A 115,343-nucleotide genomic window follows, 5' to 3' on the forward strand; every position below is an offset into this window, starting at 1 on the left:
GCGATTGTCGATCGACGTCCAACACGATCTGAGACTCGGTCTACTCGCGTCGCTGCAACGCCTGGACGGCCGACGCCAGGACGACATCAGAACCGGGCAGGTCGTCTCGCGAACCATCACCGATCTCCAACTCGTTCAGGGGTTGCTGGCGATGGTGCCGTTGTCCGCTGGGGCCCTGCTGCAGTTCGTCCTCGCCCTCGCCGTGATGGCGTATCTGTCGCCACTGTTGACCGGCGTAGCGCTGTTGATCGTTCCAGCAGTATCGATCGTCGTCTATCGCATTCGGCCCACCCTGTATGCGGCAACATGGTCGGCGCAACAACGCGCGGCCGACCTCGCCCAGCACGTCGAAGAAACCGTGACCGGAGTGCGCGTCGTCAAAGGTTTCGGGCAGGAAGCCCGAGCGGTCGACCGGCTCGAGAACCTGAGCCGGTCGCTGTTCGCCGAACGAATGCGCTCGGCCGGAATCAACTCACGATTCACCCCGTCGATGGCGGCAATCCCGCAACTGGGCCTCGTCGGTGTCATCGCACTCGGCGGCTACCTCGCCATGACCGGCCACATCACTATCGGCACCTTTCTCGCCTTCGCGACGTACGTGGCGACGCTGTCGGCGGTGACCCGCACGCTGTCCTCCGTCGTCATCATGGCGCAACTCTCACGAGCCGCCGTCGAGCGTGTCTACGAGGTCATCGACACCGAGCCATCGGTCCCCGAACCCGAGCACCCCACCCACCTCCCCGACGGGCCACTGGGAGTGGACCTCTCTGCCGTGACCTTCGGCTTCGAGGAAGAACGCGACGTGCTTCGATCGTTCGACCTGACGGTCGCGCCAGGAGAAAGCGTCGCGATAGTCGGGCACGCAGGCTCAGGAAAGACCGCACTGTCGTTACTGCTCCCCCGCTTCTACAGCCCCCGAATCGGCTCGGTTGCGCTGACGTCGCACGGGAGGAGGTTCGACGTAGCCGACATCAGCGCCGAACAACTCCGTGGCGCGGTCGGTCTCGTCTTCGACGAACCGTTTCTGTTCTCGGACACCATTGCCGCCAACATCGCCCTCGGCCGACCCGACGCCACCGCCGAGGACATCACCCGCGCGGCAACTCTGGCCGAAGCAGCCTCGTTCATCGACGCCTTGCCGGACGGGTACGACTCGGTCGTCGGCGAACGCGGCCTCACCCTGTCCGGTGGACAGCGGCAACGGATCGCACTGGCCAGAGCGCTCTTGACCGATCCGCGGATCCTCGTCCTGGACGATGCAACTTCCGCAGTCGATGCGACCACCGAGGCAGCGATATTCGATGCACTTCGCGCTGGGCGTGAGAGAACAACCCTGATACTCGCGCACCGGCGCTCTACGCTGACCCTGGCAGACCGCGTGGCAGTACTCGACGACGGCCGCATCATCGACTCCGGGACGGTCGCCGAGCTGGACGAGCGCTGCCCACTGTTCCGCCTGCTGCTCGCAGACGGAGAAGGACATCCAGGCATACCCGCCCCAGCCGGTACCAGCGAGCGAAGTGCCGAGCCGACCCCGGCGATGCTGTGGCCCGAACTCGAAAAGTCGGACGATTCCGTATCCCACCGCACGCTCACCTCCGCCCCACCGACGGGCAGGGGCGGACCGACATCCGGCTCACTCGGCCATGTCGCATCGACGCCGCAACTGCAAGCCGCAGTCGATGCGTTACCACCGGCAACCGAGGATCCGCATGCCTCCGATGAGGAGATACGAGCCGCGGACCCACAGTTTCGACTCTCGCGTCTACTGAAACCCGTCCGACTCCTCCTTGCGACCGTCGTGGTGTTGCTGGCGCTCGACTCACTGTCGGCGATTGCATTTCCTTCGATCGTGCGTTTTGCTGTCGACGGCGGAGTCAGCCGTGGGAATCCCGGTGCATTGTGGGCCGCGACAGCACTCGGCGTCGTACTCGCAGCAGTGGGATGGTTCGTCATCGCCGCGACCACCACGATCACCGCACGGGCGGGAGAACGAGTGCTGTTCGGCTTGCGGGTCAAGAGCTACGCGCACATCCAGAGACTCGGCTTGGACTACTACGAACGCGAACTCTCCGGCCGCATCATGACTCGGATGACGACCGACGTGGACGCGCTGTCGTCGTTCATCCAGACCGGTGCATCCACCGCCGTCGTCTCACTGCTCACCGTGATCGGCATCGCTGCCGCACTCCTGTTCACCGACCTCACACTCGGACTCGTCGCACTCGCTGTGGTCCCACCGCTGATACTCGCGACGATCATCTTCCGTAAGGTCTCCGCCGTCGCGTACTCCCAATCCCGCGAGCGAATCTCGACCGTCAACGCCGACTTCCAGGAAAATGTTGCCGGGCTTCGGTCCGCACAGGCCTATCGTCGCGAAGAGTTCGCCGCTACGCGGTTCGCCGAACGTGCCGATCGATACCGTCGGAGCCGAATGCGCTCTCAGCGAGCGATCTCGGTATTTTTCCCTTTCATCACACTCCTCTCGGATGTGGCATTGGCATTCGTCGTCTTCGTCGGGGCCCATCAGGTCGCGACCGGTTCGACTTCGGCTGGCACATTCGTAGCGTTCGTGCTCTACCTCGGTCTGCTCTTCGGGCCGATCCAGCAGCTCTCCCAGGTTTTCGACGGTTACCAGCAGGCCAGGGTGGGTGTGAGCCGGATCGGCGATCTTTTGCGTACGCCCAGTTCCATCGAGGCCGGCTCGGACAACGACACCGTGCCGATCCAGGGCGGTCAGCTGCGCAGTGATATTCACCTCGACAATGTGAGCTTTCGTTACGCGGGCGCCGAGACCGACGCACTCACTGAGGTCAATCTCACAATACCTCTGGGAACCACCGTTGCACTCGTCGGTCAAACCGGCGCCGGCAAGTCGACGGTCATCAAATTGCTGGCCCGTTTCTACGATCCGACGTCAGGTTCGGTACGTGTCGGCGGCACCGATCTGCGTCGATATCGGCTCTCCGAATACCGTCGCCGACTCGGAGTCGTACCGCAGGAAGCGCATCTGTTCACCGGCGATGTAGCGAGCAACATCGCCTTCGGACGCCCCGATGCGAGCCGTGCCGACATCGAATCCGCCGCCCGCGCGGTCGGGGCTTTGGACATCATCGCCGGACTTCGCGGTGGCATGTACCAGCCGGTCGGCGAGCGCGGGCAAGGCTTGTCCGCCGGCCAAAGACAGCTGATCGCGCTGGCCAGAGCCGAATTGGTCGACCCCGACCTGTTGCTCCTCGACGAGGCGACAGCCACGCTCGACCCGGCAACCGAGCGCACAGTTCTCACGGCGAGCAACGCCGTGCTCCGCAAGCGGACCTCTGTCGTCGTTGCGCACCGGCTGGCGACTGCGGCGCGCGCAGACATGATCGTCGTCGTGGACTCTGGACGTATCGTCGAGGTCGGCACACACGATCGATTGCGTACTCGCGGAGGCTTCTACACACGGCTGTGGAATGCGGCAGAAACACGCGGAGGGAATAAACCGATAGACCGAGGAGTCATCAGCAATGAAGCCGATAGTTACTCGTGAGTACTTACCACAGCTCCTTCCCGGGCGCTCGCACATACCGGGAGCGGGTTAGCCTGGCTATGTACGCGCGTTGATCGGGAACGAAGAGAAGAGACGAGGCGAACTACTGCCGTGAGCAGCAGCTCTACTACCCAATTCGGACAAAACCAATGGCTGGTCGACGAGATGTACCAGCGATTCAAGGAAGACCCAGCGTCTGTGGATGCGAGCTGGCACGAATTCCTCACCGATTACGACCCGGACGCTCCGGCAGGTGACACTGCGTCTGTCCCGAATGGCAGTACAGCAAAGCCCGCCACCACCAGCGCCTCTACTTCGACAAGCAACGCATCCGCGACTGGCGCTTCTGGATCGAACGGAACCGCTCCAGCTCCCCGAAGTGCGCCGGTGCAGACCGAATCGCCCAAGGCCGCCGCAGTCAAGCCTGCGCCGACCTCCAAGCCCGCGACGTCGAAAGCCGCAGGTGGAACCTTGACCGCCGCAGCCGCAAAGCCCGCTAGTTCATCCACAAGCGACGCCGGCGAACCGACCAACAAAATTCTTCGCGGAGCTGCAGCAGCCGTAGCGCGGAACATGACGGCTTCTCTGCAGATACCGACAGCGACCAGCGTTCGCGCGATCCCGGCGAAGCTCATGGTCGACAACCGGTTGGTGATCAACAACCATCTCGCGCGTACACGCGGCGGCAAGATTTCGTTCACGCACATCCTCGGATTTGCGATTGTCCAGGCGATCAAGTCGTTCCCCACCATGAACACCCACTTCGCCGAGATCGACGGCAAGCCGAACGCGGTCTCACCCAGTGCTACCAATCTCGGTCTCGCCATCGACCTACCCGGCAAGGACGGCAACCGCACCCTCGTCGTCGCCGCGATCAAGGGCACACAGGATCACACCTTCGCCCAGTTCTACAACGCATACGAGGACGTAGTCCGTCGTGCTCGTGACGGCAAGCTGACGGGCGAGGACTTCCAAGGTGTCACGATCTCGCTGACCAACCCCGGTGGCATCGGAACCGTGCACTCGGTTCCACGCCTGATGAACGGCCAGGGAACGATAATCGGTGCCGGCGCGATGGAATATCCCGCGGAGTTCCAGGGCGCGAGCGACGAGCGTCTCGCCGAGCTGGGCGTCGGCAAGCTGATGACCCTCACCTCGACGTACGACCACCGGATCATTCAGGGTGCAGAATCTGGCGACTTCCTTCGCACGATCCACAACTTGCTGATCAGCGACGAGTTCTACGACGAACTGTTCCACTCACTCAAGATCCCGTACGAGCCGATTCGTTGGCGCAAGGATCTGCCCGAGGGAACGGTCGACAAGAACACTCGCGTTCTCGAACTGATTGCCGCGTACCGCAACCGCGGTCACCTGATGGCCGACACGGATCCGCTGCAGTTCACCAAGGACAAGTTCCGGATGCACCCGGATCTCGATGTCATCAGCCACGACCTCACGCTGTGGGACCTCGATCGCGAGTTCAAGGTCGGCGGATTCCACGGTAAGGACAAGATGCGTCTTCGCGACGTACTCAGCGTCCTACGTGACTCCTACTGCCGCCATGTGGGTGTGGAATACACCCACATCCTCGAGACGGATCAGGTCGCCTGGCTCGAGGACCGCGTCGAGACGACACTCGTCAAACCGACCGTGGCACAGCAGAAGTACACATTGAGCAAGCTCAATGCAGCCGAGGCATTCGAGACGTTCCTGCAGACGAAGTACGTCGGCCAGAAGCGCTTCTCGCTCGAAGGCGCCGAATCCGTCATCCCCATGATGGATGCGGTCATCGACCAGAGTGCGGAGTACGCACTCGACGAGGTCGTCATCGGCATGCCGCACCGCGGTCGCCTCAACGTCCTCGCCAATATCGTCGGCAAGCCGTACTCGAAGATCTTCACCGAGTTCGAGGGCAACATGAACCCCGCAGCCGCACATGGTTCGGGCGATGTGAAGTACCACCTCGGTGCCGAGGGCACGTACATCCAGATGTTCGGCGAGAACGACATCAAGGTCTCGCTCACCGCGAACCCATCTCATCTCGAAGCAGTCGACCCCGTCCTCGAAGGGCTCGTCCGCGCCAAGCAGGACCTGCTCGACAAGGGTGCAGGCGAAGGCGGATTCTCCGTTCTCCCGCTGATGCTCCACGGTGACGCAGCCTTCGCCGGCCAGGGCGTCGTCGCAGAAACGCTGAACCTTGCGCTTCTGCGCGGCTACCGCACCGGCGGAACCGTGCACATCGTGGTCAACAACCAGGTCGGCTTCACCACCGCACCCGAGCACTCCCGCTCGTCCGAGTACTGCACCGACGTCGCGAAGATGATCGGCGCACCGATCTTCCACGTCAACGGTGACGACCCCGAGGCCTGCGTACGCGTTGCGCATCTCGCCGTCGACTTCCGGCAGAAGTTCCACAAGGACGTCGTCATCGACATGATCTGCTACCGCAGGCGTGGACACAACGAAGGCGACGACCCTTCGATGACGCAGCCCGCGATGTACGACCTCATCGACACCAAGCGCAGCGTCCGCAAGAGCTACACCGAATCGCTGATCGGCCGTGGCGATATCTCCCTCAAGGAGGCCGAGGACGCGCTTCGCGACTACCAGGGCCAACTCGAACGCGTCTTCAACGAGGTTCGCGAACTCGAGAAGTACACCCCGGAGCCCAGCGAGTCGGTCGAACTCGACCAGCAGTTACCCGCCAAGCTCACGACGGCGGTCGACAAGTCGGTTCTGCACCGCATCGGTGACGCGCATCTCGAGGTTCCGGACGGTTTCAGCGTGCACCCGCGCGTCAAGCCGGTACTCGAAAAGCGTCGCGAAATGTCGTACGAAGGCAAGGTCGACTGGGCGTTCGGTGAGCTTCTGGCTCTCGGCAGCCTCGTGGACGAGGGACGCAACGTTCGTTTCTCCGGCCAGGACACCCGTCGCGGAACGTTCTCCCAGCGGCACTCGGTCATCATCGACCGCAAGACCGGCGCCGAGTACACCCCGCTGCACAACATCGGCAGCGAAAATCCCGGCAAGTTCATGGTCTACGACTCCGCACTGAGCGAATTCGCAGCCGTCGGCTTCGAGTACGGGTACTCCGTCGGCGACCCCGATGCACTCGTCATGTGGGAAGCGCAGTTCGGCGACTTCGTCAACGGCGCGCAGTCCATCATCGACGAGTTCATCTCCTCTGGTGAAGCAAAGTGGGGACAGCTCGCCGACGTCGTGCTGCTGTTGCCGCACGGTCACGAAGGACAGGGTCCGGACCACACGTCGGGCCGAATCGAACGATTCCTCACGCTCTGCGCCGAGGGTTCGATGACAGTGTCGGTTCCGTCCACCCCGGCGAACTACTTCCATCTCTTGCGTCGCCACGCACGGGACGGAATCCGTCGCCCGCTGATCGTCTTCACACCGAAGTCGATGCTGAGGAACAAGGCCGCGGTGTCCAACATCGAGGACTTCACCGACGGCAAGTTCCACTCCGTGTTCGACGAGCCGACCTACGACTCCGGCACCGGGGATCGCAGCAAGGTCAAGCGCGTTCTGATGGTGAGCGGAAAGCTCTACTACGAGCTTCTCGCACGCAAGCAGAAGGACAACCGCGAAGATGTGGCGATTGTCCGGATCGAACAGCTCTACCCGGTCCCGGTCCACCGGATCACCGAAGCGGTCAACAGTTACCCCAACGCAACCGAGTTCCGCTGGGTCCAAGAGGAGCCTGCGAACCAGGGTGCATGGCCGTTCTTCGGTCTGGCGTTCCCAGAATTGATGCCGGACGTTCTCAGCGGCATCAAGCGGGTTTCGCGCCGTGCGATGTCGGCACCTTCCTCGGGTTCGAGCAAGGTACACGCCGTCGAGCAGCTCGAAATCATCGACGAGGCCTTCTCGGGCGTCGGCGAGTAGTTCACTTCACGCCCGATGGCGCATTCGGTCACTTTCGAGTGACCGGGTGCGCCATTCGGCTTTGCGGGACTACACGCGCCAGCCCCATCGCTTCAATGGTCCACTCATACGATCAAATAGCTTCAGAGCTCCATTCAAGCGGACAAGGGTCGCCCAAACGGGTGTAGAACGCCCCAGAGCTAGCCGAGGTCCGCTCCGAACAGCGCGGTGCTCATGTCGGGTGTGAGTACGACCGCAGGCAGGGCAGCGACGTTGAGATCGATGACTTCTTCGCGGCTCACTTCGGGGTCACGGAGCCAGGAGATGGTCGCTTCTTCGACGAAGGCGATCCAGCCGCGTACGGCAAGGCGGATGGTTGGGGTGGGCTCGATATCGAGCTTGTAGAGCTGCGTGACGGTGCGGTCGGCCATGGTGGTCCGGGTTTGCTCGAACACCTCTCGCATATCGGCGTCTCCCCCTACTGTTCCTCGGAGGAGCGAAATGTAGGTGTCTCGATTCTCGGTGACGTAGTCGACGTAGTTGGCCACTGATTCGCGGAGCAGCTCCAATGGTTCGAGGCTGGTGTCCGGCGCCGTGCGTTCGAGCATCGTGTTGCTGGTCTCGCGGACGATGGCGAGGTGAAAGTCCCGTTTCGAGGCGAAGTAGTGGAACAGCAGACCGCGGGAGACGCCTGCTTGGTCGGCAATGTCTTCGACCGAAATCTGCTCCAGGGGACGTTCGGAGAGCATGTCGGTTCCGAGTGCGATCAATTGCGCTCGACGGTCTTCCGGACTCAAGCGGGTCCGTTTTCCTGCTGCCGGTTTCGCAGCCTGCGCTCCGTGCTTCACACTGGCCATCACATCAGCCTACTGATCAACAGTCAATAACTGTTGACTCACACTCAACAAGCTTCTACGCTCGCTTACATGAGTCTCTCGGTAACGGACACTTCGCAACGCGTGAGCACACCGCGTCAGGTCGACACTGTCATCATCGGTAGCGGATTCGCGGGCCTCGGTGCTGCGATCAAGCTGACACAGGAAGGCAAGAGGAACTTTCTCGTCCTCGAGCGTGGAAGCGACGTCGGGGGGACGTGGCGCGACAACACCTACCCAGGTGCTGCGTGCGATGTTCCCTCGCACCTGTACTCGTACTCGTTCGCTCTGAACCCGGAGTGGACTCGCTCGTTCTCCACGCAACCCGAGATCCAGAAGTACATCGAGTCGGTCGCTCGCAAGTACGGCGTCATGGACCGACACGTGTTCGGTTCGGACGTCACCTCGGTCCGCTGGAATGCAGACACTTCACGGTGGGACATCAGCGCCAGCACCGGTGAATACTCGGCAAAGATCGTCGTTCCCGCCGTCGGCGCGCTATGCGAGCCGAACCTTCCACCTATCAAGGGAATCGAAGGCTTCGAGGGCGAAATTTTCCATTCGGCGCAGTGGAATCACGAAGCGAAGCTCGACGGCAAGCGCGTCGCGGTCATCGGAACCGGCGCCTCCGCCATCCAGATCGTCCCTGCCATCGCGGAGACGGTCTCGCACCTCGACGTCTATCAGCGAACCGCGCCCTGGATTCTTCCTCGCGCCGACCGCGCCTACACAAAGTTCGAGCGCTTCGCGTTCAAGCACATTCCCGGATTCCAGCGCCTCTCGCGGACCGGAATCTACGCAGCTCGCGAGACTCAGGTCCTCGGACTCGCCAAGCAGCCGAAGCTGATGAAAATTTTGGAGTTGGTAGCGCGGCGACAGATCGTCCAAGGCATCAAAGACAAGTCGTTGCGTAAGAAGGTCACGCCGAACTTCCGTATCGGATGCAAGCGCATGCTCATCTCCAATACGTACTACCCCGCCTTGGACCGCACGAACGTCGACCTAGTCACCGATGGCATCCGCGAGGTTCGCGCCCACTCGATCGTCAGCACGGACGGAACCGAACGCCCGATCGATGCGCTGATCGTGGCCACCGGTTTCCATGTCACGGATTCGCCTGCGTACCAGGGTATCTACGGCAAGAACCGCGAGTCACTCGCACAGACCTTCGAAAAGGAAGGTCAGCAAGGTTACAAGGGTGCGGCCATCTCGAACTTCCCCAACATGTTCTTTCTCGTAGGCCCGAATACCGGTTTGGGACACACATCGATGGTCTTCATGATCGAATCGCAGCTCAACTACGTCATCGACGCCATAGACACCATCGACAAGCACGACATCGGCGTCATCGAAGTTCGCAAGGACGTCCAGGACGACTACAACGCCGATCTTCAGGACCGAATGGCCGACAGTGTGTGGATGAACGGGGGATGTGCCAGCTGGTACTTGGACAAGCATGGCAACAACACCACACTGTGGCCGGACTTCACGTTCCGATTCCGGAAGATCACCAGAAAGTTCGACCTCGCTGCGTACCGCAGTACTGCAGCGTCCGACCTTCCCAGCCCTCTCGGCAGCACCCTTGCCGGCACCGACACCAAGGTAGTGACACAGTGAGTTCGAAGTCAGCAAACGGATTTACCGGCAAGGTTGCAGTCGTCACCGGCGCCGGTTCGGGGATCGGCCGTGCCCTCGCCCTTAATCTTGCCCAGCGCGGCGCGAAGCTCGCACTCTCGGACGTCGACGTCAACGGGCTCGAAGAGACTGTGCGTCAGGCAGAGGCACTCGGCGCCGAGGTGAAGTCCGACTTCCTCGACGTCACGCAGCGAGAGACCGTGCTCGACTACGCAGATGCGGTTGCCGCTCGGTTCGGGAAGATCAACCAGATCTACAACAATGCAGGCATCGCCTACCACGGCGACGTCGAGAGCTCCTCGTTCAAAGACATCGAGCGCATCGTCGATGTCGATTTCTGGGGAGTTGTCAACGGCACCAAGGCATTTCTTCCCCATCTCCAAGCCTCCGGCGACGGACACATCGTGAACATCTCGAGCCTCTTCGGGCTGTTGGCAATGCCGTCACAAGCTGCATACAACGCCGCGAAATTCGCTGTCCGCGGGTTCAGCGAGGCACTTCGGATAGAACTGCTGATCTCGAAGGCGCCGGTGAAGATGACCGTGGTGCATCCGGGTGGTATCAAGACCGCTATCGCGCGCAACGCCACCGTCGCCGAGAACTACGACCAAGCGTCCGTTGCGAAGTTCTTCGACGCGAAGCTGGCAAAGACCACCCCCGACAAGGCAGCCAAGACCATCCTCGCGGGGGTGGAGAAGGGGAAGGGTCGAGTACTGATCGGCGCTGATGCCATCGCACTCGATCTGTTGCAGCGCTTCACCGGTTCGAAGTATCAGAGGGTCATCGCTACGGTGTCCGCTCGCGTCATGCCGCGAAAGCTATAGGCATGAGGTCTTTCTATCTGCCACTCCCCATCGTCGCCGCATCGTTGAAGCCGTTCTATCGGTTGGCGTTGAATGCGCGCTTGCCGTTCGCGGTTCAACGCAAAATTCTCGAAGCGGCATCTCCACTGCAGACCTTGCCGCACGGGACCGTCAGCGAAAAGCTCACGCTCGCCGGACGCCAGGCGGAACGCATCACAGTCGGCGCTACGGAACGTACGACGGCAGTGCTCTACCTGCACGGCGGCGCATACACCATCGGTTCGATCGCCACTCACCGCTCGCTGGCGGCACACCTTGCTCGTGAGTCTGCAAGCGCGGTATACGTTCTCGACTATTCACTGGCACCAGAAAATCCGTTGCCCGCTGGATTGAACGACGCCGTTGCCGCCTTCCGCGAGTTGGTGACTTCGCACGGATTCAGCGCTGATCGGGTTGCGATTGCGGGCGACTCGGCCGGCGGTGGCCTGGCAGTTGCTACGGCTCGTCGACTCGTGGACGACGGAATTCTGCCTGCCGCACTCGGATTGATTTCTCCATGGGTCGACCCTGGAGCTCGCGACGCTCAGTTCGATCGAGATTTGGTTGTCAATACTGCTTGGTCGTTCGCCTCCGCCGATGCGTACCTGCACGAAGGTGATCCACTCGATCAGAGATTTGCTCCCCTACACGGGGATTTGTCGGGGCTACCACCGGTCGTCATGCATGTCGGAACATCCGAGGTGCTGTATCCACAGATCGTCGCCTTTCACGACAAGCTCCTGTTGTCCGGCGTCGAAGTCGACTATGTCGAATACGAAAAGCTGTGGCACGTCGCGCACCTGCAGGCGTCGATACTGCGCGAAGCAGCTGATGCCGTGCACCATATGGGCGCATTTCTCGGCGCGACAGTGCGTACTTCAGAGGTTGTGTTCGCCGAGCCAGCGAGCAGCGACCTCGTCTGATCTCGCACCCACGCGGACCTCGCCGATCATGTCGGCGAGGTCTGCGGTCGTCAATTCACCGGCGACCACGCCGAAAGCTTTGATTTCGTTCTCGTTCAACACACCGTCTCGAAAGAGTGGCACGACGTTCTGGGGCCGGAACGCTCCTTCGTCGTCGTCGAGCGCGGTCAGATCCTTGGCCTTCGGCCCTGACGACGCGGTACGAATCACGCCGACGGCTACGGACTCCGACCCTGTCACCGCGCCTGCCTCGACTGCCTTTACGACTGCCTCTTCGTCGGCCTCGATCCGGACCGAGGCAAAACTGCACCCGTATCGATCCCGCACTCTGTTCAATGCTTCGGCGTTCGCAGCGGTGACCGATACCGTTGCCTGCGAACACCTCGACGCGATGTCGGTGATCGTCTCGGCTCCCGGAAAAGGGTTGACATCAGCGATGACCAGTGCCACACCGTCTTCGGCGGCGGCATAGTCCGAGACGGACAACCCCTGCGGAAGCGACTTGTTGAGGTCGGCGAACACATCGTCCGCTTCGGTAGCCTCGGACGTCGAATCGAACGTGTCGAGGAGTTCGCCCATCAGCTCCGGCACTACGTCGACGTCGCCCCGGTCGAGTGCAGCCAGGGGGTCACCGCTGTCACCCGCGTCCAACTGGGTGCGCACCTCTGCTCCGGTCGAGCGCAGCGCCCCTGCATAAATCTGCGCCAACAGCTCACTCTGCACGGTGTCCGAGGAACCCACCACGATGGTCGAGGATGGCTGCTCGGCTGCACCGCACGACATCGCGACGCACGAGAGGAGGGCTAGAACTACGACCCGTAGGCCTGACACACGCACTTTTCCACAAGCTCCGTTCACAGACGCTGTCGGTGGCAAGGTTTATCGTTCCACCACAACGGGAACTGAGGCCAACGAGATGCTCTTCGGGGCAACCCTATGTCTAGACTTGCTCGGATCACCATCCCGAGCTGCCGAGACAACCGGTCACTCGACGCGCCGGTACCGATGGAAGGACCGAAATGAACATCACCCGAACCACACGCGTCCTCGCTGCATTGTCGATTTCGGCACTCGCGCTGACAGCATGCGGCAACAACGACGATCCCCTGTCCAGTGGCGGCGGGGAGAGCAACGGGGACACCAACTCCATCGTGGTGGGCTCGGCCAACTTCCCGGAGTCCGAGACCGTGGCGAATATTTACGCAGAAGCGCTGCGCGCCAATGGTTTCGAGGTGGGTACCAAATTCAACATTGGGAGCCGTGAAGCCTATATTCCGGCAGTGAAGGACGGGTCGATCGATCTGGTCCCCGATTACACCGGCAACCTTCTGCAGTACTTGGACGAGTCGGCAACGGCGACTTCGTCCGAGGATGTTCTGGCAGCCCTGCCGGACGCACTCGGTTCGGACTTGGCCGTGACGGCTCAGGCACCCGGTGAGGACAAGGATGCCGTAGTCGTCAGCCGTTCCACGGCTACAGAACGCAAGCTGACCACGATCGGCGACCTGGCGCCCTTCTCCGCGGATGTCACCTTCGCAGGCACGCCCGAGTTCCAGGAACGTGTCGGTGGGCTACCGGGGCTGAAGTCGAAGTACGGCCTCGACATCGCGGCAGGAAATTACGTCCCGATCTCCGACGGGGGCGGCCCGGCGACCGTCGAAGCTCTGGTCTCCGGCAAGGTCACTGCTGCCGACATCTTCACCACTTCGCCCGCAATCGCACAGAACGACCTCGTAGTACTCGAGGACCCGGAGAACAACTTCGCTGCACAGAACATCATCCCGGTGCTCAACACCGCGAAGCAGTCGGACAAGCTCACCAAGGTCCTCGACGCAGTGTCTGCGCAGATCACTACCGAAGAATTGATTGCCCTGAACACCTCTGTTTCCGGTGACGCCAAAGTCGAACCGGCAGCAGCGGCGAAGGCCTGGGTAGCACAAAAGGGACTGGACAAGCCGATCAGCTGATTGCGCGTCTATCTACGCAATGCACTTCACCGACGGTTTGCCGGTGCACCGACGAGAGGCGCCCCAGTAGTGATCACTTTCGACAGTGTGAACAAGACATACCCGGACGGCACCACCGCTGTCGACTCGCTTGATCTGGTGATCGAACCCCAGTCGTTCACCGTCTTCGTCGGTCCGTCGGGCTGCGGTAAGACCACCTCGATGCGGATGATCAATCGCATGATCACTCCGACTTCGGGAGTGATCACGGTCGACGGAAAGAACATCGCCGACGCCGACGCCGTGAAACTGCGGCGCGGCATCGGTTACGTCATTCAGAGCGCCGGCCTGCTGCCACACCGCACGGTCGTGGACAACGTCGCGACCGTGCCGGTGTTGCGTGGCGCCACGAGGCGCGCCGCACGCAAGGCCGCGTTGGGTGTTCTCGAACGAGTGGGCCTCGACCCAGCTTTCGCCTCCCGCTACCCGGCGCAGTTGTCCGGTGGCCAGCAGCAAAGAGTCGGCGTCGCCCGCGCACTGGCCGCGGATCCGCCGATCCTGTTGATGGACGAGCCTTTCAGCGCCGTCGATCCGGTGGTCCGCGAGGACCTGCAAACCGAAATGCTCCGCCTACAAGCGGACTTGAAGAAGACCATCGTGTTCGTCACTCACGACATCGACGAAGCCGTCCGACTCGGCGACCACATTGCCGTCTTCGGACCACAGGGGAGACTGCAGCAGTACGACAAACCGGAGACCATCCTGTCTGCACCGGCAACGTCCTTCGTGGCTTCGTTCGTCGGTCGCGACCGCGGCTATCGGGGACTCTCGTTCAGGTCGGCTCAGTCGGTCACCATGCACTCGATCGACACAGCGACCGAGAGCGAAGTGAAGTCCCTGCGCCTGGACCAGGGGCAGTGGGTTCTCGTTGTGGACTCGGCACGCCGTCCGCTCGGTTGGATCGACACCACCGGGGTCGAGAAGGTTCGCGACGGCAGGGCGCTGGAGGACAGCACCGCAGCGGGCGGGTCACTGTTCACCCAAGGCGGGGATCTGCGCCAAGCTCTCGATTCGGCCATCTCGTCACCGTCGGGAATCGGGGTTGCCGTCGACGACACAGGAGCAGCCGTCGGCGGTGTAGACGCTGCAGAGATCCTCGAAAACCTTGCTGTTCAACGTAAGTCCGAGGACGAGGAACGAACCCGGCACCACTTCGGTTCCGAACAAAACAGCACGTCGGGGCAACACAGCGAGGACGACAAGAAGTGAAGTGGCTGGTCGACAACTTCGATGTCGTTCTCGGCCTCGCGAAGACACACCTCTACCTGTCGCTTGTTCCGTTGCTGATCGGATTGGTCGTTGCGATACCCGTCGGCACGCTCATCCGGAACACACGATGGGTGCGGCGAACGACACTGACGCTGGCCAGCATTGCCTTCACCATCCACTCACTGGCGCTGTTCGTCACAATTCCAGCGATCGTGGGTCTTCCCATTCTCGATCCGCTCAACGTCGTCATCGCGTTGGCGGTGTACTCGACTGCCCTTCTGATTCGGGCCGTTCCCGAAGCATTGGACTCGGTGCCGTTCGCGGTCGTCGATTCTGCCGAGGCCATGGGGTATTCGTCCATTCGGCGCGCGGTGTCCGTCGAACTGCCACTGTCGCTCCCGGTGCTGATCGCGAATATCAGGGTTGTGGCGGTCACGAATATCTCGCTCGTGTCGGTCGGCTCGGTCATCGGCATCGGTGGCCTCGGTCAACTGTTCACCCAGGGCTATCAGCGTGACTACCCGGACCAGATTGTGGCAGGCATCATCTCGATCGTCTTCCTGGCGCTCGTGTTCGATGCGGTGCTGTATCTACTCGGTCGTCGGCTCACACCGTGGACTCGCCTCAGCTCGGTCTCCAAGAAGAAGGCCACAGTTTCACATAAGGTCACAGTCTCGAAGGAGGGGTCGGCATGAACCTGTTCTCGCAGGCCTTTTCCTACATTTTCGACGCCGGAAACTGGGCCGGGCCCACCGGAATCGGCGCCCGAATTTTCGAGCACATCTGGTACAGCCTTCTCGCGGTAGTGATCTCGGCGGCCATCGCTATACCCATCGGCCTCCTGATCGGGCACCTACGGAGAGGTGAAGCCCTCGTCGTCGGACTAGTCAATGCGCTCCGATCGCTTCCGACACTCGGCATTCTGGTGTTCCTGGTTCTGGTCATCGGGCTCGGACTGGTGCCTCCGATCATCGCGCTGGTTCTCCTCGGTATTCCACCTCTCCTTGCCGGGACGTACTCCGGAATTGCGAACGTCGACGTCGATGTGGTGGACGCTGCCAGAGCCATGGGCATGACCGAACTGCAAGTGCTCTTCCGCGTCGAAATCCCCAACGCGCTGCCGCTGATGATCGGTGGCCTCAGAAACACCACGCTCCAGATCATCGCCACCGCGACCGTCGCGGCGTACGTCAACCTCGGCGGGCTCGGTCGCTACATTTTCGACGGCCTCGCACTCTACGACTACGGGCGCGTGCTTGTCGGCGCAATCCTGGTCGCATTGCTGACCCTGATCGTGGACGGTCTGCTGGCCCTTGCCGTCTGGGCTTCGGTTCCGGGTACAGGTCGGCTCAAACGTATGCCGTCGCGTCTGGCCGAGGTCTAGCTGGATGAAATAAGGGCACGAACGAGAAAGCACCCCGCACCATGCCTGGTTGAGGCAAGGTCCGGGGTGCTTCTTCTATTCGGTCCTACGCGACGCCCTCGGCTCGCGCTGCTGCCGCGACTGCGTCCGCAACGGCTGGGGCTACGCGAGGGTCGAGCGGGCTCGGCACGATTTTGTCCGCAGCCAGCTCGTCGCCGAGAACCGAGAGGATTGCCTCGGCAGCGGCGAGTTTCATGCCTTCGGTGATGCGGCGTGCTCCGGCGTCGAGTGCGCCTTTGAACACGCCGGGGAAGGCGAGCACATTGTTGATCTGATTCGGGAAGTCACTGCGGCCTGTCGCAACGATCGCGGCGTAGAGGCTCGCTCGTTCAGGGTGAATCTCGGGGTCCGGGTTCGACAGCGCGAACACGATCGACTTCGGTGCCATCGACGCGATGCAGGACTCGTCGATCTGTCCGGCGGAGACTCCGAGGAACACGTCGGCTCCGGCGAGCGCATCTGCAGCGCTTCCCGACAGCCGGCGAGGATTGGTGCGCGAGGCCAGGTCTGCTTTCACCGAGTTCAAGTCACTGCGATCGGCTGACACGATTCCCTTGGAATCGAGCACGACGACATCCGGAGTGCCTGCCGCCAACAGAATGTTGGCGCACGCGACGCCTGCTGCCCCGGCACCGGAGATGACGACCTTCAACCCTGCAGTGCTGCGCCCCTGGACCTTCGCTGCGCCGTTCAGGGCAGCGAGAACGACTATTGCGGTGCCGTGTTGGTCGTCGTGCATTACTGGGCAGTCGAGAGCTTCGATGACGCGCTTTTCGATTTCGAAGCAGCGCGGTGCCGAGATGTCTTCGAGATTGACTGCACCGAAGCTATGGCGCAGACGAACGATGGTGTCGACGATCTCGTCGACGTCCTGGGTGTCGATGACGATCGGGATGGAGTTCAGGCCGGCAAATTTTTTGAAGAGAGCTGCTTTGCCCTCCATGACCGGAAGCGATGCGCGGGGGCCGATGTCACCGAGTCCGAGAACAGCCGAACCGTCGGAGATGACAGCGACGAGGCGGTCGGTCCATGTGTACTGCTTGGCAAGCGCGGCATCTTCCGCGATAGCGCGACTCACCTGAGCTACCCCGGGGGTGTACGCGATGGAAAGGTCACGCTGGGTCTCGAGTGGAGATGCCAGTTCGACGGACAGCTTTCCACCGACGTGTCCGAGGAATATCTCCTCGTCGGTGATAGCGGACAGGTTTGCTGTGTTGCTGATCGGTTCGGTCACGGTGGTCACGTTAGCTCCTATGGACTCCGGTTTCGATACCGTCCAGAAATTCGAGGGAGGTGTCACCGAGCGCGCCATCGTGCGGCTGCATCTGCGGGAGAACCGATCTGCACAGTCGCTATGGCGCGGTGGCGCCGAAACTGCAGAATTCAGTGTGCCACCGCAATCCGCGGGTTGGCAACATGTCGGTCAACCCCACCACTGAGTCCAGAGCAGCACACCTGCGATGACGAAGACGGCGGTCGACGCGAGAGCCGAAGAGCCTCGACGACGATGATCGGCGAAGTGCTGCACGACGATGGCGGCGACTGCGGCCGCGATGTGGGCAACTACCGAGACTGTGCCCGGCCCCGGAAATTCACGTTGATTTCCGAGATATTGGGCGCCCACGACAAGGATGGCCATGACCACGAGCCCTGCTGCGACGGCCCCACTCAACGCTCTAAGCACACCCGTCAACCTCCTGTGATGAAGCCGCGGACGGAGTCCGCAATGAGCTGGACGGCAATTGCAGCCAGCAGTAGGCCCGCGATGCGAGCAAGCAGGGTGATGCCGCCGACACCCAGGATTCGTATCAATACCGTCGAGAATCTGAGTACTGCGAAGAACAGTATGTGAATGGTGACGATGGCGAGCGCGACGGCTGCGAGTGAACCGACCCGCCCGTCGGCTTGACTGACATAGACGATGACGGCTGCGATCGCACCCGGCCCTGCCATCAGCGGGGTGCCCAACGGGACCAGCGCGACGTTGACTTCCTCGGCCTCGGTGCCACTACCTGCACTTTTGCCGGTAAGCAGTGACAGTGCGATGAGCAGAAGCAGCAGACCGCCTGCGCCCTGAAGCGCCGGTATTCCGATGTGAAGGTAGCCAAGAATGGCCTGGCCGCCGATGGCGAAGACGGTGATGACCGTCAGCGAGACCGCGGGAGCTTGCCAGGCGGCACGATTTCGCTCTTCTTTGCTTTTGCGTCCAACCAAAGAAAGAAAGACGGGAATGGCACCGGGTGGGTCCATGATGACGAACAGAGTGATCAGAACCGTCAGGTATAAGGTGGTGTCGAAGCTCATGCAGGCAGTCCTGATGCCTGCGATACCAACCGCTCGTAGTTGTCCACGGATGTCATGTGCTGACCGAGCTTCAGGTCCTTGTTTCGACCGTGGTAGTCGGACGAGCCGGTGACGATCAGGTCGAGCTCTCCGGCGAGTTCACGGAGTATCCGAGCATCCTCGGCGTTGTGATCGGCATGGTCGACCTCGATACCCCCGAGTCCTCCGGGCTCGAGCGAAACGAGCTCACGGATTTGTGCGAGATCGAGCAGTCTTCCCCGGGTCCTGGCGCGTCCGTGCGCGAGCACGCTGACTCCTCCCGCTGCCGCGATCATCTTCACGGCCCGATCGAGTGAGGTATCGACCTTGGGGACGTAGTACTGACTCCGTGTGCTCAAGGGACCGTCGAATGCTGCCTGCACACTCGGAGCTGCGCCGGCGTCGACGAGTGCACGTGCCAGGTGGGGCCGTCCGGCCGACGGGCCGGTCCGGGCCAGAATGTCGTCCGGATCGATGCTGGGATAGTCGACGGCCAGTAGCTCGGCCATGCGCCTGATCCTCGTGCTGCGTTCTTCGCGCAATCGCGCACGTTCGAGTGCGAAGGCTCGGTTCTCGGGATCGAACAGGTAGGCCAGTAGGTGCACCGGAACCGGTTCACCGTCCTCGCCTCGCCCGGTGCAGGACATCTCCATTCCGCGCACCACGGTCAGACCGGCAGGCGCCGCCTCCAGGGCCTCGTCCCAACCCGCCGTAGTGTCGTGATCGGTCAGCGCAACGACGTCGAGACCTGCCGCGTGCGCCGCGCGAACCAACTCCGCCGGCGTATCGGTGCCGTCGGACGCGGAAGAATGAGTGTGAAGATCGATGCGCACGGGGAAAGTCTCTCAGGCGTACGATTGCGCGTCGTTCGCCGCCCAGAACAATCCACCCTCGAAGAACCCGCCCTCGACGAAGGAGTGCAGCCATGCCATCTCTACCACCACGGCCCTCGCTGCCGTCCCTCCATTCGCTGCGGCCCTCTACCCGGTCTGCGGCTCGCGCGCCGAAAGTCCCGGTGCCGACCGCGCGCGCCATCGTCGACTGCGCCGTCTACGTCGACGGCATCCGGTTGGCGGGTAAATTCACTCATTCCGCTGCCATCGCCGAGGTCCGCAGACGCGGTGACGGATTCGTCTGGGTCGGTCTGCATGCCCCCGACGAAGGCCAGATGAACAGTGTCGCCGAGTGCTACGGCCTGCACGAGTTGATGGCAGAGGACGCGGTTCACGCTCACCAGCGCCCCAAACTCGAACGATACGACGACGTTTCGTTCCTCGTTCTCCGAACGGTGAGCTACGTCGAGCACGAATTGGCGACGACGGCCAACGAGTTGGTCGAGAGCGGGGAGATCATGGTCTTCCTCGGTCGGGACTTCGTGGTGACCGTCCGGCACGGCGAACATTCAGGGCTCTCCGGCGTACGTCATCGACTGGAGCAGAATCCGGAGCACCTCGCGCTGGGGCCGACCGCAGTTCTGCACGCCGTCGCCGATCACGTCGTCGACGAGTACCTGGCGGTGACGTCTTCGATCGAACGTGACGTCGACGTCATGGAGGAGGAAGTGTTCTCCCCCGATGATCACGTTCCGATCGAGAACATCTATCTACTCAAGCGCGAGGTCGTCGAGCTGCGACGCTCGGTTACGCCACTGTCGATGCCGTTGAGCCAGTTGGTGCAGGGTGTGGACACTCCTGTTCCGAAGGCGATACGCCGGTATCTGCGCGATGTCGCGGACCATCACACGCTGGTTGCAGAGCGGGTGGCCGAGTTCGACGAGGTACTGAGTTCGCTGGTCGATGCTGCCCTGGCGCGGGTGACGATGCAGCAGAACATGGATATGCGCAAGATCTCGGCGTGGGTAGCCATCGCCGCGGTTCCGACAATGGTGGCCGGCATCTACGGCATGAACTTCGACAACATCCCTGAACTGCATTGGAAATACGGTTACTACGGCGTCATCGGAGTAGTTGCGGTCGTATGCATCAGCTTGTTCGCGACGTTCCGGCGCAACAACTGGCTCTGACCGCCGGCAAGCCGCGTCGAACTCGGTGTGACTAGAGGGTCACAGCCGACCGGGCAGGGTCGCGCACGTCGATACCTGCTTCTTTCCATGCGTCCCGAAGCGCTTCGGCGCCGCGCAGTCGTACCCATGCCGCCTCGGTACTGGTGATCGGAACCAGCTGCAGGAACTTCACCGGATCTGCAGGCTCCGGCAGCACCAGATCGTCGATCTCACTGTCTCCGAGCAACACCGCAGTGAAGGGCGCGCCCTTCCACAACGATTCGCCGATATCGAGCAGAAGGTCGGGGCGCAGAACCACCCCTTCCACCGACGGCGACGCCGCCAACTTGGCAATGTTCTGCAGGAACGAGGTGTCGATGCCGTCGAAGACCCTCGTGATGAGAATGAGTTCGGCTCGAGGACCGCGGGTCGAGTCGGCGATCATCTCACTGGGATCGGACATGGGGTATCGAGAACAGCCCAGAGTTGCAAACCTGGCGAACGCATCCTGCCGGGGCAGAAATGTCAACACTTCCAACGATTCGAGACCGAGGAAGGTGACCGAGTAGGGGCGGGGATTCTCGTCCCCGATCTGCGCGACGAGGTGTGCGCGGACCGAGGAAATGACACTGTCGCTCACAGTGCCATCCAACACCACCGCGGTCCGAACGACGCGTTCGGTGCATCGTGAAAGGTGGTTGTCGGTAGCGTCGGGCACGTGGTCTCCGTCCTAGCCGTCTCCGACGAAACTATCGAGACCCTGTGGAGCACACAGGTGCGCTCGCTCGATGTCGACCTCGTTCTCGGGGCCGGCGACCTGCCCTTCGAATATTTGGAATACCTGACGGATGCTTTGAACGCGCCGTGCGTATTCGTCCCTGGAAATCACGACGCGGACTTGACGGGCTACTCGGCCGGGCGGGTCGGATGGATGCGCGCGGGTCTGCCCAGCTCCTGGCCAGGGCCGGTAGGTGCGGTGAACGCCGACCGCACCATCGTGTCGGCGGCAGGGTTGCGCATCGCGGGTCTGGGTGGATCGATTCGCTACAACGACGGCCCGAACCAGTGGACTCAACGTCAACAGCGTTCTCGAGCCAGATCTCTCACACGCGCCGAGGCGTGGAAACGAACGATGCGCGGCGACCGCCGAGGTGTGGACGTGCTCCTGACGCACAGCCCGCCGTTCGGAGTCGGCGACGACACCGATCCCGCGCACGTCGGATTCGAGTGTCTGGACGACGTCGTCCGTTCGCTACGACCCCAGGTGCTTGTGCACGGTCACATCCATCCCCACGGGCAGACACCAGAAGACCTCGAGCTGCACGGGACCACTGTCCTCAACACGGTCGGGTACACCTTGCTCGAGATCCAACCAGGCGGCAGTGCTGCTGAGAACGCACCCACGATCGTGAGGCGGAGACATGGCACGTGACACCGGCTTTCCCACCGCCGATGCGGAGAACGACTTCACGCGGCAGCGCCGTCGCGCCGACATTGCACGATTGGTCGGGTGGCTGCGTCGACAGCCCGACGACGTCAACACCATCCTGCCGTTCGACGAGGTCGTCGCCGCTCTCGGCAAGGTGGGTGAGCGCCAGCTCGGCTTGCAGGTCATCCGGGTCGACTCCATCGTCGGAAGCGTCGACCGTACACGCGACTTCGATCGATTCTTCCGACCGACCTCGGCACGAATTCGAGAGCGGTGGCAACGCCTCGCCGCCGCCCAACGACGGGGCGAGTCCATGCCGCCGATCCAGGTGTATCGCATCGGCTCGATGCATTTCGTACTCGACGGCCACCATCGGGTGTCCATCGCTTTCGCCATGCACCGAACCACGATCGACGCTCTGGTCACCGAGATCATCACGCGCATCTCCCCCGAGGGCATCACCAGACGCGGTGATCTGCTCATCAAGGATCACCGACGCATCTTCCTCACCCGCGTGCCGTTGGTCGGCAAAGCCCGCGACGCGGTGCAGGTCACCGATCCGTTCGAGTACGCGGAACTGAGCGAATGCGTCGAAGCCTGGGGTTTCCGGCTGATCCAGGAGTTATGCGAATTCGTCGATCGCCCAACCGTTGCCCGACGCTGGTTCGGCGAAGAGTATCTCCCCGTCGTGAGGATGGTGCGCGCCGCCGACATCCTGGAAGGCAAAACTGACGCCGAGGCGTACCTGTGGATGATCCGCGAACGGTATCGCCTGGTGCGCGAACATATCTGGAACGACGAGATCGTCTCCGAACTCCGCGAGCGGGCGCGAGTCACACAACGTTCGTGAACACCGCGTCGTAGTCGCGAGAGGTATGCGCGCCTTCCCCCTACACAGAAACTCTGATAAGCATTTAGGTGCACACATCAAGTTTTTTATGTCTCTTTGCTCCATCGAAATGTAACGGGGTTCTTCCGCATGTCATCCGCGGTTCGCACGGAAGATCTACGACCAGGAGTTCTACTGCTGCCGGGTCTGTGCTTCGTGGTGATGACGGTTGCCGTCCTGCAGACGATGGTCATCCCGATCGTCGGAACGATAGGGATGCAACTTCACGTCAGCCCTACCGCTGCCGGGTGGGTCATCACAGCCAATCTCCTCGCCGCCGTCGTCGCGACCCCCGTCATCGGCAGATTGGCAGACCTGCACGGCAAACGCCCCGTGCTCATCGGCGTTCTGCTGCTCGTGCTCGCAGGTTCCCTCATCGCCGCGAGTACTCACTCCCTTGCACTTCTGATCTTCGGGCGTGTTCTTCAGGGTGTGTCGTACGCGCTGTTTCCAATCGCGCTGGCAATCCTTCGCGACGAAATGCCGCACAGAAAACTGGTCGGCTCGATGGCCATTCTTTCCGGCACTCTCGGCGTCGGCGGCGGGTTCGGGCTCGTTCTGACGGGTTTGCTGACTGCGGACGGCGCCGACTATCACCGTGTCTTCTGGCTGACCTCAGTGTTCGTCCTCGGGGCTCTCGTGATCGCGTGGTTCGCCGTTCCAGCGCGAGCACGCAGTGGCCGCGGCTCGGTGGACTGGTGGGGCGCAGTCCTTCTCTCCATAGCGCTGGTCCTGCTTTTCCTCGCGTTGACGCAGGGCAGGGAATGGGGATGGGGCTCGGTCACCACTCTTGCCTGCTCGATCATCGGAGCCATCACGCTCGCACTGTGGTGGATATTCGAGAACAAGACGCCGGCTCCCCTCGTGGCACCGCGTCTGCTCACGCACGGACCGCTGCTGGCGACGAATATCGCAACGCTCTTCGTCGGTATCGGTATGTTCGTCAACTTCCTTGCCAGCTCGTACTTCGTGCAGACACCTCGTGAACTAGCCGGTTACGGCTTCAGCGCAACCGTGCTCGGGGCCAGCGTCGTATACCTGCTGCCCGGAGCTGTCGTCGGCGTCATTGCCGCAACCTGCAGCGGGGCATTCATCCGACGCTTCGGTGCACGACCGGTACTGATCACGAGCGGTGGAATCGGAGTCTTCGGGTTCGTGTTGTTCGTCTTCTTCCACACCGTCACCTGGCAGGTCATTCTCGCGACATCGATCGTCAGCGTCTTTGTCAGCCTCGCATTCGCTGCTATACCGAACCTGCTGATGGCCGAGGTCTCCGCCTCGGACACCGGAGTGGCGAACAGCGTCAACTCGATCGTTCGAACCGTCGGAACATCCATTGCGAGTGCACTTCTCACCACCATGCTGGCCACCTACACCATTGCAGGAACCTCGATTCCACGCGAAACGGTGTACACCTTTGCATTCGTCGCCGGAGCGATCGCGTGCACCATCGTGGCCTTGGCTGCGACCGCAATACGAGTGCAACCCTCTATCTCCGTAACCGTGACCGAGGTTGCGCGCGACAGCGAAGTCGCGCAGGTGCGCGGAAACCCGTAGTCAGCAGTCGATTTCCGCATACCTGCGCGCCGAAGCCACTTACAGGGTCAGGTTTGCACCAGACGAATGGTCGAACACGGACACCTTGGCAGGATCGAACCACAACTCGATCTGGCCACCCTCGGCTGCCTTGGATTCGGCTGCCAACCGTGCAACGACTTGCGCACCTCCGAGATTGCCGATGCCCGCATCGGCAGCCAATTCCTGTAGTTCGGCGGACTCGACCTGAGCACCTGCGAGCGTGAAGTACACGTACTTGTCACTGCCCATCGACTCGAGTACGTCGACTTTCGCAGTGAACACCGCGCCGCTGATCTTCTGGTACCCGTCGATCAGTGCAGCATCCTCGAAATGTTCGGGGCGAATGCCGACAACGACTTCACGCCCCGGATTCTTCGACTTGATCGAGTTCATTCGGTCCAGTGGAAGCTCGATGTCGCCGAGGTCGGTGGACACGCCGTTCGCGGTGAGCTGTCCCGGCACGAAGTTCATCGAAGGAGATCCGATGAAGCCGCCCACGAACAGGTTCTTGGGCTTGTCGTAGAGCTCCTGCGGTGAGCCGATCTGCTGCACGCGTCCACCACGCAACACCACGACCCGATCGCCGAGCGTCATGGCCTCGGTCTGATCGTGCGTCACGTATACCGTGGTGGTGCCCAGACGCTTCTGCAGCCTGGAGATCTCCGCACGCGTCTGCACGCGCAGCTTGGCGTCGAGGTTCGACAACGGCTCATCCATCAGAAATGCCTTGGGAGTGCGAACGATGGCGCGCCCCATGGCAACTCGCTGGCGCTGGCCACCGGAGAGATTCGCCGGCCGACGATCGAGGTGCTGGGTCAGATCGAGGATCTTCGCAGCCTCTTCCACCTTCTCGTTGATCTCGTTCTTGCTGAGCTTGGCGAGAGTCAACGGGAACGCGATGTTCTGTCGAACCGTCATATGCGGGTACAACGCGTAGGACTGGAACACCATCGCGATATCGCGATCCTTCGGAGCCTTCTCGTTGACGCGCTCCCCCGCGATGCGCAGCTCACCGGACGAGATGTCCTCGAGGCCCGCGATCATGTTGAGCGTCGTGGACTTTCCACACCCCGACGGCCCGACGAGAATGATGAACTCGCCGTCCGCGATGGTCATGGACACGTCGCTGACAGCAGCGGCACCGTCCGGGAAGAGCTTGGTGATGTTTTCGAGAACAATTTCGGACATGACGGTTATCCCTTCACTGCGCCGGACGTCAAGCCCGCCACGATGCGTCGTTGGAAAAAGAGCACGAAAACGATGATCGGAATGGTGATGACCACTGCTGCTGCTGCGATCGATCCGGTGGGCTCCTCGAACTGCGAGCTTCCGGTGAACTGTGCAATCGCGGCGGGCGCGGTGATGGACCGCTCGGTCGCGGTCAACGAGATGGCCAACAGCAGGTCGTTCCAAGCGAAGATGAACACCAAGATGGCGGCCGTCACGATGCCGGGAGCAGCCAGCGGAGCGATGACCTTACGGAAAGCCTGTGCTGGAGTGGCACCATCCATCTTCGCCGCTTTCTCCAGCTCCCAAGGAATCTCCCGGAAGAACGCGGAGAGAGTGTAGATCGCCAGCGGCAACGCGAACGTGGTGTACGGAATGATCAGGCCAAGCCAGGTGTCGAACAGGCCGAGAGCACGCTCGATGTCGAACAAGGGAGTGACGAGCGAGATCTGCGGGAACATGGCGATGAGCAATGCGACACCAACGAGCAACTTCTTGCCGGGAAAGTCCAACCGGGCAACGGCGTATGCCGCCATCGTGCCGATCACGACGGCGATGACCGTGGTGATCAGGCCGATTCCGATCGAGTTGATCAGAGCCGAGGTGAACTGGCTGGTCGAGAAGATTCCCTTGTAGTTGTCGAACGTGAAGGACTTCGGAATGAACGCGCCATCGGTGATCGTGGCCGTCGACTTGAACGACAAGCTGATGATCCAGGCCAACGGAACGAGCGCGTACAGCAGGACGAGGACATTGATGACCGTCCAGCCGACCTTCTTGCGAGGCGTCACTGTCGTCATTATTTATGGCCTCCGTCGTCCGAGCCCGGTGCCGAAGCCCCGAACAGCTTGATGAACACGAACGCGATGATGGCGACGCAGAAAAAGATGAGAACGCTGATCGCCGAGCCGAGTCCGAGGTTGAATGCGCCGAACAGGTTGTCGTACCCGAGAATCGACACCGAACCCGTGCCGTTGCTGCCCTTGGTCAGCACGTAGATGTTGTCGAAGATGCGGAACGCGTCCAGTGTGCGGAAGAGAACTGCGACGAGGATTGCCGGCTTCATGAGCGGAATTGTGATGCGCAGCAATCGCGTCCAGGCTCCGGCGCCATCGACCTCGGCGGCCTTGAGCAGATCGTCCGGTACGAGTGCGAGACCTGCCAGAAGCAGGAGAGCCATGAACGGCGTGGTCTTCCAGACCTCGGCGAGCACGATGATCGCCAACGACGGGAACTGTTCGGTGAGCGGTGCACTGCCGTCGGGAAGGAGGTTGGCGAGGTACCCGGTGCCCGGCGTCCACGCGTAGTACCAGCTGTACGCCGCGGCGACTGTCACGATGCCGTAAGGAATCAGGACCACGGTACGCACGAGTCCGCGGCCGAAGATGGTGCGGTGCATGACGAGTGCCACAGCCAACCCGAGGACGAACTCGATGATCACCGACACGATCGTGATTCCCGCTGTGACACCGAACGCCTGCCACCAGTAACTGTCCGAGAGCACTGTGACGTAGTTCGAGAAGCCTACGAACTCCCGGTCGTCGGGGAAAGCCAAGTTGTACTTCTGCAGGCTGAGCCAAAATGCGTAGACGATCGGATACCCGGTGACGGCCACCATGATGATCGCGGCGGGCGCGACCAGCATGAGTCCGAGTCGACGCTCGGCCTTCTTGCCGTCGGATATGTGCTTCAGCGCATCCTGCCTGGCCGGCGCGACGGGTCCGGATTCGGGCTCGGTTGTCGGTGCGCTCATGGGATCAGCCCTTCCGAGTTGACGGCCTTGGAAACGAGATCGGCGAGCTTGTCCACGTCGGCGACGGGGTCGATGTCCTGCGGTGGATTGAGCGCGTCGGTGAGCAGGATCGAAATGGACTGATATGCCGGGGAAACGGGCCGGACCGCAGAGTTCTCGATCGAGTTGAGGACGCCTTCCCACGCTGGGTAGACCGCCTGGAACTCAGGATCCTGGTACAGATTCCGCAGGACCGGCGGCACGCCGCCGTTGACTGCGTTGTTGCGCTGGTTCTCCTCGTTCGTCAAGCACGCGACGGCTTCCCAGGCCAGGTCCTCGTGCTGGGTCGTGTTCGCGACGCCGATGTTGAATCCACCGATCGTGACCTTGGCGGGGGTGTTTTCCACGACAGCTGGATACGGAGCGCTTCGGAAGACCTCGGCGATTGCTGCATCTTGTTGATCGGCAGGAACATTCGACAGATCGAGAAATGGAACCGCGCCAGCGACCGCATTCTCTTTCAGACCGGGCAGGACGAATGGGTAGTTGACCTCGAAAGCGGAGCTACCTGCTTCGAGTCCGAGTCGGGCCGTCGCTTCGTCGGTCTGGGAAATGGACGGATCCGCACCGTCCGCGGTTGCCACACGTTTCATGATTTCGAGTGCTTTTTCGGTGGCCGCGCGATGCTCAGGAGTGTCGTTGAGGGTGACAGTCGTACCGTCGTCACCGACTACCTGACCGCCCGCGCTGACGAGGAGGCTGTTGAACCACACCATCAGGCCCTCGTACTGCTTGGCTTGAACCCCGATGTACGACGGCTTGCCCTCTGCGGCATTCGTTTCGGCGACGTCGATCAGCTGATCCCACGTTTGCGGGGGTACGCCGCCTGGAACCTGGTCCGGTCGGTACCAGAGCAGCTGCGTATTCGAGTTGAGCGGAACCGCGTACAGCTGGTCCTGCCATTCTGCTGTTGCCAGGGGACCTTCGAGGGTCGACCCGTCACGCAGTTTGGCGGACAACTCCTCGGGAACCGGCAGCGCCCAACCGGCTTCGGCGAACTCCGCCGTCCAGACGACGTCGAGCGTCATCAGGTCGAGTGAACTGTCGTTGCCCGCCAACCGTCGAGCCAGCTGAAGCCGCTGATCGTTGGCGCTCTTGGGCAGTGTTCTCTGCTCCACGGTGTAGCGGCCGCCCGACGCCGCCGAACAGGCCTGCGCGGCGGCCGCGTACTGCTCGGCGCCGTCTGCGGCTGTATAAAAACTCAGCACCGGGGTGCTGCTGTCCGACGATCCACATGCCGCCAACAGCGGAGTGACGACCAGAGCAGCTGCGGCCAACACCCCTATCCTGGTTGCGTTTCTCGGCCTCGGACCACGTTGACTCGGCACTTTCCGCCTCCGTATTTTCGATTACTCGCGCAGCAGTTGCTCTGGTCTACCCTGCGCGTAAAGAAACGTAACCGAACTCACAGTCCTCGAGGCGAAATTGGGACTATTCCGTAATGTCCGACAGATAACTATCGGGTCAGATCGACAGCTTTGCGAGCATGTCCCGGGCCTTTTCGGCACTCTTGGGCTCGCACAAGACGTCGTAGCGACCGGCGACGAGCTGCATGCTCGACGCGAAGTCACGTTGACCGCGCGTTGCTGCGTACGGAATGGCGGTGGAGATGAGACCGAAGATGATGCCGCCGACGATGCCGATGGCCAAAGCACCGAAAAGGTTGCCGTTGGTGAAGATTCCGAGTACGAGACCGAGGAATACGCCCAGCCATGCGCCCGAAACGATTCCTCCGCCAATCACTTTGGCCCACGTGAGTCTGCCGAGGACTCGCTCGACCTGCATGAGGTCGACGCCGACGATTGTGACGTCTTGAACGGAGAACTCCTGATCGGAGAGGTAGTCGACAGCCTTCTGGGCCTCGGCATAGGTTGGGTAGGAGCCGATCGGCCACCCTGACGGAGGCGTCGGAAGTCCTTGGCCACCGCGGCCGGACTGCGAGAGTGGATTCGTCATGAATCCATTGTGCCTGGGAACGGGCGCAACAGATACCCGTTGTGGTGTTTCACCATGCCCTGTGCGTTGCCGGGCGTAATTACGTTGCCGGCGGCGTGAACGAGGTCGTCCGTGTCATGCCCGCAGCTCTGCCCTTCGCCGACACGACAAGCGCCATCTTTCGGCTGGCCTCGTCGATCATCTCGTCCCCCAACATGACAGCACCACGGCCTCCGCCTGCGGCCGAGGTGTGGAACTCGTAGGCGTCGAGAATCATCTCAGCCTTGTCGAAGTCCGACGGACGGGGGCTGAATATCTCGTTGGCGGCGTCGATCTGCGTCGGGTGCAGTACCCATTTTCCGTCGAAACCGAGGCCCGCAGTGCGACCCGCGGCCCGCCGGAACGCGTCGAGGTCACGAATCTGGAGGTATGGCCCGTCGATCGCCTGTAGGCCGTGCGTGCGCGCAGCCAACAGGATGGTCATCAGAATGTGGTGGTAGGCGTCGCCGGTGTCGTAGCCCTCCGGTTGTTCGCCGACGACGAGTGTGCGCATGTTGACGCTGGCCATCAGGTCTGCAGGCCCGAAGACCAGGGTTCGAACACGAGGACTCGCGGTAGCGATCGCGTCGATGTTGCGCAGGCTGGTCGCACTCTCGATCTGCGGCTCGATGTCGATCGCGCCCACCGGCAGACCCGCGAGCTTCTCGACCTGCGTCAACAACAAATCGAGCGCCTGGACGTGCGAGGCGGTCTCGACCTTGGGGAGCAGGATCGCATCCAAGTTGGCACCTGCACCGGAGACGACCTCAATCACATCACCGTGCGTCCACGGAGTCGTCCAATCGTTGACGCGGACGACCTTGATCTGTTCGCCCCAGCCGTCGGAGTTGAGCGCCTCCACTATCCGTCCACGTGCTTCGACCTTCGCGATCGCGGCGACCGCATCCTCGAGGTCGAGAAAGATCGCGTCCGCGGGAAGCGTCTTGGCTTTCTCGATCATCTTCGCAGAACTGCCGGGAACGGCAAGAACCGATCGACGCGGACGGTCTCGCTCCACCGAAGTCACGTTCACGCCACCCCTGTCTGATTCTCTGAAATATCCGTTGACGCTCTAACCTTGACATCATGGCAGCTCTGAGCAAGGTATTTGCGGCCAGGCTGGCGGGCCTGGTGGTTCTCGGTCCCGATGGTGAGTCGATCGGCCGTGTGCGCGACCTGGTCATCACTATGCGCGTCGGACGCGCCCAACCGCGCGTGCTGGGCGTCGTGGTCGAACTTTCAACGCGCCGAAGAATTTTCGTGCCGATGCTTCGGGTCACGAGTATCGAGCCGAACTCCGTGCAACTCAACACCGGCAACGTGAGTCTGCGTCGATTCACCCAGCGCGCGAACGAGATCCTGGTCTTCGCGCAGATCCTCGATTCCAAGGTCCGCGTCGACGACCCAGAACTCGAAGAGATGCACGATGTCGACTCGATCGTGGTGGATCTCGGGATCGAACTGACTCGGACCCGTGATTGGCTCGTCGCTCGTGTCGCAGTGCGTCGCCAGCGTCAACGGCTTGCTCGACGCGGCGCGATCCACGTTGTCGATTGGCAGCACGTTCAGGGTTTGACGCAGAACGAGCTGTCGTTGCCCGGTCAGGGCGTCGCGCAACTTCTGATGCAGTTCGAGGACCTACGTGCCGCCGACGTGGCGCACGCGATGCGCGAACTCCCCGTCAAGAGACGTATGGAAGTTGCGATGGCGCTGGATGACGAACGCTTGGCCGACATCGTCCAGGAGTTACCCGATGACGATCAGGTGGAGTTGATGCATTACCTGGGCGTCGACCGTGGGGTGGACGTGCTCGAAGCGATGGACCCCGACGACGCCGCCGACCTCCTGGGTGAGCTACCCAAGACCGAAGCGGAATCACTACTGCGCCTGATGGACCCGGAGGACTCGGCACCGGTTCGCCGTTTGCTCGCGCACTCTCCCGATACGGCCGGTGGAATGATGACACCCCAGCCGGTCATCCTGACTGCGTCGACGACCGTCGCCGAAGCACTCGCACGGGCGCGCAATCCGGATCTGACTCCGGCATTGGCTTCGTTGGTTTTCGTCGTTCGACCGCCGACCGCGACGCCTACGGGGGCGTATCTCGGATGCGTTCACTTACAGCAATTGCTGCGTGAGCCACCCGCAAGCTTGATCGGTGGTGTGCTCGACAGTGCACTCCCCCGTCTCTCCACCGACGACAGTTTGACGACCGTCACGCGGTATTTCGCGACATACAACCTGGTCTGCGGCCCGGTAGTCGACGATGAGGACCATTTGGTAGGCGCGGTAACAGTGGACGACCTTCTCGATCACCTGTTACCGGAGGATTGGCGAGAGCAAGAGGTGGCCGGCCGATGAAGGAAACAGCCCGCCAACGGATGGACACCCCACGCGGGACCAAGCTGTTCAATTTCCACCTCGACGTCGACGTGGGCAGATCCGGTGAAAAGGCTGCACGATTCCTCGGCACCGGTCGCTACCTCATCATTCAGACGGCCATCGTCATCGTCTGGATCTTTCTCAACGTCGTTGCGGTCAATCTGCGCTGGGATCCATACCCGTTCATCCTGCTCAACCTCGCGTTCTCCACTCAGGCTGCGTATGCGGCGCCGCTGATCCTGCTTGCGCAGAACCGCCAGGACGACCGCGACCGGGTGTCGCTGGAGGAAGATCGAGCACGAGCACAGCAGACCAAAGCGGACACCGAGTTCCTCGCCCGCGAACTCGCGTCACTGCGCATCGCCGTCGGCGAGGTTGCCACCCGCGACTACCTGCGCCGCGAACTCGACGAGATCAGGGAACTTCTCGAACAGTTGAACGGCGTTACGCCGACGCCGGTGAAGAAGTCCAGAAAGAAAGCTTCACGTCCGGCGCCGAAAGGTGACACTGAGGCTTGGGGAACAGGCGCGGATCACATCGAATAACGTTTCGGCGGCGGCTTGACCTCGCACGACACGCTCTATAACGGCGCGATAACGAAATCATCTCGAATCGGGTACCCTCGACTCCGGAATTCAAACGGAAAGCCTCGAAACAACGGGGCGACGAGGAGGTACCAGGCGTGGGACGTCACAGAAGAGCATCGAACTCCACTATGCGACGGAATTCGGTGATCGCTCTGACCGGCCTTGTCCCCGCAGGTCTCATCACCGCGGCCAGCAGCGCAGGAGCAGCCGAGTACCTCCCGTTCATGGCATCGGAGTCGACGACAGAGCAGTCGGAGCCCGTAATCGAGACTCCACGACCCCTCGCATCGGAGACCGATGCCCAGCCCGTCGCCGTAGCCGAGGCGCCGGTCGCACTGGCCGTAGCCCTACCCGCCCCGCAACCGGCGGTTGCGCCGACGCCCGAGCTACCCACGTCTCTGATGGCCAGCCCGATCGCCATCCCCACGGTCAACGTGGCGGCATACAAGAACGCCGAGCAGATCCTGACCGCCGAGCTCCCGGGCTGCGGTATCAGCTGGACCGTCATAGCCGGCATCGGCCGCGTCGAGTCGACGCATGCGAACAACGGCAAAGCAGATGACGCGGGCGAATTGTTCGAACCGATCCTCGGCCCCCGATTGGACGGCTCGCTCGCCGGAAACAACGTCATCGCCGACACCGACGGGGGCGCCCTCGACGGCGACCCACATTTCGATCGCGCCGTCGGACCGATGCAGTTCCTACCGGAGACCTGGAATCACTACCACGCCGACGGTAACGGCGACGGCATCTCCGACCCCCAGAACCTCTACGACGCAGCTCTCGCCACCGGTAAGTACCTCTGCGACGGTGGACTGGACCTGCGTGATCTCGGCCAGACGACCAAGGCAATTCTGCGGTACAACAATTCGATGGCATACGTCGCCAATGTGCTCGCCTGGTCCACCGGTTACGCAACGGGAATCGTCCCGACCTCGGACGAGCTCCCCCGCATCCACTAGCGGCGGGGCCCCGATAGCATGGGGTCATGGCAGTCCTTACGGAATCCGACGTTCGAACAGCACTTTCGAAGGTCATCGATCCGGAAATTCACAAACCGATCACCGATCTCGGCATGGTCAAGAGCGTCACGATCGGCGACGGCGGTGCAGTCGAGGTGGGCATCTACCTCACCACCGCCGGATGCCCGATGAAGGGCGAGATCAGCGAGAGCGTCAAGAAAGCCGTCGCCGACGTCCCGGGAGTCGGCATCATCAACGTCGAACTCGATGTGATGAACGACGAGCAGCGCACCGAACTCCGCAGATCCCTTCGAGGCGATTCCGCCGAACCCCTCATTCCGTTCGCCCAGCCTGGGTCGCTGACTCGTGTGTACGCCGTCGCGTCGGGCAAGGGTGGGGTCGGAAAGTCTTCCGTCACGGTCAACCTCGCCGCATCGTTGGCAGCCCGCGGCCTCTCGGTGGGTGTGCTCGACGCCGACATCTATGGTCACTCGGTTCCTCGGATGTTCGGCAACGATGCCAAGCCGACCCAGGTCGAGAAGATGATCATGCCGCCGCAGGCTTACGGCGTAAAGTTCATTTCCATCGCCCAGTTCACCCAGGGCAACACCCCCGTCGTATGGCGCGGTCCCATGTTGCACCGAGCCTTGCAGCAGTTCCTCGCGGACGTGTTCTGGGGAGATCTCGACGTCCTTCTTCTAGACCTTCCACCCGGCACCGGCGACATCGCGATCTCGGTGGCGCAATTGGTTCCCAGCGCGGAGATCCTCGTCGTCACCACACCGCAGCAGGCAGCAGCGGAGGTAGCCGAGCGCGCAGGAGCCATCGCACTGCAGACCCGCCAACGTATTGCCGGAGTCGTGGAGAACATGTCCTGGCTCGAGCTGCCCGACGGCACTCGCATGGACATCTTCGGATCGGGCGGCGGACAGGACGTATCCGAACGCTTGACCAAAGCTGTCGGCGCCACTGTTCCTCTGCTGGGCCAGATTCCGCTCGACACCGCGGTACGAGAAGGCGGTGACAACGGGATTCCCATCGTGCTGGGTCACCCCGAGACTCCGGCCGCGAAGGCACTCGAGGTCGTAGCGGCGAAGCTTGCCGTGCGTGAGCGGGGACTGGTCGGCATGTCGCTGAGCATCGATACAACCCGCCGGTAACCGCGAAACACTTGCCACTCGGACACAATCCGGTAGAGAGTGACAAGCATGAAAACGCCGCAATCGAACGGCCGTGGCGCAGTGGCGCTGGCGTTCGTGCTGTTCTCCGTCCTCCTGGGATCAGTCCTCGCACCCGCCGTCGCCGCCGCTCAGCCGGCTCCGCCGCCGGGTCAGAACTACTCCATCGCAACCGATATCACGTTCGCTCCGTTCGAATTCCAGGACGAGAGCGGCAAACTCGTCGGGATCGACATGGATCTGCTCGCGGCGATCGCGAAGGACCAGGGATTCGGGTACGACGTCAGCCCAGTCGGTTTCGACGCCGCACTGCAGGGCGTCACCGGCGGCCAGTTCAACGGCATGATCGCCGGAATGTCGATCACGGACGCCCGCAAGGCTACCTTCGACTTCTCCGAGCCGTACTTCGATTCCGGCGTACAGATGGGTGTCCTCGACTCCAACGAGTCGGTGACGTCGTACGAGGACCTCCGCGGTAAGACCGTCGCGGTCAAGAACGGAACCGAAGGCGCCACCTTCGCCGAATCCATCAAGGAGCAGTACGGATTCAGCACTCGATACTTCGCCGATTCCTCGTCGATGTTCGACGAGGTCCGAACCGGCAACTCCGCCGCGGTATTCGAGGACTATCCGGTGCTGGCATACGGCATCAAGCAGGGCAACGGCTTCAAGACGGTCACCGAAAAAGAGCCTGGCGCCAGCTATGGTTTCGCCGTCGCTAAGGGTCAGAACGCGCAACTGTTGGAAGAATTCAACGCCGGTCTGGCGAACCTGCGCGCCAGCGGCGAATACGACCAGATCCTCGACACATATCTCAATTCCGCTGCCAGCACCGATGACAACTCGATTCTCGGCCTGATCAAGAGCACCTGGAAACTCTTGCTCGAAGGCCTCTGGCTGACGATCCTGCTGACTGCAATATCGATCGCGATCGCCCTGGTACTCGGCGCGATCTTCGGACTCTTCCGCGTATCGACGAACATCGTCCTTCGCGGTATCGGCACGACCTATGTCGATGTCTTCCGCGGCACACCGCTTCTCGTACAGGCATTCTTCATCTACTTCGGTATCCCTGCTGCACTGGACTTCCAGATGTCGGCATTCACCGCAGGCGTCATCACACTCTCACTCAACGCCGGCGCCTACATGGCCGAAATCGTGCGCGGCGGCATCCTCGCTGTCGACAAGGGCCAGATGGAAGCGTCGCGCAGCCTCGGTATCAGCTACCTGAAGTCGATGCGCAAAGTGGTGATGCCGCAGGCAGTTCGAACGATGATCCCGTCGTACATCAATCAGTTCGTGATCACGCTCAAGGACACCTCGATCCTGTCGGTCATCGGCCTCGCCGAACTGACCCAGACCGGCCGCATCATCATTGCGCGCAACTTCCAGTCCTTCAACATGTGGCTGATCATCGGCGTCATGTACTTCATCATCATCATGGCTCTCACCAAACTGTCGAACCGGATCGAGAAGAGGATCAACAAATGACCGCGGACCTGAGCAAAGCTGTGCCGGTCGAAGGCAAGCCCGGCGTCAAGATCGCCATCAAGGACCTACACAAAGCATTCGGTGACAACGAAGTGCTCAAAGGCATCGACGCCGATATCGCAAACGGTGAAGTGGTGTGCATCATCGGGCCGTCCGGATCCGGCAAGAGCACGCTGCTTCGGTGCCTCAACAAGCTCGAGGACATCACCGGAGGCCACGTCGTCGTCGATGGCGTCGACCTCACGGACAAAAAGGTGAACCTCGACGAGGTCCGGCAGAACATCGGTATGGTGTTCCAGCATTTCAATCTCTTCCCGCACATGACTGCCCTCGAGAACGTCATGCTGGCCCCCGTGCAGACCAAGAAAGAAACCAAGGTCGAGGCCAAGAAGTCCGCGCTCGAATTGCTCGAGCAGGTCGGCCTCTCCGATCGAGCGCATTACAAGCCTGCCAGCCTGTCCGGTGGGCAGAAGCAGCGCGTCGCGATTGCCCGAGCCCTGGCGATGAGCCCGTCGATCATGCTGTTCGACGAAGCGACCTCGGCCCTCGATCCCGAAATGGTCGGCGAGGTCCTGCAGGTGCTGCGCGATCTGGCGAAGGGCGGCATGACGATGGTCGTCGTGACCCATGAGATGGGGTTTGCCCGCGAAGTGTCCGACCGCATCATCTTCATGGCAGAAGGAGTCATCGTCGAAGAAGGTACGCCCGACCAACTCTTCGGAAACCCCCAAAACCCGCGGACGCAGGACTTTCTGAACAAGGTGCTCTGACCGGACGTTCGGGCGAGAGCTTAGGTGGCGTCGAACCTAGGTGGCGTCCGAATCGATCGGCGGAGTCTTACCGGCCGGAAGTTTCTTCTCCAGTGACGGCTTGCCGTCCGGCGTGGGCAGAGATCCATTCGTCGACGAGCCATTGGTCGATGAGCCGTTGGTCGATGAGGCGGCGCTCGGCTTCTTGGAATCGAAGTTGCCCGTGAAGATCGAGTCGTCGCCGTCGAGCAAGTGCTTGGTGATGACGGCGCGCGGGGTCATGCCGCGAAGCTGATTGAGGTCGGCGAGCGGCTTGCGGAGATCTTCGAAGTCCGTGCCCAGCTCGTCTTTGAGCTGCTGACTCGCGCCGTTCGCATAATCCTTGACCTGACGGATCGACTTGGTGACCCAACTGATGGCACCGGGGAGCCTGTCAGGACCAAGGATGACGAGCGCTGCTACCAGGAGCACGACGAGCTCTCCCCAGCCAATGTTGCCGAACACGTCGTCAGCCTACTTCCTCAGTCCGAAATTGGGGTGACGGTGACATCGACCAGCCGACCCGACCGGATCAGCTGCACGGGCGTCGACTCACCGATCCGACTCGATTGCACGGCGACGACCAGTTCGTCTGCGCTCGTCACATTGCGATCTCCGACCTTGGTGATCACGTCACCCTCGACGATGCCTGCTTCTTGCGCGGGCCCACCGGCACGCACGTTGGCGACTTCGGCACCAGACGTGGCGTCGTTGATGACCGAGCGCGCGTTGATGCCGATGTCCGGGTGTTGCATCTTCCCGTTGGCGATGAGTGACTGGGCGACCTTGGTGACGTCATCGATGGGGATGGCGAATCCAAGACCCACCGAACCACCGCTTTCGCTTCGGATGGCCGAATTGATCCCGATGACACGCCCTTCGGCGTCGATCAGGGGTCCCCCGGAGTTGCCAGGGTTGATCGCGGCATCGGTCTGCACGGCGTCGATGACGGCGTCGGTGTCGGTGCCTTCACCGGACAGGCGAACCGGACGATCGAGCGCGCTCACAATGCCCCGGGTGACTGTCTTGTTCAAGCCGAGAGGCGAGCCGACCGCTACGACGTCTTCGCCGACCTGAACGTCTGCAGAATTTCCCAACTGTGCCACCGTCAGATTTCCGACGTCGGTTTTCAGCACGGCCAGATCCGTTTTGGTGTCGCGGCCGACGATCTTCGCCGGCACCTTGGTGCCGTCGGAAAAGGTCACTTGCAGCGTCGCACGATCCGGGTTGGTGGCTGCCATCGAGATGACGTGGTTGTTGGTCACGATGTATCCGGCTCCGTCGATGACGACACCGGATCCGGTACCTGCGTTCTCGCCGAGGGTCACCTGAATCGAGACGACGGCAGGCAGGACTGCGTCGGCCACCTTGGCGACCTGTCCCTGCGGGAGGTCTTCGCCACTCGATTGAGTCAGGTTGACCTTCTGACTCGTCAATGCGCCTGTCACCTCGGCAGTCTCACGGCCCACCAGCCCGCCGACGAGACCGATTGCCAGGGCGATTGCCCCGAGCACCACGAGAGTCTTGGGTGCGACGCGTTCTCCGAAGAGCACCTCCCGTACACCGAGCTTGGGGCCGTCGGGCGCAACCGCAGGTTCAGGTGTCGGTTCGGCGGCGTTACCCAGCCGCACCGAGGAGTTCGGGTCACGCCACGGATCCTCGGGCTCGGGCTCGGATACCGCGTCGATAGATGTTCGGTCCGGGTCGCGTTGCAAGGACTCGTCCGCGTCCGCCGGACGACCGAACGCCTCTGCGAGAACCGGGTCGGGTGTGCGCACCGCAATTCGGGGAGAAAGCTCTGCCCGTCGACTTTCAGGTGTGAACGACCCCTCGTGGCCCCTGGGGCGTCCGAACGCCGCAGCCGACGCCGGATCCACCTCGGGCCGGTAGAGCGGCCTTGGAGGCAGTCTGGGTGCCTCGGGATCTGTATGGGTGCTCACGCGCACAGGCTACCGACGACGCCTGCGGATACCCACAACGGAGGTGACGATCGCGCGTTTGCTGCGGCTGATCGCGTCCTTGGCCTCGGTTGGCTCGCACATCGGAATCTGGCTGAGCAGACCGCGAAGCGAGTGGGGCATGGACAACTCGCCCGAGCCTTGCAACGCACTGCGCGCCTGCTGTTGAGCATCCACCTCGGCGGCGCACTCGTGACACTCGGCGATGTGGTGAGCGGCTCGTAAGTAGGCAGTCATTCGTAGTTCGCCGTCGACGAAAGCGGCAACTGCTTCACTGGCCAGATGCTCTGTCGAGCTGAACTGCCGTGGCTTGCGGGCCTGCGTCATCCAACCCTCCTGGTAGCTACTGGACACTTGCGTGATCCGAGTCGACCTTCCCGTGTACTCGAAGATACTCGCGAAGCGCCGCGCGTCCACGGTGGATTCGACTTCGGACGGTTCCGAGCTTCACCCCGAGTGTTGCACCGATTTCTTCGTACGACAGCCCTTCGATGTCGCACAGCACGATTGCGGCGCGAAACTCCGGCGCCAACGAGTCCAGCGCGGACTGCAGATCGGGGTCGAGGCGTGCGTCGTGGTAGATCTGTTCCGGGTTCGGGAGCTCGGAAGGGACCCGGTCATAGTCCTCGGGCAGTGCTTCCATTCGAATTCGATTGCGTCGACGGACCATGTCGAGAAACAGGTTCGTGGTGATGCGGTGCAGCCAGCCTTCGAACGTGCCGGGCTGGTAGTTCGACAGCGAACGGAACACACGAATGAAAGTGTCCTGTGTGAGATCTTCGGCATCCTGCGCGTTGCCGGACAGCCGGTAGGCCAAGCGGTAGACGCGGTCGCCATGCTCGCGAACGAGCTCGTCCCAGGACGGCATCGTGTTCGTTTCGCCGGTAGCGTCGAATGCGGCGGTGCCGCTCAGATCCGCTACCGCAGCAGAATCGGCGGACTCGGGCAATCGAGCTGTGTCTCGATCTCCGTTGATCTTGTAGATAGTTGGATCCTCCTGCTCAGGACCACGTTGGTGTAGCTCCCGTGCCGTGTACAACCTGCGGCTCCGCCGAGATGTTCCCGCGTGTGTCTTCTCGATCAAGCGATCTCCATTAGCTTGTCGTATCCGCGTGTGTCCACCGTGTGAAAAAGCTGAGGTGCCGCTGAGAAAGTGGCAGGCAGATCGACCGAGTCGCTCCGCAGGCTTCGCTGCAGATCGACCGAGTCGCTCCGCAGGCTTCGCTCCTGCCACGATAGCCTCGGCATGTGCTGACAAATGCCGAGAAGTTGCTCACCTACGCCGAGGAGTCCGTGCAGGAAGACGAGATCCTCGTCAATGCACGCGAACGCGCGGACGATCTCGGCGCCGCACCCGTGCCGCCGTCCGTCGGGGCGGTGCTGAGCATCTTCGCGCAGATGCTCGGCGCCAAGACCGTAGTCGAGGTCGGAACGGGCGCCGGAGTGTCCGGCCTGTGGCTGCTCGACGGCATGCGCGAGGACGGCGTGCTCACCACCATCGACACCGAACCCGAGCACCAGCGCGCCGCCAAGGAAGCGTTCCGTGCCGGGGGTATCGCGCCGTCTCGAACGCGCCTCATCAACGGTTGGGCGCTCGATGTCCTCCCCCGCCTCGCCGACGACACCTATGACTTGGTGTTCATCGACACCAGTCCAGTGGACCATCTGCATTTCGTACAGGAGAGCGTGCGACTACTTCGACCCGGCGGAGTTCTGGTGCTGCACAACGCCCTGCTGGGCGGACGGGTGCCCGACTCCACCCAGCGTGACGCCACTACCGTCGCCGTCCGTGCCGCCGCCCGCGCCATCGCCGAGGACGACCGCCTCACGACAGTCCTACTCCCCCTCGGCGACGGGCTGATCTGCGCCTCACGGAGCTAGATTTCAGGGCAGCTCGATCCGGGGCTGCTAGATCCAGATGCCTTTGCCGACGGTGACGATGCCGCCGGCGGAGACGTTGAAGCGTTCCTTGTCGCGCTCGACGTCGACGCCGACGATTTCGCCGTCACCAACGACGACGTTCTTGTCCAAGATTGCCCGGCGAACGACCGCACCCTTGCCGATTTTCACCCCGGGCATCAGGACACTGCCCTCTACGGTCGCGCCACTGTCGATCATGACGTTCGAGCTCAGAACCGAATTGCGAACCGTTGCCGCCGACAGGATGGAACCTGCGCCCACAATGGATTCCTGGGCGAGACCGCCCTGCACGAATTTTGCGGGTGGAAGGTTTTCCGCGGCACTGCGAATGGGCCAGCGACGGTTGTAGAGATTGAAGATCGGATGCACGGACACCAGATCCATGTGCGCGTCGTAGAACGCGTCGATGGTGCCGACGTCACGCCAGTAGCCTCGGTCGCGTTCGGTGGCACCGGGAACGACGTTGTCGTTGAAGTCGTACACCGACGCCACGCCCGCCTCGACGAGCGCCGGGATGATGTCACCGCCCATGTCGTGGTCGGAGTCGGAGTTCTCGGCGTCGGCTTTGATGGCGTCGATGAGCACCTTGGTGGTGAACACGTAGTTGCCCATCGAGGCATAGGTGACGTTCGGGTCGTCGGGCGTCCCCGGTGGGTGCGCCGGCTTCTCGAGAAACTGGGTGATGTTGCCGTTCTCGTCGGAGTCGATGCAGCCGAATGCATACGCTTCGCTGCGCGGAACCCTGATGCCCGCCACTGTGACGCCTGCACCCGAATCGATGTGCTGCTGGACCATCTGTTCCGGATCCATGCGATAGACGTGATCGGCGCCGAAAACGACGATGTACTCGGGGTCCTCGTCATAGACGAGGTTGAGTGACTGGAAGATCGCGTCGGCGCTGCCGGTGTACCAGCGTGGGCCGAGTCGTTGCTGCGCCGGTACCGGCGTGATGTATTCCCCCGCGAAACCCGACAGGCGCCAGGTTTGCGAGATATGACGGTCCAGCGAGTGGGACTTGTACTGAGTCAGCACGCACAGCCGGAGGTATCCGGCGTTGACGAGATTACTGAGCACGAAGTCGATCAGTCGATATGCGCCACCGAATGGGACGGCGGGCTTGGCTCGATCGGCGGTCATCGGGTACAGACGTTTACCCTCACCGCCTGCCAGCACAATGCCTAGTACGTGCGGTTGTGTCCTCACGTGCCCAACCTATCCGCACCAGATGAACCTCGCCAGCAGTACACGCGGTTCGCACAAGGAATGTAGGTTTACAGGTGTGCGCGTGGCGATGATGACAAAGGAATTTCCGCCAGAGGTCTACGGCGGCGCAGGTGTACATGTGACCGAGCTATCGGCACAGTTGAGATCCCTGTGCGAGGTCGACATTCACTGTATGGGGGCGCCGCGCGATACCGCGCAGGTTCACGATCCCGATCCTGCATTGGCAGGGGCCAACGCGGCCCTGACGACGCTGTCCGCCGAACTACGGATGGCCAACGCTGCGGCCGGCGCCGATGTCGTGCACTCGCACACCTGGTACACCGGGCTTGCCGGGCATCTCGCGGCCGAACTGTACGGCGTGCCACACATTCTCACCGCCCATTCACTCGAGCCTCGCAGGCCGTGGAAGGCCGAGCAACTGGGCGGCGGTTATCGTATCTCCTCCTGGTCCGAACGCAACGCTGTCGAATACGCGGATGCGGTCATCGCGGTCAGCGAGGGCATGGCCAAGGATGTTCTCGACGCCTATCCGCGCCTGGATCCCAGCCGAGTCCACGTGGTACGCAACGGCATCGACACCAAGAATTGGCATCCAGGTCCAGCGGCGGACTCCGCGGATTCCGCGCTGGCAGAAATCGGCGTCGACCCGAACAGGCCGATGGCGGCGTTCGTCGGACGCATCACCCGCCAGAAGGGTGTCGGCCACCTCATTGCGGCAGCGCATCATTTCGACCCGTCCATTCAACTGGTCCTGTGCGCGGGCGCGCCGGACACCCCGGAGATTGCCGCAGACACCGAGCGAGCAGTCGCCGAACTCGCCGAGACCCGATCGAATGTGTTCTGGGTTCGCGAGATGCTACCCACCGAAAAGGTCCGCGAAATACTTTCGGCGGCAGACGTATTCGTGTGCCCGTCGGTGTACGAGCCTCTCGGGATCGTCAATCTCGAAGCCATGGCCACCGAAACTGCCGTCGTCGCATCCGACGTCGGGGGCATTCCCGAGGTGGTCGACGACGGTGTCACCGGACGCCTCGTTCACTACAACTCCTATGAGCCACAGGTATTCGAACGCTCCTTGGCCGACACCGTCAACGCTGTCGCGCTCGACCCGAAGACTGCGACGGCGATGGGCAAAGCTGGTAGAGCGCGGGCCGTCGCCGAATTCTCGTGGGCTGCCATCGCGCAGCAGACGATCGACGTCTACAACGCAGCGCTGGCCAGGGCGCGGTAAGTTCCGACGGTCACCGAGGCCGTTACCTCGGCTGTGTCGGGCAAGGCTGCAATTGCAGTGCGGCGCGAGGCATCTGTGGAGTGCCGCGCCGACGGGCCCATCCCCACAAGGCTTGCGATGCTCACATGATCGAGCGCCATCGTGAACTCGATGCGGGTAGCGTCCAGCTGCTCGAAGCGGCCGGCGAGCGATTCTCCGAGGCGCCGGGCCTTGTCCTCGTCGACACGGAGGAGGCCGAGGGTTTCGATCAGTTCCTGCTGATGATGTTCGGTCGGCGTGACGACGACCAGAACTCCGTTCGGAGCGAGAATGCGTCGTAGCTCAGCGGCGTTCCGCGGCGAAAACACGCAACTGACCGCGTCGATCGATCCAGTACGCACCGGCAGTGGTTGCCATACGTCGGCCACGACGGATCCCAGTCGTGGATGCGCACGAGCTACTTTTCTGGCGGCCGGCTTGGAGACGTCGATTCCGACGCCCCTCATGCGCTCGAACGTCTCGAGTACTGCCGCCAGATAGTGTCCGGTACCCGCGCCCACCTCGAGCACGGTGGCAGGATCGTGTGCCGACATGGCCGCAGCTACGGCCGCGATGATCCGATCGAAGTGTCCACTCTCGAGAAACTCCGACCGCGCGTCGATCATCTCGGCGGAATCACCGACGATCTTGCCCGCGTTTCCCGCCAGCAAACTGACGTAGCCCTGACGTGCGACGTCGAAGGTATGCCCACGCTCGCACCGCACGACACGACCATCGCCGATGGCTTCGAGATCCGAGGTGCAGTGCGGACACACCAGTAGATCCATGACTTCGCTCAGCATTTATGTTCTCTCCGTATGGACTGGCATCACCACAAAGCCCCGTTCGCCGACTTCGCGCACGGGGCTATGGGCAGAAAAGAACAACAGCTATCCGGTGACGCCCCTCAATTCCTCACCGAGTGCTGCTGCCTCGTCTGGGGTGAGTTCGACGACCAGGCGCCCACCGCCTTCCAGCGGCACCCTCATCACGATTCCTCGTCCCTCTTTGGTTGCTTCGAGGGGACCGTCTCCGGTCCGGGGCTTCATAGCCGCCATCCTCTGCTCCCTCCAGATCTGCGCCACACTGCACTGCGCCTCGGCCAAAAAAGATTTCTCGCCGCAGGGCGAGAAAGGTTCTTGATCACTATTCTTCCCTATCGAGCCCGATATCGGGAACTGGAGTCGGTATTGAGGGCCGGCACCAGACAGCCAGACAGGTGATCGTCCACCATTCCGGTGGCCTGCATCAGTGCGTAGGCCGTTGTCGGTCCGAAGAACCGCAGGCCACGGCGCTTGAGGTCGGCGGCCATCGCCGTCGACTCCGCGGTCACCGCCGGCACCTCCGAGGCGTCGACGAGCCGGCTCGGTCGTGGCGGGGTCACGAACGACCACAGCAAAGTATCGAGATCGGTTCCAACCAGGTCGAGGACGACCCGCGCGTTGGCTATCGTTGCGGCGATCTTGGCCTTGTTGCGGACGATGGAGGCATCGGCCATCAGTCGGGCGACGTCGTCCTCGCCGAACCGAGCGACTCTCTCCGGGTCGAAACCCGCGAACGCGCGCCGGAAGCTCTCGCGTTTACGCAGGATGGTGATCCAGGACAGTCCGGATTGAAACGATTCGAGGCACAGTCGCTCGTACAGGGCATCCCGGCCGTGCACTTCCCGGCCCCATTCGGTGTCGTGATACTCCCGATAGAGGTCGTCGGCCGTAGCACCCCATGGACAGCGCAGTAGCCCGTCGGGTCCGGGTACCGCCGTCATTCCTCGGACTTCGCTGCCAGAGCAGACCTCAACAGGTCGATCTCGGCACCCAGCCGGTCGAGAGCCCAGTCGACTTCGCTCTGCTTGTAGCCACGCACCGTTTGCTGGAATTTCAGCGTTCGTACATCGTCACCGGTCACACCTTCTGCGGGCAGCACCGTAGCGGTGGTGCCTTCGGGCAGTGGTTCGAATTCTTCACCGCGTCCGAACACCACGCTTGCCACGAAGAAGAGCAGGGCTGCGATCACGGCGATGATGACGACGTAGAGAAGTAGCGTCAGCATGGATCGATAGTCTCACGCAGCCCTGCCATTCACACGTGCAAGGTGTTGATAGCCGGTCGGTCCTCCAACGAGACCTCGGTCGAGAACGGGACGAACGAGTCACCGTCGACGCGGAACTGTGTCAGCCCGGCTCCCGAGTCCGGGATGCCGCATCGCCCGAGCATGGTGCCGACAATCTGACGACTCATGGCACCGAGTTCGACGAGCGGACGGTTCCGATGCTTGCGTACACCGAGGTTGACCTGGCCGATGGCGTCGAGGCCGAGCCGATCGTAGGTATCGAGCAGCAGTCCGATCTCGACGCCGTAGCCGGGTGCGAACGGGACGGCAGACAACAACTCGCGGGTTCCCGCGTACTCACCACCGAGCGGTTGGATCACGCTGGTCAATTCTGGACGCATAGCTGCCAGCAGGGGGCGGGCGACGAGCTCGGTGACCCGTCCTCCACCGTTGGCGTCCTCGCCGCCGCTCACCCGTAACGGGCGCCGGTAATACCCCTTCACCAGGTGGATTCCCTCGACCGTCAACAACGGCCCCAGCAGCTTCGGAACGAAGGCCGGGTCGGGGTTGATGAGGTCGGAGTCCACGAAGACGATGAGATCGCCGGTCGACGCTGCGACTGCGCGCCACAACACTTCGCCTTTGCCTGGCACGGGTTCGAGTCCTGGAATTGCTTCCTCTCGACTGATCACCCGTGCACCGGCTGCCCTTGCACGTTCTGCGGTGGCGTCGGTGGATCCGGAGTCCAAGACGATCAGTTCGTCGACCAAGCCTCCCAGCAATGGGTGGATCGTGTCGATGACCGCGGCCACGGTCTGTTCTTCGTCGAGGGCTGGTAGAACCACCGAGACGGTCCGGCCCTTCTTCGCTGCTTCCAGCTCCGCCAGAGACCACGACGGTTCATCCCAACTGTGCGAGGCTGCCCACGATTCCCTCACAGCCGTTCGGTCGGCCAACGTCATGCGAGCCCCCTGATGGTTCGTTCGGGAATCCTCGTCCCCAGAATTGCGGCAACCATGTCCACGACTCTTCTGGTCGATGCGACCTCGTGCACTCGGAACATGCGAGCTCCGCCTGCTGCGGCCAATGCTGTCGCTGCCAATGTTCCCTCCAACCGGTCGGCGAGTTCTACACCTAGAGTCTCGCCTATGAAATCCTTGTTACTGAGCGCCATCAGCACTGGCCATCCGGTGTTTACAAGAACGTCCACTCGCCGCAACAACTCGAGCCCGTGATAGGTGTTTTTTCCGAAATCGTGGGTCGGATCGATCAGAATCGAGTCGCGGCGAACTCCGGCGGCAAGCGCCGCTTCTGCTGCTTTCGTCACTTCGGCGACGACATCGGCGACGACATCGGTATATCGGACGCGGTGCGGACGCGTGCGTGGCGTCGCCCCTCCGGTGTGTGAACACACGATCCCGACGCCCTCTTCCGCCGCGACTGCAACGAGATCGGGATCAGCCCCTGCCCAGGTGTCGTTGATCAGATCTGCACCGACTCCGCACGCGAGCCTTGCTACCTCGCTACGCCAGGTATCGACACTGATCAGCAGATCGGGGTACTCGCCTCGAATGGCTTCGACGAACGGAATCACGCGGCGAATTTCCTCGGCCGCATCGACCACATCACCGGGTCCGGCTTTGACGCCGCCGATATCGACCATGTCCGCGCCCTCTGCGACAGCGCGATGCACCGACGCCATGGCCGCGTCGTCGGTGAAATTCGCACCTTTGTCATAGAACGAATCCGGGGTGCGGTTCACAATCGCCATGACGAGTGCACGGTCGGTGGCGACCGGTTTGCCGCAAAGGGTGCTCATGAATCAATAGTGGCATCCCTTCGCACACCGACACCTTCGCGCAGCTGAACTCGGACTGCGTCGGCGCCCACGTCGGCCCAATGACGAACCCCGCGCCCCTGTTCGTCGAGTTCGATGATGTGGAACTGCTCGATCACCACCGGGACCCCTTCTGCTGGGATACCGAACAGTGGCGTGCCGGTATGTGTTCCGCGCATCTCGACTCTTGCGGCCAGGCGGTCGCCTTCACCGAACAGGTCCATCACGGACACCTGCAGGTCCGGCATTGCCGATCTGAACATGCCGATCGCACCCTCGAGATGTGCCGCCATGTCTGGTTCGTCTGCACCGAACGGATGCCGATCCACTGCGGTAGGGGCCAGTGCTACGCCGACCACCGCCAAGTCACCTTTTCCGAATCCGTCTTCGAACACACTCCTGACTCGCAGCTTGGCTTGCTGAATATCCATGAGGTCCTCAATTCGTTCCAGTAGCACTAGGATTAATATGTCTATAGTGGAAGCAATGAGCGAAGACGTCAAGAGGGTCTACAACTCTGCAGTTCGTCGAGACCGAGCCGCAGCAACACGCCTACGCATCACCGATTCGGCGCGCGCACTCTTCCTCGAACGCGGGTACGCCACAACCTCGGTGCCTGCCATCGCAGCGGCGGCCGAGGTCTCACCCGACACGGTCTTCCACATATTCAGAAGCAAAAAAGAGCTGCTGAAAGTGTTGGTGGACCTCGATATCGGCGGAGACGACGATCCGACGCCGATCCTGCAGCGCGGCCCCGCCCTCGCCGTCCGAGACGAGCCGGATCAGCGGGCACAGATTCGACTCTTTGCACATGGGATCGCCAGGCAGGTAGCCCGCATCCGCGAAATCGACGACATTCTGCTCAGTGCCGCAGGGGTAGACGCCGACATTGCCGCTCTCCGCGCGGACATCCAGGATCGCCAACGCAAGGCAGCGATGACCGAGATCGCGTCGTGGATCGGCGAACGTGGCCCACTGGCCGTCGACATCGACACGGCGGGCGGCACGATCTGGGCGCTGACCAGTCCCGAGATGCACCGCATGCTGTGCGACCGCTCGGGCTGGTCGACGGACCGGTTCGGCCAGTGGCTGGAAAACACACTGACCGCTTCGCTTCTTCCCTAACCCTTGGGGGCCTTGCCTGCAGCTACCTCGTCGACGTATCCGTCATACGCCTTGTCGTACCCCCCGGACTTGCCGCGGAGTACGTACAGCTCGGCCTCGGGGTCATCGCCGTAGCCGAGTTTGCGAAGGGCAACCTTCTGGCTCTTGAACGTCGAGGTCTGCTCGAGACTGTCCACGACACGGACGAACAGCGGAACCGCGTACGAGGGCAGTTTGTCGTAGAGATGCTCGGCGACCGATTTTCCATCGAAGCTCTCCCCGTCACGCAACGTCACCGCAGCCATCCCTGCCTTGCCGTCGGTTCCTTCGATGTCGACGCCGTAGACGACCACACCGTCCACCGACGGGTGACCGCCGAGCGCGCCCTCGACCTGCGTAGTCGCGACGTTCTCGCCCTTCCACCGAAAAGTGTCACCGAGTCGGTCGACGAACGCGACGTGCATCCAACCCTGATTCCGGACCAGGTCTCCGGTGTCGAACCAGCAGTCTCCATCTTTGAACCCGTCTCGGACGAGTTTCTTCTCCGTCGCCTGCTCGTCCGAGTATCCGTCGAACGGCGCGCGGTCGGTGACCTTGGACAGCAAAAGACCTACCTCGCCGCTACCGACCTTGCGAAGCCGGCCGTTACTTCCGCGCTTCGCCTCGCCCGACTCCTCGTCGTACTCGACGACGGCATACGGCAGTGGGCAAATGCCGGCGGTCTTCTTCATGTTCAATGCGTTGATGAACGCGATATTGCATTCGCTCGCGCCGTAGAACTCCGCCACGCGCGAGATTCCGAAACGCTCGGTGAACTCTTCCCAGATCTCGGGCCGTAAGCCGTTGCCGACGACGAGCTCGATCGTGTTGTCTCGGTCGTCCGGCCGCTTCTCCTGAGTCAGTAGGTAGCGGCACAATTCGCCGATGTAGGTGAACGCGGTCGCCTTGTTGACCTTGACGTCTTCCCAGAAGTTGCTGACCGAGAACTGTTTACCGATGGCCATCGCCGCGCCGCCGGTGAGCACCGATGACAGCGTCACCGTCAGTGCATTGTTGTGATAAAGCGGCAGGCAGCAGTAGATGACGTCGTCTTCGCGCAGCCGCACACCCATGTTGCCCAGCCCGGACATCGACTTGAGCCAGCGGAAATGGCTCATCAAACTTGCCTTCGGGAGGCCGGTGGTGCCGGAGGTGAAGATGTAGAAGGCGTTTTCCTTGGCCTGGATCTCCGCAGTCACCGACGGATTGTCCGCACTGGCCCCGGCCGCGAGTTCGGCAAGCTCCCTCATCGGCAGCACCACGCCCGCCTCGGGAGCGTCGTCCAACGAGTCGAGCGCTTCCTGAGCGTTCTCGTCGAGGACCAGAACGGTCGCCGACAGGATGCCGAGACTGTGCTCGAGGACGTCGCCCCGCTGGTTGTAGTTGAGCATTCCTGCGGTAGCGCCGAGCTTGACGGCAGCGAGCGCCGCGAAAAGCGCCTCCGGCCTGTTCTTGCTGAGTACACCGACCACGTCGCCGCGCTTGACGCCCAGGTCAGTGAACACGTGCGCATACCGATTGACCATCGAGTTGGCGTCGGCGTACGACACCGATTCACCTTCGAATCGCACGAAGGGGCGGTCTCCGCACTTGGCAGCAGCATCCTGAAACACCAGGCCGATCGAGGCCTTGTGATGAGGTTTGCGAGTAAAGCCCAGGACACCGCGCAGCAGGCTCGGCACCTCCGTCACCATTTTCGGCAACGCGACCGCGAGGTCGGTCAGTCCAATCTTCTGACGGGCGTCGACAGCCATGTACTCCCCTTCGAGCGATGTGATCCCCATTACCTTACTCCAGAGTAACCTTAGGTTTCATCGAGGAGAACAGGCGGCTAGCGCATCGGCCACGGTCGCTGTCCTGATCAGCTTGTCCAGTGCCCGTTGTTGAACGAAGCCCGTCGAGGACAGCCCGTCGAGCCACTGCAACAGACCCGCGTAGTGGTCCGTTGGATCCAGTAGTACGACTGGCTTGTCGTGCATGCCCAAATACCCGGCCGTCCAGGTTTCGAACAGTTCCTCCAGCGTTCCGATGCCACCGGGTAGCGCGATGAAGGCGTCGGCCCGGTCTTCCATGATTTTCTTACGCTCACGCATGGTGTCGGTGACGATCAATTCATCGGCATCGACGTCGGCGACCTCGCGATGAACGAGAGCTTTCGGGATGACTCCGACGGTGAAAGCGCCTGCAGCGCGGGCTGATTCGGCTATCGCCCCCATCATTGAGACGTTTCCGCCACCGGAGACCAACTGCCATCCCCGTTGGCCGATCGCGGTACCGAGCTCGCGCGCCAACTCGAGAAACGACGAATCCACCGGCCCCGACGCACAGTAGACGCACACCCTGTTGATTGCGACCGCTTCGCTCACTCCGACTCTCCGCAAACACTGTTCACGATCTGCACTGCTTCCTCGACACTGTCGGTGCAACGGATCAAGTCCAGGTCGGCCGGGGAAACCTTGCCTTGCGCGACCAACGTGTCCTTGATCCAGCTGATAAGACCTGACCAGAATTCTGTGCCGATCAGCACGATCGGAAAGCGAGTCACCTTGCCCGTCTGCACCAGCGTGAGAGCCTCGAACAACTCATCGAGAGTGCCGAAACCACCTGGGAGACAAATGAATGCCTGGGAGTACTTCACGAACATCGTCTTCCGGATGAAAAAGTACCGAAAGTCGATACCCAGATCTACCCAGTCGTTGAGGCCTTGCTCGAAGGGCAGCTCGATGCCGAGCCCGATCGAGTAGCCGTCGGCGGTACTCGCGCCGCGGTTCGCAGCTTCCATGATCCCAGGGCCGCCGCCGGTGATGACCGCAAATCCCGCTTTCGCCAACGCACTTCCGAGCTCGCGGGCAGACTTGTACTCATCGTGATCACGCGGGGTTCGGGCCGAACCGAACACCGTGACCGCCCTCGGCACCTCGGCGAGAGCGCCGAAACCCTCCACGAACTCACTCTGAATCCGAAGCACCCGCCACGGGTCGGTGTGAGTCCAGTTTCCTGTTCCGCGCTGATCGAGCAATCGTTGATCGGAGGTCGATGATTCGGTGTTGCGTCCGCGACGCAACGTCACCGACCCCATGTGCCTTGCTGGCGTCTCCATGTTTTACAGGCTATCCGGCCCATCTACCATCGGGACCACAGGTTATCCAGTGGTCAGGTATCCCCGTAGAACAGCCGTGACATTCGTGATCTGATCGGTAGGCACCCGCTCGTCGCGCTTGTGCGCCAAGTTGGGGTCTCCAGGTCCGTAGTTGACCGCCGGAATACCGAGCGCCGAGAACCGCGACACGTCGGTCCAGCCGTACTTGGCGCGAAACCGCCCACCGGCCGCCTCGATCAGCGCCGCAGCAGCAGGTGCGGCGAGTCCAGGTAACGCACCGGGTGAAGAATCGGTGACCTCGAATCCGAGATCGAGCCCGTCGACGACGTCACGAACGTGCTCGATCGCCTGCTCGACACTCCGATCGGGGGCGAAGCGGAAGTTCACATCCAGCTCGGCTGCGTCGGGGACGACATTGCCTGCCACGCCACCGGAAATACGGACAGCCTGCAGACCTTCGCGGTACAAGCAGCCATCGATATCCACCTCTCGCGCACTGTATGCAGCCAACCTGTTGAGAACAGCACCAAACTTGTGAATTGCGTTGTCCCCCAGCCATGATCGCGCACTGTGTGCTCTCGTCCCAACCGCCGAAAGCCGCACTCGCAGCGTGCCCTGGCAACCCGCCTCGATGAATCCACCGGACGGCTCGCCCAGAATCGCCACGTCGGCCGCGAGCCACTCCGGCAGCTCACGTTCGATCCGCCCCAATCCATTGAGCGCAGCGTCGATCTCTTCACAGTCGTAGAACACCAGCGTGATGTCGTGCGCGGGCTCTTCGATCGTGGCGGCGAGATGAAGAAAGACGGCGTCACCCGACTTCATATCGACCGTGCCACAACCATGCAGAACATCGCCCTCGACCCCGTCGCGTTCACGTCTGCTCGGCACATTGTCGGCAATCGGGACGGTATCGAGGTGACCGGCGAGCATCACGCGACTGGGAAGTCCACGATCGGTGCGCGCAAGGACCGCATTGCCGCTGCGGATGATCTCGAATCCGACCGTCTGCTCACGCAGCGCGGCCTCCACCGCATCGGCGATCACCGACTCCGCCCGCGAAACACTGGGTATGTCCACCAGCGCCGCTGTCAGATCGATGGGGTCGGAATGCAGATTCAAAGCCGGGTGCGAACTCACCGTACGAGACTACTTCCAGGCCATCCCCAGGCTCCACTCCCGCCTACCCAGGTCATTCCGCAGGCTCCACTCCCGCCTGTTCAGGGCGAACTTCGCCGTGCCCTCGGCCGACCCTACGGGCCTGCGGCGCACGCCCATCGCCCTCGCGCTTCTGCCTTCGACGACGCACGCCGTATCCTCGGTACCTGTGAGCGCACAGGGAGCATCAGCAATAGGCATTGCCAACATCACCACCAGTGGAGTCGTCCTCGACACCTGGTACCCCAGCCCCGAGCTGGGCGGAAACGGGCCAGTCGGCACCACACGACTCGAGGGGTCGGACATCCCCGCCGAGTTCGCCGCCCTCGTCGGACCGGACGAAGCTCGCGGAGTCGACGTCGTCGCCGTCCGGACCACCATCGCCTCGCTCGACGACGCACCGATCGACGCGCATGACGTCTATCTGCGCCTGCATCTGCTCTCGCATCGTCTCGTTCAGCCGCACGGGCTCAGCCTTGACGGCCAGTTCGGCTTTCTTGCCAACGTCGTATGGACCAACTTCGGACCGGCAGCGGTCGACGGTTTCGAGACGGTCCGCACTCGCCTTCGTGCACGTGGCCACGTCACGGTCCTCAGCATCGACAAGTTCCCCCGTCTCGTCGATTACGTCGCGCCGTCCGGCGTTCGGATCGCCGACGCCGATCGGGTCCGTCTGGGCGCGCATCTGGCCAGCGGAACAACGGTCATGCATGAGGGATTCGTCAACTTCAACGCCGGCACACTCGGCAACTCGATGGTCGAAGGCCGAATCTCGGCCGGAGTCGTCGTCGGTGACGGCTCCGACGTCGGCGGTGGCGCTTCGATCATGGGCACACTGTCCGGCGGCGGCAAGAACGTCATCTCGGTCGGCGAGCGTTGTCTACTCGGTGCCAACTCCGGACTCGGCATTTCCCTCGGCGACGACTGTGTCGTCGAGGCAGGCCTCTACATCACCGCGGGAACCAAGGTCACCGGCCCGGACGGCACCGTCGTGAAGGCTGCGACGCTCAACGGAAACAGCAATCTGTTGTTCCGTCGAAATTCAGTTTCAGGTGCCGTCGAGGTCGTGCCGTGGAAGGGCACCGGCGTCGAACTGAACGCCGCGCTGCACGCCAACGACTAGATGGATCGAAGGGAGACTAGATGGTTCGAAGGGAGTCGAGGGTCGTCACCACTGCGCGTGCCGCCTCGACTCCCTTGCGCTTCAGATGTGCGGTGAAGAACGCGGCGTGATCGGCGTGCTCGTGAAAGTGGTGGGGCGTCAGCACTACGGAGAACACGGGCACGTCGGTATCCAGCTGGACTCGCATCAGGCCGTCGATAACCGCAGATTCGACGAATTCGTGCCGATAGATTCCGCCGTCCACGACCAGTGCAGCAGCCACGATTGCCGAATATTTACCCGTGCGTGCCAAACGCTGGGCGTGCAACGGAATCTCGAAGGCACCTGGAACCGCGAACTGGACGACCGAAGCTTCCGAATAGCCCTGCGCCACCAACTCGGAAACGAATCCCTGGCGCGCGCGGTCGACTATCTCACTGTGCCACGTCGCTTGGATGAAGGCGATGGACCCCAGTTGCTCGTTCGTCATGAAAGATGATGTTAGTCGTCGAGCAGATCGATAGTTCGCTCGTCCGGCTTACCGTCGTAGTACTTCTGCAATACTTCGCCGAAAATCGGAAAGCCAGGGTCGACTTCGGCGAACAAGGTCATCGACGACTGCAGCTTCAGATCGTCCGGATATCCGAAAATATCTGCGGCGGTCCCGTCAGCGATCTTCACCACCATCGCGGCGGCCTTCCGCAATCTAGGCCCCAGCACTTCGTGGGAGAGGTACATCTGCGCTTCCACGCGGTCTGCGATACCGAAGTGTTGAGCCGTCGCGCTCCGTCCGAGTCCAGCGAGTTGTGGGAAAACGAACCACATCCAGTGGGTGCTTTTGCGGCTGGCTTTCAGCTCGGCGCGGACGGTGTCCCACACCGGATCCTGCGCGTCGACGAATCGCTGTAGGTCGTAGTCCATCTGGAGCCTTCCGAAGAATTTTTGGTCGAAACAGCTTCGTCGCGGGGCCGACAATAGCAGCTCGGCCTGCGCACTCATCCGGCTCGGAGGCCGATACACTCCGCAGATGGGTAACGACGGGGTCGACACCGCATCTGTGCGCGCGCAATCGGGGAGTACCTCACCGGCCCCGCGCACGAACCGTCGAAAGTTGGCGTGGGTAGCCGGAGTTCTTGCCGCCACCGTGTTGTTGGCAGCGGGCGTGTTGTGGTTGGCGCCGAGTAGATACTTGCCGTGGGATACCACTGCTTTTCCCGATGTCGACGCTTCGGGTCTGTCTTCGGAGCAGGCCGAGGTCGTCGAACTTCTCCGCACCGAACACAGCCGACAGAACCCGGGAACGTTCTACTCCGATGGTGTCGAAGAAGCGTGGTGCGCAAACTTCGTCAGCTGGATCATGCGTGAGGCAGGACAGCCACTGAGCAACCCGAATTCCGGGAGCTGGCGGATCCCCGGCGTGTACACGCTGACCGAGTACTACCAAGACGAGGACAGATTCGAACCGAAGGGATACATCCCGGCGGTCGGGGACGTCGTGCTCTACGACAACAGCAGTTGGATCGGTCAGCACACCAACATCGTCGTAGCGATCGACGGAAACACAGCCACCACGGTAGGTGGCAACGAACTCGGAAAGATCCGCGTACATACCGTCGACGTATCCAATGATTCGGCCGTCGTAGGCTTCGGTCGCCTCGTCGAATAACCGCTCAGCCGAGATGCTTCTTCTGAACCTTGCCCATCGCGTTGCGTGGCAATGAATCCACGATGCGAATTTCCCTCGGCCGCTTGTGAATCGACAGTTCCCTCGCGACGAGATCGATGAGAGCCGACGGTTCGACGCCGGTGCCGACGACGAATGCGACGATGCGCTGACCGAGGTCATCGTCCGGAAGGCCCACGACGGCGACCTCGTCGACGCTCGGGTCCCCCAGCAGAACGGTCTCGATCTCACCGGCACCGACGCGATAGCCACCGGTCTTGATCAGGTCGGTGGATGCGCGTCCGACGACGCGATGGAATCCGTCCGGGCCGATGACCGCCACGTCGCCGGTGTCGAACCAACCGTCCTCGGTGAAGACCTTCGCCGTCGCCTCCGGGTTGTTCAGGTAGCCGGCGAACATCGTCGGACCGCGTACCTGCAGCGCTCCGATCGACTCCCCGTCGTGTGGGAGCGTCTCCCCCGCCTCGCTCACGATTCGTGTCTCGACGCCATCGACCGGCACTCCCACGGAGCCGGGCCTACGTTCTCCGTCGGCGCGGGTGCTGATGGTGATCAGTGTTTCGCTCATGCCGTAGCGCTCGATGGGCGCCTGGCCGGTCAGTTCCTTCAGTTTCTCGAACACCGGCACCGGTAGAGGCGCACTGCCGGAGACGAGTAGCCGGGCATGCGCGAGGGCTGTCGCGGACGTCTCGTCGGCGGCGATGCGGGACCATACCGTCGGGACACCGAAATACAGTGTCCCTTTGGCGGCGGCATACAGCTCGGGAGTCGGTTTACCGGTGTGCACGAGCGGACTGCCGACGCGCAGCGGACCCAGTACTCCGAGGAGCAGGCCGTGGACATGGAACAGCGGAAGGCCGTGCACCACAGTGTCCCGGGATGTCCAGTTCCACGCCTGCGCTACCGCGTCGATGCCGGCCGCGATCGCTTCGCGCGACAACAGGACGCCCTTCGGCGGGCCGGTCGTGCCGGAGGTGTACAGAATGAAAGCGATGGACGACGGGTGTGGATCCGGGTAGCTGTGCCAGGACCTGGCGTGCTGACGAACCGGCAGGACCTCGAGGCCCGCCGTGTCCTCGGGCGCCTCGCCGAGCCATGCCTGCGCACCGGAGTCTCGCAGCATGTGTTCGCGTTCGGCATGCCCAGCATCGGGCGGAATCGGCACCACCGTCACACCTGCAATCAGCGCACCGACAACGGCAAGCACAGTCTTGACGCTGGGAGTTGCGAGAACTGCCAGGCGTTCTGCCCGCGAGATCCGCTCGGCGACCGACGTCGCGGCGCCGAGAATGTCACCGCGGGACAAGGAGACACCGCCGATCGTCACAGCGTCGGCAATATCGTCTCCGCGAGCGACGGCGAGTGGATTCAATGATCGAAGCAGCACATGGTTACCGTACATACATGGATGCCGACGGAATCGACACCGGCGACTACGCCGAGTACATGACGGTGCCCGCCGGAGACCTGCAGCCCGGGGTCTATTTGATCGGAACCGATGCCGACCAGGAAATCGCTGATGAGGAAGATCTGGGCGACGACCTGGACAACGAAGACGATATCGAGGTCGCGCACATCAGCGACGGTGCTCCTCGGCTGGTCTATTCGGTGCAGTCCGACGATTTCTGGACACGTGTGGAACTCGCAGACCTGCGGGCCGCCCAGATCTACGAGGAAGCGAATGCACGCAATCCGGCGGTCAATGCTGCGCCCAAGCGGTTCACCACGGTCGAGGCTTTCGGCAGCAATGAACTGGTCTACATCCTCCGCATCAGGCGGGGTGGTTGGGACATCGCCTGACCCTCGAGTCGGGTTCGATCACGGTACCTTTGCCCTACACCGAGGACGCGACTGTGCCGATCCCGAGGGCCGCGAGGATTCCCGCACTGATGCGATCGAGCCAGTCGGTCACCTTCGGTCGCCGCAGCAGCACGACGGCACGCGAGGCGACGACCGAGAAGACGCCCATGACGAGTGCGGCGACCACCACTTCCACGACTCCGAGTGTCATGGCTCCGGCGAACGTGACCACGGTCAGGAACTGAGGAACGACAGCGAGATAGAACAGCCCGACTTTGGGATTGAGTGCGCACGAAAGGACACCGGCACCGAAGGCTGACCGAGCCGAGGCCACGACGGGCACCATCGGCTCACCGTCGACCTTCGTCTTCCTGCGCGCCATGAACGCACGTACCCCGAGGTACAGCAGGTACAGCCCACCGAGGATCTTGATAATTCGGTACACGGTCGCAGACTGCTCGACGATGGCCGCGAGTCCGACGGCAACCAGCACTGCCCAGAACAAACCGCCGAGTGCGACGCCCATGGCCGCTGCAATTCCGGGTCGCTGCCCTCCGATGCTGTATCGAAGCACGAGGAACGAATCCGGTCCAGGAAGAATCGCCAGCAGGAAGCACACACCTGCAAAGCTGAGCAGCACACTGACGGTCATGGACTGAATGGAAACACCCAGGCCAGACAACGCGCAACTGGATACTCGCGAGCCTAGGCCGTCAACCGCTCCGCCGCAGTCTGGATACGCTCGTCGGTGGCGGTCAGCGCGATACGGACGTGCTGGGATCCGCGGGGACCATAGAACTCACCCGGTGCGGCAAGGATGCCGCGTTCGGCGAGCCAGTCGATGGTGTCACGGCAGGGTTCGCCGCGGGTGGCCCAGAGATACAGCCCGGCTTCGGAGTGATCTACTTCGAACCCGGCTGCTCTGACGGCGGAGAGCAGTGTGGTGCGACGGGCACGGTAGCGCTCACGCTGGATGTTCTCGTGCTCGTCGTCGGACAAAGCCGCAGTCATCGCAGCTTGAATCGGCAACGGCATCATCATTCCCGCGTGTTTGCGGACTTCGAGCAGTTCGGTTACCAATTTCTGGTCGCCGACGACGAAGCCTGCACGATAGCTGGCGAGATTGGACGTCTTGGAAAGTGAGTGCACGGCAAGAAGATTCGTATGGTCGCCATCGCTGACACGGGGGTCGAGGATCGACAGCGCCTCACCTTCCCAGGTCAGGCCGAGGTAGCACTCGTCGGACACGACCACGGCGTCGCGCTCACGGGCCCACCCGACAACTTTGCGGAGGTGCTCCAGGCCCAGTACCTTGCCGCTCGGGTTCGCAGGAGAGTTCACGAATACGAGCGATGCGCGCTCGGGCCCGAGTCGATTCAAGCCGTCGGCACGAATGATGCGCGTACCCGCAAGGAGGGCTCCGACTTCGTAAGTCGGGTAAGCCAGTTCGGGGATGACCACCAGGTCGCGGTTACCGAGACCGAGAAGGCTCGGTAACCAGGCGATCATTTCCTTGGTGCCGATGGCAGGCAGAACGGCATCGACGCCGATCCCCGTTATGCCGTACCGCCGCCCCAGCGCAGCAACTGCTGCTTCACGCAACGCGAGCGTGCCGACTGTCGTCGGGTAACCGGGGATGTCGGATACCGATGCCAGCGCAGCACGAATGATCGGTGCAACTGGGTCGACAGGAGTGCCTACCGACAGATCCACTATTCCGTCCGGGTGCGACTGTGCCTTGTCTTTCGCGGCAGTCAGTGAGTCCCAGGGAAAGTTGGGCAGGCCGGACGCGACGGAAATACGTGCCAATGTCAGCTCTCACCCATGGGAGGCAACGCCTTGATGAACGGTGGGTCGAAATCGGTCTTGCCGAGCTTCGCGGCCCCACCGGGTGAACCCAGATCGTCGAAGAAATCGACGTTCGCGCTCACATAGCCACTCCACTGCTCCGGTACGTCGTCCTCGTAGAAGATGGCCTCGACGGGGCAAACCGGTTCGCATGCACCACAGTCGACGCATTCGTCGGGGTGGATGTACAGCATGCGGCCACCTTCGTAAATGCAGTCCACCGGGCATTCTTCGATGCATGCCTTGTCGAGTACATCCACGCACGGTTCCGCAATCGTGTACGTCACTGCTGGCTCCCACCCTTTCCAGTAATCGGCACCGAAAGCGTTGTTCACTGCTTGCAGTGCCCTGAGAATCCTAGTATCGCGTCGTAGATTTACGACAATCCGCGCAGGGTGTCCTCACTGTGACACTCGGATCATCCGAGAACCCCCGCCCTAGCCTACGTGGCTCGGACTTTCGGCGTTCGCGTGAACCCAACCGATCCCCTGTTTGGCAGCTCGGGAGAGCGCACCACGTTCCCCGATGTAGCTTGCCACGCCGCCGACCAGCGGAATCGCGGAAAGAACACGGTAGATGCCACGGCTGTGCGGACGCTTGGCCAGCTCGCTCGATACGTCCCTCAGCACGGCCGCGACGTCCCACATCGCATGCAGTAGCGCGAAGGGTCCGCACTCGCGCGTCGGTGTCGGTGTCGATGAGGTATCGGGCTCGGCGCCGTCGCGATCGACCTCACGGCCGCACAGTACGGACGCGAGCATGCTCACGTGCGCCGACCGGTCCGTCACTCCGTTCTCTCTGGCGACGGCAACGAGAACCATCGCCTGGTTCGCGAAGCCGAGCAGATCCTGCAACGGCAGCCGGTTGACCAGTACACCGAAGACGCTGGGGAATGCAACGGCCACGGTGTTGACGGCACCGATCCGCGCGACCCACCACCACGAGCGGGCCTGCGCATCGAGCTCGAGCCATGCTGCCGTCCCTGGGAAGTCGGTGGCGTTCAGGGTTTTCGCCAACGTGTCGAGCACGGTGTCGATGGCGGTGTCTTCAGCGGTCGGTGTTCGAAACGTTCTCGCCTTCAGTCCTACCGGATCACGTTCGGCGAGAACGTCGAGAACAGGGTCGATGATGGCCACGGCCCGGTCGAGGGCTGTGACGACTGTGCGATTGTCCATGCTCAGACGACTCCCACTGCGGGGAACTTGTCGACGAGACCGTAGGTCGTGGTGCGTTCACGAGCAGGACGACCGATCCCGTTCGCAATCTCGTGGAGCTCGGCGACGGTCTTCTCCGATCCGTTCTGGCTTCCCGCCATCCGCGAAATGGTCTCTTCCATCAACGTGCCACCGAGGTCGTTCGCGCCCCCGTTGAGCATCGCCTGAGTGCCGGTGATGCCGAGCTTGACCCACGAAGTCTGGATGCTGTCGATACGTCCGTGCAGCATGATCCGCGCCAATGCATGCACTGCGCGGTTGTCACGGTTGGTCGGGCCGGGACGCGACGCTCCGGCTAGATACAGCGGCGAGGACTGGTGCACGAACGGAAGTGGCACAAACTCGGTAAATCCGCCTGTCTTGTCCTGTATTCCCTTGAGCACGTTCATATGACCGACCCAGTGCGACGGATTGTCGACATGGCCGTACATCATCGTCGAGCTCGATCGCAGGCCTACTTCGTGTGCGGTGGTGACAACTTCGATCCACTCCGCTGCAGGCAACTTGCCCTTCGTCAACACCCAGCGAACCTCGTCGTCGAGGATCTCCGCTGCAGTACCGGGAATGGTGTCCAGCCCCGCGGCACGAAGTTCGACAAGCCAATCGCGAATCGACTGCCCGCCTCGCGAAGCGCCGTTGACGATCTCCATCGGAGAGAACGCATGAACGTGCATCGACGGCACCCGCGCTTTCACAGCGCGCACCAGGTCCGCATAACCGGTGACCGGCAGTTCCGGGTCGATACCGCCCTGCATGCAGACCTCGGTTGCACCGAGAGCGTGCGCCTCCCAGGCGCGGTCCGCCACTTCGGCCGTGGACAGCGTGAACGCATCCGCGTCGCCCTTGCGCTGCGCGAAAGCACAGAACCGACAGCCGGTGTAGCAGATGTTGGTGAAGTTGATGTTCCGGTTGACGACGTAGGTGACTGTCTCGCCGTTAACCTGCCTGCGCAGGTCGTCGGCGAGGGCTGCGACGGCGTCCATGCCGGTTCCCTCGGCCGTAGCGAGCGCCAGGTACTGCTCGTCGGACAGACCCGCGGGATCCTTTTCGGCCGCTCGGAGCGCGGCCACCAGGTCCCTGTCGACGCGTTCGAGGCCGGCCAGATCGCGTACCTGCTCCCGGATGGACTCCCAATCCCCGAATGCGTTGTCCAGGTCACTACGTGTTTCGGTGTTACGCCCCTCGGTGTCGATCTCGGTGTTGAGATCCACTCGGCCCGAGGACACCCACTCCTCGTCCGGCTCCTGCCACGGAAGCCCCGTCGGGAGGACGCCGTCACGCGCCATTCCGGTCTTAGGATCTGCCAGTGAATTCACGTGCGCGGAGATACGCGGATCGATCCACGGCGCGCCCGCGAGAACGTATTGCGGTTGCGCTGCTGTGCGCTCGGTCAGCGTGTATCCGGCGGCCTCCGACAGCTCCGCCAACGTGTCGAGATTCGGCCACGGCCGTTCCGGGTTCACGTGATCGGGAGTCAGCGGAGAGACGCCACCCCAGTCGTCGACGCCCGCGCCGAGCAACGCAGCGGTCTCTTCGACGGCAACGAGGTTCGGTGGTGCTTGAATACGCATCGACGGCCCGAGCACCACCCGCGTGACCGCGATGGTTGCGAGGAATTCCTCCATGCCCGCGTCGGGCATATCTCGCATCACGGTGTCGTTCTTGGCGAGAAAGTTTTGCACGATGATCTCTTGCACATGACCGAAGGCCTTGTGCACCTTACGAATAGCCATGATCGACTCGGCTCGATCGCGGATGGTCTCCCCAATTCCGACGAGGATACCGGTGGTGAACGGGATGTTGAGGCGTCCTGCATCGGTCAGAGTTCGTAGCCGAACCTCGGGATCTTTGTCCGGGCTGCCGTAGTGAGCCTGACCTTTTTCCTCGAACAGTCGGCGGGAGGTCGTCTCGAGCATCATTCCCATCGACGGCGCGACTGGCTTGAGGCGAGAGAGTTCTTGCCAGCTCATGACGCCAGGATTGAGATGGGGAAGCAATCCGGTTTCTTCTAGAACTCGGATCGACATGGCCCGGACGTAGTCCAGCGTGGAGTCGTAACCCCTGGAATCGAGCCATTCCTTGGCCTCGGGCCAGCGATCTTCCGGCCGGTCCCCGAGGGTGAACAGTGCTTCTTTGCATCCTAGTTCCGCGCCTTTGCGCGCAACCTCGATGATTTCGTCGGGATCCATGAACAGTCCGTGGCCTTCGGCGCGCAATTTTCCTGGCACCGTCACGAACGTGCAGTAATGGCATTTGTCCCGGCACAGGCGAGTGATCGGAATGAACACCTTGCGCGAGTACGAGACCGTTTTGGGGCGGCCCGCCGACTCGAGACCCGCATCCCGCACCCGCGACGCCGAAGTGCAGAGGTCCACCAGGTCGTCACCGCGTGCGTGCAGCAGCACCGTCGCTTCGTCGACGTTGAGCGATACCCCGTCGCGGGCGCGTCGTAGAACACGACGCATTGAGGAGGGGGCGGGGACCTTTTCTGGTTCGGGAGCAGCGGCGGTTACAGGATCAGGCAGCATGGTCACCCGTCGATCATGCGCCACCGACGGGTCGGCGTGCCACCGTAGGTGGTCGGAGTGGGCAGGAGTGGAGCCTGCGGAACGACCCAGAGAGGCAGGAGTGGAGCCTGCGGAACGACCAGATTAGATTGGGGCATGATCACAATGACCGATCCAGCGTGGCGTCCGAGTCCGCGTGCACGGCAGTTGTGGGCCATCAATGCCTCGCTGATGTGGGTTCCGCTGTTCATCGCCCAGGTCGTGTGGGCCGTGATCGACGGCAAGTGGACGACGTGGCCCCATACGACGGTGTTCGCTGCGTCGGTCGTGTTCGCGGCCGTTCATATCGTCGTCGTCCCGGTGTGGCGGTATCGCGTGCATCGTTGGGAGATCAGTGACACGGCGGTGTACACGCTGACCGGCTGGTTCGACCAGGAGCGACGCATCGCACCGATTTCGCGGGTGCAGACGGTCGATACCGAGCGTGGGCCGATCGACCGGATGCTGGGTTTGTCCACGGTCACCGTCACCACTGCGTCCTCCGCGGGCGCGGTCAAGATCACGGCTTTGGACAAGGAGGTGGCCGATCGTACTGTCGCTCAGCTCACCGAGATCGCGGGAAAGACGTTGGGCGATGCGACGTGAGCACCGACACCGAACTTCTGGTCGCCGAGGAGCAGCAACCGTGGCTGCGGTTGGACAAGCGGATGCTGTTGGTTCATCCGGTCAACGAGGCGGTGAAGGTCCTACCGGTGCTGTTTGTGTCTTTCGTGATCGGCAGTCGGAGCGGTAATCATTTGTGGGGTTTGATCATCGTGACCCTGGTGGTGCTGTTCGCGTTACTGCGCTGGTTCACCACCAGTTATCGCATCGGTCCGGTGCATGTGCAACTACGCACCGGGATATTTCAGAAGAAGCTGCTGTCCGTGCCGCGCAGCCGAATTCGCTCGGTCGACGTCGAAGCGGGCGTCATGCATCGGCTTCTGGGTCTGTCGATTTTGCGGATCGGCACCGGACAGCAGGCGGGCAAGGGTGAAAAGTTCGAATTGAACGCGCTCGACTCGAAGGTGGTCCCCGCGTTGCGCGAGCAGCTGCTGCAGCGAGCCGAGCGAGGGCCGGCTGCACTCAGGAAAGCGCCGCCCGCGGCAACCGAGATTGCGCATTGGAGGACCGAGTGGGTCCGATATGCACCGTTCTCGTTCACCGGCGTCGTGGCCATCGCGGCGGCGGTCGGGGTGCTCTTTCAATACGGGTTCGGTGAGCGCGTGGCAAATTCTTCCCTCGTCTCCAGCAGTATCGACTCCGCGGAGCGTTTCGGTATCGCCCTGGTGATCGTCGTCGGACTGCTGATTCTGCTGATCGTCGCCAGCCTCTTCGCATGCGCGCGTTACCTGATCGCGTACGGCAATCTGACCGTCACCGACGACGGCGCCCGCCTCCACGTCAACCATGGACTCCTCAAGACTCGCTCGACGACGCTCGACCGGAAACGCCTTCGTGGCACCTCGCTGTCCGAACCTCTGCTGCTGCGAATCGCCAAGGGCGCCAAGCTCGATGCGATCATGACGGGTGTCAGCGCGGAGAAGAAGGAATCGTCACTGCTGTTACCGCAAGCACCCGCACGCGAAGCGCTCCGCATGATGACGGTCGTGCTCGGTGACGCAGGGCTGCACGAGAACGCGCAGAAACCGCTGACGCCGCACGGACCGGCCGCCAAACGTCGCAGATACACCCGTGCAGTGGTCCCCGTACTCGTTGTGGCCGCCGCGCTCGGTATCGCCGAAGCATTCGGCGCTCCGATCCCGACAACCGTGTGGATTGCCGTGGTGATGGTGCTGCTCGGAGCTCTATTCGTCGCAAGGGATCGATACCGAGGCCTCGGCCACGCAGTATTGCCAGGCTGGTTGATCACCCGCCACGGATCCCTCGACCGCACCCGGCACTCACTGGAGGCCGCGGGGATCATCGGATGGACGGTCAGACAGACATTCTTCCAACGGCGAGCCGGTGTGGCGACAATCGTCGCTGCCACACCGGCCGGCGTCGGACACTACGAAGTTCTCGACATTCCCGCAGACCAAGCATGGGCCCTCATCGACGCCGTTACCCCAGGAGCCGGTGACACATGGGCTCACTGAACACACCTGACCCCGAACCTGGTCATTCCGCAGGCTCCACTCCTGACCCCAATAGTCATTCCGCAGGCTCCACTCCTGACCCCAATAGTCATTCCGCAGGCTCCACTCCTGACCCCAATAGTCGTTCCGCAGGCTCCACTCCTGACCCCAATAGTCGTTCCGCAGGCTCCACTCCTGCCACCATGGCCGAACTCGACCTGGCTGTCAGTGCCTGCCGAGCTTGCCCCAGACTGGTCGCCTGGAGGGAAAAGGTCGCGACCGAGAAACGAGCCGCATTTCGGGACGAAACCTACTGGGGCAGAGCGGTTCCGGGGTTCGGCCCCGCGGATGCGTCGGTTCTGATTGTCGGGCTCGCACCCGCCGCACACGGGGGAAACCGCACCGGACGCATGTTCACCGGGGACCGCAGCGGTGACTTTCTCTATGCGGCACTGCATGCGGTCGGGCTTGCCAATCAACCGACGGCCACTCACATAGGCGACGGTTTGACGCTGCGCGGGGTCAGAATCACTGCGCCGGTTCATTGCGCTCCACCGGACAACAAGCCGACCGTCACCGAGCGTGATCGTTGCCGCACGTGGCTCGACATCGAATTGAGCTTGCTGAAGCCGACACTGAAATCCGTGGTCGTGCTCGGTGGATTCGGTTGGCAGGCCCTGCTACCGGTGCTGGCAGCCAACGGCTGGGAGATTCCGCGTCCACGCCCCAAGTTCGGCCATGGCGCCGAGGTCGATCTGGGGTCGATCCGATTGTTCGGTAGCTATCACGTCAGTCAGCAGAACACGTTCACCGGGCGGTTGACTCCGGCGATGATCGAGGATGTGCTGCGGGCGGCCGGCTCCCATGCGGGGCTGATGTGAGCGCCGTCAGCCTCCAGGTGAACAACAGAACTCCAGCCGGGGCGATACCTGCTATCAGCAACAATGCCGTCCGCCAATCGGAAAGCAACAGCACATCGCCGCCGGGGCCACCGAACATGCAGACCAGCACTGCGACACCCCAAGCAATCAGCGGCGACGCGATGGCGAGGGGTCGTTCTGCTACTTTGCGCGCGGCGTAGAGAAGCATCACGTTGGCGATTCCCGCCAGCAGTGCGCTGACTGGAAAGGGCACCGGCCCGAGGTAGGCCGGGAGGAAGAATACGGACAGTACGCCGCAGAGAAAGCCGTCGAAAATCAGTACTGCGAGCGTTGCCCTCGACACGAGGACGACAGCATTGGATGCGGCCTTCGAGATCATGTAGCCAATACTGGCGTACTCCCCGCGGTCAGGAGACCGGCGGGTATCCCAAAGCGGTCAGCAGGTTGCTCAGCGCGGACGCGAGATCGGTGAGGCCGGACTGATACAGCATCTCCTGACGGGGGAAATCTGGTATCAACGAATTGACGAACGCAACGATGGCGTCTTGCACGACCCAGTTGTACATCTTGTGTGTTCCCCTGCTCGGCCGACCGCACTGAAGAAGATCTAGTGATCCAGATCATATTCTACGACGCCGGAAAACAGGTCACTTTCCCTACCCGACGCATCGACTTCTCCGCGATCGCCTCGAACGAGAACGAACTGTTCTTCAGCCAGGATCGGCTGCGCGATGTTGTTCGACAAGGCGTACTCGGTGCCCGAAGGCGCGACGGTCACCTGGGTGGCGTGCGCTTCGAGAGCAGCGCGTTTGCTGTCGAGAACGTCGCTCACGTCGAGCGAGGTGGTGATGGTCGCCTCGGGCACACTGGGCAGTTCACCGGGCTCGGGCATTCGCCAGCCGTCGGGAATGTCCGTGATCGAATCCAATCCACGCACAAGCTGTTTTTCGCCGGTGACGGTCCAGTAAAGCTTCTGCGGTGCCCACGGTGCGCCGACATCCTGGTAGCGGTCACTGTCTGCGATATCGACAGCCTCCGTCACCAGCGAATGCACTTGCTGATGGTCGGGATGTCCGTACCCACCCTCCGGGTCGTAGGCGATGACGACGTGGGGCCGGACCGTGCGGACGACCGAAAGCATTGCCGACAGAGCCTCGTCACGGTCGGCGTTGACGAACGCACGCGGATTCAGCGCCGCCGGGGTACCCGCCATGCCGGAGTCGCGCCACCGTCCGGCGCCACCCAAGAATGTCGGTCTTTGGGCACCGAGAACCGTAAGCGCCGTGTGCAATTCAAGAATTCGGTATCCACCGAGCTGATCGGCCCGGTCTGCGACGAGGCCTGCCCATCGGTCACCGATGACTTCGCCTTCCTCGCCGAGCGAGCACGTGAGGACCGTAACCTCGACTCCGGCTCGCGCGTAGTGCGCGATAGTTCCACCGGTGGTGATGGTTTCGTCGTCCGGATGCGCATGAACGAGCAACAGTCTCACTTGGTCTTGGTCCTCATCCACTGCGCAGCATCACCGAAGATGCCTACCTCGATCGGTCCTGCCAACGACACACCTTCGACACCGCTGCTCACAGCAACGACGGACGAATCCTGCATGATCGGAAGTACTGCGGACAACGCCCACAATTTCGGCTCCGCTTCGGCAACCAACCGGTCCGCCGGAAGTTCGCCGCGTAGAGCCAGATTCACCGAATTCTGCAACTCCGGCACACATAAACCGGAGAGATTGCTCGGCGGACGCGCCTTGGCATCGTCGGTGACACCCGACTGAGTCGGGGCCGGAGCCGGTGGGCATCCGAATCTCGACGCCATCACGGTCGCGGGATCGTGTCCTACACTTGTCCATCCGACCAATGCGTCGACCCCGCCGTCTACGAGTGCCGTGCTGTACAACTCTTCGGGTGGCAACGGGGTCACCGATGCATTGATGCCCACGCCCGCAAGTTGGTCGGCAACTGTGTTCGCGACGGCAAGCGAGGTGGAATCGTCCTCTACTGCTCCGATGACGAATTCGACTGGCAATCCGTCTTTTTCGAGTGCCCCGTCTGGACCTGGCACGAATCCGGCTCCGGCGAGTAGTGCCAGCGCACTCTGCCGATCGATCGGAGCAGGAGCAGTTGGGGCATAATCAGGGTCCGACGGACTCGACAGTTGAGCGCGCGCTGGGTGATCGGCCGACCCTGTCCCGGCTGCAACCGTCGACAACAGTGCCGGATCGAGAAGGCCGAGGATCCCCGCTCGCACATTTGGATCCGCCAGCATCGCGGTTCGGCCGTTGAGGGTCAGATCGAGAACGCGTGGCTGAAATCTGACGTCGGTACGAACCCCTGGTATTGCCGCGAGCTGGGCCCTCGTAGCGGTACTTGCCCGAACCTGGGCTACTTGAGCGTCTTTCGACCGAAGCGAGTCCGCAAGCTGGGCAGAGGTCCCACCTCGACGAAGCAGAATTCGGTCAGGCTTCGCCGGTTCGTCCCAGAACCGATCGTTGCGTTCGAGAAGGATTTCGTCTCGTCCTTCGTCGATCGACTTGATACTGAACTGACCTCCGGAGACCGGCACGTTGTCCACGAGACCGGTTTCGAAGCCACCGGGGGAATCTTTGAGGAGATGACTCGGGAGCAAATCGGAGAAGAGCCGTTGCCAATTCTGATATGGCTCAGCGAATGTCACGGCAACGCTCTTGCCCCCACCGGACGAGGCAACGTTGTCGATGAGGCCGTATCCTGCCGGGTCGATGACTCCGGGTTGCGAGATCATCTGTTGCCAGAGATACCGAAAATCCTCGGCGGCTATCGGCGAACTGTCGGACCACTGAGCTTCGTTGCGGAGCTGATAGGTGACCGTGAACGGATTCTGCGACGTCACCTCCGCCGACAACAACAGCGAAGGGTCCTGGACCCACACGGTGACCGCGGGGTTGGACGGATCGGTGGCCGGCCGAAACGGACTCGGTAGGACGAGCGCGCTCACCGCGGAGTTGGCAGGCGACTGGTCCGACAAGAGGTGCGGATTGAATCCGATGCCGACATCGTCGATTGCGACGACGACGGGATCGCCGGTTTCGACGGGAACTTCCGTCGTCGTGATGACGGGTGTCGGTTCGCTCTCGACCGGAGGCGGCGGGTTGGCGGTGCATGCTGCGAGAACCAGAGTGGGCAGAACCAAGGCGATGGTGCCGATGCCCAGGGGGCGCGCTCGCCGCAAATGCATCTCCTTCGTCGTAGCGCGTGTATGCGCAGTCTTCTGTCGAGACCGACTGCGCATACACGCGCGTCCAGCGCAATATACGAAAGCTACTGCTCTTTAGAGAGCAGCCTTGTCACGCGACTTGCTGCGTGAACGCTCACGAGCGCGCTCGTTGGAATCGAGGTGCACCTTACGGACGCGAACGACCTCGGGGGTCACTTCGACGCACTCGTCGACTGCACAGAATTCCATGGCCATTTCCAGGTCCATCTTCTTCGGCTTGGCGAGAGTCTCCATCACGTCTGCCGAAGACTGACGCATGTTGGTCAGCTTCTTCTCGCGCGTGACGTTGATGTCGAGGTCTTCCTGACGCGGGTTGATGCCCACGACCATGCCCTCGTACGTGTCGACGCCCGGCTCGACGAAGAATGTGCCGCGGTCTGCCAGCTGGATCATGGCGAACGGGGTGACGCTGCCTGCGCGGTCGGAGACGAGCGAACCGGTGTGGCGTGCCCGAATCTCCCCTGCCCACGGTCCGTAACCATGGAAGACAGCGTTGGCGATACCGGTGCCACGCGTGTCGGTGAGGAAGTCGGTGCGGAAACCGATGAGGCCACGCGAGGGAACGATGAACTCCATACGAACCCAGCCTGCGCCGTGGTTCGTCATCTGCACCATCTTGCCCTTGCGTGCGGCGAGCAACTGAGTGACACCGCCGAGGTATTCCTCCGGGGAGTCGACGGTCAGTTCTTCGAACGGCTCATGCAGCTTGCCGTCGACCTGACGGGTGACCACCTGAGGCTTGCCGACGGTCAGCTCGAAGCCTTCACGACGCATCTGCTCGACGAGGATGGCGAGGGCCAACTCACCACGACCCTGGACCTCCCAGGCATCGGGACGGCCGATGTCGAGAACCTTCAGCGAGACGTTGCCGACCAGTTCCTGATCGAGACGGCTCTTGACCATGCGCGAGGTCAGCTTGTGACCACTGACGCGGCCGACGAGCGGGCTCGTGTTGGTGCCGATGGTGACCGAGATCGCCGGCTGGTCGACGGTGATCCGCGGCAATGCGACAGGGTTCTCGAGGTCGGCGAGGGTGTCACCGATCATGATGTCAGGGAAGCCTGCAACGGCGACGATGTCACCTGCAACACCCTTCTCACCCGGTACTCGCTCGACACCGATGGTGTTGAGCAGCTCGGTGATCTTCGTCTTCTGGACGACGGGCTCGCCGTCGATCTCACGCATCCAGCTCACGGTCTGGCCCTTGCTGAGCTGGCCGTTGTGGATGCGAACCAGAGCGAGGCGACCCAAGAATGCGGAAGCATCGAGGTTGGTGACGTGTGCCTGCAGAGGTGCGTCGACGCTTCCCTTGGGAGCAGGAACGTAGCTGAGCAGGACCTCGAACAGTTCGTCGAGGTTCTCCGCATCGGGAGCGTTGCCATTCTCGGGCTGAACCTTCGATGCCTTGCCCTCACGGCCGGAGGCGTAGAGAACAGGGAGGTCGAGGGCGAGCTCGGCAGCCTCGGAGGCTTCGTCGTCGAGGTCGGAAGCGAGATCGAGAAGCAGGTCGTGACTCTCGGAGACGACCTCTTCGATTCGTGCGTCGGGTCGATCGGTCTTGTTCACGACCAAGATGACGGGCAGCGACGCAGCGAGCGCCTTGCGCAGCACGAAGCGGGTCTGCGGTAGCGGACCCTCTGATGCATCGACGAGAAGGACGACGCCGTCGACCATGGACAGGCCGCGTTCGACCTCGCCACCGAAGTCGGCGTGCCCGGGGGTGTCGATGACGTTGATAACGGTCATGGTGCCGTCGGGGTTACGTCGGTGAACGGCCGTGTTCTTGGCCAGAATCGTGATGCCCTTTTCCCTCTCGAGGTCACCCGAGTCCATCACGCGATCGATCGCTTCGGCGCGTTCCTCGAACGCTCCCGACTGCCGGAGCATGGCGTCGACCAGCGTGGTCTTGCCATGGTCGACGTGTGCAACGATGGCTACGTTGCGAAAGGTGGTGGTGCTGTCGATGTTATCTGCACTGCTTGGGGCGCTCACGCGAAAGGTTCTCCTGGGTTGAATGCGGGCTCTTGTTCGCTAGCGGGCTTATGACGCTAGAGAAGCGCGCTGCACCGCGAGAATCTCGCGACTGAACAAGTTTACCCGCTACCCCAGGGTGACCTGTGACACGCAGTACCCTTTTCCACAAGTTCACCTTGAAATGCGAGATTTTCGGAGACGTTCACATGGGCAAGATCAAGGCCAAGAAGGTGTCGGGCCTCAAGCCCAAGAAAAAATGTTGCCGCAAGAAGACACGCTGCATCAAGTGCCCCGTGGTAATCATGAGGATGAAGAAGCTCGAAGATCAGGGCGTCTCCGGCAAGGACCTGAAGAAGGGTCTGAAGAAGGCCCGCTCTACCTGAGCATCAGCGCAAGTTCAGTTACCCATTCGCGGTCCGCATCGACCAGATCCATCTCTCGCAGGCCGGCGGCGTCGACCCACCGTAGATCTGAATGATCCAGCGGGGCAGGCGATCCCGCGACCAGTTCCACGCGATAGGCCCGCAGAATTCGCCCGGCTCCGAGGGGGACATCGCCGGCCAACTGCACTCCGACAGAAGTGTCGACGCCGAGCTCCTCGTGTAGCTCACGCATCAACGCCCGAGCGTCGCTTTCGCCGGGTTCGACCTTTCCTCCTGGAAGCTCCCACAGACCCGCGAGCTCCGGTGGACGGGCTCGCTGAGCGAGTAGGAGTAGCCCGTCGGCGACGATGGCACCGGCCACCACGACGACGGGAGCGGTGATGTCGGGAGCGGAACCAGCTGATTTTTCGGCTTCGGTCATGTCAGGATCGTTCCCATGAGTGAACTACTGTCCAACGCCGAGATCGACGACGCACTGAGCAGTCTGCCGGAGTGGAGTCTCGATGACTCCTCGATCACCCGAACGGTCGAGTTGCCGACGTTTCCGGCGGCGATCCAGTTCGTGTCGAGGGTGGCGACCGCTGCCGAGGCTGCGGGGCACCATCCCGACATCGATATCCGATGGCGAAGGTTGACCTTCACGCTGTCCACGCACTCCGAGGGCGGGCTCACGTCGAAGGACGTGGATCTGGCTCGCGAGATCGAGAAGCTGCTGATTCGAGATTGACCCGTCGCCTTCCCAGGTAGATCGCCAGGATGTAGACGAGGAGTGCACCGAGTACGTCGACGGTTCCGAGCCAGGCGAGTATTCCTGGACGGGATACGAGCCAGATCGACTCCTGGAAGAAGCTGAGGATCCAGGGGATGCCGATGACGCTGGTCACCAGCCAATACCCGGCCACGATCCGCGTGAGAAGAGCATCGCGATCCGGCCCGTGTACGAGCCACACGAGCAGCGGCATCACCCATACCCAGTGGTGTGACCACGAGATCGGTGAGATGAGCAGCCCCAACAGTTGAACGACAAGGAGGATGCCGAGTCGATCGTCGCGTCGTAGCGAGCGCCATGCGGCGATTGCGAGAGCGGAGACGATGACGACTCCGCCGATCCACAGCGCCCCGGATCCGATGTCGTGTCCGGCGATCCGGCTCATTGCTCCGCGCAGCGACTGGTTCCACACCGAGCCGACCGGTCCGATTCGATCGGCGTCACCGAGGAGGGTGGTGAAGTAAGTCCCTGCTTGATGGCCGAGAACCAGGTAACTGAGCCCGACCGTGGCGGCGAAGGCGACGGCCGAGAAGATCGCCGCCTTCCAACGCTTCGTGGCCAGGAAATAGAGCCCGGTTATCGCCGGCGTGAGCTTGATTCCGGCGACGAAACCGATGAGTCCACCTGCCACCCACCAACGCGTACTTCGGATCGCCACGACAGCACCCAGTGCAAGGAAGACGTTGACCTGCCCGTAGTCGAGAGTAGTGCGCACGGGTTCGGTCCACAGGGCCAGCGCTGTCCATGCCATGGCGATGCGGGTCCACCGAGAGGTGCCTGCCACGTCGTCCCCGAGCATCAGTCCGAGGCTGAGCTTGATGAGAAGGAACATCGCTGCCATCGTCGCCAACTGCCAGGCGATCCCGACGACGGTGAACGGCAGATAGTGCAATGGCAAGAAGACCAACGCTGCGAACGGCGGATAGGTGAACGGAAGCGGAAAGTCGGGAGTCTTCACCGAGTAGGTGAAGTTGTAGAGATCGTCTTTCAGCAATGCTGCCGAACCGTCCACGTAGACGTGTAGGTCGACGAGGTTCATCCCGTTGGGCGTTGCGAAGGCCCAGGCGAGTCGGGCCAGGACCGACAGCGCAAGCAGTAAGGGGGCGTATCGAACCAGTCGGTTCACCTGTTGTCTCTCGCTCCCGCTCGGTGCTGTTCGGTCGTCTCGGTTCGAGATCGACAGCCGAGCTTATAAGAAGCCCGATCAAGGTTTTTATAGGGAACCCGATCGGGCTTCGCGCACGCGGTTCACAGAAAATGTGGACGATCATGATGGATGTTCACAAATAACATTTGCATCACCAATCACACTATTCACTTCTGTAACACGCTAATGTCCGTGGACGGTCAATGCCGAGTCGCGCCCGCACAGAGTCGGACAACGCCCGAAAGTACCGGCTGTACAAGCAAGGGTCGGATACATAGAGTGACCCCTCGAGCCAACAACCGCTTCATGGCCCGTTTTATGATCAGGATGGGGAAAATCAAGTGCTTCGTACCGGGGTAACACGCAAAGTCGTCACTGTTGCGGCGGTGGCATGCGCCGCTGCGCTCACGCTGCCGACCTTTGCTTCTGCAGAGCCAGCACCGCCTGCAGCCGAGCTGCCTCCTATGTTCCTCCCCTCTCCCGACCAGCCTCTGCCGGACTACGCGCAAATCGAAGCACTTGCATCGTTCGCCCCCGCCATCATGGGTGCCGCCGCAGGTCCGACCGACGTCGCAGCGGGCCCGCAGGGCGATCTCCTCGCCCAGGCACGTCAGCTACTGGACAATCCCGCCATTCCCGAGACGGTGAAAGCCACTCTTACAACAGTCATCACGTTCCTCGACGGATCCGGTGGCGGCGGACCCGAACTGCCTCCGTCCGACGGGCCGGTAATCGCGCAGTTCCTCTACCCGACCATCGGCAAAGGCTGCATCTCGGACACGGCAGATTCCATCGGCACCGCGCTGGCCGTACCCGGCCCCGCAACGCTTCCGCCTCCCGGACCTGCAGCAGGCCACGCCGGCTTCGTTTTCACCGCCCTCGGCACAGCACCCCTTACTGCTCAGCAGGAGTCACCGTTCACCGTGACGTGGCTCAATCTCGACAACCGTCGTACCGGCACCCAGGAGTTGACCGGAGCATCGGCCATCAACCCGGGCGGGCCTGCCACGGTCTCCGGTATTGCTGATACCGGACCGGGACGCGTCCTTGCTGTCGCGTCCGGTTCCATTACCACTCAGTCGGTCGAAGATCCCGCTGCACCGGCGCGGAGCTGCGGATTCCTTCCTACGATCGGGACCTTCTACGTAGCCTGATCACCATGCGAGTAGGGTCTGCTCGTGAGCAGACCCCTCGCATTCGTTGCGATTACCTATGCATTCGCGGTAGCGATGATCGGCACCACGATGCCGACGCCGGTCTACTCGCTGTACCAGGTCGAGTTCGGATTCTCAGTTTTCGTCGTCACGATAATCTTTGCCGCCTATGCGCTCGGAGTGCTCGCTGCTCTCCTGGCGTTCGGTCGTTGGTCGGACTCACTGGGTCGTCGCCCGATGCTGCTTGCCGGGATCGCATTCGGCATCGTCAGCGCGTTGGTGTTCATTTTCGCCGGATCGCTCACCGCTCTGTTGATCGCACGGGTGCTCTCGGGCTTGTCGGCGGGCATATTCGTCGGAACTGCCACTGTGACACTGGTGGAATTGGTGCCGGACAAGTGGCGCGCACACGCACCGGCGATTGCGACGGCGGCGAATATCGGCGGACTCGGTCTCGGGCCACTTCTTGCCGGTGTGCTGGTTCAGTATTTACCGCACCCGATGCAGCTGACATTCATCATCGATATCGGTTTGCTGGTCCTGGCGGCGGTCGCGGTGTACCTCTCCCCCGAGACGGTGAAAGTTGCACGCGGAGCCAGACCACACCTGCAGAGACTGTCGATTCCGGCGCCTATCCGCGGCACGTTTTTCCGTGCCTCGATTGTCGGCTTCGCCGGATTCGCCGTTCTAGGCCTGTTCACCGGCGTCTCTCCGGGCTTCATGACCAGCGTCCTCGGCATCGACGACCACGCTGTGACCGGAGCTGTCGTCTTCGTGTTGTTCGCCTCGTCCGCGGCCGCTCAGATCGGGCTTCGTGCCCTGGACACTTCGTTCGCACTACGGGCAGGGTGCGTCGTACTGTTCGCCGGCGTCGTAGCCCTCGCAATTTCCTTGCTGACAGCGTCGTTGCCCCTGCTGATTTTGAGCGCCGTGGTGAGTGGAGTCGGGCAGGGAGTGACGTTCAGCAAGGGAATGTCGACGGTGACCGCAGAACTACCGGTGGATCGACGCGCCGAAGTAACGTCGACATTCTTCGTAGTCCTGTACATCGCCATCTCGGTGCCCGTGATCGGAGCAGGCGCAGCCGCGAATGCCTGGGGCCTCGTCACAGCTGGTGTGGTGTTCTCCGGCGCAGTCGCCGCGCTCGCGGCCATCGCGTTCCTTCTACTGGTACTCGAATCTCGTGAAAAAGACTCGAATCAAGAAGCGAAAGAATCCGACAAGAACTGATAGATATATCCGGCGATCGTATAAATTACATCGATGAGATTCATATCGTCTTTCTCTCGAGAATCAGGCTAAGGACCATTGGCCGTAATCAGGCTTGAGAATTACATTGATGTCGACACTGATGCCGTCGACCTTTCCTTTGTCGATCTGCACTTGGTGTAGATGCGCAGCGGGGTGCCGAAGGCCTTTCGGAGTGCCCCAATTGTGCTGCCAATACCACTGTCCGAGACCAGCAATGGACGCCAATTCGATAGTCGGTGAATTGGCGTAGATCCCGGTGTTCTCGGCTCCGACGACAGATTGCCAACCGAGGATGTACGGCGCGATCATCGTGGCGAACTCGACCGCGGTGGGGTTGTCGTCGATCGAGGCATAGATGGGCCGGTCCTGTGGTCCACCAGCGGCTCGATGCAGTTCCACACCACGGTTCGCATGCTTGACCCCGGCCGCGTATCCACCCCTCCAGTCGGAGGTCGCGCCCTTGCCGAACTGGTAGTTGGACACCACCTCGAGCCCTGAGTCGGTCAGTGCCTCTGCCTCGTCGCGTTTAATCGGCTTGCCGAGCATCCATTCGGCACCCGGTCTGCGATCGGAAACATAGCGAACGGCCCCTAGGTGACCTGCAGCTTTGATCGCCTCCGGCGAGGGGACCCCGCCCGAATAGTCGACAAGCGTGCCCAACCCGTCGGCGTGCGCTGCAGCGCGGGCGCCCAGTGTCGCCAATCCGACGGCAGTGGCCGACCCCACCGCCGCGTATTTGAACAACTCGCGTCGTGAAACGTGCACTTCAAGCCCCCACTTCGTTAGACCGCTTCGGCGTGTCGCACCGTTGATGCATGTCGGCGCTGCTACCTTTTTCAGTTTGCGTATTGCACCACACTCACTTCAGTACCGCTAGTCACTCCAGGCTCCACAGCATCATTTACCTCTCTGCACAGACGCCCGAGCACTTGCCTACGCCGTCCCACGCGGGCACGACCTACTGTGGAGTTACCGGTTCAGGACCATCGAAGGAGAGATTTTCATGGGCGTAACGCTTTCCAAGGGCGGAAATGTGTCGCTGACCAAGCAGGCCCCCAACCTCACGGCAGTATCGGTCGGTCTGGGGTGGGACGTTCGCGACACCACGGGCGGCGACTTCGACCTGGACGCAAGCGCAATCGGTCTGGACTCGAACAAGAAGTCGGTCGACGATCTGTTCTTCGTGTTCTACAACAATCTCCGTTCGCCGGACGGTGCCATCGAGCACACCGGCGACAACCGGACGGGCGAGGGCGAGGGTGATGACGAGAGCATCGACATCGATCTCGTGGCACTCTCACCGAAAGTCGAATCGATCGTGTTCCCGGTCTCGATTCACGACGCCGATTCTCTGGGCCAGAATTTCGGCCAGGTCGTCAACGCATTCATCCGGGTGGTCGATCGCGCCGACAATCGCGAGTTGGCTCGCTTCGATCTCAGCGAGGATGCGTCGACCGAAACCGCCATGGTGTTCGGGGAGCTGTACCGACGAGGTAAGGAATGGAAATTCCGGGCAATCGGGCAGGGTTATGCGTCCGGTTTGACGGGCATTGTTCGCGACTACGGAATCAATGTCGGTTAACTGATTCGCGGAAATTATCGGTCTAAGGCGGGTATCGATTGAATAACCGAGGACCTCTGGGCTTGAGAATTCATGGGCGAGTGTGGTCGGATCACCACATTCGTAACATTGGTTTCATCAGTCACAGGAGCAACACATGTCGTCTCGGTTCGGTCGAATAGCTGGAACAGTCGCACTGTCCTGCGCAGCTTTGCTTGCGCTGCCCGCCACCGCGACGGCAGACCCGGCACCAGTGGATCCACTGGCGCAGGCAGTGACTGCCCTTCAGCAGCAGGGCACCTCGGCCAATGATCCTGCGCTGGCCGCAGCGACCGCGATCTCGGGAGCCCGCACTGCTGTCGCCGACGACGTCGACGCCAACCCTCTCGCGGCTCTCGACACCGCCAACAAGATCCTTACCGACCTCGGTATCACGCCGTTCTTCTACCCGACAGCGGCCATCAATTGTGCTGAGGTTCCCGGCGTACCCTTCGGCATCTCTCCGGCCGTAGCGGGAGCGGCAGGAGGGCCTTGGCCGAACGCGAAGGCACCATTGCTTCCCCCACTCAACGCTGTCGAGAAGGGCGAGACGATGTTTGCCTTCGTCCCGGCTGGCATCGTCGATGACTCGGCGAACAAAGCGGGCATGCAGGTGGCGTGGTTCAACGTCAACACCTTGAAGGGTGGATTCGCCGACATGGGCGGAGCCACTACGACATTCGTCGATTCGATACTCGACAACGCCAAGCTCGACCCGATCACCACCGAGTTGGTACGGGGCGCGTTGACCACGGCTATCGCCAAGTTGCCTGCCGCTGGGGCGCGCCTCGCACCGGTGGAAACCGGCTCGGGAACCGTGCTCGCCGCTGTGTTCGGCAACGTCGAACACAAGACTGCCGACGGCGTCAACAACTGCTTCTACTTCCCCACCGTGGGCTTGGTGAACGTCGGCTGACGCTTTTTCCACCGATCGGATCGTGAACCGACCAAATGCGGCGCCGCTCTTGCGGCGCCGCATTTCGTCTCGATAAGCGCTTCTACGAATACCCCTGGGGTGGAGCTGAAGTCACGCGGAGCTCGGTCACAACCGTCCGACGCTGCGCAGGCCCGCGACCGTGGCATCGAGCGTGTCGAGAGACCCGCGGTAGTGCACTCCCAGATCTTCCTCGCTCGGCGAGTCGTCTGAAGGCGGCATCTGCGTGTAGTACTGCATCGCGGCCTCGGAAATCGGTGACCGAGACACGGGGGTCTCGATCGGTGACACCGAATCGACGATGTCGGATGCTCGCCCCAGCAGTCGCAACGCGACGTCGGGAACGGGAACCGGAAGAACTGTCGTGCCCGTGATCTTGCGGAGCATCTCGGCAATCGACGCGATCGGTATCCGCTTCCCACCCACCATGTAGCGACGCGGCCCACGCCCGGGTTCGAGCAAAGCCGCATGCACCGCCGCGAGATCACGGACGTCGACGACTGTCCAGGCTGCGCTGCGTCCGGGCAGCATGCGCATTTTCAGAGCGGATTCGACGCCGTCTGCGGCTTCACCGAACTGGTCACCCGCAGGAGGCCCGAGCACCATGCCCGGGTAAGTGATGACGACCGGCGCACCGCCGTCCTGCATTCCGCGTGCGTAGAGATCGACCTGGGACTTGGTGCGTCCGTATGCATCGGTTCCACCGACGACCGGAAGATCGGCGCGAAGCATGTCCAACTCCGGACGAAACAGGGCCGTGAAGCTCGAGACGTGCACAATCGGATCCAGGCCCAGTGCGGCGGCAGTTCCGAGCACGTTCTCGGCACCCAGCATGTTCGTCGCGATCATCTCCTCGGCACGAGATGGATCGGTAGCGACGACCGCTGCAGCATGAACGACACTGTCGCAGCCATCCATTGCCCGCGAGATCGAGTCGGCGTCGGTGATGTCACCGAGGCGAAAGTCACTGACGTCCAGGCCTATCTGGGCTGCGCTCGTCTGCAATCTGTCAGGATTTCTGACCAGGAAACGAACTTCGTGTCCGGCGTCGACGGCTGCCTTCGCGGTCCATGCCCCGACGAAACCGGTACCGCCGGTGACGAGCACCCGCATCAGCTCTCCTTTGTTCGTGTTTGTGCTGCCTCGAGAAGCTCGGCGAGCGACTCGCCCATTGCGTCGGCGAGCCGGTCCAGATCTGGTGTTTGTTCGCGGTCTGCGATAAGACCGATGTCGAGGCGCCCGTCGCCGGACATGACGGTGATGTTGAGACCGGCACCGTGCAAGATCGGTCCTAGAGGAAACATTCCGGTTACCTTGGCCCCGAGGAAATACAACGGCATCGGTGGACCGGGGACATTCGACATCACCAGGTTGTGCACGACGGGGTGGTGCTGCGCAAGATCGAGTGCCGCGTAGGCACGCATGGCCGCGGCAAATGTTGCTGGAGAAGCAAATTGAGCCCAGTCCTGCAACAGGGTCGCACCGATTTCCCTGTTGTGCTCCTTGCCGACCTCATGGCTCGCGGAGATCGCGAGCAATCGTTCTACCGGGTCGTCTATGTCGGTGGCCAGAGATGCGAACATTGCCGATACCTGATTGGTCCCTGGTCTGCTGCTTTTCTCGTGTACCGACACCGGGACGACGGCGATGAGCGAATCTTCCGGTAGACCGTCGGACTTTTCGAGATAGATACGGATTGCACCCGCACACATTGCCAGCACGACGTCGTTCACCTTGGCGTCGAATGCGTTCTTGATTTCCTTGACGTCGGAAAGCTTCAGTTGCTCGAAGGCAACGCTGCGGTGCCGACTCAGTGTGCCGTTGAATTGCGTTCGCGGTGCTACGAACGGCGGCGGCATGGCCCGCCCGCTTCGAGCTCGCCCGATCCACCCGGTGAGGGTTCGTACCGTGGCGGGAAGAATACTGAGTGCCTGCAAAGGCCTGCTCGCGAAGGAAACTGCACTTCCCACCGCAAGGTCGAAGTTGTTGACCGATCCGACCCCCGGTGATGGTGGAAGTGGTTCCGCATCCCGATCGATGCTGCACAGTAGCGAAATAATGTTCGCTGCCGAGATTCCGTCGACGGTCGAGTGATGCATCTTCAGAAAAATGGGAGTCTTGCCGTTCTTCGCCCCTTCGAGCACCCACATCTCCCACAGCGGCCTCGAGCGGTCCAGAGGTTGCACGGAGAAATGCGCACAGGCCGCCGCGACTTCGTCTTTGCCGGCGGGCGCGGGGAGGGTCATGCGATAGAAATGCTTGTCGATGTCGAAGTTCTCGTCTTCGACCCAGACAGGGTGGTCGAGATTGAAGACGCTGTCGTGGAGCTTCTTACGGAGCGTTGGAATGCCCTCCAGCCGACGCAATAGCTCGACCTTCAGGGCATCGGCGTCGTAGTCGACGTCATCACCCACCGCTTCGAGTTCGATGAGACCGCACACATTCAGTGGCTGCTCAGGGGTTTCGAGGTATAGAAAGCTCGCGTCCAGTCCGCTCAACCGTTCCATTCGATTGACATTAGAACGTGTTTCAGTTTCTCGCTGAGATTTCGACTATTCTGTGCAGATGTCCGGACGTTTACACCCGACCGACGCGCAGGCCTATTGGATGTCTTCGAAAATTCCGAACGACCAATTTCTGCTCTATTGCTTCGACGCGAGTACCGCTGCCGTCGACGTCGTGGATCAACTCGTGTCGAATGCCCGGCGCGTCCCCGAACTCGGTATCCGCTTCTCCGATGCCTTCGGCTATCCGCGGACCGTGCCGATGACCGTCGGACCGCAGCAGGTCATCACGCATACCCTGCCCGAGGGAACATGGACAGGATGCCTGCGAGCCGTCGCCGAGCTGTTCGCCCGCCCCGTCGACCCACTCGAAACTCCTTGGCTGATTCATCTTTTCGACTCCGTCTCCGGCGCCCCACGATGCACCGGGCCCGCACTTGTTGTAGTGCTACAGATTTCGCACGCCCTCGGTGACGGCCGTGCCGCCTCCTCGCTCGCACGACAGCTGTTCGGTGAGCGTGATTTCTCCGTACCTCTACACAACCCCCGCGGACGCTTCCGTCCCGTCGAGTTCATCACGCAGTCGCGCCGCGCCCAAGCACTCGAAAGGTCACTCGCAGCCGACACCGCTGCGAGGCTGATACCCCCGCAGTCGGCCGGCAGAAAAAAGATCCGCGTCAACGTTGCCCCAGCAGGTGAGACGAGCATTCGAACCGTCGTCCGGGACCGTGCCGAGTTGAGCGGTCCTGGGGTTACCGTCACAGTCGGCGCCATCACGGCGGTGTCCATAGCCCTGTCGAACTATCTGAGACTCTGCGGCGACCCGGTTCCGGAGTTGCTCGGCGCAGAGGTCACCTTGGGAAAGAGCGGGCCGCGGCGGGCCCGCAATCACTTTCGTAATGCGGGGATCGATCTCTATCCCGGCATCGTCGACCCGCTCGAGCGAGCGAAGTACATTTCGGCAGCCCTCCGCGATCGTCGTGCACGTGCCGATCATCCTGCTATGGCTGCAGAGGCTCTCGCGTCCGAGATGGTGCCCGCAGTACTACTGCGATGGGGAATCCGTCAGTTCGACCCCACCGTGATACCAGATACGGTCACCGGCAATACCGTCGTGTCGAGTGTGAATCGTGGATCCGCCGATCTCACTTTGGGCGGGGGGCGCGTCCGATTCACCGCAGGCTTTCCGGCGCTGTCCCCGGTCATGAGCCTCACCCACGGCGTTCACGGAATCGGCGACATGGTGACCATCAGCGTCACCTCGAGCGCCTCGGCGGTGAACGACCCGGATGTCTACGCAGGACTCGCGCACGACGCGGTCGACGAGATGGCCGATCGCCTCGGCCGACCTGTTTGACAGACTCTTCTCAGCATTGTGGGGGTGCTGGCCTCAGACTCCTCGCGCATGCTGGTGGACATGACGCAGATGACGGTGCTCGCAGTCGGTGGGACCGGAGAATCTCACCCGGACGACGACCGCACCGAGGTCTCCGGACTACTGAGCAGCGTCACCGACGAACTGGATGAAAGATTCGACGGACGGTGGGTCGGCTACCCCGCGTCGTATGGGCCGGTGGCAGTCGGTGGCCTCAGCTTCTCGCACAGCACCGAGCTCGGTGTCCGACGTCTGATCTCGGCGATCCAAGTAACCACGGGACCGATTGCACTCATCGGCTATTCCCAGGGCTGTTCGGTCATCCGTGAAGTATTGGGCCTTCTCGCACGGGGCGAGGTGCACCTTCCTGGCGTCGCCGCCGCCGGGTTGATCTCCGATCCCCAACAACCTGCGGGCGCCGTGCCCGAATGCTCAGGACGTGGGGTTGCCGGGGACGGACCGACGATTCCGGACTCGGTCGCGGTGATCTGGATCGGGCAATCCACGGACATGATCTGCAATGCAAGCGACGACAGCTACATTCGCGACATCGCCGACCTCACCCGATCGATGTCGTTTCGCACTCCGAAAGTGTGGCTACAGCAACTGTGGATACTGCTGCGTAGCAATGGCTTCCAAAATGCTGCCAAGACACACCTGTCGCCGAAGCAGTGGCGGAGAGACATACGACGCCTGCGCGTCGCCGCCACCGAACTCAGCGGATATCTGCCCAGGACATTGGCATGGCGGAGGTGGCGCATATCCAATCCGTCCGGAGATCGCCACATCGCCTACGCGAGTGAGCCCCTCGATGCGAGCGGTCTGACCGGTTGCCAAATCTTGGCGCAGTGGCTGCAGGTACAGGCAACGATGGCCCCGGTGTCATACGCAGCGTGAGTCCAGGTCAGCGCAGGCACAGACAGAAGAGATGACCGACGGGATCGCGGAACACGGTGAAACTCGGCTGATCGAGTGGCCCGGTCACTTTCGTTGCGCCGAGCCCCACTACATATTCCTCGGAGGCGGCCATGTCGTCGACGACCAGATCCAAGTGAACCTTGATCCCCTCCGACGGCCATTCCAGCGGAACGAAGTCCTCAGCCTGCTGAAACGCCAATCGGAGATTGCCCGGGCCTTGGAGAATTGTCCAATCCTTCTCCGACCGGACGATGTCCCAACCGAGCATCTCGCCGTAGAACCCGGCCAGGGCTGCGGTGTCGGGGCAGTCGAGGACGATGTAGTCCATGTCGATCGCAGGTCGTGTCATGGGTGACAGCGTAATGAAGAGAACGTCTCCAGTGACCGAAGGCCGGCGGTTCCGGTGATACGCGCAGTCAGATGATCCACCATGCGGCGTAGGGCGGCATCCATACCGAACCGAACTCGTCGGCCATCACATCGTGCTGTGCGAGAACTTCCCGAGGGTGTTCGACGCCGAGATCGAGCACATGCGAGTACGGAAACGGCCGATGCTCGGCGGTCATGTTGAAGAATGCGACGAGGGTGCCACTGGGGTGGCGTCGACGGACCACCAAGAGCCCGTCGTCGAAGTCGGTCGGCAGGTCCACCGGCGCCTCGGCGTGCAACATCGGTAGGCCCGCGCGGACCCTGGCGATACGTGCGATCCCGTCGAACACCCGCTGCTCGTCGGTGCCGGCTATCAGGCGTCGTGCACGGTCTTCGTCGGTGATGCGGGGACGGTGGACCCAGCGATTGTCCTCGCCATGCCCCGGTTCGGCGGCCCACTCTGCGTCACCGGGGGATCCCAGTTCGTCGCCGCTCCACACGACGGGGATGCCACCCCACACCGAGATGACGGCGTGCGCGAGAAAGATGCGGGCGAACGCTCCGTCCGGATCGCGCCTCGACGGGCCGAGTCCGGTCAATGCTGCTGAGGTGCCGCTGATTCGGCGGTCATCGGTCTTTTCGTCGTGTTGAAATACGAGCCCTTCGGCCCAGGAACCATCGAATTCACCGCTGTACCACTCGGCGAGAAAGTGACGGTGCCCTGCGCCCGTCAACCCCAGTGCGGTGGCGTCGCCGTCGTCGATCGCCCAGCCGATGTCGTCGTGGCATCGGACGTACGTCACCCAGGTGCCGCCCGGCGGTGTCGGGGGTAGCGACGCGAGGGCGTGCCGAGCCAGCGCTGTACTGCCGGTCGCCAGCATCGACCACACTTGCACCATCAGACTGTTGTGGTACGCGATGTCGGAGACCCGACCGGTGTGCTGACCGAGACCGAGGTAGGGCATCAGATCTCGGGGCCCGACGATCGCTTCGGCCTTGAACAACACGGACGGCGCAGCGAGCCGCGCAGTTGCCCGCAGGGCCTGGGTGATGGCGTGGACCTCGGGCTGATTCTGACAATTGGTTCCGAGTCGCTTCCACAGGAACGCGATCGCGTCCAACCGAAGAACTTCCACACCGCGGTTCGCAAGGTGCATGACGATGTCTGCAAACTCGAGCAGCACATTCGGATTGGCCCAGTTCAGGTCCCATTGCCACTCGTTGAAAGTGGTCCACACCCACTCCCCCATGTGGTCGTCGAAGGTGAAGCTGCCCGGCGCGAAGTCGGGAAACACCTCGGGCAGCGTGCGTTCGAACGAATCCGGGGTACTCCGATCGGGGTAGATCAAGAAGTAGTCACGAAACTTCTGGTCACCGGAGCGCGCCTTCTCTGCCCACTCATGCTCGCGAGCAACATGATTGACGACGAGATCGACGACGAGGCTGATTCCACGCTCACGTAGCGTTCTCGCCAGGTCGGCCAGGTCCTCATTGGTTCCCAGGTCGGGGCTCACGGATCGGTAATCCATGACCGCATAACCGCCGTCGTTGTCGCCGGGGCGCGTTGCCAGTAGCGGCATGAGGTGCAGATACGTCACGCCCAGGTCGGTGAGATGATCGAGTCGCTGCCCGAGTCCCGCCAATGTGTCGTCGTACCGATCGACATAACAGGCATAGCCGAACATGTCTGGCCGTTGAAACCAGTCGGGCCGAAGAAGCCTGCGTTCGTCCAACCGGTGCAACTCCGGCGGGCGCTGTGCAAAGCCGGTAGCAGCAGATTCCACCAGTCGCGACACTACGGCGTCGGGGTCCGGATAGATCGCGGTGACGGCGTCGTGAAGATCGGGCCACCACAGTTCGTACCTGAGCTGGAAAGTTTCTCGTCGATGAGCCGGGAGGCCCGCCAGGATCTCGAGCGTAGCTGCGGAGTGGGCCGGCGGGACAACCATGCCTGCATCATGGCACGACGGCATGTCGATGCCCTCCAGATCCGATGCCCTCGAGATCGGAGAGGCACACTGTCGGAGTGAAGATCACCGACGCCCAGCGCCGTGCCCACCTGGCCACACGTCACTTCGCGGACTCTCCCACCGCCGAGGACGTCGTCTCTTCGCTGCTGGCCTTGCACGCCACCGACCCTGCGACGGTGTATCTGTCGGTGCTCGCCCGCGCCCGATCGCTGTCCATCGAAGATGTCCGCACCGCCATGTACGACCGCCGAAACCTTGTGCGCCTCATGGCGATGCGCCGCACCCTGTTCGTAGTCGCGCACGATGACGTCCCGATCATTCATGCGGCAGCAAGCGTCGGGGTAGCCCGAACGATGCGCGCGAGACTGATCAAAGAAGTGTCGACGCTTCCGACCGAACCCGTCATCGAGGATGTGCCGGGTTGGCTCGATGCCGTCGAGAAGCAGGCGGAGGAAGCGTTGAGGGCCGCCGGCTCGGCGACGGGTGCGGAGTTGTCGGCTGCGGCGCCGCTGCTGAGAACCGCTCTACTCCCCACGACCGACAAGGCGTACGACGTCAAGCGTTATGTGACTTCGCAGGTGTTGTCGATGATGGCCGCCGAAGGGCGCATGGTGCGCGTCGAACCTCGCGGTTCGTGGACATCACGCAGACACGGGTGGGCGCCGATCGATCAGTGGTGGCAAGGCGGTATTCCGCCTCTCGACGAGGCCGAGAGTCGCCGCGAGCTTGCACGACGCTGGCTCGACGTGTTCGGGCCCGCAACGCTCGACGATGTTCAGTGGTGGACCGGTTGGAACAAAACTCAGACGCGAGCCGCAGTTGCCGGCCTCGACACCGTCGAAGTCGAACTCGACGCCGGGGACGGGATCATGCTGGCCGACACTGTCTTGCAGAAGGGCCGGACCGGTGTGTTGCTGCTTCCCGCGCTCGATCCCACACCGATGGGGTGGAAGCACCGCAGTTGGTACCTCGGCGAACACAAAGCTCCACTGTTCGACACCTACGGCAACATCGGTCCGACGATATGGTCCGATGGCCGCATCGTCGGCGGATGGGCCGTCACGCCAGCCGGTGAGGTGGTGACCGAATTGTTCGAGGAGGTCGGTTCGGGAGTCGAGGCAATTGCCGCGGAGGCAGGAAGGATCACCGACCTGCTCGACGGGACCGCGGTTGTCCCGAGCTTCCCTACGCCGCTGGAGAAGCGGCTTCGAGGGAAGAAATAGCGGTCAGCTCTGAAGTTGTGACGGCACCGACACGATTACCCGGCCCGAGCTGCCGCCGGTCAAAAGTGACACGAACGCCTCGGGAATGCGATCGATCCCATCGAATACCGTGTGCAGGCTGCGAATCTTGCCCTCCCGCAACCAACCACCGACCTCGGTTTCGAACTGGTCGCGAAGATCCTCGTGTGACGTGACAGCGAAGCCCTTCATAGTGAGTTCCTGGTAAATGAGCCGGCGGTAGTTTGCCGGACCGCCGCCGTCCCCGACTGCGCCGCAGATCACCGCTCGACCACCGAAATTCAGTACCTCTAGCGCAGCTTCGAGTTGCTCGCCGCCAACATTGTCGTAGTAGAGGTCGATGCCGTCGGGTGCAGCATCGCGCAAGAGATCGACGGCAGGGCCGTCATGGCGATTGATGGCTTTGTCCGCACCGAGTGCGTCCGTGAGGAGCGCGACCTTGTCGTTGGAACCGGCGACACCGATGACCGTTGCTCCACGCGCCTTGGCGAACTGTACGACGCAGCTGCCCACCCCGCCCGCCGCACCGGAGACGTAGACGACGTCCTCGGGCTGAACGTCACCGACGTGAATCAACCCGGTGTATGCGGTGAAACCGACGTGCCCGAGAACCGTGAGGTGAGCGTCGAGACCCCCATTCGACTCCGTGTCGGCAATCTTGCGCAGCTCATCGGCTTCCACGACAGCGGCCGTGCACCACGGAACCTTGCCGACGGCGAGATCTCCGGGCTGAAAACCCTCGACGCCCGACTCGAGCACTTCGACAACGGCGTCACTGGACGGGACATCACCGACGCCGATCCCCGGACCGTACGCCGTGCCTTCACCGCCGAGACGGTGGGCAAGTCCCGCGTTGAGGCCGAGCCTTCGGATACTGACGAGAACCTGCGTCTTTGTCGGTGAAGGGACTTCTTTGTCGAACACGTCGAAGTTCTCCGCGCGGACATTTCCATCCGGCAGCGCCGTCAACTGCACTTCTCGACCGAGCATATTTCGACTGTACTGAGTCAGTCGGGGTCCGCGGAGTAATCGATTCAGGCTGCAGCGCGGACGTTTCCTACACATCCATGCAGAAACAGTGGTCGCGCCTTTACTTTGAATTGTCACCGCCACGAGGAACCAGGGCCGAAGAATCGCCGACGAAGCCCGCCACAACGTCTCGTTGGGCTACCAGAGCAATTGAGTCCATTCGATGCCAGCGAGTCTCCTGGCCGCTGCAGACTGGACAAGGGCGGGATAATTGGCGAACACATCGACGTCAGCGGATTGAGGTTGTCTCTGTGGGTTCTGCGCACGGGAGGACAGGACGATGAGCGAAGAGCAGCTGGGGCCAGAGACGAAGGGGGTCGTGGTCGAGTTGTTGTCGACGGTTGACCTCGGCTCCGAGATCCAGGGCATGGACGGGTGGCAGCTGCGCACACGCATGGTGACCATGCAACCGGGAGGTGTTTTCGGCCCGGTACATGACCACAAAGGCAGACCGGGAACGGTCTACGTGCTACAGGGAACGATCACGGACCATCGGGACGGGATCACCACCGAGTACGGGCCGGGTATAGGTTGGCCCGAAGACCGAAACACGCTCCATTGGCTGGAGAACAGAGGAGAAGTTTCGGCTGTGGAAATCTCGGTCGATGTTGTCAGAAGGCAGTAGGCCTTCTCTCGCCAAGTGGACACCATCACCGAAGGAGCCCTGCGTTGACGCGATACCTGATCGCGTTCGACGACTGAGCGATGACGAACATTTCGAATACCGAGTGGCCGGTCGGGGGCACGCGGTGATGCGTGACACCCACGAGGACATGCGTCTCCGTGGGTGAACCGATGTCTTGGCGGACACCTCGTAGTCACGGGTCCACGGGGTAGTCCACTCGAACCTCGGTTAGACGTTGAAGCGGAACTCCACGACATCCCCGTCGACCATGATGTATTCCTTGCCTTCGATCCGGACTTTGCCTGCAGCCTTGGCTGCGGCCATGGATCCGGCCTCGATGAGGTCGTCGAAGCTGACGACCTCGGCCTTGATGAATCCACGCTCGAAGTCGGTGTGGATAACGCCGGCAGCCTGAGGCGCGGTGGCGCCCTTGTTGATCGTCCACGCGCGAGCCTCTTTCGGGCCCGCCGTGAGGTAGGTCTGCAATCCGAGGGTGTGGAAGCCTGCGCGAGCCAGGGCGTCGAGACCCGGTTCGGTCTGGCCGACTGATTCGAGCAGTTCCGCGGCAGATTCGGCGTCGAGTTCGAGCAGTTCGGACTCGATCTTCGCGTCGAGGAACACGGCATCTGCGGGTGCGACGAGGCGGGCAAGCTCGCCGACCTTTGCGTCGTCGGTGAGCACACTCTCGTCGGCGTTGAAGACGTAGAGGAACGGCTTGGTGGTGAGGAGCTGGAATTCCTTGAGCAGCTCGAAGTCCAGCTTGTCCTTCTGGGAGAACAGCGTCTTGCCCTCGTTGAGCACTGCCTGGGCGGCAATGGCGGCGTCGAGTGCAGGCTTGCGGTCCTTCTTGATCCGCGCCTCCTTCTCGACGCGCGGGATTGCCTTCTCCAAGGTCTGCAGGTCGGCGATGGCCAGTTCGGTTTCGATGACCTCGATGTCGGCGGACGGATCGACACGGCCGTCGACGTGCACCACGTCGTCGTCAGCGAAAACGCGGACGACCTGGCAGATGGCGTCGGCTTCGCGGATGTTCGCGAGGAATTTGTTGCCGAGTCCGGCACCCTCGGAGGCACCCTTGACGATCCCTGCGATGTCGACGAACGACACCAGCGCGGGCACCAGCTTCTCCGAACCGAAGACCTCGGCAAGCTTGCCCAGCCGCGGATCAGGCAGCGCAACGACGCCGACATTGGGCTCGATGGTCGCGAACGGGTAGTTCGCGGCCAGCACATCGTTGTTGGTCAGCGCATTGAACAGGGTGGACTTGCCGACGTTGGGCAGTCCGACGATTCCGAGGGTGAGGCTCACGGTCTATGGAGTCTACTTTGGACGCATCACCAGCCCCGACAGTGCCCGGCCAGCAGCGACGGTCGGAGAGCCCAACGGGGCCAAGACGACATGATCGGCCCCTGCACGCAGGTGCGCATCGACGCGTTCAGCGATGTCCTCGACGGTCCCCCACGCGACCACGGCATCGACCAGCTTGTCGCTGAGCTGATCGACATCGTCGCTGGTGAAGCCCATGCGAAGAAAGTTCTGGCGGTAGCCGTCCACGGTCGCCAGAAATGACAGCGGCTCGCGGGCGATCGCGCGGGCACGCCCGGGATCGTTCTCCAGCACGACGAATTGGTCGATCACCAACGTTCGATCCGGCCCAAGGAGTGCCCGAGCGGCCTCTGTGTACTCCGGGGTGACCAACAACGCCACCGCACCGGCCGCTCGACGTCGGGCCATCTCCAGTTTCTTGGGACCGAGCGCCGCGAGAATTACTCGGTCTGAAGGAACGTCGAGTTCGTCGAGGTATGCACTCAATCCTGCAAGAGGACGGGCTGCCTGTGGACCACCCAGCCCGAGAACGAACCGGCCCGAAGACTCGAGTTCGCTGTACAGCTGGGCTGTCGCTGGCGCGCTGTAGCGGTCGACCGGGACGATGCCGGGCACGACTTTCACCGACTCGGTCGCGTGCACGAGATCGGCGAGCCGGTCGAGCCGGTCGATTTGGCCGCCCGGCAACCACAGGGCGCTGTAACCGAGCGACTCCAACTCACGAGCATCTTCGAGATACGAGTGAGAGACGCCGATGGAGAAACCGATCTTGCCGAGTCCGAGTGTGTCCATGCGAGCGATACTAAAACGCTTCGCGCCCAACAAGAGCCGTCAGACCCCTTACAACCGCTAGCTGTTGGCGACGATCAGCGCGATGAACAGGATGTACAGCAGGAAGAATCCGAGAAAGAGCCCGAGCGACAGCTTGCCGAAGAACCCTGCCCGCTTCGAGGAGTACTCCGCGCCCTGAATGTCCCCGATCAACCACAGTGGGTGAACCTTCAATGCATGGTTGAACGCCGAGATCGCCAGCGGCCAGAAGAAGATGACAGCAACCACTGCCCAACCCGCATTGGACGCCGGCATCAGTGGTGCCTGCGCGTAGGGCTGTGCATAGGGCTGCGCGGTCGGATATGGCTGCTGCTGGTACTGGGGCTGCTCGTACGGACCTGACATTGTGGAATCCCCCGATGATCGATGAAGGACAAACAATACGACGAAGTCGGTGCCGGTACCGTTCGGCGCACACTGACGACCTTCGGGCCCATGGCAATCACAGAAATCCCCGACGCGTGCCATCCGCGCACATAGGGTGATCACAGTCACATCCGCGATGCATGGAGTCGTCACATGACACTGAAGCCGCCCGGTAATCCACACGTCGAGTTGTTGAAAACGGATCCAGATCTCCCCCCGGTGGGCGTTGTGGACACCAGTCCGATGACGACGGCAAAGCGACTGATGTTCGTCGTGATCGGCTTGCTCGGCGGCCTTGCGTGGGTCGTCGTCGCAATCATCCGCGGCGAGAACATCAACGCCGTGTGGTTCGTGATTGCCGCCGTGTGCACCTATGTCATCGCCTTTCGTTTCTACGCACGCTTGATCGAGAACAAGATCATCCACCCACGCGACGACCGGGCAACCCCTGCGGAGATTCTCGAGAACGGTAAGGACTACATGCCGACGGACCGTCGGGTGTTGTTCGGTCACCACTTCGCCGCGATTGCAGGCGCGGGCCCCCTCGTCGGCCCAGTTCTCGCTGCCCAGATGGGTTATCTCCCCGGGACGATGTGGATCATCATCGGTGTCGTGTTCGCGGGAGCCGTACAGGACTTCCTCGTCCTGTGGATCTCGACGCGTCGTCGCGGACGAAGCCTCGGCCAGATGGCTCGCGACGAGCTCGGTGTCGTCGGCGGAATCGCCGCTCTGATCGGCGTTTTCGTCATCATGATCATCATCATTGCGGTACTTGCGCTCGTCGTTGTCAACGCGTTGGCCGAGAGCCCGTGGGGCGTGTTCTCCATCGCGCTGACCATTCCTATCGCGCTCTTCATGGGCGTCTACCTGCGATTTCTCCGCCCGGGCAAGGTATCCGAGGTCTCGCTCATCGGCGTCGTACTCCTACTGCTCGCGATCGTCTCAGGCGGCTGGGTCGCCGAAACCGGCTGGGGCACCGACTGGTTCACACTCTCCAAGGTCACTGTCGCCTGGCTTCTCATCGGCTACGGTCTCGCCGCATCGATCCTGCCGGTGTGGTTGCTCCTCGCCCCACGTGACTACCTGTCGACCTTCATGAAAGTGGGCACCATCGCCCTGCTGGCGATCGGTATCCTCATCGCCCGCCCGGAGATTCAGATGCCGGCCATGACGTCGTTCGCGACCGAGGGCAACGGCCCTGCGTTCTCCGGCTCACTCTTCCCGTTCCTGTTCATCACCATTGCGTGCGGTGCTCTCTCCGGCTTCCATGCGCTGATCTGTTCCGGCACCACTCCGAAGCTGCTGGAGAAAGAAAAGCAGATGCGGATGATCGGCTACGGCGGCATGCTCACCGAATCGTTCGTTGCGATCATGGCTCTTGTCACCGCGTGCATCCTCGACCAGCATTTGTACTTCGCCCTCAATGCACCAGAAGCACTCACCGGCGGAACAGCGGAAAGTGCGGCCACCTATGTGAACGGTCTCGGGCTCGGTGGTGCCGACATCACACCCGATCAATTCACCCAGGCCGCAGCAGCTGTCGGCGAGGAATCGATCATCTCGCGCACCGGCGGCGCACCCACCCTCGCGTTTGCAATGTCCGAGGTCCTGCATCAAGTCTTCGGTGGCGAAAGCCTCAAATCGTTCTGGTACCACTTCGCCATCATGTTCGAGGCACTTTTTATCCTCACCACCGTCGATGCCGGAACCCGCGTGGCACGTTTCATGCTCTCCGACAGCATCGGCAACCTTCCCGGCGCGTCGGCGAAGAAGTTCAAGGACCCGTCGTGGCGTCCCGGCGCGTGGCTGTGCTCGTTCGTGGTTGTTGCGGCGTGGGGTGCAATCCTGCTCATGGGTGTCACCGATCCACTCGGCGGCATCAATACGTTGTTCCCATTGTTCGGTATCGCCAACCAGCTTCTTGCCGCGATCGCACTCACCGTCGTGATGACCATCGTCGTCAAGCGCGGATACTACAAATGGGCGTGGATTCCGGGCGTTCCGTTGATCTGGGATCTCATCGTCACGATGACCGCGTCGTACCAGAAGATCTTCTCCGACATCCCTGCCATCGGTTACTGGAAGCAGCACAGCATCTTCGTCGACGCGAAGGCTCAGGGGCTTACCGAGTTCCAGAGCGCGAAGACGTCCGAGGCGATCGATGCCGTCATCCGCAACACCTTCATCCAGGGCACCCTGTCGATCATCTTTGCGGTGTTGGTCCTCATCGTTGCCGTGGCCGGCCTCATGGTGTGTATCAAAGCCGTTCGGGCAGGCGGGCTCCCGAACAACGAGGACCCCGAGGTCCCGTCGAGAATATTTGCGCCCGCAGGTTTCATCCCCACAGCCTCGGAGAAGGCGATCCAAAAGGAGTGGGACACACTGATCGCCGACGGCACCGTCCGAGCGCCCGGCGCCGCACGCGCCGGACACCACTGATATGCGCGGACTGCTGTGGTGGATCACCTCGGTGATGGGAGACAAGGACTACGAGCACTACCTCGCCCACATGAACCGAGTGCACCCGAACGAGCCGGTCCTGTCCGAGCGCCAGTACTGGCGGGAGCGTTACGCCGAGGCCGATGCACACCCCGGGGCCCGCTGCTGTTGACGCTCCGCACACCGATGGCTGATTTCCGCTAGCGCAGCGCGTCCACCGGTGACACAGTGGATCGCATGGAGCTGGACTTCGAGCGGTGCTATCGGGCCGTATCTGCACGTGATACCCGCTTCGACGGGCAGTTCTTCACCGCCGTGCGCACGACGGGCATCTACTGCCGCCCGTCGTGTCCGGCCGTCACGCCCAAGGCGAAGAACGTGCAGTTCGTTGCGACGGCGGCGGCAGCGCAACAGGCCGGGTTTCGAGCCTGCCGACGGTGCCAGCCCGACGCCACCCCTGGCTCACCACAATGGAATATCAACTCGGACCTGGCTTCCCGAGCGATGCGGCTCATTTCCGACGGCGTGGTAGAGCGTGGCGGCGTGGACTCGTTGGCTAATTCACTCGGGTACTCCACCCGTCAGCTGACACGGGTTCTCAGCGCCGAGATCGGAGCCGGACCGTTGGCATTGGCGCGCGCGCATCGAGCGCACACGGCTCGGACGTTGATTCAGACCACTACTATGTCGATGACAGACATCGCCTACGCGGCCGGGTTCTCCAGCGTTCGCCAGTTCAACGACACGGTCCGTGACGTGTTCGCGGTGAACCCCACCACGTTGCGCGCCGAAGCCACCCGAACGAAGACCCTGTCCAGCAACGGGACCGTCACACTTCGACTCCCCTACCGCCAACCCTTGGACCGGACCTGGCTCGAATGGTTCCTTCGGGGCCACGCCGTGCCAGGTGTGGAGTCCTTCGACGATCGAACCTACCGTCGATCCCTTCGCCTCCCACACGGACATGGCATCGTCGGACTTCGGATCGAGGACGGTTACGTCGACACGACGTTGAGCCTGCACGACATGCGAGACCTGGCCCCCGCCGTGGCCCGGGTCCGACGCCTGCTCGATCTGGACGCGGACCCAGAGGCCGTGGACACTGCTCTGTCAGCGGATCCGGCTCTGGCACCCAATGTTGCGGCCCACCCGGGTATACGCGTCGTCGGAAATGTCGACGGCACAGAGTTGCTGTTACGGACCATGATCGGCCAACAGATCTCCCTGGGTGCAGCTGCCACGCACACCGCGCGCCTGGTCGAGGCGCTCGGCAACCGGATCGAGGACCCCACGGGCGGCACCATCACCCGACTGTTCCCCGACGCGTCCGCCGTCGCCGAACACGGACACGAAGTACTCACCGGCCCCAAGGCGCGAGTCGGCGCGATCATCGGGGTGGCCGACGCGATCGCGTCGGGCAAGATCGAACTGCACGTCGCGCGATCGGCCGAAGACCTCGAACGAGACCTGCTGGCACTCAAAGGTATCGGCCCGTGGACCGCCCGATATGTAGTGATGCGATTGCTGGCCGACCCAGACGTGCTGCTCGACACCGACCTCGTCGTCCGTCAGGGCGCCGAAGCGCTCGGCATCCCCCTCACCGATACGAGCCGATGGGCGCCGTGGCGCTCGTACGTCTCGATGCACCTGTGGAACATCGCGCTCGAAAGAAGAGGACTATGACTGCAACTGCCGCCACGACCGACACCCCGATCGGACCGTTCACCGCCATAGTCGACACCGAAGGCTGCGTGCTGGCGTCGGGATGGACTGCAACTACCGAAGACCTGCTACCGCTGATTCATAAGTCGTTGCGGCCCAACGACATCCGGATGGTATCGAACCTCGGCAGCATTACCGCGGCAATCCAGGACTACCACCGCGGCGAGCTCACGGTCATCGACGACATACCCGTCGCACAACAATCCGGCGAGTTTCTGATGCATGCGTGGAAAGTACTTCGGACCGTTCCCGCCGGATCGCCGGTGACGTACTCGGAGTTCGCGGACATGGCCGGCCGGCCGGCCGCCATCCGCGGCGCGGCATCGGCCTGCGCACGCAACGCAGCGGCATTGTTCGTTCCGTGTCACCGAGTCTTTCGCATCGGTGGCGCACTCGGCGGTTTCAGATGGGGATTGCCTGCGAAGACCTGGCTACTGGCGCACGAGGCAGCCTGAGGATTGAGCGCGTCGACAGTTGGGTAGTACAGGCAATCGAGACGTTAGAGTCACTCGGGTACCCGAGTCCGAAGCCACCGAAAAGGACAACCGACGTGACGGAACAGACAGTGCCCAACGGTAAGCCTGGGCGCGATCGTGGCGACCTCATCGGAGTCGGTGGAGTGTGGCTGGCAAAGTGGTCGCTGATCCTCGTATCGGTAGCCGCTGGGGCCTGGGTACTGGGCTGGATCATCTCAGCGCTGTGGGTAGTCATCCTGCCTTCGCTGCTAGCGATCATCGTGGCGACCGTCCTGTGGCCGCCGACCAAGTGGCTCATGCGCGTCGGAATACCGCCTGCCCTCTCGGCCGCGACTTCGCTCATCGTGTTCTTCCTCGTCATCGGCGGCGTCATCACATTGATCGTTCCGTCCGTTGTCGACTCGGCTCCCGAACTCGTGGACAAAGCGACCCAGGGCGTGTCCCAGGTCCAGAATTGGCTCAAGGGCCCACCGATCAATCTGCAGGACGAGCAGATCGACAATGCCGTCTCGGCCATCACCTCCCGTCTGCAGGAAAGCGGAACCGCAATTGCCTCGGGCGTTTTCAGTGGTGTTTCGGCAGCGAGCTCGATTCTCATCACCCTGGCGCTTGTTCTCGTACTGACGTTCTTCTTCGTCAAGGACGGGCCCAAATTCACTCCGTGGCTGCACGGCTTCGCCGGTGGTCGTGCAGGAAGACACCTCGCCGAGATCCTGGCACGAATGTGGGCGACGCTCGGCGGGTTCATCCGAACCCAGGCCGTCGTCAGCTTCATCGATGCATTTTTCATCGGACTCGGATTGATCATTCTCAATGTGCCGCTGGCACTCGTCCTGGCCACGATCACTTTTCTCGGCGGATTCATCCCTATCGTCGGCGCGTTCGTTGCGGGCGCCTTGGCCGTATTGGTTGCGCTCGTCGCCAACGGACCGACGACCGCGCTGATCGTGTTGGGCATCATCCTCGCTGTTCAGCAGCTCGAAGGAAACGTGCTGCAGCCAGTTCTGCAGAGCCGGAGCATGAATCTGCATCCCGCGATCGTGCTGTTGGCCGTCACCGGCGGTGGATCGGTGTTCGGCATTGTCGGCGCCTTCCTCGCTGTGCCTGCCGCTGCCGTAGCCGCAGTGCTGATTCGCTACGTCTCCGAACAAGCCGACGCACGCTCCAACGAGGCCAGCCAGGCAGAACTCGAAGAGTCGGCGCCGGATCCGGACGAACTACTGACCGACGAGAAAGACGAAGACGAAGACGAGAACGAAAAGTCCGGTCAGGATGCCGAAAAGAGCTGAAGCCTCGACCCGTCCCGTTCACGGATGACGTGGAGCCTGCTCGGTATTCGTTGACGCATCTCGTCGACGTGGGAGACGATTCCCACCACACGCCCGCCGGCCCTGAGTTCGTCCAAAACCCCCATGACCGATTCCAAGGTGTCGGCGTCCAGCGTGCCGAAGCCTTCGTCGATGAACATCGTGTCGAGGACGACTCCGCCTGATTCTGCGGCCACGACGTCCGCCAGCCCGAGAGCAAGCGCCAACGACGCAAGGAACGACTCTCCTCCCGACAGTGTCTTCGCCGAACGGACGACTCCGGTGTAGTCGTCGCGGATATCGAGGCCCAATCCGCCACGCCTCCCGCGAGATTCAGCCTCGTCGGAATGAACGAATTCGTATCGTCCCGCTGACATACGCTGCAACCTCGCCGACGCCGACTCGGCGACGTCCTCGAGGCGCGAGGCCAATACATACGACCGGAGTGACATCTTTCGAGCATTCTGTCCTCGACCTGCAACGACGTCGGTCAGCGCAGCCAATTGGTCGTGTTTGGCCTGCATCGGTGCCGAGTGGTCGACTGCGGCCCACAACTGTGCGGTCAGTTCTTCCACTTGTTCGAATCGTCGCTTGCATTCGGCCTGGCGCGCTACGGCACCATCGAGTTCGACGGCAGCAGTGTCGGCAGCCTCCTGCCAGGGTGCCGTCTCCACCTGTTCGGTGTCGGTGTCTTCGATGGCTGCGATCGCAGGTTCGGCAAGAACCTGCTCGGCATGAGCGCGAATGTCATGTGCTGCAGCGAGTTGCTTCTCGATGCTCCGGACTCGCTCGGCGGGGATCACCACGGCCGCTGCATCCTCGGCGGATTCGAAGCCGGATTCCGACACCTGCGCTGCCAGTCGCTCGGCGATCGCCCCGCTGATGTCGGCCGCGCGAGCAGCAGCGACCCTCTTGTGTTGAAGATCGGTGGCGAGTGCGATCAGCTTCTCGAGGCGCGCCACACGCTGATCGAGTGTCTCCTCACCGTCGACGGTGGCGGCGACACGTGCGCGCATCCCCTCGACGGAACTCCGAACCTGAGCCGCCCGTGCAGCGAGACCCGCTGCAGTGGATCGATGCTCGGCAATGACGGAAGCGAGCCCGTGATCCTCCGACCTGAGGTGAGCCAACTCGGCCCGAAGGTCGTCGAGTGAAGCCGCAGCTGTCCTTGCTGCCGTCAATCGAGTAGTCACCTCGTCGAGGGCCACCACCAGTTCATCGCTACCGCGGCCACCGGAACGAGCAATGAGTGCATCGAGCACCCGGACCAGCTCGGCCGCTTCCGCAGTCCGAAGATCCTCGGCAGCGGCCGCTCTACGCTCGGCACTGCTCGCCTCGGCTTCGTCTGCCTTCGTGACCGTCGAGTCGGCGACCGACGCAGGCTCCGGGTGAGACCGTGATCCGCAGACTCCGCACGGGCCGCCGTCGACAAGCTCGGTTGCCAACTCCGCGGCCATTCCGGTGAGACGTCGTTCTCGCAGATCGAGTAGATGTTCCCGAGCGTCGTTGTGCGCCGTGCGTGCCGCTTCGCGAGCCGCCTCGGCCGAGGCGAGCGCGGTTCGTGTCTTCGTGAGTTCGATTGCCGCCTTGACTGCATCGGAGACAGCGGCGAATTCGGACTCGAGCGCAGGCACATTCGCGGCAGCGTGCACAGCGGTGGTCACCGCAAGTTCTGTTGCGGCGATCGCCGCAGGCAACTGTTCCCTGAGGACCAGCGCAGCGTCGACAGCCTTCTCGACGGCTCTACACTCGGACGTCAGCTCGCGAGCAACGGCCTCCTCCGCATCGGCACGAAGAGCCAACTGCCGCATCTCCTGGAGGCCGACCACCGCCGTCGTCCACTCGCGTACAGCGTTGGCGACGACCGTACGACCGTCGTCCGTATCCGAGGACGACGAGGCAAGGACCATCTCGGATCCATCGATCATCGCCAACGAGCCGCGCACCGACTCTGCGTCACGCGCAGCGAGGTCGTAGGCCCGTGCGGTTTTCGCATACTCGGCGGCGAGCGTCGCGATAGGGCCTGCAGCAGCAGACCGTTCGACTTCTCGGCGAATCACGTCCCGCTCGGGGGCCGCCCGGTGGAACTCGGCCAACTGCTTCCGCGCGAGGTCTCGTCGTTGCCTCAACACGAGGAGAGTTTTGTGGCGATCGAGTGCCGAGGCGGCGAGCTCGGCCTTGCCTCGCGCAGTTGCGAGCGCTGTCGACGCCGCGGCGTGCGCACCGCGAGCACGTCCCAGAACATCGGTGGCCCACTCCATCGGTTCACGGTCGAGTTCTTCGTCCTCGCCCGAGGCCGTGGCGATCCGACCGCGCAACTTGTCGATGGCAATGCGCGAAGACTCCATCAACGCTGCGCTGGAACGCCTTTCATTGGCGAACCACTGTTCAACATCCCCGAACCTGCTGGTGTCGAACAACCTCTCGAGGAGATTGCCGCGCTCTTCGCTGTCCGCACGCAGGAACCGAGCGAACTCACCCTGAGGCAAGAGGACGACCTGAAAGAACTGATCTGCACTCATCCCGAGTGCGGCGCCTACTGCCTCACCGATCTCGTCGAGGCGGGTCAAGTTCTGCCCGTCACCGTCGAGCCACGTCAGGCTGGCCTTGGCGTTTTCCTTGGTGATACCGGTCCTCCCGCCCTTCTTGGGCCGCATGTACTCGGGAGAGCGAACGATCCGGACGCGTCTGCCACCGAGAGTGGCTTCGAGCACCACCCTGGGCACCGCACCGGGCGCCGCATGGTCGGATAGAAGACGCTTGCCTTCTCTGCGCGCACCCGGAACCGTCCCGTACAGGGCGAAGGCGACGGCGTCGAGAACAGTGGTCTTGCCCGCACCGGTCTGACCGTGGAGCAGAAACAGTCCGTCGGCACCGAGGGCGTCGAAGTCGACGGATTCGGTTCGAGCGAAGGGACCGAATGCAGTGATCTCGAGTCGATGCAGTCTCATGCCGGTCGGCTCATGCGCTGCGTCCGGACAACTCGTACTGCTCGACACGCTCGTCGTCACGGGAAACGTCCTCGCGCTGCACCGCAGCCAATGCCCGTTCGAGCAACGAAACCTCCCGCGCTTCGGGAGTACTTCGCATGTCGGTGACGAACGAGGTGGCAATGTCGATATCGGTGCGACCGCGCACGCGATCGCGATACCGCAGCTCGGAAGTGCCTGCAGGACGTGACCATTCGAGATGAACAGCATGTGGGAAGCGGGTACGCAGTGCGCGCATGGCATCGACCGGACGAATCGGATCGGTCAGGACAGCCGACACGTAGCGCTCTTCGGCATCGGCGAATTCGCTTGCAGTAGTCAGCTCTTCGACGGTGCCTTCGATCCGGCTCAACCCACGGACGACCGGCAGATCTACACGCTCGACCGTGCCCAGACCATCCGCATCGAGCTGAAGTATCCACACAGCTTTCCGATGAGACCGCTCACCGAACGAATACGGCAACGGCGAGCCCGAATAGCGCACACGGTCGGTCAGCGTCTGCGGAGAATGCAAGTGTCCCAGCGCAACATAGTCGACACCGTCGAATGCAGATGCCGAAACGGTCTCGACCCCACCTACCGAGATCGAACGCTCAGAACCCGTCGCTTCACCGCCGACGACGAACGCATGCGCAAGCACTACCGAACGCACGCGATCCGCACCGCTCCGTCGGCCGTCGAGATCTGCGGTGATGCGCTCCATCGCTGCGTCCAACACATCCGCGTGCGACCGCGCACCGGGAACGTCGAGTTCGATCCGCGTGGTTTCCGGCTCCAGATAAGGAATTCCGTAGAAGGCAACCGGGCCGAACTCGTCGTCGATCACCACCGGAGTACCTACATCGCCCACCCGGGTCATCAGATGCAAACCGCCTGCCGAGGCGAAGGCAGCGCCCGCACCGAGCCGCGCCGGCGAATCATGATTGCCCGACGTCGCCACGATGACAGCACCTGCCGCGCGGATGGCTTCCAGTCCCCTGTTGCACACGAGGACCGCATCTGCGCTCGGCACGGCGCGATCATAGATGTCACCCGGCACGACCACCACGTCGATTCTCTGTGCCGCAACCAGATCCGCGATGGACGCCAGCACAGCAGCCTGGTCCGCAAGCAGGTCGACGCCGTGGAACGTGCGGCCGATGTGCCAGTCCGAGGTGTGCAGGATCTTCATGAATACGACGCTAACGGAGGCCACCGACAAACTCGCTCAACCGCTACGGCCAGTCGGCCGCTGCGCACCCCGAGGTGGAAAGGCACTCCGGCTGGTCCGAGAGTCTGTCGGTACCGTCGGGCATCATCTGCGTCATGAACGCACTTACCGCTGTCGGGATGGCATTCGCCTTCGCTCTCGGGGCAGCCATCGGATGGTTGTTGCACTCGAGCAGGTTCGGAGATCGTGCGGTGCGCGCCGAGGCACAGTTGGCGGCACTTCGCGACAACGAGGCGCTGCTGCGACGGTCTCTCGATGCCGTCAACGAGGATTCGGCTCGCAGGCATTCAGGAGCAATCGGCCAACAGGTGTCACATTTGGTGGAACCGCTGCACGACGCCGTGGACGCGCTCACCGAGCAGGTAAGGCAGGTGGAGCACAGCCGAATCCGTGCGTACGCCGGGCTGACCGAGCAGGTAACCGGGATGCAACGCGCATCGGTTCATTTGTCCACGCAGACGTCCCAACTGGTCACCGCATTGCGTGCCCCGCAGATTCGTGGACGTTGGGGTGAGTTGCAACTCGAACGGGTCGTCGAGCTCGCCGGCATGGTCAAGCACTGCGATTTCGATACCCAGGTCACCCGGGGAGGGGTTCGCCCGGACATGATCGTCCGGTTGGCGGGTGGTCGGCAGATTGTGGTGGATGCCAAAGTCCCGTTCGCGGCCTATCTCGACGCCGCGCAAGAGGAAGACGCCGACGCTCGAAGCAAGCAGTTGACTCGACATGCTCGGCATCTGCGAACACATGTCGATCAATTGTCGGCCAAGGAATATTGGCGCTCTTTCGAACCGACGCCCGAGTTCGTGATTCTCTTCGTTCCCGGTGATCCGTTTCTCGACGCCGCGCTCACGTCCGATTCGTCACTGCTGGAATATGCATTTACGAGAAATGTGATACTTGCCACCCCCACTACTTTGGTCGCTCTTCTACGCACGGTTGCGTACACGTGGAAGCAGGAGTCGCTCGCCGAGGATGCCGCTCGAATTCAGAAGCTCGGGCGAGAGCTGTATTCCAGACTCGGGGTCGTTGCCACGCACCTGGACAAGCTCGGCGGGCATCTCGGCAAGGCAGTGGACTCGTTCAACTCCACCGTGTCTTCAGTCGATTCCAGGGTCACCGTGACAGCACGCAAACTATCCGAGCTCGAGCTGTTCGATACCGAAGTCGTCGAGGTCCGCCGGGTCGACAGCCGACCGAAAGTGTCCGATTCGTCGCATCCGTTGCACCAGTTCGGTCACGTCAGCGACGCAGTCGGGTGATCAGCCGCTAATCTCGGTGGGTGTCTACATCCCAACGTGCCCGTTCCGGGGTTCCGCTGGATCAACGTTCAGCCCTCGCATCAGTGCCCGGCGTCCCAGCGTGGGGGGCGGTGGCTATCGCAGGTGGCGCCAGTTTTCTCGGATTCGTCATCGACGCTGCCCGCGGCACCGAGCTGACCTCTGCCTTCGCCTGTTTCTACATCATCGGCGTAGTTGCCGCAGTTGTCCTGGTTCGATACCGGGGCCTCTTCACTGCACTGGTCCAGGCTCCGCTGATCCTGTTCGCGGCGGTACCTCTGGCGTATCAGTACTTCACCGAGAATCCAGGAACTGGCGTGAAAGACATTCTGCTGAATGTCGCTATTCCCCTCGTCAATCGTTTTCCGTTGATGCTGCTCGGCACCGTCCTGGCGATCGGGATCGGCGGTGCACGCATCTACCTCAAACGGCAGTCCACTCACGCCCCCACTCGTGCGGTTCGTGACAGGGCCAAGCAACGTGACCGTACGAGAGATTCCAAGCCGAAGACGAAGAGCGCGCCGGCTTCAGCGCGCACTCCAGAGGACCGAATCTCCGGACGGGGAGCCGCGTACGACAGCCAACCGACCGACGGTCGGCGCCGAAGTACCGACGCACGCCGTCCCGGCACCGAGGGCCGCGGGAGCCGTCCGAGCACCGAAGACCGTCCGAGCACCGAGAGGCGTCCGAGCACGGAAGGCCGTCGTGCGCGCCGCGAACGCGTCGAGCCCTCGTACGACCGCCCTGCCGCTGACCGGAATCGCGATGACCTGAATCGCGCCGACCCGTATCGCCCCGAACCGGTCGACGCAGATCGGGCGCCGCTCCCGCCGAGGCGGGCAGCACCCCGACCGACGCAGCCACGGACGCCCCGCCAACCTGACATCGATCCGTATGCAGCGCCCCGTGCTGCCCCGGCAAGCGCACATGTCCCGCCGCATCCGGTCCCGCAGGTTCGCTACCGGGACCGCACCGAACCCTGACTCGGCTCGACCGAAGGCCGAAAGTCGATCAGGCCTTGGTCGGCCGAAGCTCGCGCGGCAGTGAGAAGACGAGGGTTTCGTTGGCAGTGGTCACGGGCTGCACATCGGCATAGCCGTGCTCGGACAGCAGATCGATGACTCCCTGTACAAGAATCTCCGGTACCGACGCACCCGAAGTGATGCCGACAGTCTGCACTCCGTCCAGCCAGGCCAGATCGATCTCTTTGGCGTAATCGACGAGGTAGCTGGCACGCGCACCAGCGGAGAGTGCCACTTCTACGAGCCGGACCGAGTTGGAGGAGTTCGTCGACCCGACGACGATCACCAGATCGCACTCGGGTGCCATCACCTTCACCGCGACCTGACGGTTCTGTGTCGCGTAGCAAATGTCGTCGCTCGGTGGATCCTGCAATGTCGGGAAGCGCTCACGTAGACGCGCGACCGTGAGCATCGTCTCGTCGACGCTGAGTGTGGTCTGCGACAGCCAGATGACCTTGTTCGGATCACGCACGGTGACGTCGTCGACAGAGTCCGGTCCGTCTACGAGCTGCACATGCTCAGGTGCCTCACCGGCAGTGCCTTCGACTTCCTCGTGACCTTCGTGGCCGATCAGCAGGATGTCGTAGTCGTCGCGGGCGAATCGCTTGGCTTCCTGATGAACCTTGGTGACGAGAGGGCAGGTGGCGTCGATGGTGCGGAGCTGACGATCCGCGGCCGAAGCGTGTACTGCGGGCGAAACGCCGTGCGCGGAGAACACCAGCAGGGAGCCTTCAGGCACCTCGTCGGTCTCGTCGACGAAGACGGCGCCGCGATCGGCCAGCGTCTCGACGACATGCCGGTTGTGCACGATCTCCTTACGGACGTACACCGGCGCACCATGCTGCTCCAGCGCCTTCTCCACGGTCTCGACCGCGCGATCGACGCCGGCGCAGTAGCCGCGAGGCTCTGCCAGGAGTACTCGTTTTCCTCCGGTGTAAGGGGCGGAATCAGCGCCCGATGGACGTGCGATACCCAGGTTCAGTGGAACAGCCGAAGACATGACTACAGGATACGTGAGCAGGGCGCCGCGATTCCGACTAGTGGGCGACCCGCCTGTCGGCTACCCAAATGCCTGGACATCAGGCAGGCTGTGAATATGACTCGTGTCCCTTTTGCTGCACGTGTGGCCGCGGGCGTGGTGGTAACCGTCGTCGAAGAGGCGCGCAAGCTCCCCGGTACCGCGGTCACCTTTCCGATGACGGTCGTCAGCGAAATATTGGCCGGCTCGATGCGCCTTCAACAGCAAGTCACCGCTCTCGCAATCAAGGGTGACGAGGCCATCTCGTCGCTACCTCTCGTAGGAACCCCCGCTCAGGAGCAGCCTTCCTGGGCTGTGTTCGACGATGACCATGCCACCCCGCCATCGCTGAACGACGACGAAGAGCTCGACGTCCCGGACCACGAGCCTGTCGCTGCGACCGGTCGTTTTGCGCTGTACTCGACTCCGCCGGCCGATGTCGAGGAAGAAGTGCAGGCCGAGACGTCCACCGCGCGACCGGAGATCGTCGACCTCGTCGATTACGACGCTCTGGCGCTCGCACAGTTGCGTGCTCGTCTACGTACCCTGTCGCTCGATGACTTGGAGACGCTCCTCGACTACGAGGCCGATTCGCGAGCACGCCCTCCGTTTCTGACAATGCTGGAGAACCGAATCACCACAGCGAAAGCCAAGTGAGCGCAACCAATCAGACGTCGGGCCCCGGTCCGAGTAGCGCCGAAGAGCCGTGGCCGGTCCGCACGGTAGCGATGAAGGTCGCAGGGTGGATCGACCGTCTAGGCAGCGTCTGGGTCGAAGGCCAGCTGACCCAGATCAATGCCAGGCCCGGTACACGGACCGCATTTCTCGTCCTGCGTGACCCGTCGGCCGACATGTCACTGTCGGTCACTTGCTCGCCGCAACTGCTGGAGCGGTCACCGGTCCCACTGACCGAGGGCGCGCAGGTCATCCTGTACGGCAAACTGTCTTTCTACACCGGCCGAGGCACAGTCTCGTTGCGTGCCACCGATATTCGAGCCGTCGGCGTCGGCGAACTACTCGCCCGCGTCGAACGCCTACGCAGCCTCCTGGCTGCCGAAGGCCTGTTCGATCCGCGCCTCAAACGGCCACTTCCATTTCTCCCCGGCACGATCGGACTGATCACCGCACGCGCAAGTGCCGCCGAGAAGGACGTTCTGACCGTTGCACAAAGGCGTTGGCCGGCAGTGCGATTCGAAGTCAGACACACTCCGGTACAGGGCCCGCAGGCAGTGCCGGCGATCCTCGGCGCTTTGAAGGAACTCAACGACGACAGTGCCGTCGACGTCATCATCCTTGCCCGCGGGGGCGGTAGCGTCGAAGATCTGCTGCCGTTCTCCGACGAGGCGCTGTGCCGCGCGATCTCGGCCGCGACCACACCGATCGTCAGCGCCATCGGACACGAACCGGACAGCCCGCTCAGCGATCACGTCGCCGACCTACGTGCCGCGACTCCGACCGACGCTGCCAAGTTGGTGGTGCCCGACGCTGTCGCCGAGCAGAATCTCGTCACCGACCTGAGGTCCAGAACTGCTGCTGCGCTACGAAACTGGGTGGCCAGAGAAGCGCGCGGGCTCGAGATGATCCGGCATCGTCCGGTCCTTTCCGATCCGATCGCAGGTATCGAGCGACGCGGCGAGGAAGTCACACGGCTGCGTGAGGCAACCCGGCGTGACGTTCTGCGCGAACTAGTGAAACAGCAAACCCTGGTAGAGCACTTACGAAATCGATCGCAGGCCCTGGGGCCGGCAGCGACACTGGCGCGTGGCTACGCCGTCGTGCAACGCATGGTCACCGGCGGCGATCCCGAAGTGTTGCGTTCGGTCGACGACGCACCGCCAGGAACACAGATCCGTGTACGAGTGGCCGACGGCGCAGTGACTGCCGCGGTCATGGGCAAAGTTCGATAGGAGAAAACTCTTGACTGAAACACCGATCGAAGAAATGGGCTATGAGGCTGCCCGGGACGAACTGGTCGACGTGGTGAAGGTTCTCGAACAGGGTGGCCTCGACCTCGACGCATCGCTCGCCTTGTGGGAAAGAGGCGAATCACTCGCGACCCGCTGCGAGGAGCACCTCGCCGGTGCACGCAAGCGCGTCGAGAATGCCCTCGCTCACGTGAAGGACCAGGACTGACCCTCGACAAGGCGTCGACTCAGGGGGTCAGGGGTGTCGCTTCGGTGGTCGCAGCGGCGAGCGTGGTGAATTCTTCGGACGATCCGCTACCGGTGATGAGCAGGCGCACGTCGCCCAGATCGGTCACCCACACCGGCTCTTCGCTCTGCTGCGTGTAGACGACCCACTCCTTGCCGTCGATCGACTGAGTTCCCGAGGCGAATCGCGGCTCACCGACAGCGAACGGCACGAGCACGTCTTCACTTGCGTTCGACTGTGTGAGCCGGTTGTAACGCCCGGCATCGGAGATGTAACCGACCGTGCTGGTGTCTCCACCCTGATCGCCTGCGATCGATCCGCGACTTCCCGAGTTCGGCGTCCAGTCGTCGGGGACCTTGGGGTTGCGGATCGGGAAGTCGAGCTCGGACGCGTCGTACTGCATGGCCGCGTCCACATCGAAGTTCGGGATCGGTCCCTGCGTCGGTCCGCCCGGGCTCAACGAGCACTGACTGGCGATTCCGGCAATCAGCAGACAGGCGATCACGAGCGGAATGAGTGACCAGACCATGTCACGGTTGTTGTTCAGGATCCGGGGTTTACTGTTCGCCACGCCTCCAGTATCCCCGCTGGACGTCGATGCCGGGTCGGCGCATGCCCTCCGCGGCGGACAACGGCGCTGAATGAGATAATCGCGCTGGGTAAGACCCCCACCTACCAGGAGGCTACAAACCGATGACGACCAGCACCGAGTCCACCCGCGCCATGGCGCCAGATCGCAACCTCGCCCTAGAACTCGTACGAGTCACAGAGGCCGGCGCACTCGCCTCGGGCCGCTGGGTGGGACGTGGCGACAAGGAAGGCGGCGACGGAGCAGCGGTGGACGCTATGCGTCAGCTGGTCAGCTCGGTCTCCATGCGCGGTGTCGTCGTGATCGGCGAAGGCGAGAAGGACGAAGCGCCGATGCTGTACAACGGCGAGCAGGTCGGCAACGGCAACGGACCGGAGGTCGACTTCGCTGTCGACCCGGTCGACGGAACCACGCTCATGGCCAAGGGCATGCCGAACGCGATCTCCGTGCTGGCCGTCGCCGAGCGCGGAGCCATGTTCGACCCCTCGGCGGTGTTCTACATGGAGAAGATTGCCGTCGGACCCGACTACGCCGATGTCATCGACATCACAGCTCCGGTAGCCGAGAACATCGCTCGGATCGCCAAGGTCAAGAAGGGATCCGCATCCGACGTCACCGTGTGCATCCTGGACCGCCCCCGTCACGCAGAACTGATTCAGGCCGTTCGTGACGCCGGATCACGCATCCGGCTCATCTCCGACGGTGACGTCGCAGGCGCGATCGCGGCCGCACGTCCCGATTCCGGCACGGATCTGCTGATCGGCATCGGCGGCACCCCTGAGGGCATTATCGCTGCCGCTGCGATGCGTTGCATGGACGGCGCCCTACAGGGCCGCCTCGCCCCGATGGATGACGAAGAGAAGCAGAAAGCGATCGACGCAGGCCACGACCTCGATCGCGTTCTCAACACCATCGACTTGGTCTCGGGTGAAAACGTATTCTTCACCGCTACCGGCGTCACCGACGGCGACCTGCTGCGCGGTGTGCGCTACGCGGGCGGCGGTGCGCACACTCAGTCCATCGTGATGCGCTCCAAGTCCGGCACCGTTCGAATGATCGACGCGTACCACCGCCTCGAGAAGCTGCGCGAGTACTCCTCGGTCGATTTCGACGGCGACACGAGCGGTCAGGCTCCTTCTTTCTGACGGTCCGACCAGTGCGCTGACCCAGCACGACAATTACCCGTACCTAACTGGCAAAGTAAGGCTCATGACGCAGACAGACGAACAGCAATTCCGGATCGAGCACGACACCATGGGAGAGGTTCGCGTACCGATCGATGCACTCTGGCGCGCCCAGACACAGCGAGCGGTCGAGAACTTCCCCATCTCCGGCCGTCCGCTCGAGCGCACTCAGATCCGCGCGATGGGCCTGCTCAAAGCAGCCTGCGCGCAGGTAAACAGGGACCTCGGACTGCTCGACGGCACGCTTGCCGACGCGATCATCGCGGCCGCGAACGAAATCGCCGAAGGTCTGCACGACGACCAGTTCCCCATCGACGTCTTCCAGACCGGTTCGGGAACCAGCTCCAACATGAATGCCAACGAGGTCATCGCGTCGATCGCCAAGGCGAAGGGAGTGGAGGTGCACCCCAACGACCACGTCAACATGTCGCAGTCTTCGAACGATACTTTCCCGACGGCTACCCACGTCGCCGCGACCGAGGCAGCGGTCACTTCGCTGGTGCCTGCACTGAAGCACCTGCATTCCGCGCTGGCCGCGAAGGCCGTCGAGTGGAAGACAGTGGTCAAGTCCGGACGCACGCACCTGATGGATGCTGTTCCGGTCACTCTCGGCCAGGAGTTCGGCGGGTACGCCCGCCAGATCGAAGCCGGTATCGAGCGCGTCGAGGCAACCCTGCCCCGTTTGGGTGAACTCCCTATCGGCGGCACCGCGGTAGGCACCGGCCTCAATGCTCCCGACGGCTTCGGTCCGAAAGTTGTTGCGGCACTCGTCAAGTCCACCGGAATCGATGCTCTGACCCCTGCCAAGGACGCTTTCGAGGCGCAGGCAGCCCGGGACGGGCTCGTCGAGGCATCCGGCGCACTGCGCACCATCGCGGTGTCGCTGACCAAGATTGCCAACGACATTCGCTGGATGGGTTCGGGGCCACTCACCGGACTCGGTGAGCTGGCACTTCCCGACCTGCAGCCAGGTAGCTCGATCATGCCCGGCAAGGTCAATCCTGTTCTGCCCGAAGCGGTTACACAGGTCGCCGTGCAGGTCGTCGGCAACGATGCGGCCGTCGCGTTCGGTGGCGCCTCTGGTGCATTCGAGCTCAACGTCTACATCCCTGTGATGGCACGTAACGTGCTCGAGTCCTTCACCTTGCTCGCCAATGTCTCGGTACTGTTCGCCGACAAGTGCATCAGCGGGCTGACCGCCAACGTCGAGCACCTCAAGACCCTTGCCGAGTCCTCGCCGTCCATCGTGACGCCGCTGAACTCCGCCATCGGATACGAGGAGGCCGCAGCCGTCGCCAAGCAGGCACTCAAGGAGAAGAAGACGATTCGTCAGACGGTCATCGACCGTGGGCTGATCGGCGACAAGCTCAGCGAGGAAGAGCTCGACAAGCGGCTCGACGTCTTGGCCATGGCGAAGGTCAAGGACTGACGTCACCCCAGGTAGACAAGCGCCGCTGGTAGACAAGCGGCGTTAGTAGGCGGTTGTAGCCGCCTCGCCTTAGCGTGAGTGGTTCATTCATACGATTGCTTCGTATGAATGAACCACTCACGCGTTCAGGGGTTAGTAGGCTCAGCTCAGGCGAACGCGCTCAGCTCGTCGCGCGCCTTGTTGCCCTCGTCGCCGAGGTCGTTGCGGCCGAAGATGTTCCACTCCGCCAACAATGGCTTGAACACCTTCTCGCTCTGCTGCTCCACCGTGTAGATACCAGCGTCGGCGAGCAATTCGGTGCTGTTGCCCTTACCCGGCAGATCGACCACGGGGATCGAGTACCCGTTGATGCGGTCGGCAATAGCGCGCACGGTCTGGTCGGGGGTGACACCGAGTGCTTCAGTCACCATATTCGCGTAGAACTTCGACTGCAGGGCGTCGTCCTGGGCGATCTTCGACAAAATCTTGGCCAGAACGGGGTCGCCACCGAGTGCGATCGTATTGTTGTTTCGCAACACAGCCGCGGACTCGTCCACGGCAAAATGCGCGAGGACATCAAGAACGTGAAGGCTGGGCGCGTCGTAGCCCTTCGTCATCTCTTCCATCCGAACGCGTTCGAGAGCGACAGGATCGACAGCGCGAGTCAAGACCAAGAAGTCGCGTATCGCTATCGACTGACGATTCTCTTCCGACGTCCACCGCCCGGTCCACTTCCACCATGCGCCCTGGCCGGTCAGTGCACGGGCCAGTTCACGGTGGTAGGCGGGCAGATTGTCGGCAACGAGGACACCGACCGTGGCGGAGAGAATCTCGACCTCGCTGAGGTGTGATTGTTCGGCCGACCAGTCCTCGCCACCGAGGAACGCAAAGTTCTTGCCGTCGTCCCACGGCGCGAAATCGTGGGGGTGCCAATCCTCTGCTTCTTCGATGTGTCGGCGCAGATTCTCTTCCACGGCGGGCTCCAATCGGAGCAACAGGTCACCGTCAGTCAAGTTCGTAGGCATCCGAATACCGTAGCGCCTCCCACCGAACGTCAAGCCTCGCGCCCCTGACCTCTGTGAATTCTCCCAAATCCCACGCGAGCAGGGTTTACGCTCTTCCTAATCCATTCGCTCCTGGAGAGGACTCCTGTGATGCGCTCGAAGAAGATGTATCTGGCCCTTGCTCTCGCCACGTCGATGACGGCCCTCGTCGGGTGTTCCGCCGATTCCTCCGATGACACCGAAGCGGTGACCACGACAGCCACCGCCACAGCAGAAGCATCAGCGGAGGAGGACTCCGGACTCTCGCCAGGCCAGGTGCCCGGCGTCGACGTTCCCGACGGGCAGATCGACGATGCGGTCGGCAAACTCGACGGCATCGCCGCCGAACTGATGGAGTCCTCGAAAATCCCTGGAATGGCTATCGCCGTCGTCGAAAAGGGAGAAGTCTTGTACTCCAAGGGATTCGGTGTGCGCGAGGTCGGTAAAGACGATGCAGTCGACGGCGACACGGTGTTCCAGCTGGCATCGCTGTCCAAGTCCGTCGGCTCGACGGTGGTCGCTTCGCAGGTCGGTAGCGGAGTCGTCGATTGGACAACTCCCGTGGTCTCGGAGCTACCGTGGTTCGCGCTCGCGGATCCGTACGTGACCCAGAACGTCACGGTCGGCGATTTCTACGCCCACCGCAGCGGGCTACCCGATCACGCAGGCGACAACCTCGAAGAAATCGGCTACGACCGCCGCCAAGTACTCGCGCGACTGAAGGACATTCCCCTGGATCCATTCCGCTCGACGTACAACTACACCAACTTCGGCGTCACCGCTGGTGCCGAAGCGGTAGCGCAGGCGTCGGGCAAGGATTGGGAGACCCTAAGCCAGGACGCAATTTATGGCCCACTCGGTATGGCGTCGACCAGTTCGCGATTCGCGGACTACCTGGCCCGCACCGACCGCGCAGTCCCACACGTACTGCTCGACGGCGAGTACGAGGCAAAGTTTCAGCGAGAACCGGACGCACAGTCGCCTGCAGGTGGGGTTAGTTCCTCGGCGAACGACATGGCGAAGTGGATGACGATGCTCGCTGCCGACGGCACGTTCGACGGCAAACAGGTCGTCGAACCCGATGCCCTGCTGCCCGCAGTGACGGCCGAGATCGTCTCGTCCCCGTCCGGTACCCCGGACACGCGCGCCGGCTACTACGGATACGGTTTCAACGTTTCGAACTCGGGTGCCGGACGCACACAGGTGAGTCATTCGGGAGCGTTCGAGCTCGGCGCGGGCACCAATTTCGTGACGATCCCCTCGCTCGGTGTCTCCATCGTCGTGCTGACCAACGCTGCACCTATCGGCATCGCCGAGACGGTATCGGCCGAGTTCGCCGATCTCGTGCAATTCGGCGAGGTTCGACAAGATTGGCGGACGATCTACGAGAATGCGTTCGAGGGAATGGACGAACCGACAGGAGAACTCGTCGGCAAGACACCACCCGCCGATCCTGCTCCCGCACAGCCGCTCACTGCCTACGCCGGGGTGTATCAGAACTCGTTCTGGGGTCCTGCGACGGTCACCGACGCCAACGGAACCATGACTCTGGCCATCGGCCCCAAGGACACTTCCTACGAGATGAAGCACTGGGACGGTGATACGTTCACCTTCGATGTGCGGAGCGAGAACGCTCCCGACGGCACCGTGTCGCAAGCGACGTTCAACGCAAACACCGTCACGCTCGAGTACTTCGACGGGAACGGACTGGGGAGGTTCACCAAGTGACATATCTACTGCATTCGACCAAGACTGTCGAGGACATGCTGCGGGCTCTGGCGGAGCGCGACGTCGATCGCGCGGCGGCACTGCTCGACGACGCGATCATCTGGCACAACGTCGGATTTCCGAAAGTGCGTGGCATAGCCCGAGTCCGCAAAGCGCTCGCGGTCATGGCGAAGCCGAACTACGGATTCGACGTCACCATCCACAACATTGCGGCAGACCCCAGCGGCGACGTGGTGCTCACCGAACGCACCGACGTACTGATCTGGCGCCGATTGCGTATCGAGTTCTGGGTGTGTGGCACTTTCGAGCTACGTGACGGCAAAATCCTCGTGTGGCGGGACTACTTCGACAATCTCGACTTCGCGAAGGCGTTGGTGCGAGGGCTGTGGCGACTCCGCACATGAGTGGAAATGCGTCCCTCGGAACGCATTTCCACTCTATGCGTCTACGCCCCTGAAGGACCGAACTCCTCGAGCATCTCCGTCACCAGGGCTGCGATCGGCGAACGCTCGCTTCGGGTAAGGGTAATGTGCGCGAAAAGCGGGTGGCCCTTGAGCTTTTCGATCACCGCTGCGACGCCGTCGTGCCGTCCTACGCGGAGATTGTCGCGCTGCGCCACGTCGTGGGTGAGAACGACGCGGGAGCCACTACCTAGCCTGGACAGAACCGTGAGCAGAACATTGCGTTCGAGTGATTGAGCCTCGTCGACGATGACGAACGAATCATGCAGCGATCGTCCACGAATATGCGTGAGCGGCAACACTTCCAGCATTCCGCGTGCGATGACCTCTTCCATCACCTCGGGGCTTACGAGCCCTTCCAAGGTGTCGAACACGGCCTGACCCCACGGGCCCATTTTCTCGCTCTCACTGCCGGGTAGATAGCCGAGCTCCTGACCACCGACCGCGTACAGAGGGCGGAAGACGACGACCTTCCGATGTGTACGACGCTCGAGCACGGCCTCCAGACCTGCGGTCAGTGCCAGCGCAGATTTACCCGTACCGGCCTTACCACCGAGCGAGACGATGCCGATACTCTCGTCGAGTAGCAAGTCGAGCGCAACCCGCTGTTCGGCGGAGCGCCCATGCAAGCCGAAGGCTTCACGTTCGCCGCGCACGAGCTGCACCTGCTTGTCCGCTGTGACACGTCCCAATGCACTCGAACGGCCCCCGAGCAAGCGAACTCCAGTGTGACACGGCATGTCTCGTGCACCGCCCAGGTCGATGACACCGTCCGCGAACAACCGATCGATGTCGGCCGGCTGCACTTCCAGTTCGGCCATGCCGGTCCAACCCGAAGGCACCACGTCGTGGGCGTGATACTCGTCGGCGGGCAATCCCACCGCACCGGCTTTCACTCGCAGCGGGATGTCCTTGCTGACGAGCACGACGTCTTTGCCCTCGGCCGCCAGATTCAGTGCGCACGCCAAGATCCGCGAATCGTTGGAGTCGCTACGAAAACCTACCGGCAGAACGGCTGCGTCGGTGTGATTGAGCTCCACCTGAAGTGTGCCGCCCTGCGTTCCGATCGGAACAGGTTGATCGAGCCGACCGTGTTCGACGCGAAGATCGTCGAGCATGCGCAACGACTCCCGCGCGAACCATCCCAGCTCGTGGTGATGGCGCTTACCCTCCAACTCGCTGATGACGACGAGCGGCAGCACCACATTGTGCTCGGCGAAGCGAATAACAGCCCAAGGATCCGACAGCAGAACCGAGGTGTCCAACACGAATGTCCGAAGAGGGGCGGAAACGGAGCGTGAAGTGGTCACGTGGGGCTCCTACTGTTCGCGCGACGCCACACGAACGCTTGTCGCTCGGCCGGTCGGTCCTGACGTGTCAGCTGACACGAGGGCCGGGTGCCGGCCCTCTCGCACTCACTTGCTCAGTCACGTATCAGAACCTCCCGCACAGCCAGCTTCCCCGCTGGCTGTTACTGCCGACGGTACCGCCGATTCCGAGGATTGGCGCGGAGAGCAGGGGGCGTGTCGGTGAACAACGCGTTAACCCGTTGCGCCGTGTCGGGGAGGTCCCCATCCGTCAATCAGCCGATCAGGCCCCAGTCTTCGAGGCCATCGTAGAGCGGCTTGCTCTGCGCGACCTTGACGACGCGCTCTTTCAGCGAGTCGCTGGCTTCGCCGGTGGCGAGGGCGGTGCCGATGATATCGGCGACCTCGGTGAACTCTGCTTCGCCGAAGCCACGCGTCGCGAGTGCCGAGGTGCCGATACGCAGGCCCGAAGTGACCATCGGCGGGCGCGGATCGAACGGCACGGCGTTGCGGTTGACGGTGATGCCGACCTCGTGGAGAAGGTCCTCGGCCTGTTGGCCGTCGAGCTGGCTGTTACGCAGGTCCACCAGGGCGAGGTGCACGTCGGTGCCGCCGGTGAGAACCGAGATTCCCTTGTCCGCGATGTCTTTGCCGTTCAGGCGATCCGCAAGGAGTGAGGCTCCGAGGAGGGTGCGCTCCTGGCGCTCCTTGAACTCCGGCGTCGCAGCGATCTTGAAAGCGACGGCCTTGGCGGCGATCGCATGCATGAGTGGGCCACCCTGCTGGCCGGGGAACACTGCAGAGTTGAGCTTCTTCGCCCATTCTTTCTTCGCGAGGATCAGGCCGGACCGGGGTCCTCCGAGAGTTTTGTGCACGGTCGAGGACACGACGTCGGCGTAGGGAACGGGCGAGGGATGCAGCCCGGCTGCGACGAGTCCGGCGAAATGCGCCATATCGACCCACAGCAAGGCGCCGACCTCGTCTGCGATGGAACGGAAGGCCTCGAAGTCCTGGAATCGCGGGTAGGCGGACCAGCCGGCGATCAGGACCTGCGGCTTGGCCTCGATGGCCTGCTTGCGCACCTGATCCATATCGATCCGGTGGTCTTCTTTGCTGACACCGTAGGACTCGACCTCGTACAGCTTGCCGGAGAAGTTCAGCTTCATACCGTGTGTGAGGTGGCCACCGTGTGCCAGATCGAGGCCCATGATCTTGTCACCCGGGTTGATCAGTGCCATCAACACTGCCGCGTTGGCCTGCGC

Annotated in this window: 112 protein-coding genes (2 of these 112 cut by a window edge); 52 read left to right on the forward strand and 60 right to left on the reverse strand. The window is 62.4% G+C overall.

The window, feature by feature from the left end; genetic code table 11:
* Positions 1–3,532, forward strand: partial view of an ABC transporter ATP-binding protein gene (locus tag QMK32_RS00230; RefSeq protein WP_283472295.1) — the 3' portion only. The gene continues 281 nt to the left of window position 1, outside the view; only the last 3,532 of its 3,813 coding nucleotides appear in the window; its start codon lies off the left edge, out of view; the stop codon is at positions 3,530–3,532.
* 111 nt (positions 3,533–3,643) lie between these two features.
* A complete protein-coding gene (locus tag QMK32_RS00235; protein WP_283472296.1) occupies positions 3,644–7,435 on the forward strand; it encodes a multifunctional oxoglutarate decarboxylase/oxoglutarate dehydrogenase thiamine pyrophosphate-binding subunit/dihydrolipoyllysine-residue succinyltransferase subunit in 3,792 nt (1,263 codons plus the stop codon).
* A gap of 179 nt (positions 7,436–7,614) precedes the next feature.
* Here the strand turns inward: QMK32_RS00235 and QMK32_RS00240 are convergent, their stop codons facing one another.
* The gene (locus tag QMK32_RS00240; RefSeq protein WP_283472297.1) at positions 7,615–8,271 is read right to left on the reverse strand and encodes a TetR/AcrR family transcriptional regulator; all 657 of its coding nucleotides are present in this window, start codon (positions 8,269–8,271) and stop codon (positions 7,615–7,617) included.
* Between the two features lie 69 nt (positions 8,272–8,340).
* Between QMK32_RS00240 and QMK32_RS00245 the strand changes: the two genes are divergently transcribed.
* From QMK32_RS00245 to QMK32_RS00255, 3 genes are read left to right on the forward strand one after another with little or no spacing between them, the layout of a single operon-like run.
* Complete coding sequence (locus QMK32_RS00245; RefSeq protein WP_283472298.1) at positions 8,341–9,906, forward strand: flavin-containing monooxygenase; 1,566 nt, start codon at positions 8,341–8,343, stop codon at positions 9,904–9,906.
* The gene (locus QMK32_RS00250) at positions 9,903–10,748 is read left to right on the forward strand and encodes an SDR family NAD(P)-dependent oxidoreductase (RefSeq protein WP_283472299.1); all 846 of its coding nucleotides are present in this window, start codon (positions 9,903–9,905) and stop codon (positions 10,746–10,748) included. Before QMK32_RS00245 ends, QMK32_RS00250 begins: the two co-directional genes overlap by 4 nt.
* Before the next feature lie 2 nt (positions 10,749–10,750).
* On the forward strand, positions 10,751–11,689 hold the full coding sequence (locus QMK32_RS00255) for an alpha/beta hydrolase (protein WP_283472301.1): 939 nt from the start codon (positions 10,751–10,753) through the stop codon (positions 11,687–11,689).
* Here the strand turns inward: QMK32_RS00255 and QMK32_RS00260 are convergent.
* Positions 11,645–12,526: a glycine betaine ABC transporter substrate-binding protein gene (locus tag QMK32_RS00260; protein ID WP_283472303.1), complete on the reverse strand. Its 882-nt coding sequence runs from the start codon at positions 12,524–12,526 to the stop codon at positions 11,645–11,647. The genes QMK32_RS00255 and QMK32_RS00260 overlap by 45 nt on opposite strands.
* 182 nt (positions 12,527–12,708) lie before the next feature.
* Between QMK32_RS00260 and QMK32_RS00265 the strand changes: the two genes are divergently transcribed.
* The 4 genes from QMK32_RS00265 (at position 12,709) to QMK32_RS00280 (ending at position 16,288) form a co-directional block, all read left to right on the forward strand.
* A complete protein-coding gene (locus QMK32_RS00265) occupies positions 12,709–13,656 on the forward strand; it encodes an ABC transporter substrate-binding protein (protein WP_283472304.1) in 948 nt (315 codons plus the stop codon).
* Positions 13,657–13,725: 69 nt separating this feature from the next.
* Positions 13,726–14,904 carry an ABC transporter ATP-binding protein gene (locus tag QMK32_RS00270; RefSeq protein WP_283472305.1) on the forward strand — a complete coding sequence of 393 codons (1,179 nt, stop codon included), beginning with the start codon at positions 13,726–13,728 and terminating at the stop codon, positions 14,902–14,904.
* Positions 14,901–15,599 carry an ABC transporter permease gene (locus tag QMK32_RS00275; protein WP_283472306.1) on the forward strand — a complete coding sequence of 233 codons (699 nt, stop codon included), beginning with the start codon at positions 14,901–14,903 and terminating at the stop codon, positions 15,597–15,599. Before QMK32_RS00270 ends, QMK32_RS00275 begins: the two co-directional genes overlap by 4 nt.
* Positions 15,596–16,288: an ABC transporter permease gene (locus QMK32_RS00280; protein ID WP_283472307.1), complete on the forward strand. Its 693-nt coding sequence runs from the start codon at positions 15,596–15,598 to the stop codon at positions 16,286–16,288. The genes QMK32_RS00275 and QMK32_RS00280 overlap by 4 nt, the downstream gene beginning before the upstream one ends.
* A gap of 85 nt (positions 16,289–16,373) precedes the next feature.
* Here the strand turns inward: QMK32_RS00280 and QMK32_RS00285 are convergent, their stop codons facing one another.
* The 4 genes from QMK32_RS00285 to QMK32_RS00300 form a co-directional block, all read right to left on the reverse strand.
* Complete coding sequence (locus QMK32_RS00285; RefSeq protein ID WP_283472308.1) at positions 16,374–17,570, reverse strand: NAD(P)-dependent malic enzyme; 1,197 nt, start codon at positions 17,568–17,570, stop codon at positions 16,374–16,376.
* A 180-nt stretch (positions 17,571–17,750) separates the two neighbouring features.
* Positions 17,751–18,011: a hypothetical protein gene (locus tag QMK32_RS00290; RefSeq protein WP_269305232.1), complete on the reverse strand. Its 261-nt coding sequence runs from the start codon at positions 18,009–18,011 to the stop codon at positions 17,751–17,753.
* Between the two features lie 5 nt (positions 18,012–18,016).
* On the reverse strand, positions 18,017–18,631 hold the full coding sequence (locus QMK32_RS00295; protein WP_269305231.1) for a MarC family protein: 615 nt from the start codon (positions 18,629–18,631) through the stop codon (positions 18,017–18,019).
* Positions 18,628–19,482, reverse strand: a complete 855-nt coding sequence (locus QMK32_RS00300) for a PHP domain-containing protein (RefSeq protein WP_283472309.1) — start codon at positions 19,480–19,482, stop codon at positions 18,628–18,630. Before QMK32_RS00300 ends, QMK32_RS00295 begins: the two co-directional genes overlap by 4 nt.
* A gap of 92 nt (positions 19,483–19,574) precedes the next feature.
* Here QMK32_RS00300 and QMK32_RS00305 point away from each other — a divergent pair, with 92 nt between their 5' ends.
* Positions 19,575–20,672 carry a magnesium and cobalt transport protein CorA gene (locus tag QMK32_RS00305; RefSeq protein ID WP_283472310.1) on the forward strand — a complete coding sequence of 366 codons (1,098 nt, stop codon included), beginning with the start codon at positions 19,575–19,577 and terminating at the stop codon, positions 20,670–20,672.
* A 31-nt stretch (positions 20,673–20,703) separates the two neighbouring features.
* Here QMK32_RS00305 and QMK32_RS00310 read toward each other — a convergent pair whose 3' ends face one another.
* Positions 20,704–21,291 (reverse strand): suppressor of fused domain protein, encoded by a 588-nt coding sequence (locus QMK32_RS00310; RefSeq protein ID WP_283473127.1) that lies wholly within the window; start codon positions 21,289–21,291, stop codon positions 20,704–20,706.
* Positions 21,292–21,369: 78 nt separating this feature from the next.
* On the opposite strand from QMK32_RS00310, the gene QMK32_RS00315 reads away from it, so the two are divergent.
* The 3 genes from QMK32_RS00315 to QMK32_RS00325 all read left to right on the forward strand — a co-directional run bounded on the left by QMK32_RS00315 (position 21,370) and on the right by QMK32_RS00325 (position 24,526).
* Positions 21,370–22,083 carry a metallophosphoesterase family protein gene (locus QMK32_RS00315; RefSeq protein WP_283472311.1) on the forward strand — a complete coding sequence of 238 codons (714 nt, stop codon included), beginning with the start codon at positions 21,370–21,372 and terminating at the stop codon, positions 22,081–22,083.
* On the forward strand, positions 22,073–22,930 hold the full coding sequence (locus QMK32_RS00320) for a chromosome partitioning protein ParB (protein WP_283472314.1): 858 nt from the start codon (positions 22,073–22,075) through the stop codon (positions 22,928–22,930). Before QMK32_RS00315 ends, QMK32_RS00320 begins: the two co-directional genes overlap by 11 nt.
* 129 nt (positions 22,931–23,059) lie before the next feature.
* Positions 23,060–24,526 carry an MFS transporter gene (locus tag QMK32_RS00325; RefSeq protein ID WP_283472316.1) on the forward strand — a complete coding sequence of 489 codons (1,467 nt, stop codon included), beginning with the start codon at positions 23,060–23,062 and terminating at the stop codon, positions 24,524–24,526.
* Between the two features lie 39 nt (positions 24,527–24,565).
* Here the strand turns inward: QMK32_RS00325 and QMK32_RS00330 are convergent, their stop codons facing one another.
* The 6 genes from QMK32_RS00330 to QMK32_RS00355 form a co-directional block, all read right to left on the reverse strand.
* Positions 24,566–25,735: an ABC transporter ATP-binding protein gene (locus QMK32_RS00330; protein WP_269305221.1), complete on the reverse strand. Its 1,170-nt coding sequence runs from the start codon at positions 25,733–25,735 to the stop codon at positions 24,566–24,568.
* A 5-nt stretch (positions 25,736–25,740) separates the two neighbouring features.
* The gene (locus tag QMK32_RS00335) at positions 25,741–26,574 is read right to left on the reverse strand and encodes a carbohydrate ABC transporter permease (protein ID WP_269305219.1); all 834 of its coding nucleotides are present in this window, start codon (positions 26,572–26,574) and stop codon (positions 25,741–25,743) included.
* The gene (locus QMK32_RS00340; RefSeq protein WP_283472317.1) at positions 26,574–27,527 is read right to left on the reverse strand and encodes a carbohydrate ABC transporter permease; all 954 of its coding nucleotides are present in this window, start codon (positions 27,525–27,527) and stop codon (positions 26,574–26,576) included. The genes QMK32_RS00335 and QMK32_RS00340 overlap by 1 nt, the downstream gene beginning before the upstream one ends.
* Positions 27,524–28,846 (reverse strand): ABC transporter substrate-binding protein, encoded by a 1,323-nt coding sequence (locus QMK32_RS00345; protein ID WP_349307541.1) that lies wholly within the window; start codon positions 28,844–28,846, stop codon positions 27,524–27,526. Before QMK32_RS00345 ends, QMK32_RS00340 begins: the two co-directional genes overlap by 4 nt.
* A 184-nt stretch (positions 28,847–29,030) precedes the next feature.
* Positions 29,031–29,522, reverse strand: coding sequence for a YflT domain-containing protein (locus QMK32_RS00350; RefSeq protein WP_136171314.1), 492 nt, complete (start codon positions 29,520–29,522; stop codon positions 29,031–29,033).
* 79 nt (positions 29,523–29,601) lie between these two features.
* Positions 29,602–30,567: an HpcH/HpaI aldolase/citrate lyase family protein gene (locus QMK32_RS00355; protein ID WP_283473128.1), complete on the reverse strand. Its 966-nt coding sequence runs from the start codon at positions 30,565–30,567 to the stop codon at positions 29,602–29,604.
* Positions 30,568–30,626: 59 nt separating this feature from the next.
* On the opposite strand from QMK32_RS00355, the gene QMK32_RS00360 reads away from it, so the two are divergent.
* The 6 genes from QMK32_RS00360 (at position 30,627) to QMK32_RS00385 (ending at position 36,910) form a co-directional block, all read left to right on the forward strand.
* Entirely contained in the window at positions 30,627–31,901 is a 1,275-nt protein-coding gene (locus QMK32_RS00360; protein WP_283472320.1) for a magnesium transporter MgtE N-terminal domain-containing protein, read from the forward strand.
* Positions 31,898–32,467: a DUF1003 domain-containing protein gene (locus tag QMK32_RS00365; protein WP_283472321.1), complete on the forward strand. Its 570-nt coding sequence runs from the start codon at positions 31,898–31,900 to the stop codon at positions 32,465–32,467. The genes QMK32_RS00360 and QMK32_RS00365 overlap by 4 nt, the downstream gene beginning before the upstream one ends.
* A gap of 137 nt (positions 32,468–32,604) precedes the next feature.
* Positions 32,605–33,471: a murein transglycosylase gene (locus tag QMK32_RS00370; RefSeq protein ID WP_283472323.1), complete on the forward strand. Its 867-nt coding sequence runs from the start codon at positions 32,605–32,607 to the stop codon at positions 33,469–33,471.
* 26 nt (positions 33,472–33,497) lie between these two features.
* A complete protein-coding gene (locus tag QMK32_RS00375) occupies positions 33,498–34,631 on the forward strand; it encodes an Mrp/NBP35 family ATP-binding protein (RefSeq protein ID WP_283472325.1) in 1,134 nt (377 codons plus the stop codon).
* A 48-nt stretch (positions 34,632–34,679) separates the two neighbouring features.
* On the forward strand, positions 34,680–36,140 hold the full coding sequence (locus QMK32_RS00380) for an amino acid ABC transporter substrate-binding protein/permease (protein ID WP_283472327.1): 1,461 nt from the start codon (positions 34,680–34,682) through the stop codon (positions 36,138–36,140).
* Complete coding sequence (locus QMK32_RS00385) at positions 36,137–36,910, forward strand: amino acid ABC transporter ATP-binding protein (protein ID WP_269305204.1); 774 nt, start codon at positions 36,137–36,139, stop codon at positions 36,908–36,910. Before QMK32_RS00380 ends, QMK32_RS00385 begins: the two co-directional genes overlap by 4 nt.
* 36 nt (positions 36,911–36,946) lie before the next feature.
* On the opposite strand, the gene tatB is transcribed toward QMK32_RS00385, so the two are convergent.
* From tatB to sigE, 4 genes are read right to left on the reverse strand one after another with little or no spacing between them, the layout of a single operon-like run.
* Positions 36,947–37,393 (reverse strand): Sec-independent protein translocase protein TatB, encoded by a 447-nt coding sequence (gene tatB, locus QMK32_RS00390; protein ID WP_283472328.1) that lies wholly within the window; start codon positions 37,391–37,393, stop codon positions 36,947–36,949.
* A 17-nt stretch (positions 37,394–37,410) separates the two neighbouring features.
* Positions 37,411–38,868 (reverse strand): S1C family serine protease, encoded by a 1,458-nt coding sequence (locus QMK32_RS00395; protein ID WP_283472329.1) that lies wholly within the window; start codon positions 38,866–38,868, stop codon positions 37,411–37,413.
* Positions 38,869–38,877: 9 nt separating this feature from the next.
* A complete protein-coding gene (locus QMK32_RS00400) occupies positions 38,878–39,213 on the reverse strand; it encodes a hypothetical protein (protein ID WP_269305175.1) in 336 nt (111 codons plus the stop codon).
* A gap of 16 nt (positions 39,214–39,229) precedes the next feature.
* Positions 39,230–39,862 carry an RNA polymerase sigma factor SigE gene (gene sigE, locus QMK32_RS00405; RefSeq protein WP_269305394.1) on the reverse strand — a complete coding sequence of 211 codons (633 nt, stop codon included), beginning with the start codon at positions 39,860–39,862 and terminating at the stop codon, positions 39,230–39,232.
* 272 nt (positions 39,863–40,134) lie between these two features.
* Between sigE and QMK32_RS00410 the strand changes: the two genes are divergently transcribed.
* Complete coding sequence (locus tag QMK32_RS00410; RefSeq protein WP_179142219.1) at positions 40,135–40,767, forward strand: O-methyltransferase; 633 nt, start codon at positions 40,135–40,137, stop codon at positions 40,765–40,767.
* A gap of 27 nt (positions 40,768–40,794) precedes the next feature.
* Here QMK32_RS00410 and glgC read toward each other — a convergent pair whose 3' ends face one another.
* On the reverse strand, positions 40,795–42,009 hold the full coding sequence (glgC, locus tag QMK32_RS00415; protein WP_283472332.1) for a glucose-1-phosphate adenylyltransferase: 1,215 nt from the start codon (positions 42,007–42,009) through the stop codon (positions 40,795–40,797).
* Positions 42,010–42,085: 76 nt separating this feature from the next.
* On the opposite strand from glgC, the gene glgA reads away from it, so the two are divergent.
* On the forward strand, positions 42,086–43,261 hold the full coding sequence (glgA, locus tag QMK32_RS00420; RefSeq protein ID WP_283472333.1) for a glycogen synthase: 1,176 nt from the start codon (positions 42,086–42,088) through the stop codon (positions 43,259–43,261).
* On the opposite strand, the gene QMK32_RS00425 is transcribed toward glgA, so the two are convergent.
* The 7 genes from QMK32_RS00425 to QMK32_RS00455 form a co-directional block, all read right to left on the reverse strand.
* A complete protein-coding gene (locus tag QMK32_RS00425; protein ID WP_283472335.1) occupies positions 43,231–44,082 on the reverse strand; it encodes a methyltransferase domain-containing protein in 852 nt (283 codons plus the stop codon). The two genes, glgA and QMK32_RS00425, sit on opposite strands and share 31 nt — an antisense overlap.
* A gap of 87 nt (positions 44,083–44,169) precedes the next feature.
* Positions 44,170–44,337 (reverse strand): DUF3117 domain-containing protein, encoded by a 168-nt coding sequence (locus tag QMK32_RS00430; protein ID WP_084346353.1) that lies wholly within the window; start codon positions 44,335–44,337, stop codon positions 44,170–44,172.
* A gap of 98 nt (positions 44,338–44,435) precedes the next feature.
* A complete protein-coding gene (locus QMK32_RS00435) occupies positions 44,436–45,044 on the reverse strand; it encodes a DNA-3-methyladenine glycosylase I (protein ID WP_283472339.1) in 609 nt (202 codons plus the stop codon).
* Positions 45,041–45,328, reverse strand: a complete 288-nt coding sequence (locus QMK32_RS00440) for a DivIVA domain-containing protein (RefSeq protein WP_269305165.1) — start codon at positions 45,326–45,328, stop codon at positions 45,041–45,043. The genes QMK32_RS00435 and QMK32_RS00440 overlap by 4 nt, the downstream gene beginning before the upstream one ends.
* Positions 45,329–45,357: 29 nt before the next feature.
* Complete coding sequence (locus QMK32_RS00445) at positions 45,358–46,290, reverse strand: glucosyl-3-phosphoglycerate synthase (RefSeq protein ID WP_283472342.1); 933 nt, start codon at positions 46,288–46,290, stop codon at positions 45,358–45,360.
* A complete protein-coding gene (gene folP, locus QMK32_RS00450; protein ID WP_283472343.1) occupies positions 46,287–47,147 on the reverse strand; it encodes a dihydropteroate synthase in 861 nt (286 codons plus the stop codon). Before folP ends, QMK32_RS00445 begins: the two co-directional genes overlap by 4 nt.
* Positions 47,144–47,596, reverse strand: a complete 453-nt coding sequence (locus QMK32_RS00455; protein ID WP_283472344.1) for an ester cyclase — start codon at positions 47,594–47,596, stop codon at positions 47,144–47,146. The genes folP and QMK32_RS00455 overlap by 4 nt, the downstream gene beginning before the upstream one ends.
* Before the next feature lie 55 nt (positions 47,597–47,651).
* On the opposite strand from QMK32_RS00455, the gene QMK32_RS00460 reads away from it, so the two are divergent.
* Entirely contained in the window at positions 47,652–48,290 is a 639-nt protein-coding gene (locus QMK32_RS00460) for a TetR/AcrR family transcriptional regulator (RefSeq protein ID WP_283472345.1), read from the forward strand.
* Here the strand turns inward: QMK32_RS00460 and QMK32_RS00465 are convergent.
* The 4 genes from QMK32_RS00465 to dapE are packed head-to-tail and all read right to left on the reverse strand — an operon-like array spanning position 48,287 to position 52,548.
* On the reverse strand, positions 48,287–50,062 hold the full coding sequence (locus QMK32_RS00465) for a long-chain-acyl-CoA synthetase (RefSeq protein WP_283473129.1): 1,776 nt from the start codon (positions 50,060–50,062) through the stop codon (positions 48,287–48,289). The genes QMK32_RS00460 and QMK32_RS00465 overlap by 4 nt on opposite strands.
* Positions 50,063–50,119: 57 nt before the next feature.
* Entirely contained in the window at positions 50,120–50,674 is a 555-nt protein-coding gene (log, locus tag QMK32_RS00470) for a cytokinin riboside 5'-monophosphate phosphoribohydrolase (RefSeq protein WP_283472347.1), read from the reverse strand.
* The gene (locus QMK32_RS00475; protein ID WP_283472348.1) at positions 50,671–51,408 is read right to left on the reverse strand and encodes an LOG family protein; all 738 of its coding nucleotides are present in this window, start codon (positions 51,406–51,408) and stop codon (positions 50,671–50,673) included. Before QMK32_RS00475 ends, log begins: the two co-directional genes overlap by 4 nt.
* Positions 51,409–51,450: 42 nt before the next feature.
* Positions 51,451–52,548, reverse strand: a complete 1,098-nt coding sequence (gene dapE, locus QMK32_RS00480; protein ID WP_283472350.1) for a succinyl-diaminopimelate desuccinylase — start codon at positions 52,546–52,548, stop codon at positions 51,451–51,453.
* A gap of 187 nt (positions 52,549–52,735) precedes the next feature.
* On the opposite strand from dapE, the gene dapD reads away from it, so the two are divergent.
* Positions 52,736–53,689, forward strand: coding sequence for a 2,3,4,5-tetrahydropyridine-2,6-dicarboxylate N-succinyltransferase (gene dapD / locus QMK32_RS00485; protein ID WP_084346032.1), 954 nt, complete (start codon positions 52,736–52,738; stop codon positions 53,687–53,689).
* A gap of 16 nt (positions 53,690–53,705) precedes the next feature.
* Here the strand turns inward: dapD and QMK32_RS00490 are convergent, their stop codons facing one another.
* Positions 53,706–54,158 (reverse strand): 6,7-dimethyl-8-ribityllumazine synthase, encoded by a 453-nt coding sequence (locus tag QMK32_RS00490; RefSeq protein ID WP_283472353.1) that lies wholly within the window; start codon positions 54,156–54,158, stop codon positions 53,706–53,708.
* An 11-nt stretch (positions 54,159–54,169) separates the two neighbouring features.
* Positions 54,170–54,589: a DUF1810 domain-containing protein gene (locus tag QMK32_RS00495; RefSeq protein ID WP_283472354.1), complete on the reverse strand. Its 420-nt coding sequence runs from the start codon at positions 54,587–54,589 to the stop codon at positions 54,170–54,172.
* A gap of 106 nt (positions 54,590–54,695) precedes the next feature.
* On the opposite strand from QMK32_RS00495, the gene QMK32_RS00500 reads away from it, so the two are divergent.
* Positions 54,696–55,334 (forward strand): CHAP domain-containing protein, encoded by a 639-nt coding sequence (locus QMK32_RS00500; protein ID WP_283472355.1) that lies wholly within the window; start codon positions 54,696–54,698, stop codon positions 55,332–55,334.
* A gap of 4 nt (positions 55,335–55,338) precedes the next feature.
* Here QMK32_RS00500 and QMK32_RS00505 read toward each other — a convergent pair whose 3' ends face one another.
* Positions 55,339–56,754: an acyl-CoA synthetase gene (locus QMK32_RS00505; protein ID WP_283472356.1), complete on the reverse strand. Its 1,416-nt coding sequence runs from the start codon at positions 56,752–56,754 to the stop codon at positions 55,339–55,341.
* Positions 56,755–56,756: 2 nt separating this feature from the next.
* Here QMK32_RS00505 and QMK32_RS00510 point away from each other — a divergent pair, with 2 nt between their 5' ends.
* Positions 56,757–57,152, forward strand: coding sequence for a hypothetical protein (locus QMK32_RS00510; RefSeq protein WP_269305145.1), 396 nt, complete (start codon positions 56,757–56,759; stop codon positions 57,150–57,152).
* A 34-nt stretch (positions 57,153–57,186) separates the two neighbouring features.
* Here QMK32_RS00510 and QMK32_RS00515 read toward each other — a convergent pair whose 3' ends face one another.
* From QMK32_RS00515 to QMK32_RS00535, 5 genes are all read right to left on the reverse strand, one after another.
* Complete coding sequence (locus tag QMK32_RS00515) at positions 57,187–57,804, reverse strand: LysE family translocator (RefSeq protein ID WP_283472358.1); 618 nt, start codon at positions 57,802–57,804, stop codon at positions 57,187–57,189.
* 53 nt (positions 57,805–57,857) lie between these two features.
* Positions 57,858–58,961 (reverse strand): succinyldiaminopimelate transaminase, encoded by a 1,104-nt coding sequence (gene dapC, locus QMK32_RS00520; RefSeq protein ID WP_283472360.1) that lies wholly within the window; start codon positions 58,959–58,961, stop codon positions 57,858–57,860.
* A gap of 2 nt (positions 58,962–58,963) precedes the next feature.
* Complete coding sequence (gene fdxA, locus QMK32_RS00525; protein WP_084346039.1) at positions 58,964–59,287, reverse strand: ferredoxin; 324 nt, start codon at positions 59,285–59,287, stop codon at positions 58,964–58,966.
* 150 nt (positions 59,288–59,437) lie between these two features.
* Positions 59,438–60,175: a hypothetical protein gene (locus QMK32_RS00530; RefSeq protein WP_283472362.1), complete on the reverse strand. Its 738-nt coding sequence runs from the start codon at positions 60,173–60,175 to the stop codon at positions 59,438–59,440.
* 2 nt (positions 60,176–60,177) lie between these two features.
* On the reverse strand, positions 60,178–62,742 hold the full coding sequence (locus tag QMK32_RS00535; RefSeq protein ID WP_283473130.1) for a bifunctional FO biosynthesis protein CofGH: 2,565 nt from the start codon (positions 62,740–62,742) through the stop codon (positions 60,178–60,180).
* 135 nt (positions 62,743–62,877) lie between these two features.
* On the opposite strand from QMK32_RS00535, the gene QMK32_RS00540 reads away from it, so the two are divergent.
* The 3 genes from QMK32_RS00540 (at position 62,878) to QMK32_RS00550 (ending at position 65,719) form a co-directional block, all read left to right on the forward strand.
* On the forward strand, positions 62,878–63,366 hold the full coding sequence (locus QMK32_RS00540; RefSeq protein WP_283472363.1) for a PH domain-containing protein: 489 nt from the start codon (positions 62,878–62,880) through the stop codon (positions 63,364–63,366).
* A 62-nt stretch (positions 63,367–63,428) separates the two neighbouring features.
* Positions 63,429–64,859, forward strand: a complete 1,431-nt coding sequence (locus QMK32_RS00545; RefSeq protein WP_283473131.1) for a PH domain-containing protein — start codon at positions 63,429–63,431, stop codon at positions 64,857–64,859.
* Positions 64,860–65,041: 182 nt separating this feature from the next.
* Positions 65,042–65,719 carry a uracil-DNA glycosylase gene (locus QMK32_RS00550; protein WP_283472364.1) on the forward strand — a complete coding sequence of 226 codons (678 nt, stop codon included), beginning with the start codon at positions 65,042–65,044 and terminating at the stop codon, positions 65,717–65,719.
* Here QMK32_RS00550 and QMK32_RS00555 read toward each other — a convergent pair.
* The 5 genes from QMK32_RS00555 to typA form a co-directional block, all read right to left on the reverse strand.
* Positions 65,646–66,098: a hypothetical protein gene (locus tag QMK32_RS00555; RefSeq protein WP_269305133.1), complete on the reverse strand. Its 453-nt coding sequence runs from the start codon at positions 66,096–66,098 to the stop codon at positions 65,646–65,648. The genes QMK32_RS00550 and QMK32_RS00555 overlap by 74 nt on opposite strands.
* Before the next feature lie 28 nt (positions 66,099–66,126).
* Positions 66,127–66,285: a hypothetical protein gene (locus QMK32_RS00560; RefSeq protein ID WP_176224757.1), complete on the reverse strand. Its 159-nt coding sequence runs from the start codon at positions 66,283–66,285 to the stop codon at positions 66,127–66,129.
* Positions 66,286–66,326: 41 nt separating this feature from the next.
* The gene (gene mshB, locus QMK32_RS00565; RefSeq protein WP_283472366.1) at positions 66,327–67,232 is read right to left on the reverse strand and encodes an N-acetyl-1-D-myo-inositol-2-amino-2-deoxy-alpha-D-glucopyranoside deacetylase; all 906 of its coding nucleotides are present in this window, start codon (positions 67,230–67,232) and stop codon (positions 66,327–66,329) included.
* Positions 67,208–68,941, reverse strand: a complete 1,734-nt coding sequence (locus tag QMK32_RS00570) for an ABC transporter family substrate-binding protein (protein WP_283472367.1) — start codon at positions 68,939–68,941, stop codon at positions 67,208–67,210. The genes mshB and QMK32_RS00570 overlap by 25 nt, the downstream gene beginning before the upstream one ends.
* Positions 68,942–69,034: 93 nt before the next feature.
* Entirely contained in the window at positions 69,035–70,972 is a 1,938-nt protein-coding gene (gene typA / locus QMK32_RS00575) for a translational GTPase TypA (RefSeq protein ID WP_269305127.1), read from the reverse strand.
* A 125-nt stretch (positions 70,973–71,097) separates the two neighbouring features.
* Here typA and QMK32_RS00580 point away from each other — a divergent pair, with 125 nt between their 5' ends.
* Complete coding sequence (locus tag QMK32_RS00580; RefSeq protein ID WP_269305410.1) at positions 71,098–71,337, forward strand: hypothetical protein; 240 nt, start codon at positions 71,098–71,100, stop codon at positions 71,335–71,337.
* Here the strand turns inward: QMK32_RS00580 and QMK32_RS00585 are convergent.
* A complete protein-coding gene (locus QMK32_RS00585) occupies positions 71,330–71,758 on the reverse strand; it encodes a (deoxy)nucleoside triphosphate pyrophosphohydrolase (RefSeq protein ID WP_283472368.1) in 429 nt (142 codons plus the stop codon). The genes QMK32_RS00580 and QMK32_RS00585 overlap by 8 nt on opposite strands.
* A 15-nt stretch (positions 71,759–71,773) precedes the next feature.
* Here QMK32_RS00585 and QMK32_RS00590 point away from each other — a divergent pair, with 15 nt between their 5' ends.
* Positions 71,774–72,064 (forward strand): 4a-hydroxytetrahydrobiopterin dehydratase, encoded by a 291-nt coding sequence (locus QMK32_RS00590; protein ID WP_283472369.1) that lies wholly within the window; start codon positions 71,774–71,776, stop codon positions 72,062–72,064.
* Here QMK32_RS00590 and QMK32_RS00595 read toward each other — a convergent pair.
* Positions 72,006–73,232, reverse strand: coding sequence for a mannosyltransferase (locus QMK32_RS00595; protein ID WP_283472370.1), 1,227 nt, complete (start codon positions 73,230–73,232; stop codon positions 72,006–72,008). The genes QMK32_RS00590 and QMK32_RS00595 overlap by 59 nt on opposite strands.
* Before the next feature lie 362 nt (positions 73,233–73,594).
* Between QMK32_RS00595 and QMK32_RS00600 the strand changes: the two genes are divergently transcribed.
* A complete protein-coding gene (locus tag QMK32_RS00600; RefSeq protein WP_283472372.1) occupies positions 73,595–74,407 on the forward strand; it encodes an Rv1157c family protein in 813 nt (270 codons plus the stop codon).
* Between the two features lie 24 nt (positions 74,408–74,431).
* Positions 74,432–75,637, forward strand: a complete 1,206-nt coding sequence (locus QMK32_RS00605) for an MFS transporter (RefSeq protein ID WP_283472373.1) — start codon at positions 74,432–74,434, stop codon at positions 75,635–75,637.
* Between the two features lie 63 nt (positions 75,638–75,700).
* Here the strand turns inward: QMK32_RS00605 and QMK32_RS00610 are convergent, their stop codons facing one another.
* Positions 75,701–76,423: a DUF1906 domain-containing protein gene (locus QMK32_RS00610; RefSeq protein WP_283472374.1), complete on the reverse strand. Its 723-nt coding sequence runs from the start codon at positions 76,421–76,423 to the stop codon at positions 75,701–75,703.
* Positions 76,424–76,661: 238 nt separating this feature from the next.
* On the opposite strand from QMK32_RS00610, the gene QMK32_RS00615 reads away from it, so the two are divergent.
* Both QMK32_RS00615 and QMK32_RS00620 read left to right on the forward strand, forming a co-directional pair.
* Positions 76,662–77,240, forward strand: coding sequence for a TerD family protein (locus QMK32_RS00615; protein WP_283472375.1), 579 nt, complete (start codon positions 76,662–76,664; stop codon positions 77,238–77,240).
* Between the two features lie 136 nt (positions 77,241–77,376).
* Entirely contained in the window at positions 77,377–78,174 is a 798-nt protein-coding gene (locus tag QMK32_RS00620) for a hypothetical protein (protein ID WP_283472376.1), read from the forward strand.
* A 126-nt stretch (positions 78,175–78,300) separates the two neighbouring features.
* On the opposite strand, the gene QMK32_RS00625 is transcribed toward QMK32_RS00620, so the two are convergent.
* Entirely contained in the window at positions 78,301–79,305 is a 1,005-nt protein-coding gene (locus tag QMK32_RS00625; RefSeq protein WP_283472377.1) for an NAD-dependent epimerase/dehydratase family protein, read from the reverse strand.
* The gene (locus QMK32_RS00630) at positions 79,305–80,699 is read right to left on the reverse strand and encodes a WS/DGAT/MGAT family O-acyltransferase (RefSeq protein ID WP_283472378.1); all 1,395 of its coding nucleotides are present in this window, start codon (positions 80,697–80,699) and stop codon (positions 79,305–79,307) included. The genes QMK32_RS00625 and QMK32_RS00630 overlap by 1 nt, the downstream gene beginning before the upstream one ends.
* A 58-nt stretch (positions 80,700–80,757) precedes the next feature.
* Here QMK32_RS00630 and QMK32_RS00635 point away from each other — a divergent pair, with 58 nt between their 5' ends.
* Together QMK32_RS00635 and QMK32_RS00640 are read left to right on the forward strand one after the other, a co-directional pair.
* The gene (locus QMK32_RS00635; RefSeq protein WP_283472379.1) at positions 80,758–82,053 is read left to right on the forward strand and encodes a WS/DGAT domain-containing protein; all 1,296 of its coding nucleotides are present in this window, start codon (positions 80,758–80,760) and stop codon (positions 82,051–82,053) included.
* A gap of 48 nt (positions 82,054–82,101) precedes the next feature.
* Positions 82,102–82,968 carry a PE-PPE domain-containing protein gene (locus tag QMK32_RS00640; protein WP_283473132.1) on the forward strand — a complete coding sequence of 289 codons (867 nt, stop codon included), beginning with the start codon at positions 82,102–82,104 and terminating at the stop codon, positions 82,966–82,968.
* A gap of 7 nt (positions 82,969–82,975) precedes the next feature.
* Here QMK32_RS00640 and QMK32_RS00645 read toward each other — a convergent pair whose 3' ends face one another.
* Both QMK32_RS00645 and QMK32_RS00650 read right to left on the reverse strand, forming a co-directional pair.
* Positions 82,976–83,338: a VOC family protein gene (locus QMK32_RS00645; RefSeq protein ID WP_283472380.1), complete on the reverse strand. Its 363-nt coding sequence runs from the start codon at positions 83,336–83,338 to the stop codon at positions 82,976–82,978.
* 67 nt (positions 83,339–83,405) lie between these two features.
* The gene (locus QMK32_RS00650) at positions 83,406–85,307 is read right to left on the reverse strand and encodes an alpha-amylase family protein (RefSeq protein ID WP_283472381.1); all 1,902 of its coding nucleotides are present in this window, start codon (positions 85,305–85,307) and stop codon (positions 83,406–83,408) included.
* A 77-nt stretch (positions 85,308–85,384) separates the two neighbouring features.
* Between QMK32_RS00650 and QMK32_RS00655 the strand changes: the two genes are divergently transcribed.
* Positions 85,385–86,551: a winged helix DNA-binding domain-containing protein gene (locus QMK32_RS00655; RefSeq protein ID WP_283472382.1), complete on the forward strand. Its 1,167-nt coding sequence runs from the start codon at positions 85,385–85,387 to the stop codon at positions 86,549–86,551.
* Between the two features lie 3 nt (positions 86,552–86,554).
* Here QMK32_RS00655 and QMK32_RS00660 read toward each other — a convergent pair whose 3' ends face one another.
* Entirely contained in the window at positions 86,555–87,559 is a 1,005-nt protein-coding gene (locus QMK32_RS00660; RefSeq protein ID WP_283472384.1) for an MDR family NADP-dependent oxidoreductase, read from the reverse strand.
* A gap of 319 nt (positions 87,560–87,878) precedes the next feature.
* Between QMK32_RS00660 and QMK32_RS00665 the strand changes: the two genes are divergently transcribed.
* A complete protein-coding gene (locus QMK32_RS00665) occupies positions 87,879–88,223 on the forward strand; it encodes a cupin domain-containing protein (protein ID WP_283472385.1) in 345 nt (114 codons plus the stop codon).
* Positions 88,224–88,451: 228 nt separating this feature from the next.
* Here QMK32_RS00665 and ychF read toward each other — a convergent pair whose 3' ends face one another.
* Genes ychF through QMK32_RS00680 form a run of 3 tightly spaced genes read right to left on the reverse strand, consistent with a single transcriptional unit; the run spans position 88,452 to position 90,725 of the window.
* Entirely contained in the window at positions 88,452–89,531 is a 1,080-nt protein-coding gene (gene ychF / locus QMK32_RS00670; protein WP_283472386.1) for a redox-regulated ATPase YchF, read from the reverse strand.
* A gap of 12 nt (positions 89,532–89,543) precedes the next feature.
* Positions 89,544–90,341, reverse strand: coding sequence for a TIGR03620 family F420-dependent LLM class oxidoreductase (locus QMK32_RS00675; RefSeq protein WP_283472387.1), 798 nt, complete (start codon positions 90,339–90,341; stop codon positions 89,544–89,546).
* A gap of 57 nt (positions 90,342–90,398) precedes the next feature.
* The gene (locus QMK32_RS00680; RefSeq protein WP_283472388.1) at positions 90,399–90,725 is read right to left on the reverse strand and encodes a CD225/dispanin family protein; all 327 of its coding nucleotides are present in this window, start codon (positions 90,723–90,725) and stop codon (positions 90,399–90,401) included.
* 174 nt (positions 90,726–90,899) lie between these two features.
* On the opposite strand from QMK32_RS00680, the gene QMK32_RS00685 reads away from it, so the two are divergent.
* The 5 genes from QMK32_RS00685 (at position 90,900) to QMK32_RS00705 (ending at position 96,672) form a co-directional block, all read left to right on the forward strand.
* Positions 90,900–93,185: a carbon starvation CstA family protein gene (locus QMK32_RS00685; RefSeq protein ID WP_283472389.1), complete on the forward strand. Its 2,286-nt coding sequence runs from the start codon at positions 90,900–90,902 to the stop codon at positions 93,183–93,185.
* A 1-nt stretch (position 93,186) separates the two neighbouring features.
* The gene (locus QMK32_RS00690) at positions 93,187–93,357 is read left to right on the forward strand and encodes a YbdD/YjiX family protein (protein WP_283472390.1); all 171 of its coding nucleotides are present in this window, start codon (positions 93,187–93,189) and stop codon (positions 93,355–93,357) included.
* A gap of 65 nt (positions 93,358–93,422) precedes the next feature.
* Positions 93,423–94,868: an AlkA N-terminal domain-containing protein gene (locus QMK32_RS00695; RefSeq protein ID WP_283472391.1), complete on the forward strand. Its 1,446-nt coding sequence runs from the start codon at positions 93,423–93,425 to the stop codon at positions 94,866–94,868.
* Complete coding sequence (locus QMK32_RS00700) at positions 94,865–95,362, forward strand: methylated-DNA--[protein]-cysteine S-methyltransferase (protein WP_283472392.1); 498 nt, start codon at positions 94,865–94,867, stop codon at positions 95,360–95,362. Before QMK32_RS00695 ends, QMK32_RS00700 begins: the two co-directional genes overlap by 4 nt.
* A gap of 95 nt (positions 95,363–95,457) precedes the next feature.
* Entirely contained in the window at positions 95,458–96,672 is a 1,215-nt protein-coding gene (locus QMK32_RS00705) for an AI-2E family transporter (RefSeq protein WP_283472393.1), read from the forward strand.
* On the opposite strand, the gene QMK32_RS00710 is transcribed toward QMK32_RS00705, so the two are convergent.
* Together QMK32_RS00710 and QMK32_RS00715 are read right to left on the reverse strand one after the other, a co-directional pair.
* Entirely contained in the window at positions 96,651–99,641 is a 2,991-nt protein-coding gene (locus QMK32_RS00710; RefSeq protein ID WP_283472395.1) for an AAA family ATPase, read from the reverse strand. The two genes, QMK32_RS00705 and QMK32_RS00710, sit on opposite strands and share 22 nt — an antisense overlap.
* 10 nt (positions 99,642–99,651) lie before the next feature.
* Positions 99,652–100,851, reverse strand: coding sequence for an exonuclease SbcCD subunit D (locus QMK32_RS00715; protein ID WP_283472396.1), 1,200 nt, complete (start codon positions 100,849–100,851; stop codon positions 99,652–99,654).
* A gap of 134 nt (positions 100,852–100,985) precedes the next feature.
* Between QMK32_RS00715 and QMK32_RS00720 the strand changes: the two genes are divergently transcribed.
* The gene (locus QMK32_RS00720; RefSeq protein ID WP_283472397.1) at positions 100,986–102,152 is read left to right on the forward strand and encodes a DNA recombination protein RmuC; all 1,167 of its coding nucleotides are present in this window, start codon (positions 100,986–100,988) and stop codon (positions 102,150–102,152) included.
* A 20-nt stretch (positions 102,153–102,172) separates the two neighbouring features.
* Positions 102,173–103,153 (forward strand): DUF6542 domain-containing protein, encoded by a 981-nt coding sequence (locus tag QMK32_RS00725; protein ID WP_283472398.1) that lies wholly within the window; start codon positions 102,173–102,175, stop codon positions 103,151–103,153.
* A gap of 28 nt (positions 103,154–103,181) precedes the next feature.
* Here the strand turns inward: QMK32_RS00725 and QMK32_RS00730 are convergent, their stop codons facing one another.
* On the reverse strand, positions 103,182–104,192 hold the full coding sequence (locus QMK32_RS00730; protein WP_269305079.1) for a 4-hydroxy-3-methylbut-2-enyl diphosphate reductase: 1,011 nt from the start codon (positions 104,190–104,192) through the stop codon (positions 103,182–103,184).
* A 96-nt stretch (positions 104,193–104,288) separates the two neighbouring features.
* On the opposite strand from QMK32_RS00730, the gene QMK32_RS00735 reads away from it, so the two are divergent.
* From QMK32_RS00735 to QMK32_RS00745, 3 genes are read left to right on the forward strand one after another with little or no spacing between them, the layout of a single operon-like run.
* Complete coding sequence (locus QMK32_RS00735; protein ID WP_283472400.1) at positions 104,289–104,867, forward strand: lipid droplet-associated protein; 579 nt, start codon at positions 104,289–104,291, stop codon at positions 104,865–104,867.
* Positions 104,864–106,117 carry an exodeoxyribonuclease VII large subunit gene (xseA, locus tag QMK32_RS00740; RefSeq protein ID WP_283472401.1) on the forward strand — a complete coding sequence of 418 codons (1,254 nt, stop codon included), beginning with the start codon at positions 104,864–104,866 and terminating at the stop codon, positions 106,115–106,117. The genes QMK32_RS00735 and xseA overlap by 4 nt, the downstream gene beginning before the upstream one ends.
* 10 nt (positions 106,118–106,127) lie before the next feature.
* Complete coding sequence (locus QMK32_RS00745) at positions 106,128–106,343, forward strand: exodeoxyribonuclease VII small subunit (protein WP_269305074.1); 216 nt, start codon at positions 106,128–106,130, stop codon at positions 106,341–106,343.
* 19 nt (positions 106,344–106,362) lie between these two features.
* Here QMK32_RS00745 and QMK32_RS00750 read toward each other — a convergent pair whose 3' ends face one another.
* Positions 106,363–106,932 carry a DUF4245 domain-containing protein gene (locus QMK32_RS00750; protein ID WP_269305073.1) on the reverse strand — a complete coding sequence of 190 codons (570 nt, stop codon included), beginning with the start codon at positions 106,930–106,932 and terminating at the stop codon, positions 106,363–106,365.
* Positions 106,933–107,054: 122 nt separating this feature from the next.
* Between QMK32_RS00750 and glpX the strand changes: the two genes are divergently transcribed.
* Both glpX and QMK32_RS00760 read left to right on the forward strand, forming a co-directional pair.
* Positions 107,055–108,095, forward strand: a complete 1,041-nt coding sequence (gene glpX / locus QMK32_RS00755; RefSeq protein ID WP_136171247.1) for a class II fructose-bisphosphatase — start codon at positions 107,055–107,057, stop codon at positions 108,093–108,095.
* Positions 108,096–108,159: 64 nt separating this feature from the next.
* Entirely contained in the window at positions 108,160–109,563 is a 1,404-nt protein-coding gene (locus tag QMK32_RS00760; protein WP_269305072.1) for a class II fumarate hydratase, read from the forward strand.
* 146 nt (positions 109,564–109,709) lie between these two features.
* Here the strand turns inward: QMK32_RS00760 and QMK32_RS00765 are convergent, their stop codons facing one another.
* On the reverse strand, positions 109,710–110,567 hold the full coding sequence (locus tag QMK32_RS00765) for an acyl-ACP desaturase (RefSeq protein ID WP_283472402.1): 858 nt from the start codon (positions 110,565–110,567) through the stop codon (positions 109,710–109,712).
* 129 nt (positions 110,568–110,696) lie between these two features.
* On the opposite strand from QMK32_RS00765, the gene QMK32_RS00770 reads away from it, so the two are divergent.
* Entirely contained in the window at positions 110,697–112,313 is a 1,617-nt protein-coding gene (locus QMK32_RS00770) for a serine hydrolase (RefSeq protein WP_283472403.1), read from the forward strand.
* Positions 112,310–112,717, forward strand: coding sequence for a limonene-1,2-epoxide hydrolase family protein (locus tag QMK32_RS00775; protein WP_283472404.1), 408 nt, complete (start codon positions 112,310–112,312; stop codon positions 112,715–112,717). Before QMK32_RS00770 ends, QMK32_RS00775 begins: the two co-directional genes overlap by 4 nt.
* Positions 112,718–112,758: 41 nt before the next feature.
* Here the strand turns inward: QMK32_RS00775 and phoH2 are convergent, their stop codons facing one another.
* Both phoH2 and glyA read right to left on the reverse strand, forming a co-directional pair.
* Entirely contained in the window at positions 112,759–114,084 is a 1,326-nt protein-coding gene (gene phoH2 / locus QMK32_RS00780) for an RNA 5'-3' helicase PhoH2 (protein WP_269305064.1), read from the reverse strand.
* Positions 114,085–114,356: 272 nt separating this feature from the next.
* Positions 114,357–115,343 carry the 3' portion of a serine hydroxymethyltransferase gene (gene glyA / locus QMK32_RS00785; protein ID WP_084346083.1) on the reverse strand. It continues 297 nt past the right edge of the window, so 987 of the gene's 1,284 nt are visible here — the last part of the coding sequence; its start codon lies off the right edge, out of view; its stop codon occupies positions 114,357–114,359.

Origin of the sequence: Rhodococcus sp. H29-C3 (assembly GCF_030063405.1) — a bacterium.
In the GTDB taxonomy this organism is placed as follows: domain Bacteria; phylum Actinomycetota; class Actinomycetes; order Mycobacteriales; family Mycobacteriaceae; genus Rhodococcoides.

Coding starts and splice junctions, on each gene's coding strand:
- QMK32_RS00240 (WP_283472297.1), bottom strand. CDS start 8,271: ATGGCCAGTGTGAAGCACGGAGCGCAGGCTGCGAAACCGGCAGCAGGA.
- QMK32_RS00245 (WP_283472298.1), top strand. CDS start 8,341: ATGAGTCTCTCGGTAACGGACACTTCGCAACGCGTGAGCACACCGCGT.
- QMK32_RS00255 (WP_283472301.1), top strand. CDS start 10,751: ATGAGGTCTTTCTATCTGCCACTCCCCATCGTCGCCGCATCGTTGAAG.
- QMK32_RS00265 (WP_283472304.1), top strand. CDS start 12,709: ATGAACATCACCCGAACCACACGCGTCCTCGCTGCATTGTCGATTTCG.
- QMK32_RS00280 (WP_283472307.1), top strand. CDS start 15,596: ATGAACCTGTTCTCGCAGGCCTTTTCCTACATTTTCGACGCCGGAAAC.
- QMK32_RS00295 (WP_269305231.1), bottom strand. CDS start 18,631: ATGAGCTTCGACACCACCTTATACCTGACGGTTCTGATCACTCTGTTC.
- QMK32_RS00305 (WP_283472310.1), top strand. CDS start 19,575: ATGCCATCTCTACCACCACGGCCCTCGCTGCCGTCCCTCCATTCGCTG.
- QMK32_RS00320 (WP_283472314.1), top strand. CDS start 22,073: ATGGCACGTGACACCGGCTTTCCCACCGCCGATGCGGAGAACGACTTC.
- QMK32_RS00325 (WP_283472316.1), top strand. CDS start 23,060: ATGTCATCCGCGGTTCGCACGGAAGATCTACGACCAGGAGTTCTACTG.
- QMK32_RS00330 (WP_269305221.1), bottom strand. CDS start 25,735: ATGTCCGAAATTGTTCTCGAAAACATCACCAAGCTCTTCCCGGACGGT.
- QMK32_RS00335 (WP_269305219.1), bottom strand. CDS start 26,574: ATGACGACAGTGACGCCTCGCAAGAAGGTCGGCTGGACGGTCATCAAT.
- QMK32_RS00340 (WP_283472317.1), bottom strand. CDS start 27,527: ATGAGCGCACCGACAACCGAGCCCGAATCCGGACCCGTCGCGCCGGCC.
- QMK32_RS00350 (WP_136171314.1), bottom strand. CDS start 29,522: ATGACGAATCCACTCTCGCAGTCCGGCCGCGGTGGCCAAGGACTTCCG.
- QMK32_RS00360 (WP_283472320.1), top strand. CDS start 30,627: ATGGCAGCTCTGAGCAAGGTATTTGCGGCCAGGCTGGCGGGCCTGGTG.
- QMK32_RS00365 (WP_283472321.1), top strand. CDS start 31,898: ATGAAGGAAACAGCCCGCCAACGGATGGACACCCCACGCGGGACCAAG.
- QMK32_RS00375 (WP_283472325.1), top strand. CDS start 33,498: ATGGCAGTCCTTACGGAATCCGACGTTCGAACAGCACTTTCGAAGGTC.
- QMK32_RS00380 (WP_283472327.1), top strand. CDS start 34,680: ATGAAAACGCCGCAATCGAACGGCCGTGGCGCAGTGGCGCTGGCGTTC.
- QMK32_RS00385 (WP_269305204.1), top strand. CDS start 36,137: ATGACCGCGGACCTGAGCAAAGCTGTGCCGGTCGAAGGCAAGCCCGGC.
- QMK32_RS00400 (WP_269305175.1), bottom strand. CDS start 39,213: ATGACGCAGGCCCGCAAGCCACGGCAGTTCAGCTCGACAGAGCATCTG.
- QMK32_RS00425 (WP_283472335.1), bottom strand. CDS start 44,082: ATGCTGAGCGAAGTCATGGATCTACTGGTGTGTCCGCACTGCACCTCG.
- QMK32_RS00430 (WP_084346353.1), bottom strand. CDS start 44,337: ATGGCGGCTATGAAGCCCCGGACCGGAGACGGTCCCCTCGAAGCAACC.
- QMK32_RS00435 (WP_283472339.1), bottom strand. CDS start 45,044: ATGACGGCGGTACCCGGACCCGACGGGCTACTGCGCTGTCCATGGGGT.
- QMK32_RS00440 (WP_269305165.1), bottom strand. CDS start 45,328: ATGCTGACGCTACTTCTCTACGTCGTCATCATCGCCGTGATCGCAGCC.
- QMK32_RS00445 (WP_283472342.1), bottom strand. CDS start 46,290: ATGACGTTGGCCGACCGAACGGCTGTGAGGGAATCGTGGGCAGCCTCG.
- folP (WP_283472343.1), bottom strand. CDS start 47,147: ATGAGCACCCTTTGCGGCAAACCGGTCGCCACCGACCGTGCACTCGTC.
- QMK32_RS00455 (WP_283472344.1), bottom strand. CDS start 47,596: ATGGATATTCAGCAAGCCAAGCTGCGAGTCAGGAGTGTGTTCGAAGAC.
- QMK32_RS00460 (WP_283472345.1), top strand. CDS start 47,652: ATGAGCGAAGACGTCAAGAGGGTCTACAACTCTGCAGTTCGTCGAGAC.
- QMK32_RS00465 (WP_283473129.1), bottom strand. CDS start 50,062: ATGGCTGTCGACGCCCGTCAGAAGATTGGACTGACCGACCTCGCGGTC.
- QMK32_RS00475 (WP_283472348.1), bottom strand. CDS start 51,408: ATGGAGACGCCAGCAAGGCACATGGGGTCGGTGACGTTGCGTCGCGGA.
- QMK32_RS00490 (WP_283472353.1), bottom strand. CDS start 54,158: ATGACGAACGAGCAACTGGGGTCCATCGCCTTCATCCAAGCGACGTGG.
- QMK32_RS00495 (WP_283472354.1), bottom strand. CDS start 54,589: ATGGACTACGACCTACAGCGATTCGTCGACGCGCAGGATCCGGTGTGG.
- QMK32_RS00500 (WP_283472355.1), top strand. CDS start 54,696: ATGGGTAACGACGGGGTCGACACCGCATCTGTGCGCGCGCAATCGGGG.
- QMK32_RS00505 (WP_283472356.1), bottom strand. CDS start 56,754: ATGTACGGTAACCATGTGCTGCTTCGATCATTGAATCCACTCGCCGTC.
- QMK32_RS00510 (WP_269305145.1), top strand. CDS start 56,757: ATGGATGCCGACGGAATCGACACCGGCGACTACGCCGAGTACATGACG.
- QMK32_RS00515 (WP_283472358.1), bottom strand. CDS start 57,804: ATGACCGTCAGTGTGCTGCTCAGCTTTGCAGGTGTGTGCTTCCTGCTG.
- QMK32_RS00530 (WP_283472362.1), bottom strand. CDS start 60,175: ATGGACAATCGCACAGTCGTCACAGCCCTCGACCGGGCCGTGGCCATC.
- QMK32_RS00535 (WP_283473130.1), bottom strand. CDS start 62,742: ATGCTGCCTGATCCTGTAACCGCCGCTGCTCCCGAACCAGAAAAGGTC.
- QMK32_RS00540 (WP_283472363.1), top strand. CDS start 62,878: ATGATCACAATGACCGATCCAGCGTGGCGTCCGAGTCCGCGTGCACGG.
- QMK32_RS00545 (WP_283473131.1), top strand. CDS start 63,429: ATGCTGTTGGTTCATCCGGTCAACGAGGCGGTGAAGGTCCTACCGGTG.
- QMK32_RS00550 (WP_283472364.1), top strand. CDS start 65,042: ATGGCCGAACTCGACCTGGCTGTCAGTGCCTGCCGAGCTTGCCCCAGA.
- QMK32_RS00555 (WP_269305133.1), bottom strand. CDS start 66,098: ATGATCTCGAAGGCCGCATCCAATGCTGTCGTCCTCGTGTCGAGGGCA.
- QMK32_RS00560 (WP_176224757.1), bottom strand. CDS start 66,285: ATGTACAACTGGGTCGTGCAAGACGCCATCGTTGCGTTCGTCAATTCG.
- QMK32_RS00570 (WP_283472367.1), bottom strand. CDS start 68,941: ATGCATTTGCGGCGAGCGCGCCCCCTGGGCATCGGCACCATCGCCTTG.
- QMK32_RS00585 (WP_283472368.1), bottom strand. CDS start 71,758: ATGACCGAAGCCGAAAAATCAGCTGGTTCCGCTCCCGACATCACCGCT.
- QMK32_RS00590 (WP_283472369.1), top strand. CDS start 71,774: ATGAGTGAACTACTGTCCAACGCCGAGATCGACGACGCACTGAGCAGT.
- QMK32_RS00615 (WP_283472375.1), top strand. CDS start 76,662: ATGGGCGTAACGCTTTCCAAGGGCGGAAATGTGTCGCTGACCAAGCAG.
- QMK32_RS00620 (WP_283472376.1), top strand. CDS start 77,377: ATGTCGTCTCGGTTCGGTCGAATAGCTGGAACAGTCGCACTGTCCTGC.
- QMK32_RS00625 (WP_283472377.1), bottom strand. CDS start 79,305: ATGCGGGTGCTCGTCACCGGCGGTACCGGTTTCGTCGGGGCATGGACC.
- QMK32_RS00630 (WP_283472378.1), bottom strand. CDS start 80,699: ATGGAACGGTTGAGCGGACTGGACGCGAGCTTTCTATACCTCGAAACC.
- QMK32_RS00635 (WP_283472379.1), top strand. CDS start 80,758: ATGTCCGGACGTTTACACCCGACCGACGCGCAGGCCTATTGGATGTCT.
- QMK32_RS00640 (WP_283473132.1), top strand. CDS start 82,102: ATGCTGGTGGACATGACGCAGATGACGGTGCTCGCAGTCGGTGGGACC.
- QMK32_RS00645 (WP_283472380.1), bottom strand. CDS start 83,338: ATGACACGACCTGCGATCGACATGGACTACATCGTCCTCGACTGCCCC.
- QMK32_RS00650 (WP_283472381.1), bottom strand. CDS start 85,307: ATGGTTGTCCCGCCGGCCCACTCCGCAGCTACGCTCGAGATCCTGGCG.
- QMK32_RS00660 (WP_283472384.1), bottom strand. CDS start 87,559: ATGCTCGGTCGAGAAGTGCAGTTGACGGCGCTGCCGGATGGAAATGTC.
- QMK32_RS00665 (WP_283472385.1), top strand. CDS start 87,879: ATGAGCGAAGAGCAGCTGGGGCCAGAGACGAAGGGGGTCGTGGTCGAG.
- QMK32_RS00675 (WP_283472387.1), bottom strand. CDS start 90,341: ATGGACACACTCGGACTCGGCAAGATCGGTTTCTCCATCGGCGTCTCT.
- QMK32_RS00680 (WP_283472388.1), bottom strand. CDS start 90,725: ATGTCAGGTCCGTACGAGCAGCCCCAGTACCAGCAGCAGCCATATCCG.
- QMK32_RS00685 (WP_283472389.1), top strand. CDS start 90,900: ATGACACTGAAGCCGCCCGGTAATCCACACGTCGAGTTGTTGAAAACG.
- QMK32_RS00690 (WP_283472390.1), top strand. CDS start 93,187: ATGCGCGGACTGCTGTGGTGGATCACCTCGGTGATGGGAGACAAGGAC.
- QMK32_RS00695 (WP_283472391.1), top strand. CDS start 93,423: ATGGAGCTGGACTTCGAGCGGTGCTATCGGGCCGTATCTGCACGTGAT.
- QMK32_RS00700 (WP_283472392.1), top strand. CDS start 94,865: ATGACTGCAACTGCCGCCACGACCGACACCCCGATCGGACCGTTCACC.
- QMK32_RS00710 (WP_283472395.1), bottom strand. CDS start 99,641: ATGAGACTGCATCGACTCGAGATCACTGCATTCGGTCCCTTCGCTCGA.
- QMK32_RS00715 (WP_283472396.1), bottom strand. CDS start 100,851: ATGAAGATCCTGCACACCTCGGACTGGCACATCGGCCGCACGTTCCAC.
- QMK32_RS00720 (WP_283472397.1), top strand. CDS start 100,986: ATGAACGCACTTACCGCTGTCGGGATGGCATTCGCCTTCGCTCTCGGG.
- QMK32_RS00730 (WP_269305079.1), bottom strand. CDS start 104,192: ATGTCTTCGGCTGTTCCACTGAACCTGGGTATCGCACGTCCATCGGGC.
- QMK32_RS00735 (WP_283472400.1), top strand. CDS start 104,289: ATGACTCGTGTCCCTTTTGCTGCACGTGTGGCCGCGGGCGTGGTGGTA.
- glpX (WP_136171247.1), top strand. CDS start 107,055: ATGACGACCAGCACCGAGTCCACCCGCGCCATGGCGCCAGATCGCAAC.
- QMK32_RS00760 (WP_269305072.1), top strand. CDS start 108,160: ATGACGCAGACAGACGAACAGCAATTCCGGATCGAGCACGACACCATG.
- QMK32_RS00765 (WP_283472402.1), bottom strand. CDS start 110,567: ATGCCTACGAACTTGACTGACGGTGACCTGTTGCTCCGATTGGAGCCC.
- QMK32_RS00770 (WP_283472403.1), top strand. CDS start 110,697: ATGCGCTCGAAGAAGATGTATCTGGCCCTTGCTCTCGCCACGTCGATG.